Origin of the sequence: Aphanothece microscopica RSMan92 (assembly GCF_046613545.2) — a bacterium.
GTDB lineage: Bacteria > Cyanobacteriota > Cyanobacteriia > PCC-6307 > Cyanobiaceae > NIES-981.
Window position 1 is genome coordinate 1 of record NZ_JBKKKY020000003.1, and the last position, 103,238, is coordinate 103,238.

Consider the following 103,238-nt stretch of genomic DNA (forward strand, 5'->3'; position numbering starts at 1 on the left):
TTGGCGCACCCGGTCGGGGCGGAAGTTGAAGCAGATCACCCCATCGCCATCCTTGAGCTGTCCCTCGGCCAGGCGGACGGGCTCCAGGAATTCATCACCGATGTCCTCGGCGTAGGAGGCCGCGATCGCTTCCGTGGGGGAGAGCCCGGCGATGGGGGCCGGTTCGGTGAGCAGGCGGTAGGCCTTTTCGGTGCGTTCCCAGCGGTTGTCACGGTCCATGGACCAGTAGCGGCCGCAGATGGTGGCGATCCTGCCGGTGCCGGCCGCTTCGATCTGGGCCTCGATCGTGGCCACGAACCCGGGTGCGCTGTTCGGAGCGGTGTCGCGTCCGTCGGTGATCACATGAACGCAGACATCCCGAAGGCCACGGCCGGCGGCCCACTGGAGCAAGCCGCCGAGATGGTTCACATGGCTGTGGACCCCCCCGTCGGAGCAGAGGCCGATCAGGTGAAGCGTCCCTCCGCTGGCCTTGAGCCTGTCGGCGAGTGCGTTGATTGCGGGGTTGCGGGCCAGGGAGCCGTCCCGGACAGCCTGGGAAATTCTCACCAGTTCCTGACGAATGATCCGCCCGGAGCCGATCGTGAGGTGTCCGACCTCGGAATTTCCCATCTGATCGTCCGGGAGGCCGACGGCGGCTCCGCTGGCCTCGATCAGGGTGTGGGGGTAGGCATGCCAGAGGGCATCCATCACCGGTGTCTCCGCCACCCGGATGGCGTTGTGGTCTTCATCGTGGCGGTAGCCCCAGCCGTCCAGGATGGCAAGAACGACCGGAGCTACAGGTGTTCTGGCGATGGAAGGGGGTTCTCGAAGGGCGGTGGAGGTGCCGCGGCTTCCGGAAATGGTGGTTGGCTGCTGGGAGGGAACTGCTTTCACCCGACTCACCTCACGACGCGGAAAGGCGCCTTCCAAAGCCAACTTACAGCGCGGATGTGGAGAGGTTCCGCCAGCTCGAGCAAGCGTCAGGCTTTGGTCACACGGGAAGGGCGGCTCCCCAGTCCTGAAGCTTGCTTAACATCGTCCTAACCAGCTTCTGCGTGATGTCCCGGCTGGAAATCCTCTCCAGTGCTGACCTGGGGCGCACCCTGGACCGCCTAGCCACCCAGGTGCTGGAGATCGAGGCCGACAGCCGCTCGCTCCTGCTGCTCGGCATCCCCACCCGCGGGGTCGCCCTGGCCGAAGTGCTGGCCTCGAGGCTTGAGCCCCTGTGCGGCCATCCGGTGGACCAGGGTGCCCTGGATCCCACCTTTCACCGGGACGATCTCGAGCGGGTCGGGACCCGATTGGTCCAGCCCACGGCGATGCCGGTGGGGCTGGAGGGCCGCCATGTGGTGCTGGTGGATGACGTGATCTTCACGGGGCGCACCGTGCGTGCGGCCCTGGAGGCCTTGCAGGCCTGGGGCCGTCCCCGTCGGGTCAGCCTGCTGGTGATGGTGGACCGTGGGCACCGGGAACTGCCGATCCAGCCCGATTTCTGTGGGCGCATGGTGCCGACCCGCCGCCAGGAAGCGATTCAGCTCTGCCTCAGGGGGATCGATCGGGAGGAAGGGGTGTTCCTGATCCGGCCGGATGGGGATGGCCGAGGGCCGGCATCGGATGGCTGAAGGCCGCTCCAGCCGGGGGCGAAGGCCGCTCCGGATGGTCGACCCTCAGGCCGGTTCCAGTTCATCGGCCCGGAAGTGGGCGCGGAACTTGCCGAAAGCCACCACCACCGGGAGGGTCGGACTGATCACCCGCCCTTTCCAGGAATCGAGAACGGTCACGACCTCACCCTGCTGGCCCTGCAGATCGAAGGCCTCTCCTCGGTGCTGGGGATGGTGGTACACGACCACGCTCTGGCAGACCTTCACCTGATCTCCTGGCTGCATCGCCATGGGCCGCATCGCTCGGCCAATCTTGTCATGGGCCTCCCACAGCTCCCCGCGGGAGCTGCCCCCTCACCGCTGGCAGCCGGTTTCGGGTCCGGCCTCCACCACCTTGCCGCCCAGGGCGCGGCAGGCGGACTGGAAGGCCGACCATTCATCCATTCCCTGGGCGATCCGCTGCTGCACCTCCCGGTCCAGCTGCTCGACCGACACGGTGTGGGGCAGCTCACCGTGGCCATCCCGTTCCCGTTCCCGCCCCTTGAGGGAGCTGATGCCCTGTTGCACCTCGGCCCTGACGGACTCACTCTGCTGTTTCCACCAGGGATGGTCGATGCGGTTGAGGGCTTCGAGGGCCTCCCACCAGCGCTTCTCCTGGCTGAGCCGACGGGCCCGTTCGTACTGGAGCCTGTTGCGGTTCCAGATCTCCTCCAGCCGCTCGCCGAGGGCCTTGCGGTCGGCCCGCCGATGCTCTCCCATGGGCTCCAGCAGCGCCAGGGAGCCCGGCAGGTCCCCCTCCTGAAAGCGCGCCAGGGCCCGTTCCTTCAGTGACTCCTGCCAGCTGTCCAGCTGCCGCCGGTCGGCCGGTTGGCCGGCCGGCGAATTGACGAGCTGCAACTGCAGCCGCAGGGCTTCGGCCCAGCGTGCCTGCTGCCACAGCTGTTCGGACTTGCGGCGGCGGCATTCCCCCTGTTCCCCGGGGGCCCCACCTCCCAGCCAGCGCAGGGCCTGCAGCTGTTCGCTGTAGCGCAGGCAGGCATCGAGATCGCCACGCTCCGCCGCCTGCTCCAGGCGGGTCGGCAACTGCCGCTCCCACCAGTAGGCCGTGCCGAGGCCGGCGGCCACCAGGCCCAGGGTGACGCCCAGCCAGAAACGAGGCAGCCGATGGCGGCGAAGGGCCAAGAAGGCAGTCTCCCAATGCCTCCAGTCTGAAGCAAGCGCTGGAGCTTTCGCGGCGTTGCGGGGGCACCCCGGTCGGCGTCCACTCCTGGTCGGCTCGGGCCGGGCGCGCTCAGCGCACGCTCCCGAGCCGGATCGGACCGCTGGGGAGACCGGTCAGCAGGTCGGTCACGTCCATCACGAGCTGGCTGTCGGCTTCGATGCGGAAGGCCAGGCGCAGGCGGTCAACCCCTCGCTCCCCCGGGGGACTCAGGGGCAGGCGGCGTGGCTGGCGTTCCCAGGCCCGCACGGGTGCCGAGCCCGCAGGGCGAGGTCGCAACACCGGCAGGCCGGCCTCGAACACAACTTCACGGCGTTGATCCTCCAGAGGCTCTCCGAACAGCAGCTCCATGTCCGGCTGATCATCCTGGCTGCAGGCCAGCACCAGCTCCAGGGGCCGGTCGGTCGGCCAGCTCTGGCCGGCGACGAAGAGGGGGTGCCACTGGTGGCGGCCACTGCGCTGCTCCCAGCAGCGCAGGCTGACCCCGTGGCTGAGCACGTCCCGGATCTGCACACCCGGGGTCAGGGCGAGGGCTCCGAGCGCCACCGCCTCGACCGGCCGCTCGCCCCGGATCGCCACGCCGCCGCACCGGGTGGCCAGCCATTCGCGCACCAGCCCCAGGCGGCTGCTCCCGCCGACCGGCAGGACAGCCGTGATCTCCGCCAGGCCAATGCCGGCCCGACGGCCGGCGGCCAGGACCTGTTCGAGCAGATGGTCGAGTTCGGCGATCAGGCCCTGCGCCATCAGCAGGGCATCGAGCTCGGAGCGCGTCAGCCGCAGTTCCAGGGCGGTTTCGCCCGGGGGCGCGCACAGCACCAGGGCCTCCTCCCGGCTGCTGAGGGCGATCTTCAGGCGCTCGGCGGCCTCGAGCAGGGCGGCCCCTTGGGCCTCCTCCACAGCGGGATCGGGGCAGAGGGAGCGGGCGATCCAGCGATCGATGTCGCGGCCGCCGAGGGCGAGGCCGGCCTTGCCGATCACGCTGGCGCAGCGCAGGGCCTGACGGCTCTCCGCCAGGTCGCGTCCGGCGAAGCGCAGCAGCTGGGCGATCGGGGCCGCCCGTCCTTCCCCCCCCTCCAGCCGCACCAGCGAGAGGTCGATCGTTCCCCCGCCCAGATCCACGACCAGCACGGTGCTGCCGGGCGGAAGCCCGGCACCGATGGCGGCGGCGGTGGGTTCATCCACCAGGGCCACCTCGGGCACGGCCATGCCGGCGCAGGTCCGCAGCAACCACTGGCGGTAGCCGCGGTAGCCCTCGATCGGCGCCGTGAGCACCAGCCGCTCCGGCTGAAGGCCCTCGGGCAGGGCTTGCCACACCTGCTGCAGCAGCAGTCCGGCGGCGGCCTCCGGCGACAAAGGCAGGGTGACTGTGGTGGACTCGCCACCCGGACCGTCCGTGCGGGGGGCTTCAAGGCCGCCGTTCGCCCCGATCCGGCGTTTGAAATCCTGGTGGAGCTCTGGCCCGCCGTGGTGGAGCAGACCGGCATCAATCACCTGCCGGCCGATCAGGGGCCGGGGACTGGTGGCCCCCGCCAGCCAGACCAGGGACGGCACCACCGAGGGGTCCTCGAGGCTGAAGGGGGGCAGGGCCAGCAGCTGGGCCTCGCCGCCCGGCGGCTGGTAGGCCACCACCGTGGTGGTGCTGCCGAGGTCGATGGCCAGGGTGCCTGCCATGGCGCCCTTCTAACCGGTGAGCCTCCCACTCTGACCTAGGCTGCCGAGACTGGCGCAGAATTGATGCAACGGGGTCTCGAGGTGAATGCCAAGGAACTGGCCCAGCGGGCGGAGAGCCTGATCCGTCACTCCAGCAACCGCTACCTCACCACCGTTCGGATTGCCTTCCGTGCCAAGCAGCGCCGATTCGATGATTTCGATGGCCTGCTGGATGATTCGATGATCAAACCCGTCCAGCGGGCCATCGTCGAGCTGAGTGACGAGCAGGACCAGCCCGCCCTGCTGCCCGGCTGACGCCGGGGAGCAGCCACTGGCATGGAGGTCCAGGAGGGGCCCGGCTGGCGTCTGGTCGTCGATCCCCAGCGTCAGCCGTTTCCCGTGCTGATCGGGGGTGAGGCCTGGGCCGCCGAGTGGACGGCCTCGGAGGCCATCACCCTGCGTCGCGGCCTGCTCCAGTTGCTCGACCAGCTCAAGCAGCTGGCGGACCAGCTCATGCCCGAGGAGTCCATCACCCTGGAGGCGGAGTTGCCCTGCCCGCCCGGGGATCTGTGGATGGAACTGGAGGGCCGGCCTTCCGCCTGGCAACTCCGTTTCGTGCTCACGCCCGGTCCCACCCGGAGGGCGCTGGAGGGCGCCTGGGGCCTGGACGCCAGCTGGGCGATGGTGGCCGCCCTGGAACAGTGCCCCCTGCTCGATCAGCTGGCTGCGGGGGCCTGAGGGCTCTCGGTGAGGCGATGCAGGCTGCTGTAGTCCATCGCGTCCAGAGGCGTGCCCCTGGCGCGTTCCAGCAGGTTGGCCAGCCCCTCCAGGGCGCTCCCATCCAGTCCGTAGGCGGCGGCAGCCTCCTGAAACAGGCGCAGGTCCTTGCGCAGGTGGGCGGTGGGGAAATTCGGGTTGGCGTAGTCGTGGGCCAGGAGCTTGGCGAGTTTCTTGTCGAAGGTGGGCGCATACAGCGCGCTCTGCCGCAGCAGGCCCATGAAGCGCTCCCCATCCACCCCGGCGGCCTGCACCAGATGCAGCGACAGGCTGAATGCGTGGGTCAGGCTGGCGATCAGCTGATTCAGCGCCAGCTTGGTCTCGAGGCCCGCACCCAGCGGTCCCATCAGCTGGGGCTCCTCGCCCAGCAGCGACAGCAGCGGCAGGGCCTGCTGGAAGAGCTCGTCGCCTCCCCCCGCCATGATCTGGAGCCTGCCGGCCAGGGCTTCCGCTCGGCTGCCCAGCACGGGCGCCTCGAGGTAGGCGCCGCCGCGCTGCTGGATGGCGTCGGCCAGCTCCCGGCTCTCGCCAGGTCCGATCGTCCCCATCTGCACCACCCTGCAGCCGGCCAGCGCCGCCCCGACCTGATCCAGCAGCACCGAGCGCGTCGCCGCCCCATCGCTGAGCACCGTGATCACCCAGTCGCTCTGGCTGACGGCCTGCCCAGGCGTGGCGGCGGCACGAGCGCCCAGGGCCAGCAGGGGCTGCACTCTGTCGGGATCACGGTTCCAGACCTGCAGCGGCTGCTGCTGGCTCAGCAGCCGCTGGCCGATGGCGGTACCGAGCAGGCCTGTGCCGAGCAGGGCGATGGGCATGGCAGCGGGGCATCGGCTTCCAGCTTGGGATGGCGTTCCCACGTAAGACAATCGGCCGTCATCGGACGGAATCAGACCTGCTGATCATTGGGGGGATCGGGCCGATACCCCAGCGGGGAGGGCCCTTTTCCGCATGTTTTCCCCGTCCGTTCTGCCGGTGCCGCTGGGACCTCCTGGCGGCTGGGGAGAACGCTGGAAGTGGCTTCGGCTGTGGCCGGGGCCACTTGACAGTGCCGGGCGGGGGCTCTGCCGTCAGCCCTGCGGCGAGGGGGTGGCGCCGACGGCTTGTGGAGGTCTGGAGTCTCATCCTGCGATGGGATGGGCAGGCCGCTTCTGGAGCGATTTGACCCCGCGACGCCGATGTGGAGTACTGGTGCGCGGTACGGGGGTGACCATGAGCACGGCGGAGTACGGGTCCAGCGACGACGAATCTGTGGTGAGCCTGCAGGCCCGGGTGCCCGAGCCTCTCGCCCTGGCGATGCGCCGGTTCATCGAGCGGCATCCCAACTGGGACCAGTACCGCCTGATTCAGGCCGCCCTCGCCGGCTTTCTGGTCCAGAACGGGATCCAGAACCGGGACCTCACCCGGCATTATCTGGCCAATCTCTTCCCGGCTCAGGTGAGCTTCCGGGTGTCGGGCCCCTCCTCCACGAACAGCTGCCGATAGGAGGCGACCTGGATGCAGGTGGCCACGGGCAGGGCCACGCTCAGGCCCACGAGCAGTACCAGAAACCCCGCCAGCACCACCAGGGCGAGCACCAGGGTCAGCCCCAGCGCCTGCAGCCAGTGGGGGTCGATCGCCCGACGGCCTTCCCGAAAGGCCCTCAGGGGGTTCACCTCTGCCAGCACGGCGATGGGCAGGCACAGCACCTGGTCCGTGGCCAGATAGACCCCCACCGCCAGGCCGGCCAGCAGGGGCAGGCCCGCCAGGGCAGGTTGCAGCAGGGCCATGAGCCAAGCGCTGGCCTGTCCCAGCCGGGCGATCACCGCCAGCACCAGCAGGACCAGGCCCAGGGTCCCGGCCCCCCGCAGCATCGCCCGGGCATCGGGTCGCAGCATCCGTGAGAGCTTCGGGCGGCCATGGGCCAGAGCCGTGTCAGCCCCATGCAGCAGCCCCACGGCCAGCCAGAGGTTGCTGATTCCCCAGCCCATCCAGCCCACCAGCAGCAGCAGGTCCACGGTTCCATCGGGCTGGCCGAAGGGGGTGATCCGATGGCTGCTGAGATGGCCGATGGCCAGCTGGCAGATCAGGTTGATCCCACCGGCGACGCCACTGAAGGCCACGAACGGTATCGGCGCGCTGCTGAAGGCCGCCCATCCCTCTTCCACGGCCTGCCGGATCGAGATGGCCGGAGGCGATGGCCGTGGGGATCGGAGAGGCGATGGGCTCTCCATCAGGTTTCCAGCATCCTCAGCAGACGGGTGGCGGTGGCCTCGGAAACCGGAAGGATGGACAGCCGATTGCCCCGGCGGACGACCCCGAGTTCCTCCTCCGAGAAGGAGTCCTTCAGCGCCTCGAGACTCAGCAGCTGCGCGAAGGTGCGGCTGTAGCGCAAACGGGCGCAGTCCCAGCGGGGCTGGTCTGGGTTCGACTTGGCATCAAAGTATTTCGACTGAGGATCAAACTGACTGGGATCGATCAATCGGGTCTCGATGACCTCCATCAGACCCACGATTCCCGGAGGCTTGCTATTCGAGTGGTAGAAAAATGCCAGGTCACCAGGTTCCATGCTGCGCATGAAATTACGGGCCTGGTAGTTGCGAATGCCATCCCACAGGGTCGTCCCCTCGGCCCTGAGGTCGTCGATCCCGTAGACCTCGGGCTCGCTCTTCATCAACCAGTAGGCCATGGCTCTCCCACCGAGCAAGGCCATGCTAAGGGCCTTGCTCGGTGGTGCCTTGAGTCGCAGGGATTCAGTCGCGCAGTGCCAGAACCAGCCCCCGGAAGTGGTCGCCACGGGCCTCAAAGTCTGCGTATTGATCAAAACTGGCGCAGGCCGGCGAGAGCAGCACGGCTTTGCACTCCAGCTGTCTGGCAAGAAAGTGGGCCAGCGGTACGGCCTCGTCCAGGTCGTCGCAGCAGCTGATCGTGCCGCTGTAGTTCCCCTGCTCCAGCAGGGTCCGGAAGGCCGCGCTGGCCTGGCCGAAGAGCACCACGCCCCTGGCTTTCCGCTCCAGGGCCTGAATCCAGCCGCTGGCATCGCCGATCTTGGCCTGGCCTCCGGCGAGCACCACCAGGGGGCCTGCCAGGGCCCGCAGGGCCACCTCGGCGGCGTCGTAGTTGGTGGCCTTGCTGTCGTTGTAGTAGAGGAGGCCGCCCAGTTCACGGATGCGCTCCAGGCGGTGAGGAACGCCAGGGAACCGGCGGAACGCCTGCTCCATCTGGGGGCCATTCAGGCCGACTTCCAGGCCGACGGCGGCAGCCAGGAGCATGTTCTGGCGGTTGTGGTCGCCGGGCATGGCCAGGCAGTCGGCGGCCATGAGGTCGTGGTGCTCCCCGCCCTTGTCCTGCCAGACCCGGTTCGCCTGAATCCAGAGGCGGGGCCGAATGGCCTCGGGCATCGCCTCCCGCGGGCCGGCGGTGATCCAGCTCGCCCGGTCCCAGCTGGCTGCATGGGCACGCAGGTCGGGATCGTCGGCGTTCAGGAGCCGAACCTCGCTCCGCTCCAGCAGGCTGCGTTTGATGGCGCGGTAGGCCGTCAGGGTGCCATGCCGCTCGAGATGGTCCGGGGTCAGCGTCGTCCAGATGCCGATCCGGGGAGCCACCGCGGGCGCGGCCTCGATCTGGTAGCTGCTCAGCTCCACCACCATCCAGGGCGGCAGGCCGGCCGCGGAATCCTGCCGCTCCAGAACCAGTTCTGCGGCCGACCGGCCGACGTTCCCGGCCATCGGCGCATCGATGCCGCACTCCTGCAGGAGATGGCTCACCAGATGGGTGACCGTGGTCTTGCCGTTCGTGCCGGTGATTCCGATCCAGGGTACGGGGCGGCTGGCTTCCCAGGCCGGAACCAGCTCTCCACCCAGGGCAATGCCCTGCTTCCGCAGGGCTTCGAGGGTGGGGTGGTCCCAGCGGACCCCGGGACTGACGATGACCCTGCCGATGGGGCTGCCGAGCTGTTCCAGGCTCGCGAGCTCCAGCGGCATGCCGAGGCGGACATCGATGCCCTGGTTCACCAGCTCGGCGGCGCTCCGCTCGAGACTGGTGGTTCGTGAGGATTCGACCACGCAGACCTGCTTCCCCTGGCTCTGCAACAGTCGGGCTGCCCCTCGCCCCGACCGTCCCAGGCCGATGACCACGGTGAGATCCTGGGCCGTGGCTGACATGGGGCGTGGAGACTTCCTGTCGGAAGGAATGAAAAGTGGGCGATACTGGAATCGAACCAGTGACTCCTACCGTGTCAAGGTAGTGCTCTACCTCTGAGCTAATCGCCCGTGGCTCACCTAAAGCCGGGTGGTCATCCCGATGGCTTCGCTGATCACGAAGCCACCGATCCCCTGGGCTTGACGAACCCTGGAGCCCAAGCAACTTAGCAGCCGGCTCCCCAGGCCTCGCAGCAGGCTGACCCCTGCCGTTCAGCGGCCCATTGCAGCAGCCCATTGCCGCAGACCCGCTCAGCTGCGCATCAGCCCCAGCCGCCAGCGCTCCCGCTTGGTGGGGCTGACCGTCTCCAGCAGCAGTTCCCCCCGACCGGCCAGATGGATGCGGTCGCCGCAGGCCAGTTCCCGACTGGCGCCGGTGACGGGAACCCAGTTCACCCTGACCTCTCCGGCGCGGATCAGTTCCGCCATGCGGCTGCGCGAGAGTCCGAAGCCGGCTGAGGCGACGGCATCCAGTCGCAGAGAGGCCTCGACGGTGTGGAACCGGCGCGGCTGGCGGCGCACGGGCAGCTGAAGCTGCTCCAGGGGCACGGTCTCGACGGTCACCTCCACGCCCCGCACCAGGCTCTGCGCCACCGGGCTCTGCGCCTCCGAGAGCGGCGCCTCCGAGAGCGGCGCCGCGGCAGCAGCGTCGACGATGGCCTGGGCTCCCCGGTCCCCCCGCACCCACACGTCGCCGATGGCGGCCTCGGGCAGGCCCGAGGCCGCCAGGGCGGCTCGGAAGTCATCCGGCTGGCAGGGATCGAACAGGAAGTTGCCGCGGATGTCCAGACCGGTCAGGGTGATCGGGAGCTGGGCAGGGTCCAGCCCTGCATCGCGGCGGCGGAGCAGCAGCCGGCAGCGCTCGGCGCCCGGATAACCCCCTTCGGCATGGAGCTCGAGCTCCGCCAGCTGGCCGAGGCGCTGTTCGGCCTCCTCCCGAACGGCCCCCTCCAGGAAACCGGTCCACTGAGGCTCCCAGGTGCGCAGCGCCTGCTCGGCGGCGGCGATCACGGGCTCCAGGGCCGAGGGGTTGCGGCTGCCCTCCAGCAGCTCACGGCGGGGCAGCATCAGCGATCCGCCAGGCGGACGACGGCCTGGGGCCGGGCCTGCTGCAACGTGACCCAGGGCATCTCGACTCCGTTCGCCGTCTCGGCCAGCAGCAGCCAGCTGCCCTCTTCCAGACGGTTCCGCAGCCCGCGGATGCGGTCGTCCTCGTCAGAGCTGACGCTGGCGGCCGCCGCGAAGCTGCCCATCCAGCCGGAGCCCATGCCCAGCAGTGCGCCGATCAGGTGCTGGCTCCAGGCACCGGCGAAGGCAAAGGTGTCCAGATCGGTGATGTAGGTGAAGGTGAGGCCGGCGAGGAAACCGAAGGGGATCAGCCAGCGGGCCATGCTGTGCTGGCGGTTGCGCCGGGCGGCGGCCGGATTGAGCCGTTCGACGGCGGTCAGGGGGGTCTCCTGCTCGCCGATCGCCACCAGCTCCAGCATCGGCGGTTGCAGCTCGGAGAGCTTCTGCCGCAGCTGCTGCAGCCGCCTGCGGTCGTTGAGCACCACCACCACGCTCGTTCCCACGCTGCCTGCCCTTCAGAATCGTGCTGTCCCCGATTCTCGCTGCTCACTACACTGCACCTCCGGCTTCCCCTCCCCACCCGCCGGGCATGACAAAGGTTCTCGTTTCTGATCCCATCGACCAGGCGGGGATCGACATCCTGTCCCAGGTGGCCCAGGTCGATCTGCGCACCGGCCTGCCCCCCGAGCAGCTCAGGGAGATCATCGGCGACTACGACGCCCTGATGATCCGTTCGGGCACCACGGTCACCGCCGACATCATCGAGGCTGCCGACAAACTCCGCATCATCGGGCGCGCCGGTGTGGGAGTCGACAACGTCGATGTCCCGGCCGCCACCAAGCGCGGGGTGCTGGTGGTGAATTCGCCGGAGGGCAACACCATCGCCGCGGCCGAGCATGCCCTGGCCCTGATGCTCTCGCTCTCGCGGCACGTGCCCCATGCCCACGCCAGCACCATGGCGGGGGGCTGGGACCGCAAGACCTATGTGGGCAATGAGCTTTACAAGAAGAAGCTCGGCGTGGTGGGTCTCGGCAAGATCGGCTCCCACGTGGCCCGGGTGGCCACCGCCATGGGCATGGAGTTGCTGGCCTACGACCCCTTCGTCTCACCCGAGCGGGCCCAGCAGATGCAGGTCAAGCTGCTGCCCCTGGCGGAGCTGTTCGCCGAGGCCGATTACATCACCCTCCATCTGCCGCGCACGCCCGACACCGAGAACCTGGTGAACGCGGCGTTGCTGCGCACCATGAAGCCCACGGCGCGGCTGGTGAACTGCGCCCGCGGCGGCATCGTCGATGAGGCGGCCCTGGCCGAGGCGGTTGAGCAGGGGGTGATCGCCGGCGCCGCCCTGGATGTCTATGCCAAGGAGCCCCTGGCGGCCGATTCGCCCCTGCGGACGGTGCGTGAGCGGCTGGTGCTCACCCCCCACCTGGGGGCCAGCACCACGGAGGCCCAGGAAAACGTGGCCATTGACGTGGCGGAGCAGATCCGCGATGTGCTGCTCGGGCTGCCGGCCCGCAGCGCCGTCAACATCCCCGGTCTGAACGCCGAGGTGATGGAGCAGCTGAAGCCCCATCTGCAGCTCGCCGAAACCCTGGGCCAGCTGGTCAGCCAGCTGGCCGGCGGGGCGATCAGCGAGCTCGAGGTGCGTCTCCAGGGGGAGTTCGCCTCCCATCCCACCCAGCCCCTGGTGGTGGCCGCCCTCAAGGGCATGCTCTCCACCGCCCTCGGCGATTCGATCAACTACGTGAACGCCAGCCTGGAGGCCAAGGACCGCGGCATCCATGTGCTGGAGGTCAAGGACGCCGCCTCCCGTGACTACGCCGGCGGTTCGCTCCAGCTCAGTTCCCGCAGCAGCAAGGGCAACCACAGCGTCACCGGTGCCGTCTTCGCGGACGGGGAGCTGCGGGTCACCAGCATCGACGAATTCCCGGTGAACGTGACGCCCAGCCGTCACATGCTGTTCACCCGTCACCGCGACATGCCCGGGATCATCGGCCAGATCGGTTCGGTGCTTGGCGAGCACAACGTGAACATCGCCTCGATGCAGGTGGGCCGTCGCATCGTGCGCGGCGATGCCGTGATGGTGCTCAGCCTGGACGACCCCATTCCCCCCAGCCTGCTGGCCTGCGTCCACGCCATCAACGGGATTCAGGAAGCCCATCCCGTCACCCTCTGAAGCCAGCCCCCGCTCTGCCGATCCCATGCCCCTCTCCTGGTGGCGCCTTGAGCAGGAGGCTCTCCCCGAGCTCGAGGAGTCTCTCCTCTGGAAACTCCAGCAGCTCGGCATCCCCCGGGTGGCGATCCGCTACCGGCCCGAGCAGCCCTCCCAGCGCCAGCTGGTGGCGTGGCTGCCCGAAGCCGACTGGCCGGAGCCGGAGCGGCGCCGGCTGGTGGAGGCCCTGGCCTCCCTGGCCGAACCGTTTGGCCTGGAGCCGGCTCCCGTCCGCTGGGAGCGTCAGGACGACGAGGACTGGAGCCTCAGCTGGAAGGAGCACTGGGAGCCTGACCCGGTGGGCCGGCGGCTGCTGATCCTGCCGGCCTGGCTGGAGCTGCCCCCGGAGCATGCCGATCGGCTGGTGATCCGCATGGACCCTGGCAGTGCCTTCGGCACGGGCAGCCACCCCACCACCCGCCTCTGCCTGGAGGCGATCGAAGAGCTGGCCCTCGAGCGCGGCGACGGCGGCCCTGCTCCTGCCGGGCTGGCGGGGTGGCAGGTGGCCGATCTGGGCTGCGGCAGCGGCATCCTCGGGATCGCCGCCCTGCTCCATGGGGCGGCCCGGGTGGCGGCCGTCGATGTCGATCCGCTGGCGGTGCGCGCCACCCGCGAGAACGCGGCCGTGAGTGGCTTCCAGGATCGCCTCGCTGCCCGGCAGGGCTCGGTGGAGGAGCTGGTCCCTCTGCTGACCGCCGGCCCTGCCGACCTGCTGCTGTGCAACATCCTGGCGCCGGTGATCGAGGCCCTCTGCCCGGCCTTCAGCACCGTTCTGGCCCCCGGTGGGGTGGGGTTGCTGAGCGGTCTGCTGGTTCACCAGGCACCGCGGTTGGAGGGGGTTCTGGCCGGGGAGGGATGGCATGCGGAGCTGGCCGCCCAGCAGAGCCAGTGGGGGCTGTTGCGGATCTGGAAGGCCTGACGAAGCCCGCCGAAGTTGCATAAGGCACGCTGATCTGTGCTGTGCCTTTGATTGGCCTTCCAGCCTCCTCCCCCCAAAATCGGCAGGAATGGCCCGTGGCGGATGTATGAAGGGCGGGTCCTACAGGCCCGGCTGCCCGGGTGCCTGTGAGCCCCAATCCCTTCCATGGCTTCCTACAAGGTCACCCTCATCAACGAGAGCGAAGGCCTCAACAAGACCATCGAGGTTCCTGACGATCAGTACATCCTCGACGCCGCTGAAGAGCAGGGCATCGACCTCCCCTATTCCTGCCGCGCCGGTGCCTGCAGCACCTGCGCCGGCAAGCTGACCGCCGGAACCGTTGATCAGTCCGACCAGAGCTTCCTCGACGACGACCAGATCGAAGCAGGTTTCGTCCTCACCTGCGTCGCTTACCCCACCAGTGACTGCACGATCAAGACCCACGCCGAAGAGGAGCTCTACTGAGCGCCCCGGCTTCAACGCCTGATGGCCCTCTGCCACCCTGCGGGGTGGCTTTTTCATGTCCACTCTGACGCCCTTCGCCGCCGTGCCTTCTGCCCCTGGCAGCGCCAACCCCGTCGGCCGGGAGCCATCGCAGCAGCCGGGGCCCGATCAGCTGCTCCTGCCTGCCGGCAGCGAGCACACCAGCCTGGGGGGGCAGTACAGCTACCGGGTGCTCGGGGCCTGCTGCCGCCTGTTTGATCGGGAGGAGCTTCCCTGGCCCTGCTGCCGGCTTGCCTGGCGCAGCAAGGAGCCGAGCTGGCGACGGGTCGGGCGGCGCCTCGTGGCCGACCTGGCCGCCCGCCGCTGTCCCTCCTACGCGGTGGAACTGCTCCAGCCTGGGGCCCGGCCGACCCGCACCGTGATCACCCTCTTTCCGGTGCGCCTCAGTCCGGCCCTGCAGGAATGGTGGTACAGCAAGCAGCCGGCGTCCCTGGACCCCTCCAATGATCGGCCACCCCCACCGACCGCGCCGTCATCACCACCGTCACCGCCAGCCGCGGGCCCGGAGACCCCAGGCTGAGCATGAAAAAGCCGGTGTCCGTGGACACCGGCTGGGATCAGCTGAGCAGGGCCGCAGGGGTCAGAAGTAGATCTTGCCGCCGCCCCACTGGATGCCCTGCACTTTGGGGGCCACCAGGATGTAGCCGGCCATCAGACGCAGATCCTCGTCGTCGAGATCCCGCATCTTCACGAAGATGTCGCTGCTGCGCATGCTGGGGTGCAGGTCGGCGATGCTGTACTCCCCGTCGTAGCTGGTCGGATCCTTGATGTAGTCCACCAGGGCCTCGAGGTTGTCACGGGACGGGGTGGCCAGCGCCAGGGTCTCCGGATCCAGGCCCACGTTCTGGTTGGTCTTGGTGATGCCGCCGGCGTGGCATTCGCCGCAGCTGGTGTTGAACAGCTTGCGGCCACTCTTGATCTCCTGCTCGGTGAAGGTCACCGTGCTGCCATCGGGGCCGGCCGGAACGGTGAGCTGGTCGGTGCTCCACTGGGCGGCTGTGGCCTGGCCACTGAAGCCGAGGCAGAGCAGCAGGGCCAGGGGCAGGGCCAGCAGGGTACGGGCGGTGGCCCGAAGCGCTCTGCGGAGGGCAGAAGTGAAAAGGGTGGAGGCCATTGGGAGAAGCCGGCGGTATGGCGGGGAAGACCGCATCGGAGACCTTGTATCACGGGGGAAGGGGGCTCCGGAGCGGAATCGGGCGAACTGTTGCAGGGCTATGGAGTGGGCACGGTGGCGGCCTCGGGTTCCTCCGGCACCACGGTGATGCTCAGGAAATCCCGGGCCAGCAGGGTGTTGGCGAAGATGGCGCGGGCCTCCGCCAGCAGATCGTCCGGACCGATCGGGTTGCCGGGCACGTAGCGCGGACTGAGGTGGGTGAGGGCCAGTTGCCTGACCCCCGCCTCCAGGGCGGTCTGGGCGGCCATGGTGCTGGTGGAGTGCTGGCGCTGGTAGGCCAGGTCGGCCTCGGCGTGGGAGAAGGTGCTCTCGTGGATGAGCAGGTCGGCTCCCTCGGCCAGCCGGACGGCGGCCTCGCAGAAGACCGTGTCGGTGCAATACACCACACTGGCCCCGGGGCGGCTGGGGCCGCACAGGCTGGCCCCGCGGATGATCCGTCCGTCCTCGAGGGTGACGGTGCGGCCCTGTTTGAGGTCGGCGTAGATCGGCCCGGGGGGGATGCCCAGGGCCCGGGCCCGCTCCACATCGAATCGCCCGGCCCGGGGCTTCTGGTCCACCCGGTAGGCGTAGGCCGGCACCCGGTGGGTGAGGGGGGCGCAGCGCACCGACAGATCGGCATCGTCCAGCAGGACCGTGCCGCCCTCGGCGGCACGGTGGACCCGGTGGTGGCGCACGGGGTAGCCGATCCGGGTCGAACTGGTGTGCAGCACCCCCTCGATGTAGTCCCGGAGGCGGTCGGGGCCGTAGAGATCGATGCCCTTGCAGGTGCCGGCCAGCCCAAGGCTGGCGAGCAGGCCGGGCAGACCGAAGACGTGGTCGCCGTGCATGTGGGTCACGAAGATGCGCCGCAGCTGGCTCACCCGCAGTTCGCTGCGAAGGAACTGGTGCTGGGTTCCCTCGCCGCAGTCGAACAGCCAGAGCTCGCTGCGCTGCGGCAGCCGCAGGGCCACGCCGGAGACATTGCGGCTGCGGGTGGGCACCCCGGAACTGGTGCCGAGAAACGTGACCTGCACGACCCCTGTGCCTCCGGCGCATGCTGCCACGTCGGCGCTGGCACCAACCCAGGACCGCCGTCACAATGAACCGCCCTGCGCCGGGTCCACCGTGCCGTTCCCGTTCCGCATCCCGCCCCTGCTGTCCGTGGGGGTGTCCCTCTCGGCACTGGCGGCCGTTCTGCCCTCCCCGGTCGTCCAGGCCCAGCAGGGGGAAGCGGACGTCCGGGTGCTGCTGGCGGAGGGGCCTGTGCTCAGCCTGGCCGCGGTGGAGCGCACCCTGGTGCTCAGGCCCGAGGGGCCATCGGCGGCAGGGATCGAACTGTCCCCCGGCTCCCCGCTGGAGCTGCGGCTGGTTCAGGGCCGCCTCCAGGCCAGGGGCCGGGAGGGAACCACGGCTCTGCCGGCTGCCGCTTCAATCTGGCTCGATCTCAAGCCTGCCCAGACAGCTGCCGACGGCGGCGTCTTCCGGCTTCAGGAGCGGCGCTACCGGGGACGCCTCCAGCTCCGCTTGATCGACGGCCGGATCCAGGCCATCAACCACATCGGGGTGGAGCATTACCTGCCCAGCGTGGTGGCCAGCGAGATGCCGGCCCGCTGGCCCCAGGCCGCCCTGCGGGCCCAGGCCGTCGCCGCGCGGACCTATGCCCTGCGGCAGCGCAAGCCTGCCGCGGCCTTTGACCTCACGGCGACGGTGTCGAGCCAGGTGTACAAGGGTGTCGAGGCCGAAACCGACTCGACACGCCAGGCCGTGGCCAGCACCCGTGGACAGGTGCTGATGTATGGCGACCAACTTGCCAACACGGTGTTCCACAGCAGCAGCGGTGGGCGCACCGAGAACAGCGGCGATCTCTGGAGCCAGCAGCTGCCCTATCTGGTGAGCGTTCCGGACTATGACCAGAACAGCCCTGTGCACCAGTGGGAACAGCCCCTGGCTCCCGACCTGCTGCGCAAGGCCTTCGGAGAGATCGGTGGCGTTCAGCGCATCGACATCGTCGCCTCCACAGCCACCGGGCGGGTGCGCCAGGCCCGGGTGATCGGCCCCGCGGGAACCCTGGTGGTGACAGGGCCCCAGCTGCGCAGCCGGCTCGGCCTCCGCAGCACCCAGGTGCGCTTCGAGGTGCTGGAGCCCAGGCCAGCGGCGGGCCTGCCGCCGCTCACGCCCCCGCCGGTGGTGCCGGAACCCCTGGTGGACTCGGCGACCGGCATGCCGATGGCGTCGGGTCAGCGAGGGGGAACGGCCCCCGGGGCTTCAGGACGCTGGACGCCCAGGACCGGATCCCGCCCCACCGCCCAGCCCTTGATCGTGGCGATCGGCCGGGGCTACGGCCATGGGGTCGGCATGAGCCAGTGGGGGGCCCTGGCCCTGGCGGAGCGGGGCGAGGACCACGAGCGGATCCTCAGCCACTACTTTCGAGGCACCCAGCTGCGCCGCTACCCCACCCCTTGAGCCCGACTCCTCAGCTGGAGCTGATCCAGCTGGACGACCCCGCCGCCGCCGCCCAACTGGCCGCCAAGCGTCTGCTCGAGGCCCGCAGCGAAGGCCCCCAGCTGCCGCTCGGTCTGGCCACGGGCCGCACCATGGAGCCGGTCTACGCGGCCCTGGTGAGTCTGATCCACGCCCAGCCCGAGGCGGACCGCCGGGCCGTGCTGCGGAACTGGCTCAGCTTCAACCTTGATGACTATGTGGGGTTGTCTCCGGCTGATCCACGCTCCTTCGCGGCCTTCATGGCCAGCCGGCTGGTCCAGCCCCTCGGGTTGGTGTCCGAGCGGGTGCGGCTTCCGGATGCCCTGGCGCCGGACCCTGCGGCCGAAGCCCGGCGCTATGCCGCCGAGCTGGCCCGGAACGGGGGGATCGGACTGCAGTTGCTCGGCCTGGGACTCAATGGCCATGTCGGATTCAACGAGCCGCCCTGTGCCGCCGACGCTCCCTGCCGCTGCGTCGAGCTCAGTGCCATGACCCGGCGGCAGAACGCAGCGGCCTTCGGCGGGGATCCGCTTGCCGTGCCCCACCGGGCGATCAGCCTGGGGATGGCCGAGATCCTGGCGGCCCGCCGCATCCTTCTGGTGGTCACCGGTGTGGCGAAGGCCCCGGTGCTGCGTCGCCTGCTCACCGAGTCGCCCTCGGCGGCTCTGCCCGGCAGCTGGCTCAGGCAGCACCCCTGCGTCACGGTGCTGGCCGATCGGGCGGCGCTCACTGGCGCCTGAGGGCATGGTCGCCCGCCCGGCCCCGGGGCCGCCGACCCCAGCCCCACGCTCATGACCGGGACGCCTCACAGCGCACAACATCAGCCTGGACGCCATGCCTGTGGAGGGTGGCAGCGATCGCGCTCAGGCGGGGCTTCAGGTCGGTGTCATGATCCAATCAGCAGAAACTTGGATGGCCCTGTGGTCCGATCGTCGCGCTTCATCGGTTGGCTTGAGTCCAGGTTTGAAAAGATATTCTGGCGCTTCAGGCTCATTGGCATTCTGCCTGTCCTGATGACGGCCTTGAGCAGCCTGGCCACCTTCATCCTGGGAACGAGGGAAACCTTTTATGCCCTTGAGGTGATGCTGCAGAGCTCCGGTACGGAGCAGAAAGTGCTTGCGCGCGTTCTGGGTGGCTTTATCGGTGGTGTTGATCTGTACTTGATTGGCATAGCCTTGCTGATCTTCAGCTATGGAACATATGAGTTGCTGATCTCGGCGATTGATCCTGCAAGGAATGAGGAATCCAAGGGGTTCAAGGGTGTGCTTGAGGTGGCCAGCCTTGATGACCTCAAGAAAAAGCTTGTCAAGGTGCTCGTGATTGCCCTGGTGGTATTTGCGTTCAAGGCAATGCTGGCCTTGCCGCTCTCTGATGGCATGAGTTTGCTCTATTACTGCATTTCATTGTTGTTGCTATCTCTGAGTTCCTTCCTGGTCGGCAGGCTGGGCAGCTGAGCCTTGCTGGGCATGCCGGCTTCTGCCCAAGGGGTATGCAGTTCGCCTTTCAGGCCACCACCGCTTCGATCAGCTCCTCATCGGCTTCCAGATTGGAGGTCACGCTGCGGACGTCATCGAGCTCCTCCAGGGCATCCAGCATCTTCAGGCTGCTGCGGAGTTGCTCGGCATCGCTGAGGTTGCAGAGGGTCTGAGGAATCCAGCGGTGTTCCCAGGTCTCCACGACCAGGCCCCGGGCCCGCAGTCCATCCTGGAGGGCCTCGAGCTGGGCGAAGGGGGCGAACACCTCGGCGCCGTCGCCGCTGAACGCGTAGCCGAGCAGCTGGACCCCGGTCTCATTTTCAAGGCTCAGCAGCGCCTCGAGCAGGCTGTCCTCGCTGAGGTCAGGTTGGGTGATCCGGGCCACGCTGCGCTGCTCGAACAGATAGCCCACGCAGCCCGTTTCGCCCAGATTGCCGCCGTGCTTGCTGAAGGCCAGACGAACGTCGGCGGCGGTGCGGTTGCGGTTGTCCGTGAACGCCTCGATCAGCACGGCCACCCCCCCCGGCCCGTAGCCCTCGTAGCGAACCGCTTCGAACTGGTCGCCCTCTCCCCCCAGCTGGCCTGAGCCCTTCAGGATCGCCCGCTCGATGTTGCCGTTCGGCACCCCGGCAGCCTTGGCCTTCTCGATGGCCGTGCGCAGCTGGAAGTTGCCGGCGGGGTCGGGGCCGCCTCGGGCGGCCACCGTGATCTCCCGACCCAGACGGGTGAACACGGCCCCGCGCTTGGCGTCGACGACGGCCTTGGTGCGCTTGATCTGGGCCCATTTGCTGTGGCCGGCCATCGGAACGAACAGGGGGACGGAGTGCAGGAGCGGCTGGCGGTCAGCCGGCCGCGTCGAAGACCAACCGGGGTTGCAGTCGGCCGTCGGTTGTGGCCAGTGCCAGCCCTGCCAGGTTGCCATCCGGCTCCAGCACGGCCACGGCCTGCTCCGCAGGGTGGAGCGCCTCGGCCTCGAGGGCCCGTCCGCAGCGCCAGCCCGCCCATTCGCTGGGCTGCAGCCGCCGCCGCGGCAGATGCCCCAGCGCGACGAGGGGGTCGAGCAGGGGCGGGAGGGGCGGCGAGGCGAGGGCTTCGAGTGCAACCGCCTGCTCCAGGCGGAAGCCCAGCGCCTCGGTGCGCCGCAGGGTGGCCAGGCTGCCGCCGCAGTGCAGGGCCTCCCCCAGATCCCGTGCCAGGGAGCGGATGTAGGTGCCGGCGGAGCAGCGCACCGCCAGGCTGAGCAGGCCGGTGGCCTGATCCCAGTGGCGCAGCTCCAGCTGCGTGATGGTCACAGGCCGGGCCGCCAGGCTGAGCTGCTCGCCGCGGCGGGCGCGGACGTAGGCCCGCTCTCCGTTGAGGTGCACCGCCGAGATCTGGGGGGGCACCTGCAGGATCGCTCCGCGGAACAGGGCCAGGGCTGCCTCCAGATCTGCGGGCTCCAGGGGGGGCACGGGTCGCCGCTCCAGCACCTCCCCCTCCAGATCGTCGCTGCCGGTGCGCACCCCCAGCTGCACGGTGCCCTCGTAGGCCTTGTCCCCCACCAGGTAGGGAAGCAGCCGGGTGGCCGGCCCGAGTGCGATGGGCAGCACCCCGGTGACCGCGGGATCCAGGGTGCCGCCATGGCCCACCCGCCGCAGGCCATAGGCCCGCCGGATCCGGGCCACGCAGCCATGGGAGGTGAGTCCGGCGGGCTTGTCGAGCACCAGAAATCCGCAGCACTGGTCAGCCATGGGCACCTCCATCAGCCTGGAAGGGTCCCATGCCCCGCTCCGATGACCCTGCAGCAGCGCCGTGACCTGGCGTTCCTCGTGCTGGCGGGGATCTTCCTCGGGAGCATGGGCATGCTGAACATCCTGGGGCTGACGCGCTTCCTGCAGCTCGGTTCGATCGGTTCCTGGCCGATCGTGGTCGCCGTGGGGGCCCTGCCCTACCCGGTGACCTTTCTCTGCACCGATCTGATCAGCGAGATCTGGGGCGAGCAGAAGGCGGGCCAGCTGGTCTGGGTGGGATTGGCCCTCAACGGCTGGATCGTGCTGATCCTCTGGCTCGGAGGGATCCTGCCGGGTCTGGCCGGGGCACCGGAGGCCACCTTCTTCGAGGTGCAGCGCCTGGCCTTCGGCGCCGTGGGGGCCTCGATGGTGGCCTACCTGGCGGCCCAGTTCACCGATGTGCGCCTGTTCCATTTCTGGAAGCGCCTCAGCAGCGGCCGTGCCCTCTGGCTGCGCAACAACGGTTCCACCCTGGTGAGCCAGCTGGTGGACACCACGGCCGTGGTGCTGATCAGCCACTACGCCAACCATGTGCTGCCGATCCGGGACGGGGAGGCCGTGCTGCCCCAGCTGGTCAGCTACATCGCCAGCGGCTACCTGTTCAAGGCCATGGCGGCGCTGGCCGACACGCTGCCCTTCTACGCGCTCACGGGTTGGCTCCGGGGCTGGTTGGAGGTGCCTGGTGACGGGGCGGAACTGGGTTGAACGGCGGGAGCCGGGGCCGGATGGGCACGTAGGTTGGCGCCAGCAGTGGGAAGGACACCGTGGCAGCGGCACTGGGAGTAGACCGGTTCCTGGCCGATGGTTTTGCCCTCAAGGAGCATCTCGCCACCTACCTCGGCATCGACACCGAAGAGCTGGAGCGCCGTCTGCCCCAGAGCACCGAGACCCTGGCCGCCCTCCATCCGGGCGGCTTTGACCTGGAGCAGGCCACCCGCTTCTATGAGGACACCGTGGGCACCGTGCACCTTCTGGAGCTGGCCGCCTGGCATCTGGGCAGCGCCGACTACATCGCCGATACGCTGCGGTTGCAGCAGCGCTTCGCCCGCGGCCAGGTGCTGGATTTCGGAGGCGGCATCGGCAGCCACGCGCTTGCAGCGGCGGCTCTGCCCGAGGTGGACCAGGTGTGGTTCGTGGATCTGAACCCCCACAACCGCGCCTGTGTGGAGTCCAGGGCCCTTCGGCTCGGGCTTGGAAAGAAGCTCTCCTGCCACAGGGATCTGGCGGATCCCAGCCTGCCCGATCGGTTCGACACGATCGTCTGTCTTGACGTGCTGGAGCACCTGGCTGATCCGTCGGATCAGCTCGAACAATTCGCCGGGCGCATGGCCCCTGGCGCCACGGCGCTGCTGAACTGGTATTTCTTCAAGGGGTTCCAAGGGGAGTACCCGTTCCACCTGGACGAGCCCGTGCTGGTGGAGCGGTTCTTCCGCACCCTCCAGCACCGGTTCCTGGAGGTGTTCCACCCCTACCTGATCACGACCCGTGCCTACCGGCTGGCCTGAGTGCCCTTGCTGGGGGGGGCGCTGGACGGGTCCGGCGGAACGGCCAGGAAGGAGCTCAGCCCAGGGCGACGTTGATGCGCTTGCGGGTGCGCAGACCGCGCTTGATCGTGTCGAAGCTCACCACCCCGTCGATGAGGGCGAACAGGGTGTCGTCCGAGCCACGGCCCACATTGACCCCGGGCAGCACCGAGGTGCCGCGCTGGCGGATCAGGATCGAGCCGGCGTTCACGGCCTCACCGCCGTAGGCCTTGACGCCGAGGCGCTTGGAATTGGAATCGCGGCCGTTGCGGGTTGAGCCTGTGCCTTTCTTGTGGGCCATGGAGGGGAGGGTGCGAAGGGGGTGAACAGTGAGGTGAGGGATCAGGCGAGCGCCTTGCCGCCGATGTTGATCGCCTGGACCATCACCCGGGTGAGCTCCTGGCGGTGGCCATTCTTGCGACGGGTTTTCTTCTTGGGGCGCATCTTGTAGACGATCAGCTTGGGACCGCGGCGATGGGCGAGCACCTTCAGCTCCACGCTGGCGTTGCTCACGTACGGCTGGCCGAGGGTGGCCGCCTTGCCGTCGTTCACCAGCAGCACCGTATCCAGGGTGACGGTGTCATCGACGTCGGCGTTGAGGCGGTCGAGGTCGTAGTAGCGGTTGGGCTGCAGCCAGAACTGCTGGCCGGAGGCCTCGACGATGGCGTAGGGGCCGCTGCTGACGGCGTTGGCTTGGGTCATGGGCTGTTGGGGCGTGGTCAGGCTGGGGATGGCAGAGGCCCGGCGAGGGGGAAAACCCGGACGGGGACTGGCATCGACCGATTACGCCAGACGCACAATCAGAAGACAATGTCAAATCCTCCGGTTTCAGGCTGCCTTTCGTCAACATGGGGGGCATCCACTCGGGGGCGCTTCCCACCGGGGTAGCTCTTCCATGCCCGAATCGGCCCTCACCGTTGCGTTGCTCGTCCGTGATCCCAGCCTGGCGGCTGCCGTGGCCCGCGGGTTATCCAGCAGCCGCTACTCCCTGGTGCCTGTCGACCCCGCTGGCGATCCGGTGCAGGAGCTGGATCGGCTGCGGGAGGACGTCGATGCCCTCCTGATCGAGCAGGGGGGGATCCCGCCGCGTGAGCTCGAGGGCCTCACCCAGCATGGGCTGGTGTGGCCCGCGGTGGTGATCGGCGAGGTCAACGGCGAGATCGCCTTCCACGAGGCCGAGGTGCGCTTGCCCCCGGACCAGCTCGAGCAGCTCAGTTACAGCCTGGATGCCTCTGTGTCCCGCTTCCTGCGCCAGGGCCTGGCCAGCCCGGGCCAGACGGCTGCCAAGGCCGGGGCTCCGGCAGGGGGCGCGGACGTCGGCGACCAGCCCGCGGCGGCCATGGCCTGGCGCCTGGACGATCGCCTTCGGGACCGGCTGGGGCTGCTCGGTGTCTTCTACAAGCGGGACCCATCGAGATTTCTGCGCAATCTGCCGCCATCGGAGAGCGAGGAACTGTTGCAATCACTGCAGCGCACCTATCGGGATCTTCTGCTGAGCTACTTCCGCAATCCATCCGTTGCCAATCAGGCGCTGGAGAGTTTTGTTAACACTGCGTTTTTCAGCGACCTTCCAATTACAAAAACGGTGCAGATCCACATGGATCTCATCGATTCCTTCTCAAAGAAGCTCAGCTTCGAAGGCCACAAGAGCGACTTCCTTCAGGACTATCGCCTTGCCCTGCTCGATGTGATGGCTCATTTGTGTGAGATGTATCGACGCTCCGTGCCCCCTGATGTGCCACTTGTTCGCCTTCCTAAAGATGCCTGAAACCTACAACTCCCTATCATGACACCCCGAAAGACTTACATCCTCAAGCTCTATGTGGCAGGTAATACGCCCAACTCGATGCGGGCACTCAAGACCCTGCGCAACATCCTGGATCTTGAATTCAAGGGCGTTTACGCCCTCAAGGTCATTGATGTGCTGGTGAACCCCCAGCTCGCGGAAGAGGACAAGATTCTGGCCACGCCCACCCTCACCAAGATCCTGCCCCCGCCGGTGCGGCGGATCATCGGGGATCTCAGTGACCGGGAACGGGTGCTGATCGGACTGGATCTGCTCTACGACGAACTGACCGACGATCCCCAGTTTGACGAGCTGGCCCTCGAGTCGGGCCTGGAGGCTCCCGAGGACGTGGAGGACAGGCCCGATGAACTGCAGTCACCCACGCCTCCTGATGGTGACCGGCCCGATGATGGCCTCAACCCCCGACCCTGACCCTTTCCCTCTCCCCATCCCCCCGCCGGCAATGCAGGAACCCAGTCCCCTCGATGATGCCCTGATGCAGGTGCAGAAGCTCCCCACGGGGATCGAGGGATTCGATGATGTTTGCCATGGAGGCCTGCCGATCGGTCGCTCGACGCTGATCAGCGGTACATCCGGCACTGGCAAGACGGTTCTGTCCCTGAACTTTCTCTATAACGGGATCCGCCAGTACAAGGAGCCAGGCATCTTCATCACCTTCGAAGAGTCTCCTCTCGATATTCTTCGTAATGCTGCAAGTTTTGGCTGGAATCTCCAGGAGATGCTGGAGCAGGACAAGCTCTTCATTCTTGATGCGTCGCCAGACCCAGATGGCCAGGATGTGGCCGGAAACTTTGACCTCTCAGGGTTGATTGAGCGCATCAACTACGCGATTCGCAAGTACAAAGCACGTCGTGTTGCCATTGACTCGATCACCGCTGTTTTCCAGCAATACGATGCCGTATCCGTGGTGCGTCGGGAAATCTTCCGTCTGATTGCCAGGCTCAAGGAGATCGGCGTCACCACGGTGATGACCACCGAGCGCATTGACGAATACGGTCCAATCGCCCGCTATGGAGTCGAGGAGTTCGTCTCGGACAATGTCGTCATTCTTCGGAATGTCCTGGAGGGAGAGCGCAGAAGGCGAACAGTTGAGATCCTCAAATTGAGGGGCACCACGCACATGAAGGGTGAATTTCCCTTCACCATGGGAAGCCATGGCATGAGCGTCTTCCCGCTCGGGGCCATGCGCCTCACCCAGCGTTCCTCCAACGTGAGGCTGAGCTCCGGGGTGCCCAAGCTGGATGAGATGTGTGGCGGAGGCTTCTTCAAGGACTCCATCATTCTGGCCACCGGAGCCACGGGTACGGGCAAGACCCTGCTGGTGTCCAAGTTCGTCGAGGACGCCTGCCGCAGCAAGCAGCGCGCCATCCTGTTCGCCTATGAGGAGTCGCGGGCCCAGCTGCTGCGTAACGCCACCAGCTGGGGAATCGACTTCGAGCAGATGGAGCAGGACGGTCTGCTGAAGATCATCTGTGCCTACCCCGAGTCCACGGGGTTGGAAGACCATCTCCAGATCATCAAGACCGAGATCGGTCAGTTCAAGCCGTCCCGGATGGCGATCGATTCCCTCAGTGCCCTGGCCCGCGGCGTGAGTCACAATGCCTTTCGGCAGTTCGTGATCGGAGTGACCGGTTATGCCAAGCAGGAGGAGATTGCCGGTTTCTTCACGAACACCTCTGAGGAGTTCATGGGTAGCCATTCAATCACCGACTCTCATATCTCCACGATCACCGATACGATTCTGCTGCTCCAGTACGTGGAGATCCGTGGCGAGATGGCCCGTGCCCTGAACGTGTTCAAGATGCGAGGCTCCTGGCATGACAAGGGCATCCGCGAGTTCGTGATCACCGGCAATGGTCCGGAGATCAAGGACTCCTTCTCCAACTTCGAGCGGATCATCAGTGGTGTCCCCCACAGGATCAACACGGATGAGCGCAGTGAGCTCTCCCGCATCGTGCGGGGGGTGGCCGACGACGACCGCTGAGCCCTTGTGATCTGGCCTGGGCTGGGGCTGGGTTCAGCCCGCCACGGTGCTCCAGTCGAGCGCCCGTTCCTGACCGCGGCGCTCGGTGATCAGGCGAAGTTCGTCAGTATCGGAGTCCTCGAGGGGGAGGTCAAACCAGAACGCCGTTCCGACGCCCGGCTCGCTGGCCATCTTCACCTGGGTGCCGTGTTTTTCCAGGATGCCCCGAACGATGGAGAGGCCGAGGCCTGTACCCGCCTCGATGTGAACCGCGTTCTCCACCCGGTAGAAGCGCTCGAAGATCCTCTCCTGGTCGGCTTCGGAAATGCCGCAGCCGCTGTCGGCGATCTCGACCCTCAGGCGCGGCAGCGGGGAGGTCAGTTCGCAGCGGGGATGATCCTCCTCCGGCTGACCGGCCGGACTGAGCAGGCAGAGGTCCGGCCATGGGTAAGCCCGCAGCACGACCTGGCCGTCCTTGGGAGTGAACTTGAGCGCATTGCCCACGAGGTTGTCGAAGACCTGCAGCAGCAGGTCCCAGTTGCCCAGCACGCGCGGCAGCTGGGAATCGGCTTCGAACAGCAGATTCACGCCTTTCTCATGGGCATTGAGCCGGTAGGTGCGCAGGGTCTGCTCGATGGCCGGACCCACCTCCATGGCTTCGAAATTCCATTCCCGCTCGGATTCCAGTCGGGAGAGATCCAGCACATCGTTGACCAGGCGGGTGAGTCGATCGGTTTCGGCGTTGGCGATACCGAGAAACTCCCTGGTCTCCTCCTCGCTGAGCTGATCCCCGAGGTCGTGGAGGGTCTCCACGTAGCTCTTGATGTTGAAGAGGGGGGTGCGCAATTCGTGGGAGACGTTGCTGATGAACCGGCTCTGGGCAGCATTCAGCTCCACCTCGCGGGTGAGGTCCTGGATCGTCATGGCGATCCCCTTGAGGGATTCCCCACTCGCGTCCCGCACGGATTGCAGCACGATCCTCAGGGTGCGGGGCGGCTCGCCGAAGCTGCAGCGCACGTCAGCGGCATCCTGCTGACTGCTCGTCACATTGTCGAGCGCCGCGCTCAGTTCGAGGGCCAGCCGTTCCGGCAGTTCGGGAATCAGCTGATTGCCCTCCAGGTTGCGCCCCTCCCAGCGGAACAGGCGCCGTGCCGTCGGGTTCGCCAGCACGAGGGCGCCTGAGGCGTCGAGCAGCACGGCCCCATCGGCCATGGTGGCGATCAACGACTCCTGTTTCACCTGGGCCGCTTTGAGTTCCTCGATGTTGGCGGCCTTGTAGGCCTCCAACTGTGCGGTCATGGTGTTGAAGCCCTCGAGCAGCTCACCGAGCTCGCCCCCCATCGGCAGGGCGATGCGGGCTTCGAAGTTGCCGCCGGCCACCTGGCGCACCCCCCGCAGCAATTCCTTGACAGGGCGGGTGATCGTGAGGGCGTTGAAGACCGCCCCCAGGATCACCAGCACCCAGATCGAGATGAACACGGCCACGGTCACCTCCCGGGTCAGGGCGGCGCTGGCGAGGAGGGTTTCGTTGGGATTGATGCCCAGGGCCAGCACCCCCAGGTAGCGCCCTTCGCTCACCATCGGCACGAACACGTCGGTGACCTGGCCGTCCGGGGTGAGGTGCTGGCGGATCAGCGGGTTCTCCGGGCGCCGCTGGATGTCCGGAGGCAGTTCCAGCCGGCGGCTGAGCAGCAGTTCACTCCCGCCGGATGTTCCGCCGATCGGGATGCCGAGGTAGATGATCCCGTCGGGGTCGGCGAAGAAGATGTAACGCAGGCTGCGGCTGGAACGCCAGAACCGTTCGGCCACCGAGGCCAGCTCCCGGTCGTTGCCCTCCGCCACCAGCGGGCTGACATTGGCTGCCAGCAGCAGACCCAGATCCCTGGCGTAGCGCGTGTCGCTCATGCGGGCATCCCGCTGGATGCCGTTGAGCGCCAGGAAGGTGATCCCGGTCATCAGCAGGCTCACCACCAGGGTGGCCACGGCCAGCAGCTTGGTCTGGAGACTGAACTCGGCCCACCACCGGGCCAGGGCCCGCCGCCAGGCGCTCAGCTGGTCCTTGGGCGCGTCGCTGTTCATGGGCTCTGGGGGGTGCGCACCTGATGGCCGATGTCGCGGCGGTAGGTCATGCCGGCGAAGTGCACCTGCTCCAGGCCGGCATAGGCCTGGGCGAAGGCCGCGTCGAACCCGTCGGCCTGGGCCACCACCGCCAGCACCCTGCCGCCGCTGCTGCGGCAGGTGCCATCCGCATCGCGGCGGGTTCCCGCATGGAAGATCTGGAGGCGTTCCGCCGGCGCTGCCGCCCCTTCGATCGGATCCCCCGTGCGGATCGTGCCGGGGTACCCCTCGGCCGCGGCAATCACGCAGGCGCTGCAGCCCGCCGCGATGGTCAGCTCAGGGGCCTGGTCCAGCCGGCCCTCCGCACAGGCCAGCAGCACCTGGGCCAGCTCGGGGCCCAGCAGGGGCATCAGCGTTTCGCACTCAGGGTCGCCGAAGCGGCAGTTGAACTCGATCACGCTCAGCCCGGTCTCGGTCAGCATCAGCCCCGCATAGAGCACTCCGCGGTAGTCGATGCCACGGGCCCTGAGGGCCCGCAGGGTTGGCTCCAGCACCTGCTGCCTCACCTGGTCGAGGCCTGCGGCATCCAGGAGCGGAGCCGGCGCGTAGGCCCCCATCCCGCCGGTGTTGGGGCCGGTGTCGCCCTCCCCGATGCGCTTGTGGTCCTGCGCCGCTGGCAGGAGGACCAGGCGCTGCCCGTCGGTGAGGGCGAACACGGAGATCTCCGGCCCATGGGTGCGCTCCTCCAGCACCAGCGTGGCCTCCTGGCCGAAGCGCCCGGCGAAGATGGCATCGATGGCAGCCCGGGCCTCCTCGAGGGTTTCCGCCACCGTCACGCCCTTGCCGGCGGCCAGACCATCGGCCTTCACCACCAGCGGCCGGCCCTGGGCGGCCAGGATCGCGTGGGCTTCCTCCCGACTGGCGGCGGGCCAATGGCCGGCGGTGGGCACCCCGGCCTCCTGCATCAGCGCCTTGGCCCACTGCTTGCTGGCCTCGAGCCGGGCACCCTCCGCCCCCGGGCCGAACACCGGCATGCCCGCCGCGCGCAGCCGGTCGGCCAGCCCTGCCGCCAGGGGGGCTTCCGGACCCACCACCACCAGGTTGACCGCGTGCTCCCGGCAGGCCCCGAGCAGCCCGTCCTGGTCGGTTTCGGCGATGGCCAGCTGGCCGCAGCTCGCCAGATCGGGGGTGCCGCCGTTCCCCGGGGCCACCCAGACGGCCTCGACACCACGGCAGCGCCGCAGCGCCCAGGCCAGGGCGTTCTCCCGTCCGCCGCCACCCACGACCAGGATGCGGAGCGGCTGCGGTGCTGCCTCAGGGGCCATCGGGCTCAGGGAGTGCGGGTGGAACGGGAGCTCAGGACTCCCCTAGGTTGTGCGGGATGTCTGCGCGATTCCGGCAGACCCCACGACCATCTTCACCTGCACGTCTTCCCCGGCATGGCGGCTGGCCTTCTGCGATCCTCGGCCCTGGCCTGCAGGGGCTGGGTGGCCCTCCTGGCCTTGGGCTCCGGCCTGCTGGGATCCCCGGGCCGGACGGCGCCCTCCGGTCTTCCGGTTGACACGGCCGGGATGGCGGCCGTGGCCAGCTGCCGCGAGGCGATCGGCGCCAGGGACCTCGATCGGCTGCGCGACGTGCAGGAGCAGCTGCTGTCCCGTCGGTCGCCCCGTTCCACCCTGCTCGAGGTGCTCACCACGGCCGAGGCCCTGCTCGTCTGCCAGGCCCCCGTGGGGGCCCTCGAGGTGCTGAGCCGGCACAGTCCTGCCCCCGGTCCGGACCGCCGGATCTGGCTTCTTCTGCAGTGGCAGGCAGCCGATGCGGGGCTGGACCACCGCCTGGCGGCCCAGGCGCTCCGCTGGCTCGCCGAGGGTGATCCGGCGAATCTCGAAGCTCTGCAGCTGCCGCTGGTCGCGTCCTCCGGCCACCGGACGGTGACCCGTCCCGCCCTGGATGTGCTGGCGGATCATCTCGAGAGCCTCGGTCGGCCCGCCGAGGCGGCCGAAGTGTTGCTGGCCAGCCGCCTTCCGGGTGAGGCGACGGCCGCCCGCTGGGGTCGCGCCGTGGCCCTGGCGGCCCAGCTCGACCGCGAGACCCGCGACACCCTGCTCGAACGGGCGCTCGAGCAGGCGGCCGACAGTGGTGCCTGGGGGCTGGTCGCCCAGCTGCTCGACCAGCAGCTGGGCACGGGGCGGCTTGACACGGGCCAGTTTGGCAAGGAGGCCGGATCGGGACCGGAGTCCACGCTGGCCCTGGAGCGGCGGCTGCGCCTCAGCGCCCGGATCGACGATGCGTACGGTGAGTGGCTGTTGCGGCGAAGACTGGCTTCCGATCCGGCCCGGACCCGCGATCTGGAGACCCAGCTGCGCTCGCCCCGCGATCCCGGAGGCCACGCCGCCGGCACCTCCCCGACTCCCCTGCCATGAGCACCTACACCATCGGTCCGCTGCTGCACGAGGGCAAGGCCAAACGGGTGTATCGCACGGATCGGCCCGACCTGGTGGCGGTCGAGTACAAGGATGACGCCACCGCCTTCAATGCCCTCAAGAAAGCCCAGCTGGAGGGCAAAGGGCCCCTCAACTGCCGGATCTCGGCCCTGGTCTTCGAATGGCTGGCCAGTCGCGACATCCCCACCCACTACCTGGGCCTGGCCGAGGGCGAGGCCTCCCGGCGCTGGATGCTGGTGCGCCCCGTGGAGATCATTCCCATCGAGGTGGTGATCCGCAACCTGGCGGCGGGTTCGCTCTGCCAGCAGCTTCCGGTCGCCTCCGGAACCCGCCTGCCCTCCCCCCTGCTGGATCTGTACTACAAGGACGACGCCCTGGGCGATCCGCTGCTCACGGATGCCCGGCTGGCGCTGCTCGGCATCCTCGACACCGATCTGCGGGATCGCCTCGAGCAGCTGGCCCGCCAGGTGAACGCCGCCCTCCTGGAGCTTTTCGGCCGCATCGATCTGGAGCTGGTGGACTTCAAGATCGAACTGGGGCTGACCGCCGATCAGCAGCTGGTCGTTGCCGATGAAATCAGCCCTGACACCTGTCGCCTCTGGGATCGGGCCACCGACGACCTGCAGGACCGCATTCTCGACAAGGACCGATTCCGCCAGGACCTCGGCGGGGTTGTCGAGGCCTATGGGCAGGTTCTCAAACGGATCCAAGGGGTGTGTCCCGAACCGCGGTTCTATAGGTAAGGTCACCGCATTTGCGGCCCAGCCGCTCCGTTCGTGACACTCATGGTCGGTTCGCTGGGCTTGAAGGCTGCACTGCCTCTGCTGGGTGCGGCGCTTCTGGTGGCCTCTCCGGCCCTGGCGCAGGACCAGCCCGGAGCGGAGGCTCCGGCTGAACAACCCGCGGACACCCCAGCGGTAGCCCCCCAGGCGGATGCGCCCGCAGAGGCGCCGGCCGATACCTCCCCGGGCGTCGACCCGTTTGCTGCCGATCCCCCGGCCGCCGCCCCTGCTGCTGCGGAGCCCCCGGCCGGGACCGATCAACCCGGTGCCGCCTCCCCCGAGGTCGGTGAAGAGGCCCCCGCCGAGCCCAGGGTTCAGATCGCCGAGATCGTCATCGAGGGCCTCGATGACCACCCCGAGCGGGAGCGTCTTGAGCTGGCGGCCTACGCCGCGATGGCCGTGACCCCCGGCACCAAGGTCACCCGCAGTGAACTGCAGACCGACCTCTCGGCGATCTATGCCACCGGCTGGTTCTCCGACGTGCGCATCCAGCCGGTTGACGGCCCGCTCGGGGTGCGGCTGATCGTTGCGGTGGTGGCCAACCCGGTGTTGCAGCGGATCAGCCTGGAGCCCGCTGAGCTCCAGCTCCCCGACCAGGTGCTCCAGGACACCTTCGCGGCGGACTACGGCAAGACGCTCAACCTCAACTCCCTGCAGTCCCGCATGCAGGAGCTGCAGAAGTGGTACGCCGACCAGGGATACTCCCTGGCCCGGGTCACCGGCCCCAGCCGGGTCAGTCCCGACGGCACGGTTGAACTGCTGGTGCGCGAAGGCACCGTGGAAGGGGTGGAGGTGCAGTTCCTCAACAAGGAGGGCTCCGCCACCAATGAGAAGGGCGAGCCGATCCGCGGCAAGAGCAAGCCCTGGGTCATCACCCGGGAAATCTCGATGAAGTCCGGGGACCTCTTCAACCGCCGCAAGCTGGAGGAAGACATCCGTCGCCTGTATGGCACTGGGCTGTTCGGCGATGTCAAGGTCACCCTGAAGCCCGTGCCTGCCGAGCCGGGCAAGGTCATCATCGTGCTCGGGATGGTCGAGCAATCCACCGGCTCGATCTCAGGTGGTGTGGGCTACAGCCAGAACCAGGGGGTCTTCGGTCAGATCCAGCTGCAGGAAAGCAACCTGGCCGGGCGGGCCTGGAATCTCGGCACCAACTTTTCCTACGGACAGTACGGCGGCCTCGGCGACATCACCTTCACGGACCCCTGGATCAAGGGGGATCGCTTCCGGACCTCCTTCCGCACCCGGATCTTCTTCAGCCGGGAAGTGCCCCAGATCTTCCGAAGCGACGACACGGACCTCAACTTCAACCGGCAGGATTTCAGCGGGGCTGATTTCGATGTCGTCACCAACAGCCCCGTCGACACCTCCGGACCGTTCGCGGAGGTCCGCACCAATTTCGACAGCGTCGCCATCCAGCGGGTTGGGGCGAATGTCCAGTTCGTGCGGCCCTTCAACGGTGGGGATCCCTACAAGAAAGCCCCCTGGAACCTGATCCTGGCCTTCGGCGGCCAGGAAGTCACCCCGATGAACTTCTCGGGCGACAAGTACTCCCAGGCCGTGATCGGTGTGGACGACGACCTCCGCCAGCCGGTGAGGGTTCCCAGCCGCCAGGTCATCTGTCTGGCCTACAACTGCGCCTCGGAGAACCAGCTGCTCAGTTTCAGGGTCGGCACGACCTACAGCTCCCTCGATGATCCCCGCAACCCCACCCGCGGCAACTTCTTCAGCGTGGGCACCGAGCAGTTCCTCTCCGTGGGCAACGATTCACCCACCTTCAACCGGGTCCGCACCACCTTCACCCAGTACATCCCGGTCAATTGGCTGAAGATCTACAAGGGTTGCCGTCCCAAGCCCGGCGAAACCCGCGACTGCAAGCAGGCCCTGGCTTTCCAGGTCTCGGGCGGCGCCCTGATCGGTGACGAGATCCCTCCCTACGAGGCCTTCTGCCTGGGAGGCGGCAATTCGGTGCGTGGCTACGCCGACTGCGATCTGGGGGTCGGCAAGGCCTACGGCGAGTTCACGGCGGAGTACCGGTTTCCCCTGTTCAGCATCGTCAGCGGTTCCGTCTTCTTCGACGCCGGCACCACCTTCGGCACCCAGGGGGACATCCCGGGCAACCCCGGCGGTCTGCTGGGCAAGAAGGGCGATGGCTTCTCGCCGGGCATCGGCGTGATCGTCACCACCCCTGTCGGCCCCCTGAGGCTGGAAGTGGCGACAGAGGACTTCACCGACAACTGGCGCTTCAACCTTGGTGTGGGCTGGAAGTTCTAGTGGGGCCATGGCCAGCTGACTACGCCGGGACCTTCACCCTGGCCGGCACGGCCGAGCGGCACGGTGTCGGCCTCCACAGCGGTCAGGAGGGTCGGGTGAGGCTCCAGCCCGCCGAGCGGCCCGGCTACTGGCTCGGGTGGCTGGATCAGCCCGACCTGCCCCTCGTGCGCCTGCACCCAGGAAGGGTGCAGGACACCACGCTCTGCACCGCGTTGCAGCTGGGCCAGCGGCGCCTCGCCACCGTGGAACATCTGCTGGCGGCCCTGGCCGGTACGGGCATCACCCAGGCAGAGATCCTGGTCGAGGGCCATGAGATCCCCTTGCTGGATGGATCGGCCCTCCCCTGGGTGGAGGCCATCGCGGAAGCCGGCTGTCAGCCCCTGGAGCTTCCCTCCGCCATGCCGGAACTGCGTGAGCCCCTCACGGTGAGCCGGGGGCCGGGGTTCGTGACCGCGATCCCCGCTGCGGGCCTGCGGCTGGGCGCGGCCATCGAGTTCACGGACCCGGCCATCGGCCGCCAGCTGTTCTCCCTGGAGCTCACCCCTGCTGCGTTTGTGGAAGCCATCGCGCCGGCCCGGACCTTCGGTCTGCGCTCCCAGGTCGATCAGCTCCGCGCCGCCGGCTTGATCCAGGGGGGCGCCCTCGATAATGCGCTGGTGTGCGACGGCGACCGCTGGCTGAATCCCCCCCTGCGATTTGCCGATGAACCGGTGCGCCATAAAATCCTCGACCTGATGGGTGATCTGGCGCTGGTCGGTTTGCCAAGGGCCCATGTGTTTGCCTACCGCGGCTCCCATGGCCTCCATACCGCCCTGGCCGCTGCCCTGGCGGACCTTCCCCGTTCGCCGTTCTCTGCTTGACCCCCTTGTCCGCCTCCTCCTCCCCGGCTCCTGCCAGCTCCCCGGGCATCGTGCTCCATGCGGAGCAGATCCAGGGTCTCCTGCCCCACCGCTATCCCTTCGCTCTGGTGGATCGGGTGATCGCCCACGAGCCTGGCAAGCGCGCGGTGGCGATCAAGAATGTCACCTTCAATGAGCCCCAGTTCCAGGGGCATTTCCCCGGCCGCCCCCTGATGCCCGGGGTGCTGATCGTCGAGGCGATGGCCCAGGTGGGGGGGCTGATCGTCACCCAGATGCCCGATCTGCCCAAGGGGCTCTTCGTGTTTGCCGGGATCGACGGGGTGCGCTTTCGTCGTCCCGTCGTACCCGGGGATCAGCTGCTGATCAGCTGCGAACTGCTGAGCCTCAAGCGCAAGCGTTTCGGCAAGGTGGCGGCCGAGGCCACGGTGGATGGGGAGCTGGCCTGCTCCGGCGAACTGATGTTTTCGCTGGTGGACTGATGGCCACCATGATCCATCCCACTGCGGTGGTCGATCCGCGGGCCGAACTGGCGGAGGGCGTGGAGGTCGGGCCCTACGCGGTGATCGGTCCGCAGGTGCGGGTCGGCAGCGGCAGCCGCATCGGCCCCCATGTGGTGATCGACGGACGGGTGAGGATCGGGCGGGACAACCGCATCTTTCCCGGTGCCTGCATCGGACTCGAACCCCAGGATCTCAAGTACACCGGTGATCCCACCGAGGTGGTGATCGGTGATGGCAACACCATCCGCGAATGCGTCACCATCAACCGTGCCACCACCGACCACCAGCAGACCAGGGTGGGTGACGGCAACCTGCTGATGGCCTACAGCCACCTCGGCCACAACTGCGATCTGGGGGATCGGATCGTGATCGCCAACGGTGTCGCCGTGGCCGGCCACGTGGTGATCGGTGACCGGGCGGTGATCGGCGGCGTGCTCGGCATCCACCAGTTCGTTCAGATCGGCACCCTGGCGATGGTGGGGGGCATGAGCCGGATCGAACGGGATGTGCCGCCCTTCTGCCTGGTGGAAGGCCATCCGTCCCGCGTGCGGGCCCTGAACAAGATCGGGCTGCGCCGCAGCGGCCTCATGGACCTCGACGACGGTCGCCAGTCCGAGGATCTCAGGCGGGCCTGGACCCTGCTCTACCGCCGAGGCCTGACCCTGGCCGAGGCCCTCGGCCAGCTCAGGGCCGAGCCCCTGACGGCTGCCGCTGAGACCCTGGTGGCCTTTCTGGAAGGATCCTTGCAGCCCTCGCGCCGGGGTCCGATCCCCGGAGCGCGCTGATGCTGCGCTTGCTGGTCAGCACGGGCGAGGTGTCCGGCGATCTGCAGGGGGCCCTGCTGGTGGAGGCCCTCCATCAGGAGGCCCGCCGGCGCGGGCTCGAACTCCAGGTGGTGGCCCTCGGTGGGGAGCGCATGGAACGGGCGGGAGCGGAACTGCTGGCGAACACCACCCGCATGGGGGCGATCGGCCTGCTGGAGGCGATCCCCTTCGTGCTGCCCACGCTGCGGCTGCAGCGGCGGCTCAGGCGCTGGTTCCGCGGAGCCGCTCCCGACGGTGTGGTGCTGATCGACTACATGGGGCCCAACGTCAATCTGGGGCTGCGACTGAAGCGCAAGTTCCCCGAGGTTCCGGTCACCTACTACATCGCTCCCCAGGAATGGGCCTTCAAGTTCGGGGATGAGGGGCGCACCAATCTGATCCGCTTCACCAACCAGATCCTGGCGATCTTCCAGGAGGAGGCCCGCTACTACGGCTGTCGCGGGGCGAATGTCACCTATGTCGGCCATCCCCTGCTCGACACGGTGGGCGATCCGCCGAGTCGTCGCGAGGCCCGGGCGGAACTCGGCCTGGCCGATGATGCGCCGGTGCTGCTCCTGATGCCCGCCTCCAGACGGCAGGAACTGCGCTACATGCTCCCCCAGATCGTCGCGGCGGCGGCGGAGCTCCAGCGCGCCCAGCCGGATCTGCAGGTGGTGGTGCCCGCCGGACTCTCGGGCTTCGAGGCCCAGATCACCCGTCAGCTGGACAAGGCCGGTGTGCGTGCGCTGGTGATCTCCGCCGTGGACGCCGACAGGCTCAAGCCGGCCCTCTGCGCCGCCGCCGATCTCGCCCTGGCCAAGTCCGGCACCGTGAACCTGGAACTGGCCCTGCGAGGGGTTCCCCAGGTCGTGGTCTACCGGGTCAGTGCGGCCACGGCCTTCGTGGCCCGTCACATCCTCCGCTTCAGCGTGCCGCACATCTCGCCGGTGAATCTGGTGCTGGGGGAACGGCTCGTGCCGGAACTCCTGCAGGCCGACCTCACCCCCGAGGCGATCGTGCGGGAGGCCAAGCCCCTGCTCCAGGCGGGGAGCGCCGCCCACGCCACCATGCTGGAGGGCTACCGCCGGCTGCGCTCGGAGCTGGGGGAGCCCGGCGTCACCCAGCGGGCGGCGGCGGCCATCCTCGACCAGGTGCTGGCCCCCTCATGAGGGCGCCACCCTGCCGGGCGGGGAGCCGCCTGCCGGACAGAGGCCCCCTGCGGGCTTGGGCCGCCACCCTTCGGCACGGCCTGCTCATCCTCGGCCTGATCGCCCTGCTCACGCTGGCACCGTTGTCGGCCGCGGCGGCGCCGCTCCAGGAAGCGGTGTTCGCCGGGGGGTGTTTCTGGTGTCTGGAACACGATCTCGAGGTGCAGTCCGGCGTGGTGGAGGCGATCAGCGGCTACAGCGGCGGACGGTTGGAGCGCCCGACCTACGCCCAGGTGTCGGCTGGCGGTACCGGCCATCAGGAGGCTGTGCTGGTGCGTTTCGACCCGGCGCAGCTCAGTTACGCCGCCCTGCTGCGCCACTACTGGCGCCAGATCGATCCCCTCGACGCGGGCGGGCAGTTCTGCGACCGGGGAGACTCCTACCGACCGGTGATCTTTCCCCGCGGCTCCGAGCAGGAGCTCCAGGCCCGCCAGAGCCTTGAGTCGGCGGCCTCTGAGCTGGCTGTTCCGGTCTCAGCCCTGAAGGTCGCCATCCAACCCCTGGATCGGTTCTGGCCCGCCGAGGGCTACCACCAGAACTACGCCGAGCGCCAGGCCATCCAGTACACCTACTACCGATGGGCCTGCGGCCGTGACCGCCGTCTGGATGCGGTCTGGGGGCCGCGGGCCCGCTCCGGCGTCCCCTGGACGGCGGGGCCTGCGCCCGGACCATGACCCGATCCTGACCGGCGGGTGGCCCTGCGGCTGGTCAGGGCGGGGGAGATGCGGCGCAGCCCCGGTCCTTCAACGGCGGAACGGCCGTTCGGAACGATTGCGGCAACTGGCGCTGGGGCCTACCCAGATCGGTCCGGGGGCCTTACCGTGATCCCTGCAGCTGAGCAGAGCCCTGTATGTATCTGCTGACCATCCGAGAAGGTCTGCAGACCCGGCACATCGGGCCCTACGGCAGTCCCAAGCAGGCGGCCGACGATCTGGATCGTCTGCTGCCCCTGTGCGGCGACCGCGCCCGCTGGCAGATCCATGCCCTGGAGTCGCCGGCGGATCTCCAGGACCAGCTGGACGGTGGAGACGACCGTCAGAGTCCTGTCGCAGCCTGAGGGAGGTTGCCCCTCCAGCGCGGTGCGATCGTGCCTCCAGCGCTCAAGGCTTCAGCCCTGCGCCTGGCCGGCAGCCCGCACCACCTCTGGCTTCAGGGTTGGCGCGGGTAGCCCCGCAGCAAGCCACTCTCGATCATCAGGCCCACCCCGGCATTGATCAGGATCAGCCCGAAGGTGCCGTACCAGAACCACGGCCCCGGGTTGTTCATCCCCTCCACCCGTCCTGAGGCGGCCAGAACCTGGATGCCCTTGCGGATCACCGCTTCGCCGAACAGGCACAGGCCGGCCGGCAGGAGGAGCACCCCGAGCTGGGCCTTGACGTACCAGCGAATCTTCTTGACGGCCATCGGCTCCAGCCTCGGGTCTCTCGCCCAAACCTAGGTGTCGGCCTTCAGCGGAGCGCCGCCGCAGACCCACTGCACCAGGGTCCTGACGCCGAAGCCCGTGGCGCCCGCCGGATCGACCCCCCGACCCTTGTCGCTCCATACGGTTCCGGCGATGTCCAGGTGGGCCCAGGGCAATCCCTTGGTCACGAAGTCCTGCAGGAACAGGGCGGCGGTGATCGAACCACCCGGCCGGGGACCGGTGTTCTTCAGGTCGGCGTAGCTGCTTTTCAGCCCCTTCTTGTAGGAGGGTCGCAGGGGCATGCGCCAGAGGTCTTCGCCGCCGGACCGTCCGGCATCCACCAGCGCCTGGGCCAGCTGGTCATGGTTGGACCAGAGGCCGGCCATCTCCTCGCCCAGGGCGATCACGCAGGCGCCGGTGAGGGTGGCCAGATCGACAATCGCGTCAGGCTCGAGTCTGCAGGCGTAGACGAGCGCATCCGCCAGGGTGAGCCGACCTTCGGCGTCGGTGTTGTTGATCTCGATCGTCTTGCCGTTGGAGGCCGTGACGATGTCCCCGGGGTGGACGGCACCACCGCTGATCATGTTTTCGCAGCTGGCAACGATCACATGCACTTCCACGCCCGCCGGTCGCAGCTGGCCGATGGCCCGGGCGGCGCCCAGCACGGCGGCGCTGCCCCCCATGTCGTATTTCATCATCTCGATCTGGGACCCGGCCGTCTTGAGGTTGTAGCCCCCGGAGTCGAAGGTGAGGCCCTTGCCCACCAGGGCGACCCTTCGGCTGGCGACGCCCTCGGGCCTGTAGATGAGGTGGATGAACTTGGGGGGCAGATCGGATCCCTGGGCCACCCCCAGGTAGGCACCCATGCCCAGGGCCTCGCAGTCGGCGCGCTCCAGCACCTTGAGATCGAGGCCATGGGCTGCGGCGATCGCCGCGGCCGTGTCCGCCAGGTGCTGGGGGGTGGCCACGTTGGGCGGAGCCGCCACCAGCTGGCGGGCCAGTTCCACTCCGGCACAGGTGGCATCCACCGAGGCCAGGGCGCCGGCCGCGGCGGCGGGCAGGCCGATCAGGCTCACCCGGTCGGGCTGCGGTTTCGGCTGGGGCTCACCCTTGAAGCGCTGGTCGTCGTAGAGGCCCAGGCGCACGGCCTCCGCCATGGCGCGGGCGGCCAGGCCCGCTTCAAGGCCCTCGACCGGCAGGGCCAGACCCAGATGGCTGGCACCGCTGGCGGCCGCGGCCCGTGCGGCTACCGCCGCGGCCTGCTGGACCACGGCCAGATCGCAGTCCGCCGCTCCGCCGAGGCCGACCAGGATGAGCGTCTGGGGCGCCTCGCCCAGCCGCTCGAAGCTGACACACTCCCCCGGCTTGGCCAGGAAGCGGCGGCGCTCCAGGCTGGGCCACAGGCTGGCACCGAGGGCGGACTCCAGGGTCGCTCGGACGGGGTGAACCGGCCCGGCCTCGTCGGCGCTGAACAGGCCGATCGCCAGACAGTCGCCCGCCCATCCAGCCAGGCAGCTGCTCAGGGAATCAGCGATGCAACGAAACTCCATGGGCCGGCCGATCGAAACGTGATCGTAGCCAGCGTCAGGGGTCGTCTCCGGCGGTGAATGGCGTCGCCCAGCGCTGCCGGGTCTCCTTGTTGAACGGCGGCAGCCAGCGGCGGATCAGCGCCTGCTCGAGGGCCCGGCGGGGCCGGACGGCCTGGGGGGCATCCAGCCAGAAGCGAATGCTCAGCTGGCCGCTGAGCTGGGCCTTCGCCAGGGCTTCGCTGTAGGCCGCCAGGTAGTGCTTGCAGTCGTGCTCCCCTTTCCAGCGCTGGGCTGCCTGGCCGGTTTCGCCCACATAGAGCAGCAGGTCCGCCGCCAGGACCGGGCAGTGATCGGTCACGAAATAGAGGGCCGCCCCCCGTTGCGGCGCCCTGGGCCATCGCCAGAAGGACAGCGACTGGGCCTGCAGGAGCAGGGGATTGAGCTGGGCCCCTGCCTGCTCGGCATCCACCGGCTCCTCCCGCGGGTGGGGCCGCCCCTGGAGGCCCGCGTCGAACAGGCTGGGCTGCAGACTCCCCGATCCGCCACCGGCGAACAGGGGCCCCTGGTGGTCCGCCAGGCGCCGTTGCCAGTCGAGCAGCTGGTGGGCCAGCAGGGGCAGGCTCTCCCCACCCGGAGGGAACTGGGCGAGCCTGGTGCTGGGGAAGAGTTCGCCCTGCCTGGCCATGGCCTACTCCCGGCGGGCGGGGGGAAGCACCGGGCCTGGGGGGCAGGTGCTGAACTGCACCCGGCCGAGCCAGCCCTCCACCATCGGGACCGGCAGCTGCAGGCGCCGCTGGAGGTCCGCCAGATCCTGGAAGGGGCGACGGCCGCGTTCACGCCGCAGGCGATCGGCCTGCGCGGGGGTCAGCCCGAGGTCGGCCAGCTGGGCCGGGCTGGCCTGGTTCAGATCGATCCGCGGGCGGGGCTCCCGGGCCGGAGGCGGTTCGCTGTACCAGCGGAACTCCAGGATGGGCCGCCAGGCTTCGATGCGCTCCGGCGGCCAGTCGAGCGCCCGGTGCAGGTCCTCGGGACCGCTCAGCTGCACGCCGCAGTCCTGCAGCCGCAGCAGCAGATCCACCTGGTCCCTGGTGATGCCCGGCAGGCGCAGCCAGTCGGCCGCCGTGGCGCGGTTCACATCCAGCCGCCAGCCCAGGGCTGCCGCGTGGCGGACCTCCTGGGCATCCTGGAGGCCCAGGGCGGGGTTCTGGCGCAGCTTCAGCGCCAGCAGCTCCCGTTCCACCGTGTCGTCCGGGTCATCCCAGGCTTGCTGGGGGGTGGGATCCCCGGGCTTCGGGAGGGTGCCGTCAGGCCTGCCATCGGCCCTCGGGCCGGATGGCTCCGGGGGAGGCGAAGGGGGGATCTGGCCCGTGGCCACGAGCAGTTGGCGAGCCAGCGGATCCAGCCAGTGGCGGCGGGCCATGGGTGGATGGAAACCAGGACTCAGGGCCGAACCTAGCGAGGCGATCAGGGATCGGGCCATTCGATCAGATCCCAGCACAGCCCCAGCACCGCGGCATGGGTGCGGTCCCGGGCCGGAAGCTTGCGCATCACGTGCCGCAGATGGGTCTTCACCGTGTCGGGGGAGACATGCAGCGCCTGGCCGATGGCACTGTTGCTGTTGCCCCGCGCCACCAGGGTGAGCACGTCGCGCTCCCGTGCGGTGAGGGTCTCGAGCGGCGCACAGTCGCGGTGGACGTTCCGGAAGGCGGGGCGCAGCTGGCGGTCGACGTAGATGCCGCCACCGCTGACCGCATGCAGGGCCGCCAGCGCGGCCCCCTGCCCCAACCGCGATTCCGGCAGCACCCCTTCGCATCCGGCGGCGATGGCGGCCTGGATGCGCTGATGCCGCTGCTCCCGGCTCACCACCAGCAGCGTCTGCAGGCTGGGCCAGCGGGCCTTCAGGTCGATCACGAGGCTGATGCCATCACCCTGCTCGAGCACATCGCTCGCGACCACCAGGGTGGGGCTGAGCCGTTCCACCAGGCCGATCCCCTCGGCGGCGGTGGTTGCGGCCCCGACGACCCGGCTGGAGCTCTGGGCTCCTCCCACAAAGACACTGAGGGCCACCCGGTTGGCGGTGCAGAGCACCAGCCGGGCATCGTGCAGCAGGCCACCGATCTGCCGGCCACGGTCCCGCATGCCATCGAGGAGAGGGGTGTAGTCCACGCCAGGCCAGTGGCCCCAACGCCTCCATGCTGCTGAGCGAAGCCGGGCGTGTCACCGCTCTGTCGGGATTACGCCAATCCGCACTCCCCAGGGCGTGATGGAGTCCTCACAATTGGTGGATCGCAGCACTGTGCCGGTTGGTTGCCGATGGCCTTCTTCGATTCCGAGATCGTCCAGGACGAGGCCAAGCGGCTGTTCCTCGACTACCAGCAGCTGATGGAACTCGGTGGGGAGTACGGGAAGTTCGATCGGGAGGGGAAGAAGCTCTACATCGAGCGGATGGAGGAAATGATGGAGCGCTACCGGGTCTTCATGAAGCGCTTCGAGCTCTCCGAGGATTTCCAGGCCAAGCTCACGGTGGAGCAGCTGCGCACCCAGCTCGGCCAGTTCGGCCTGACCCCCGAGACGATGTTCGATCAGATGCACCGCACCCTGGAGCGGATGAAGGGCCAGCTCGAGGCCCAGCCCTGACGGGCCCCCGCTGCGTACGATCCGCCACTGAGCTGGGTGCCCACGGGAGGAGCTGATGGCAGACGGCGGATGGAATCTGCCCTCCTGGATCGAGCGCGGCGTAGCGGACCTCTTCCCGGCCCCCTCCGGGCCGGGATCGGATGGCCCCGAAGCCACCGATGGATCCCTGGCGCACCGCCTGCGGGAGGCCGAGCAGGCCGGCCGGCCGCTGCGGGTGAAGCTGGGCATCGACCCGACCGGCGCTGACATCCATCTGGGCCACTCGATCCTGTTCCGCAAGCTGCGGGCCTTTCAGGACGCCGGACACACCGCCGTGCTGATCATCGGCGACTTCACCGCCCGCATCGGCGATCCCAGCGGCAAGAGTGCCACGCGGGTTCAGCTGAGCGCCGCCGCGGTGGAGGCCAATGCCGAGACCTACCTGTTGCAGCTGGGTCTGGGCCAGCCGAAGGAGCGCTCCCTGATCGACTTCGAAACCCCGGGTCGCCTCGAGGTGCGCCGCAACAGCGAGTGGCTGGCGGGCCTGGCGCTGCCGGAGGTGATCGGCCTGCTGGCCACGTCCACCGTCGGCCAGATGCTGGCCAAGGAGGATTTCTCCCGCCGCTACGGTTCCGGCACCCCGATCTCGCTGCACGAGTTCCTCTATCCCCTGTTGCAGGGCTACGACTCGGTGGCCATCCAGGCCGATCTGGAGCTGGGGGGCACGGACCAGAAGTTCAATGTGGCGATGGGCCGCGATCTCCAGCGCCACTTCGCGCAGAGGCCCCAGTTCGGCATGCTGCTGCCGATCCTGCCCGGGCTGGATGGCGTGCAGAAGATGAGCAAGAGCCTCGGCAACACCGTGGGCCTCTCGGAGGATCCCCTGTCGATGTATTCCAAGCTCGAGAAGGTCCCGGACCAGGCCGTGGAGGAGTACCTGACCCTGCTCACGGACCTCGATCCGCAAGCCCTGCCGGCCAATCCCCGCGAGCGGCAGAAGGCGATGGCCCTCGACATCACCCGGCAGCGCCATGGTCTGGAAGCTGCCCGGCAGGCCCAGCACGACGCGGCCTCCCTGGTGGCCGGAGCGGCCGGGCAGGGTGCCGCCACCGCGGAGGTGCCCGAGGTCTCCCTCAGCGGCGTGAACTTTCCCGCCAAGGCCTTCTACCTGCTCAGTGCCCTCAACCTCTGTTCCAGCAGCAGTGAAGCGCGCCGCCAGATCCAGGGCGGCGCGGTGAAACTGGATGGTGTGCGGCTTGCCGACCCCAACCAGCAGTTCGCGGTCTCCAGTGAGCTGGCGGGCAAGGTGCTGCAGCTCGGCAAGAAGACCTTCCGCCGCCTGGTGCTCGGCTGAACTCCTGGACCTGCCTAGGGTTCGCCGTAGTGCTGCCCGTGCCGGTGGTCCCGGACTCCATGCTTGCCGAACCCATCCAGGCCCCACCGTCCCCGGCCGACGCCATCATCGTCGCCCTCGATGGCATGGACCCCGAGGCGGCCTGTCGCTTGGCGCGCGCGCTGCCCGAGCTGCGCTGGGTGAAGGTGGGCCTGGAGCTGTTCGTCGCCGCGGGCCCCGGGATCGTGAGCCGCCTGCAGGAGCTCGGTCTGCAGGTGTTCCTGGATCTGAAGTTCCACGACATTCCCGCCACCATGGCGGGAGCCTGCCGCAGTGCCGCCCGGCTGGGCGCCCGGATGATCACGGTGCATGCGGCCGCGGGGGGCCGGGCCCTGGCGGCGGCCCAGGCGGCGGCGGTGGACGCGGCGCAGGAAGCGGATCTGCCCGTGCCCACCCTGCTGGCGGTGACGGTGCTCACCAGCTGGGAGGCCGATTCCTTCGCGGCGGAGCTGGCGATCGGGGAGCCCCTGGAGCACTACGTGCCGCGGCTGGCCGCTCTGGCCGCCGCCGCCGGCATCGCCGGTGCCGTGTGCTCACCCCACGAGGTCAGCTCGCTGCGGGCCGCCCATCCGGCCCCCTTCACGCTCGTCACCCCGGGCATCCGGCCGGCGGGTTCGGCGGCCGGCGACCAGCGCCGGGTGCTCACCCCTGCCCAGGCGATCGCCGCCGGAGCGAGCCATCTGGTGATCGGCCGGCCGATCACGGCCTCACCTGACCCCGCGGCCGCCTTTGCCGCCTGCTGTGCCGAGCTGGCCTGACCGGAGCCATCGCCCATGCCCAGACTCACGCTTCAGGGCGCCGGCCCATCCCTGGCCTTCGTGCCGCCCGCCTACACCCCCTGGCTCCGGCGGGCCATCAGCCTGCTGATTCCGCTGTTGCTGCGCCGCAGAGGCGTGCAGCAGGTCCGCCCGGAGGGGGTGGAGGATCTGGCCCGGCTCTATGCCGCCCAGCAGCAGGGTCGGATCCGGCTGCTGGTGGCTTTCCGGCATCCCAGCACCCGCGATCCCCTGCTGATGGCCTGGCTCCTCTGGCATGCCCTGCCGCGGGCCGCCCGGCGGATCGGACTGGAGCTGCGCCGTCCGGTGCACTGCCAGTTTCTCTACGACCGGGGCATTCCCCTCTGGGCCGGTGCCCTGGTGGGCTGGGTCCTGAGCCATCTGGGGGGCATTGCGATCCAGCGGGGCAAACTCGATCGGCAGGCCCTGCGCGCCGCCCGCGACCTGGCGGTCCACGGGCCCTTCCCCCTGGCGATCGCGCCGGAGGGGGCCACCAACGACCACGGCGAGCTGATCAGTCCCCTCGAACCCGGTCTGGCCCAGATGGCCTTCTGGGCCTGTGAGGACCTGGAGGCCGAGGGCCGCGAGGAACGGGTGATGGTCGTGCCCCTCGGTCTGCGCTATGGCCTGCGGCGGCCCGACTGGACCAGGATCGACCGGTTTCTGGCCCTTTTGGAGGGACGCCTGGGCCTCGAGGCCAAGCCGGCGGCCGCGAGTGACGGTTCAGAGGCGCGCTATGGGCGGTTTCTGGCGGTGGCCGAAGGGCTGCTGATCGCCCTGGAAGGGTTCTATGGGCGGGCCCATGGGCTGGTCCTGGAGCCGACCGGCACGTTTCAGGACCGCCTGACCTCGTTGCGGCATCGGGTCCTGGAGATGGCCGAGCGGCCCTTCGGCCTCCGCTCCCAGGGAAGCCTCCAGGACCGTTGCCGTCGCATCGAGCAGGCCGCCTGGGAGCGGATGTACCGCGCCGATCTGGACGCCCTCTCGCCGGTGGACCGGAGTCTGGCGGACTGGACCGCGGCTGAGGCGGCCCTGGCTCTGGGCCACATGCGGCTGGTCGAACCCTTCGCCGCCATCAGCGGCACCTACGTGGCCGCCAAGCCCAGCCCCGACCGCTATGCCGAGCTGCTTCAGATTCTCTGGCGGGCCGTGGTCTGGATCGAGGGGCGCCCGGAGGACCCGCCGCCGGATCTGGGGCCGCTCCAGGCGCGCATCCGGCTGGGAACGCCGATCGATGTGACGGCCCGCCGGGGGGACTACCGCCGCGACCGGCGTCGGGCCGTCGAGGACCTGACGACAGCCGTCGGCCGCGGCCTGGAGGAGGCCATCGCCGACCCGGCGTGAGCGTCACACCCCCGGGGCCGCCGGCGCTGGGTGGTTTCAGGCGGCCAGATGGCCCTGGCCGACCACCTCGGCGTAGAGGCGTTCGAGGGCGTCGATGTTCCCCTCGAGGGTGTAGCGCTCCAGGACCCGGCCGCGGGCCCGTCGGCCCAGTTCGGCAGTGAGGACCGGCTGATCCCGCAGCACCGGCAGCAGGGTGCGCAGCTGGGTGGTCACCCCCTGGGTGCTGATCACGATGCCGGCGCCACCGTTCAGCACCTCCCCATCGGCCCCGGCGTCGGTGGCGACACAGGCCGTGCCGCTGGCCATGGCCTCCAGCAGGGCGAGGGACAGGCCTTCCACCAGGGACGGCAGCAGGAACACCTCCGCCAGTTGCTGCAGCGCCACCCGCATCGGCAGGCTGGGCTCGTAGCCCCACCACACCACATCCGGCTCGTCGTGGTTGCCCTGGAGGGCAGAACGCAGGGGGCCGTCGCCGACGATCAGCAGCACACAGCCGCTGGGGCGCACCAGCCGCCAGGCCTTCAGCAGGGCCTCCACATTCTTCTCGGTGGCAACACGCCCCATGTACAGGAACACCCGCCGGCCCATGAAACGCCGGCGCAGCTCGCAGAGTTCCGGCGAGGGGTCCTCGGTGGCAGGCCGCCAGGTGCTGGTGTCGACCCCATTGGGGATGACCGCCAGCCGCTCCGGCCCCACACCCAGGCGGATCAGCACCTCAGCCTGCAGCTCGGAGAACACGATGACCCGGTCGAAGCGGGCCAGGGAGGGGGCATAGAGCTGGTAGGTGAGCTGCTGGGTGCCGGCGGTGAGGTTGCGCAGGCTGGCGTCGAAGGCGGGATGAAAGGTGGCGACGAGGGGAAGGCCCAGCTGCTGGCAGAGGTCCGGCAGGCGGAAGTCCAGGGGGGAGAGGGTGAGGCTGGCGTGCACCAGGTCGGGGCGCAGCCGCTCGAGGGATTCCCTCAGCTCCCGTTGCGCTCCCGGTGAGGGAATCGTGTACACCTGGGATTTGACCAGGTAGGGGAGGGAGACTTCCGGTCCCGGGCTGTCCAGATCGGCGATCCCCAGGGCCGGCGGGGCTCCGCCGGCGGGGCTGCTGCTCAGCTCCAGCGGGGGGGAGGCCAGGAGGGGGCCGCCCCTGTCCCGTTGGCGTCCCTCAGCCCCCCGGCGGGTCAGCGGTCGCTCCGGGCCGGGTCGCGTGTCGAAGTGGATGAAGCTGATGCCATGGCCCCGGAGCCGCAGGGCATGGGTCGTGGTGAGGCCGTAGGTGACGTTGCCGCAGAAGGGGGATTTCTTGCCCAGCCAGGCAATGTGGGTCACCCGGGCTCGCTCGTCCGTCCCCACAAACTAACAGCGTCGCCAGGGCCGCTCCACGATGGCCGCCAGCAGGGCGATGGCCGCCAGGGTCCAGAGGACCGGCAGCAGCCCCCAGCGGCTGACGACCGCACCGGCCAGCACCAGCGGCAGGCTGAGCGCGATGTTGATCAGGTTGTTCTGGAGACCGAACACCTTGCCCCGCAGCTCCTCCGGGGTGTCCTCCTGAATCGTGGTCTGGGCGGGGATGGCCAGCAGTGCCGCTCCGACGCCCAGCACCCCGCAGAGCAGCAGGGTGAAGGTGAGACTGCCGCGCAGCTGGCCCAGCAGCAGCAGGCTCCAGCCGATCAGGCCGAGGCCGGCGGAGGCCAGCACACGCCGGTTGAGCCCCTGACCGAGCTGGGCGACGGCGAGCGCGCCGACCGCCAGACCCAGGCCACTCATCGCCAGCAGGGTGCCGAAGCGGGTCGGCCCCAGCCCGCTGACCGCTGAGGCCAGGCTGATCGCGAGCACATAGAGGGCGGCCAGCAGGCTGTAGAGCAGGACGAGCTGGAGCATGGCGCTGGCCACCCGCGGGCGCTCGCGCAGGACGGCGATGCCTTCGCGGATCTCCTCCAAGACCGAGCTGCGACTGGTGGGTCGTGGCTGCTCCCGCGCCTGGATGCGGGCGATCGAAAGGGCGGCGAAGCCGTAGCAGGCCGGCAACAGCAGGAATTCACCCCCCGGGATCCCCAGGGCTCCGAGGCCGGAGCGCAGCAGGCGCAGGATCGGATCACCGAGCGCAAAGCCCACGATCGTGGCGGCCATGCTGGTGGCCTGGTAGAGCGAGTTGGCCGCCAGCAGGTGCTGGGCGGGCATCAGCTGGGGGATCAGGGCCTGCTCGGCCGGGGCGAAGAACTGGGTCAGCACCGATTCGAGGAAGGTCATCCCCACGAGCCCCCAGTAGCCCCAGCTGAGCCCGAACCACTCCGGCCCCTCCAGCAGACAGAGCGGTGCCAGCAGCACCAGGGCAGCCCGCAGTCCGTTCGAGGCCACCATCACGGTGCGCTTCGGCCAGCGGTCGGCCCACACCCCGGCCACGGTCCCCAGCAGCATCGCCGGCAGGGTGTTGGCCACGTAGATCCCGGTGGCCAGCAAGGTGATCATCTGGGCCCGGGTCTCGGGCAGGTTCACCCGGATCGCCGAAGCGGCCTCGGCCAGGGCCGGATTGGCCTCCGGTGTGCCCTGCACCCAGGTCTGGGCGATCAGGAACACCATCAGCACGATGTAGAACTTGTCGGCCAGCTGGGAGAAGATCTGCCCCAGCCAGAGCAGCCGGAAGTCGGGGAGTTCCAGGACGGCCTGAAGGCCGCTCGACGCTCCCGGACCGATGCCACTGCCGTGGGGATTCCCTTGGGGACTGCCGTTCAACCTGGGCCGGGGACGACGGGGGCCGCTCATGATCGCGCAGCCCCGGATTCCAGCCCCAGCCGCAGCAGGCGGAAGGAGCGGGGCCGCCTCGCCAGGTGCTCGCCGCACCAGCACTCGATCAGGTCCAGGAGATGCAGCCAGACAGGCTGCGGTCCCATCAGCTGGCCGTCCTGGCGGCGCGGCAGCGATGGGCGCACCAGGCGCTGCAGCAGGGCCAGCTCAGAGGCATTCAGCACCACGCGGGCACCCGGCACCGCCCCGATGGCGATCCCTTCGCTGGGCAGCACACTGCAGCGCCAGGTCCAGTTCCCCAGGGGTGGATCCAGCCGCTCGCCGCTGCGGCAGCACTGCCCCAGGGGAAGGGCATAGCCCCCCAGGGCGAGCAGGTGAACCGAGCCCTGCACGGCCAGGGCCAGCACCTCCAGGCTCTCGCCCTTGTCCCGGACCACCTCCTCCAGGCGCCCGAGCTGCATCAGCACGTCCGCGAGCATGCCCGGTGCGGGGGACTGGCTGGGAACCAGGGCCAGGCAGAGTTCGGCCAGGGCCTGGGCTGCTGCCAGGGCGTCCAGCCGGCCGGCCAGGCCGCTGTAGTTGCGCAGCACCTTGAGCTGGCGCACCCGCAGCAGGTCGCCCCGGCCGCCCACCTGCAGGCGCAGATGGGCCAGGGGAACCGCGGCCGCCAGGCTGCTGCGGGGCTTGCGGGCGCCGGGAACGGCGAGGCGGACCAGGCCGGCCTGCTCACTCAGGAGGGTGAGCAGGCGATCGCTCTCGCCCAGGGGCCTGCTGCTGAGGGCCAGGCCTTCCAGTGAGGTCTCGGGCACCGGCGGATCAGTCCTTCAGGGCCTGCATCAGGCTCACGCCGCGGCTGGTGCCGAGGCGTGTGGCGCCGGCCTCCACCAGGGCGAACGCCTGCTCCACGGCGGTGATGCCCCCGGAGGCCTTCACCCCCGCCCGGCCCCGGGCCAGGTCCCGCACCCGGCCCACCTGGTCCACCCCCACGGGCGGACCGAAGCCGCTGCCGGTCTTGAGGAAGCGGGCCCCGGCGTCGATGCTGATTTCCACCAGCAGTTCCAGAGCCTCGGGCTCGAGGCGCGCCACCTCCAGGATCACCTTCACCGGCAGGCCCAGTTCGCAGATCCCAGCCAGGTCGTCCAGCACGGTCTGGCCATCCCGGTCGGCCAGGGCCCCGAAGTCAGGCACCACATCCAGTTCGTCCGCACCCGCCGCGGCTGCGGCTTCCGCCTCCGCCCGCTTCACCGCCGCCGGCACGGCCCCGAAGGGAAAGCCCACCACCGCCACCAGTCGGGGAGAAGCGCCGCGACCGCTGCCCGTCACGGGCAGCCGCTGCCGCGCCGTGGCCACCCAGCGGGAGGCCACGCACACCCCGGCGAAGCCGAAGTGGCGGGCCTCATCGCAGCAGCGGTGGATGGCCTCATGGCCCTGGTGGGGATCCAGCAGGGCATGGTCGATCAGAGGAGCCAGTTCCGGAAGGTCGCGGCTCACGCGTCCTTGGGTTGGATCACCCCGAACCCACCGTGGTTGCGGTGGTAGACGACCTGGATCTGGCCAGTCTCGGCGTCGCGGAAGACGAAGAAGTCGTGATCGATCATCTCCAGCTGGTGCAGGGCCTCATCCAGGCTCATCGGCGCCATCTCGAAGTACTTCCGCCGCACCCCACGGCTGGGCAGCTCGGGTTCCTTGCCGTCGGTGAGGCTGCTGCCGGGGGGCGGCAGCGAAGCGGCGCCTGCCTCCTCGTCGCGGGCCGAGCGATGCACCGGGCCCTGGCTCCGCTCGTGGATGCGCTCCTTGTAGCGGTTGAGCTGGCGGGTCAGCTTGCTGGCCACCAGGTCAATGCTGGCGTAGAGATTGTCGCTGCGCTCCTGCGCGCGGATCACCGTTCCGTTGGCGAACATCGTGACCTCGGCGATCTGCTGGGGCACCCGTGGGTTCCGAGCCACCGACAGGTGCACATCAGCTTCTTTCACCATCCCCTCGAAGTGGTTGATGGCGCGGGTGAGTTTGGTTTCGGTGTACTCCCGGATGGCCGGGGTCACCTCAAGATTGCGGCCATGGATCAGCAGTTTCATCAGATGGCAGCCGCCTCCGTTGCTCTGGTGACCCAACGCTAGGAAGGCTTGCCGATGGTCCCCCAGCTCGATGCAATCCTTTTTGAAGCGCACCGACCGGTGCCCTTCGAGGACGCCTGGACGGCGCAGCGGCAGCTGCAGCAGCGCCTGCTGACCAGCCCCGACGGGCCGGAGGCCGTGCTGCTGCTGGAACACGAACCCTGCTACACCCTCGGCCGCGGCGCTTCGGAAGCCTTCCTGCGCTTCGACCCCGCAGCCCCGCCCCTGCCTCTCCACCGCATCGACCGCGGTGGCGAGGTGACCCACCATGCCCCCGGTCAACTGGTGCTCTACCCGGTGCTGAACCTGCAGCGGCACGGCGCCGATCTGCACCTCTACCTGCGCCGGCTGGAGCAGGTGGTGATCGATCTGCTGGCCGGGCTGGACCTGCAGGGCGAACGGGTCGCCGGTCTGACCGGGGTGTGGCTGGACGGCCGCAAGCTGGCCGCCATCGGCGTGGGGGCGCGCCGCTGGATCAGCCAGCACGGGCTGGCTCTGAATGTGGAGATCGATCTGGCGGGTTTCGCCGCCGTGGTGCCCTGCGGCATCGCCGACCGTCCGGTGGGGAGGCTGGTGGACGCCAGCCCGGCCCTGACCACCAACGCCCTGCGCCAACCCCTCCTGGAGACCTTTGCCCGGCACTTCCAGCTGAATCTGCGCCCCCCTTCCGCCCAGGAACGGCTCGAGGGGTGGTAACCGTGGGCAGCCGCTGCGTCACCGCCGTGTCGCCCGTTCGCGCCCCTGGGGCCCCAGTCGCCGAGATCCACTGGAGCGGAACCCCCCAGGACCGGGAGGCCCTGGCCCTCCGCACCGACTGGGGGCACCTCAACGGCATCTGGGCCCTGTGGGGTCATCTGGATCGCCTCTACGCCGAGGCCCCGGCCCTGGAGGCCCCGCACGCCCATCCGCCGGTCAGCCTGAGTTTTCGGGAGCTGCATCAGGGCATCGAACGGCTCGCCGCCGCCTTCGCGGCCCTCGGGGTGCAGCCGGGCGACGTGGTGGCGCTCTTCGCTGAGAACGGCCCTCGCTGGCTCCTGGCTGACCAGGGGCTGATGCGCTGCGGTGCAGCCGATGCGGTGCGGGGCAGCGGGGCACCTGGAGAGGAACTCACCTACATCCTCGAGGATTCCGGCGCCATCGCTCTGGTGGTGGAGTCCGCCGCCCTGCTGGAGAAGCTCGGGCTCGGAGCGGAGCAGCGGGCCCGGCTGCGTTTCGTGGCGGTGCTGGAGGGGGACCCGGGCCCGGATGACTCCGGACTCCCCTGCTTCAGCTGGCAGGCCCTGCTGGAACGGGGCAAGGCGGCCCTCGCGGCCGGTGACGCCGCACCGGCCCCGCCGGCGGATCCGGCCGCCCTGGCCACGATCCTCTACACCTCCGGCACGACCGGCCAGCCCAAGGGCGTTCCGCTCAGCCACGCCAATCTGCTGCACCAGCTGCGCCACCTGGGGGTGGCGGTCACCCCGCACCCCGGGGAACGGGTCGTGAGTGTGCTCCCCATCTGGCATTCCTACGAACGCAGTGCCGAATATTTCCTGCTGGCCTGCGGCTGCCAGCAGACCTACACCACCCTCAAGAAGCTCCGCTCCGATCTGCAGCGGGTCCGTCCCCACTACCTGATCAGCGTGCCGCGGCTGTGGGAAGCCCTGCAGTCGGGCTTCGAGGACGCCCTCGCCGGGATGTCCCCGTCCCGCCAGCGCCTGCTGCGGGTCGCCCTGGGCAACAGCCGGGCCCACGCCCTGGCCCGTCGCCGCGCCCGCGACCTGACCCTCGAGCATGCGTCACGGCCCACACGGATCGCGGCGGCGGCCGAGGCCCTGCTGCGCTGGCCGTTGCACGCCCTGGCCGGCCGGCTGCTGTGGCCCAAGCTGCGCGGCCAGCTCGTGGGCGGACGGCTCCGCACCGCCATCAGCGGTGGTGGTGCCCTGGCGCTCTCCGTCGATGGCTTCTTCGAGGCCATCGGCATCGAGCTGCTGGTGGGGTACGGCCTCACCGAGACCAGCCCGGTGCTCACCTGCCGGCGCCCCTGGGCCAACCGCCGCGGCAGCGCCGGCCAGCCCCTGCCGGGCACCGCCATCCGCATCGCCGATCCCGAGACCCATCAACCCCTGCCTGCCGGCGAGAAGGGCCTGGTGCTGGCCCGGGGCCCCCAGGTGATGGCGGGCTACTGGGGCAAGCCCGAGGCCACGGCGCGGGTGCTCGATGCCGAGGGTTGGTTCGACACCGGTGACCTGGGCCGCCTGCTGGATGACGGCTCCCTGGTGCTCACCGGCCGTGCCAAGGACACGATCGTGCTGAGCAGCGGAGAGAACATCGAGCCCGGTCCCCTGGAGGATGCTCTGGTGGCCAGTCCCCTGGTGGAGCAGGTGATGCTGGTGGGCCAGGATCGCAAGCAGCTCGGTGCCCTGGTGGTGCCGCGGCCGGAAGCCCTGGTGGCCTTCGCCGAACGTGCCGGCCTGGCCTGGTCGGAGCGCGAGCCCCCCCAGCCGGCCCTGCTGCGTGCCCTCACCCGCGCCTGCAACCGGCTGCTGGAGGAGCGCCCGGGTTCCCGGCCCGACGAGCGCCTCGGGGGGGTGGCGATCGTGGAGCCGTTCACCATCGAGAACGGCCTGCTCACCCAGACCCTGAAGCAGCGCCGCGACCGGATCGCGGACCGCGATGCCGCGGCGATCGAGAGCCTCTACGGGACCCCCTGATGGGCCCCGCAGCGGGCCGCTGTCTTCGGGGTGACGGGTGCGGCCAACCGTCGGTTGACCACGGCCGGCCCCCCTGACAGCCTGGGCGCTGCAGCGCATTCCGCATGGCCAACGGCAGCCTTTCGATCAAACGCTCGATCACGGTGCGGGCCGTGGTGACCCCGCGCTGGAAGGAGGATGCCGAACGGGAACTGGGCAATGCCCTGGCCGGCAGTGACGGCCAGCTGGCCCAGCTGGAGCAGGAGGGGCAGCAGCTGATCGACGAGATCCGCCGACAGAGCGCCAATCCACTCGATCCGCGGGTGCAGGACCAGGTGGCTTCGGTGCAGCAGCAGGTGGCCGCCAAGCGCGCCGAGCTGGAGGAGCAGAAGCGCCAGATCCTCGAGCAGCAGCGCCAGGTGCGTGAGCTGGAGATGGAGCAGATCGTCGAGCAGGGGCAGCTCGAGAGCTTCTGCGAGGTGCAGGTGGGTGACAACCTCGTGGAGAAGCTCCAGGCCGCGGTCCTGGTGCGGGATGGGGTGATCGAGGCGATCGAAGGCACGCTCTGAGGCTGCCGGCGAGAAGGGGCCTCGTAAAATCCGCCCACTTGCGCGGCGGACTCCGTTGGCCACCCACGAAATCTTCATGCCCGCCCTCTCCTCCACCATGACGGAGGGCAAGATCGTGGAGTGGCTCAAGCAGCCTGGCGACCGGGTCGAGCGCGGTGAATCGGTGCTCGTGGTGGAGAGCGACAAGGCCGACATGGACGTGGAGGCTTTCCAGGAAGGCTTTCTCGCCGCCGTGCTGATGCCGGCCGGCGGCACCGCTCCCGTCGGCGAGACCATCGGGCTGATCGTGGAGAGCGAGGCGGAGATCGCCGAGGCGGCCGCCAAGGCGCCCACACCGGCGGCCGCTGCCGCACCGGCTGCTTCGACCCCGGCCCCGGCAGCCCCGGCTCCAGCCGTTGCTGCACCTCCGGCTGCGGCGCCTGTCGCCCCCGCCACGCCGGCAGCCCCGGCTCCCGTTGCCGCCCCGGCTGCGGTGGTCGCCCCGGCTGCCGTGGTCGCCCCAGCCTCGACCGCCAGCGGCCGGGTGGTGGCCTCCCCCCGGGCGCGGAAACTCGCCGGCCAGCTGGGCGTGGATCTCGGTGCCCTGCGCGGCAGCGGCCCCCACGGCCGCATCCAGGCTGAGGACGTGCTCGCCGCCACCGGTCAGCCGATCAGCGTGCCGCGGGTGGCCGAGGGCAGTGGTCCGGCCGTCGCTGCGGCCGCGGCCCTCGCCGCTGGCACGGCGGCTCCGGCTCCTTCCCCCGCTGGCCAGGCCTTTGGCCGTCCTGGGGAGGCCGTGAGCTTCAACACCCTCCAGAACGCGGTCAACCGCACCATGCTGGCCAGCCTGGCGGTGCCCTGCTTCCGGGTGGGCTACACGATCACCACCACCAGGCTGGATGCCTTCTACAAGCAGGTGAAGGGCAAGGGCGTCACGATGACGGCCCTGCTGGCCAAGGCTGTGGCCGTCACCCTGGCCCGCCATCCCCAGGTGAATGCCGCCACCAGTGGCGACGGCAGCGCCATGGTCTACCCGGCTGCCGTGAACGTGGCGGTGGCCGTGGCCATGGAGGACGGCGGCCTGATCACGCCGGTGCTGGCCAACGCTGACCGCACCGACATCTATGCCCTGGCCCGCTCCTGGGCCGATCTGGTGGCCCGGGCCCGCAGCAAGCAGCTGCAGCCTGAGGAGTACAGCACCGGTACGTTCACCCTCTCGAATCTGGGCATGTTCGGCGTCGACCGTTTCGACGCGATCCTTCCCCCGGGGACCGGAGCCATCCTGGCCGTTGCGGCGTCGCGGCCCTGCGTGGTGGCCGGCAAGGACGGATCGCTGCGGGTGGCCAACCAGATGCAGGTGAACCTCACCTGCGACCATCGCACGATCTACGGGGCCCATGCCGCCGCCTTCCTCAAGGACCTGGCGCAGCTGATCGAGACCGACCCCGAAAGCCTGGCCCTCTGAGCCGGGCCGCTCCGGCAGCCGGTTCATCCGGCCGTCGGTGCGCTAGTACGGGCCAGCCTGATCCGCCTTTCCGGCCAGCTGCGGGTGCCGAGCGACTGCGACCACTTCCCTTCACCAGCCGATTCACCAGCGGATGCGGCCGATCCCGAGGACCTGAGGCTCTCGAGCTACGCCTTTCCCCTCCCGCCCGAGCGGATCGCCCAGCGGCCCGTGGAGCCACGGCATGCCGCCCGCCTCCTGGTGGTGGACGCCCAGGAGGGGTCGCACCACCGGCAGGTCTGGGACCTGCAGGAGGCGCTGCGGCCCGGGGATCTGCTGGTGGTCAACGACACCCGGGTGCTGCGGGCTCGGCTCCAGGCTCGCCGCCCCTCGGGGGGGGCGGTGGAGCTGCTGGTGATCGAACCGTGGGGGGGTGGGACGACCCCGGGCCAGTGGCTCTGTCTCGCCCGGCCGGGCAAGCGGCTCCACCCTGGCGATGGCCTGGAGGTGGTGGCGGAGGGGCAACCGCCCCTGCCCGTCACGGTGGTGGCGCGGGACCAGGAGACGGGGGGGCGGGTGATCCAGTTCCCGGCCGCGTGCGTGGATGCGGCGGCGCTCGAGCCGCTGCTGCTGCGCTACGGGGCCATCCCCCTGCCCCCCTACATCCACGCGCACGACGCCAGTGACAACGACCGCTACCAGACCCGCTATGCCTCCCGTCCCGGGGCCGTGGCCGCTCCCACGGCCGGGCTGCACCTGAGCGATGAGCTGCTCGCCGCGATCCGCCGCCGCGGCGTCGAGATCGCCACCACCACCCTGCACGTGGGGCTGGGCACCTTCCGGCCAGTGGAGACGGAAGACCTGCGCGACCTCGAACTCCACAGCGAGTGGGTGGAGGTGAGTGAGGCGCTGGTGGCGGCGGTGCAGGCCTGCCGGGCCCGGGGCGGGCGGGTGATCGCCATCGGCACCACCAGCGTGCGCAGCCTGGAGGGGGTGGCGGCGCTCCACGACGGGGAGTTGCGGCCCTTCACAGGGCCGGTGAACCTGGTGATCCAGCCGGGCTTCCGCTTTGCGGTGGTGCAGGGCCTGCTCACCAACTTCCACCTGCCCAGGAGCTCGCTGCTGCTGCTGGTGAGCGCGCTGATCGGGCGGCAGCGGCTGCTGGCGCTCTACGCCGAGGCGATCGAACGGGAGTACCGCTTCTTCTCCTATGGCGATGCGATGTGGATCGCCCCCGAGGCGGTGCTGCCGCAGGCGCGGGATGCCCGAACCTGAGGGCGAGAGCTCCCCGCCCAGGCCCATGAAAAAGCCCCCGCTGCAGCGGGGGCCGGCTGGTCCGAGGGACCAAGCCTTCCAGGAGGCCTTCAGGCGGATTTCAGGCAGCGGCCAGGTTGGCGGCCACGAAGTCCCAGTTCACCAGCTTCTCGAGGTAGGTGGTGATGTAGTCGGGGCGGCGGTTCTGGTAGTCGAGGTAGTAGGCGTGCTCCCACACATCCATGGTGAGCAGGGCCGTCTGGCCATGGGCCAGGGGCAGGTCGGCGTTGCCGGTCTTGGTCACCTTGAGGGTGCCGCCATCGAGCACCAGCCAGGCCCAGCCGCTGCCGAACTGGGTGGCGCCGGCCGTCTTGAACTGCTCCACGAAGGCTTCGAAGCTGCCGAAATCGGCATTGATCTTCTCGGCCAGGGCGCCGTCGGGTTGACCGCCACCGCCGGGCTTCATGCACTGCCAGTAGAAGCTGTGGTTCCACACCTGGGCGGCGTTGTTGAACACACCGGCCTTGGCTGCGTCACCGGCCACCGCGGTGATGGTCTCCTCCAGGCTCTTGCCTTCGAGGTCGGTGCCCTCCACCAGCTTGTTCAGGTTGGTGACGTAGGCGTTGTGGTGCTTGCCGTGATGGAACTCGAGGGTCTGGCGGGAGATATGGGGCTCGAGCGCATCGAGGCCGTAGGGCAGCGCGGGCAGCGTATGGGCCATGGATGTGATTGACGTGCTGAATGATGCCCGCCGGTGTGCCCGACGGATGGGGGGATCCTAACGATCGCTACAGATTCCCTGGTTCGGAGCTCGGTTCGGCGCCTGCCTCAGCGGCCGATCCCGAGCAGCTCCACTTCGAAGATCAGGGTGGCGTTCGGGGGAATCACCCCACCGGCGCCGCGCTCGCCGTAGGCCAGGTCGGGGGGGATCACGAGCTTGCGCTTGCCGCCCACCTGCATGCCGGCGACGCCCTCATCCCATCCCTTGATCACGCGGCCGGCACCCAGGGGGAAGGAGAAGGGGCCACGCCCGTAGCTGCTGTCGAATTCCTTGCCGTTTTCGAGGGTGCCCCGGTAGTTGACCGACACGCTCTGCCCGGCCGTGGCTTCCGGCCCGTCGCCGACCACCAGGTCGGTGATGCGCAGGCCGCTGGCGCTTACCCGCTCCTTGGGGGCGCTCATGTCCCCACCGAGGGCACTGGCCTGGGCGATTTCAGGAGAGGACTCGGGGGCCATGGCGAACAGGGTGGGGTTGGGGTCGTCGGGATCGAGCTCGAAGCTGAAGGCCGCGCTGGCCTCAGCGGCAGAGCGCTGGGCCGCGGCGGCGCTCATGGAGGCCGGCTGGGTGTCGCCGGGCCCGGCAGCCGCGACGATGGTGGGGCTCACCAGCTGGCTGATCAGGGCCAGCAGGAGACAGGCCACGCACACCGTGGATGAGATCAGGATGTCGCGCATGGCGGCCCGGAATGCCGCCTGATTCTGCCTACTCGCCGGGGGCGTCGACGGAACGCTGCCGCTGGGCCTGCTCCAGCCGGTCGATCCGGCCGCGCAGCTCGTCGAGTTCCCGCTGGAGCGGGATGCCCAGGTCCTGGAGCAGCTGGTCGCGGTTGCGCTCGAGCTGCCGTCCGGCCTGTTCCTCCAGCCCTGGGGTCTCGCCACGCAGGGCCTTGAGCACATCCTCCACCAAGGCGGAGGCGTGGCTCGGATCCAGCTTGCCGCTGCGTACCCACTCCTGGCTCACGTAGCGCAGGCGATCGGTCACCAGGGAGGTGGTGCCCAGTCCGCGCAGCAGGAGCTGTTGCAGGGGGTTCGAGGAGTCCATCGGGACGGCGATCCGGCTGTTTCAACCTTGGCGCTTCCTACCCTTTCTGGCCATGGCGGTCGAGGGTCGGTTGGGTCGCTCGTCGGATCGCTCCTCGGATCGCTCCTCGGATCCCACCGATCGGCTCGCGGGCGGCCTGGGGTGGGCCTGGCTCAGGCCAGGCGTCGCCGGACTGGCCGGCGGGTTGGCCCTGCCGCCGCTGGGATGCCCGCCGTTGCTCTGGCTCGCCCTCGCCCTGCTGTGGGCCGCGGCCGCCGGCCCCGCCCCGGCCCGGGCCGGGGCGCTCTGGGGCGGGCTGGCGGTGCTGGTGAGTCACCGCTGGCTGCTGGGTCTCCACCCGCTGGACTGGATCGGCGTGCCGCTGCCGCTCAGCCTGCCGCTCTGCTGGCTGCTCCTGCTCAGCTGCGCCGGGTTGGGGGCTGGGCTGGTGGCCCTGTGGTGCCGGCTGGCCGCCCGCCTGGATGGCCGCAGATTCAGCACCGCGGTGCTGCTGGCCTGCAGCTGGGGGTGCGTGGAGGTGCTGCTGGCCCAGGGCCCGCTGTTCTGGATGGGGCTCGGGGCGTCGGCCCTGCCGCAGGATCCTCCACTGGCGGCCCTGGCCGCCCTGGGGGGGGGCGGTCTGGTGGCTGCGGTGCAGCTGCTGCTGGGTTGGGGGCTCTGGCGGCTGGCCGTCGCCCCGCAGCGCCGCCGCGCTATCGCGGCCTGGGTGCTGGCGGTCGTGCTCCTGCATGCCGGTGGAGCCTGGTGGCTCGCCCGTGGGGTCCTGCCGCAGGGTGCCGGAGAGCGGGTCCTGGTGCTGCAGCCGGGCATCCCCACCCGGGAGAAATTCAGCGGGGCCTCACGGCAGCGCCTCGATCGGCTGCTGGCTCTGGCCCTGCAGCGCGCCCAGGACCTGGAGGCGGATGCGGTGCTGCTGCCGGAGGGAGCCCTCGGTCTCGAGCCCGTGCTGGAGGCCCCGGCGCCCGTGGAGCTGCTCAGCGGTGGCTTCCGCTGGCAGCAGGGTGAAGAGGGACAGGAGCAGCGCAGTGCCCTGCTGCGTTTCCCGGTCGGGGCGACCCAGCCGCAGTCCGCCGTGGACAAGCACCGTCTGGTGCCGCTGGGCGAATGGGTGCCGCTGGCGGGCCTGGTGCGCTGGAGTGGCCTCTCGGCGGTGGGCGGCCTCGAGCCGGGTGCCGCCTCCCGCTTGCTGGCGAGGCCGGCCGGGGCGGTGGGGGTGGCCATCTGTTACGAGCTGTCCGATGGTGCCGCCCTGGCGGCTGCCAGCCGCGACGGCGCGACCTGGCTGTTGGCCACGGCCAACCTCGACCCCTACCCGTTGCTGCTGCAGCGGCAGTTCGAGGCGCTGTCCAGGCTGCGGGCGCTCGAGACGGGCCGCTGGCTGGTCAGTTCGGCCAACACCGGCCCCAGCCTGCTGGTGAGTCCCCGCGGAGCGGTGATCGCCCGGCTGGCGCCCGGGGGTGCCTCCATGGGCCTGTTCCCGCTGGGTCAGAGCAGCGGAGACACCGGCTATGTCCGCTGGGGCGAGGCTCCGCTCTGGCTGGCCATCGTGCTGGCGGGCCTGCTGCGCTGGCGCGGCCGGGGGCCTGGTCGGCCCCCCGGCCTTGCGGGGTTCAACCGACGAACTGAAGAGCCACCTCCACGAGGGTGAAGCCGAGCAGTCCGGCGAGGGCGAGCAGTGAGCCGGATCCGGTCATCAGAAATGTCTCCCTTGGCGGGAGCCTGGGGTCGTTGGACGAGATTCTGACGAAATCCTTAAGGCCGGGGTCGTAGCGACGGTCACCGAGGGGTGAATCGTTACGCCGGCTCCGCCGGAGGCGGGCCTGGATCGTTCACCCCTCGAAGGCCTGGCGCGGTGCGGAGACGCCGGTGGGCTCGCTCCCCTTGAGGTAGGCCAGCATCGTGTCGGCGTCCGAAACCTCGAAGGGGTCGATCGGGCAGTTGTCGCCGAAGTCGGGCTCGAGGAAGATCTTCTCGATCCGGCCGTCGTTCACGAGCATCGAGTAGCGCCAGGAGCGCAGGCCGAAGCCCAGGTTCGACTTGTCCACGAGCATCCCCATCTTGCGGGTGAACTCCCCGTTCCCATCGGGCAGCAGGAAGACGCGGCTCGCTCCCACGTGCTTGCCCCACTGGAACATCACGAAAGCGTCATTGACCGAGAGGCAGATGATCTGGTCGACGCCGAGGGCGCGGAACTCGTCGTAGAGCTCCTCGTAGCGGGGCAGGTGGTTGGAGGAGCAGGTGGGGGTGAAGGCTCCGGGAAGGGAGAACAGCACCACCTTTCTGCCCTTGAAGATCTCGTCGCTGCTGAGGTCCTGCCAGCGGAACGGGTTCGGTCCGGGAACGGATTCATCGCGCACCCGGGTCTTGAAGGTGACGTCGGGGACGCGGTCGATGACGGCCATGGTTGCGGAGTGACGCGAGGGACTGCGATGGGGACACGGCGGTCGGGGCCAGCCGGAGCCGGGCGGGAGCGCGGCCGTGACACTTATCCATAATGACTCCGCTTTGCAATAGGCGCCAATGGGTGAAAGTGCTCATCGCCGTGCCCTGGTGGGGCTCCGGGGTGTCTGCCGGGCGGGTCGCGGAACTCCCCCTCCGGCACGCCCTCTGAACCTCAGCGCAGCTGGCGCCACCAGCGCCACCCCTCCACGTTGATCAGCACGCCGAACACCGTCAGCGCCACCATCAGCACGATCTGGTCGAGCCGGGCATCCGGGATGAGGATGTCGGCCAGGAGGTGGGGGATGTTGGTCACGGTGTACACGACACTGAACCAGAAGTGCACCCTCCGCCAGCGGCGCCAGGGTCGGCCCGGATCCGCCGAGCTGGTCGCGTAGGCGATCAGCACCAGGGCGATCAGGGGCAGCAGGAAGTAGGCGAGCATCGTGCCGAACAGCAGCGGCAACTGGCTCGCGGGAACGTGGCTGTGAATTTCCGCTGACTGGCCGTGAAACAGCGGCATCAGGCCGAGGTCCACGTGGAAGAGCATCGCCAGCAGCCAGGCGAGCCAGAGGACGATCAGGCGAAGGGCATGGTCGATGGGGGCCGACATCACCGCGGGGTGCAGCTCCCTCCAGGTTGGCTTCGGCGCAGGCCCCTGGCTGCGGGGGTTCCATCCCGCCCCCGTCCCAGGTCCCCGCTCCCCGGTCCCAGGCCCCGTACCAAGAGGGGGTGCTGGAGGGCTCAGGGCGCCAGCCGCTCGATGGTCCACCGATCAGCCTCGGGCTGGTCAGTGCCGCGCCGGTAGAGGAAGCGATCGTGCAGACGGTTCTCGCGACCCTGCCAGAACTCGAACGCCTCGGGCACGACCCGGAACCCTCCCCAGGCGGGGGGGAGCGGCACCTCGCCGTGGGCAAAGCGCCGCTGAATGTGATCCCACTGCATCTCGAGGATGCGGCGGGAGCTGATCACCGCACTCTGCTGGGAGACCCAGGCGCCCAGGCGGCTGCCGATCGGGCGGGAGATGAAATAGGCCAGCGACTCGGCCGCGGAGATCCGCTCGGCGAGGCCCTCGATCGCCACCTGTCGCTCCAGCGGATACCAGGGGAACAACAGGCTTACGCCCGGGTGCTCGGCGATCTGGCGGGCCTTGCGGCTGCCGTAGTTGGTGAAGAACACGAAGCCGCGGGCATCGAAAGCCTTCAGCAGCACCGTGCGGGAACTGGGACGCTGGCCGTCACTGGTGGAGAGCACCATCGCGTTGGGTTCGGGCAGTTCCGCCGTCCTGGCCTGCTCAAACCAGGTGCGGAACTGCTCCACCGGATCGCTGGCCAGATCAGCGCGGCGCAGACCCCCACGGCGGTACTCCCGCCGCAGGGCGGCGAGGGGGGAATCGGCGCTGGGGTCCGTCATCGGGAAGGGGGCGCTCGGCGCCAAGCCGTTGTGGTGCCGTTGCCGGCCCGCAGCGGACGCGGTCCGCCAACGTACCTAGCTTGAAACCAAGGCGGTGTCAGCCCCACGGCCTGCCCGACGCCATGATCGCTCTGATGCACCAGCTGCTGCACCACCTGCTGCGCCATGGGGTCCTGGTCGTCAGCCTCGCCCTGTTCCACCTGGTGGGCCCGGTGCCTGCGGAGCTCGGCGTGGACCAGGGCGCCCTGGCGGCATGTTCCTCGCCGGCCCATTGCGCCCGGGTGGACTGGCCGGTGGCCGATCCGGAGCATGCGCTTGCCGCCCTGCTGCCTGCGCTCACGGCGATGCCCCGGGTGGAGGTGGTGGAGCAGGGGCCGGGCTACGTCCATGCCACAGCCACCAGTGCCCTGTTCGGCTTCGTCGATGATCTGGAGTTGTACGCCGACGGGCGGCGCGGGCTGCTGCAGGCTCGCTCCGTGTCGCGTCTGGGGGATTCCGATCTGGGGGTGAATGCCCGGCGACTGGCCCAGCTCCAGCAGCTGCTGGAGGATCAGATGCCCATGCTGGCCACCTGATCCTGAAGGCGTCGTTTGAGATCCCGCAGCCGTGCGCCCAGCGACTGGAGCATCTCCAGGGCGAACATCGGCGTCTCCTGAACGGCGAACAGAAATTCCTGCTGGTTCATCACCACCAGCTGGCCATCGCTCAGCGCCGTGGCCGTGCCGAAGCGACGCTGCTGAGGATCGAGGAAGGCGCCGATGCCGAAGGTCTGGCCGGGGCCCATGGTTTCGCTCATGCCGCCGGCGTTCCATTCGAGCTGCACGGAACCCTCCAGCACCCCGTAGAGGCAGTCGCCGGGGTCTCCGCTGCGGAAGATCACCTGGCCCTTCTGGATCGCCATCACGGGACGGTTGTGGGCGATGGCCTGGATCGTTGCCAGGGCGTTGCTGGACGTGAGATGCATGGACTCCGGAGTGGAGGCTTGGGGCACATGGACCCCAGGGAGAGGGAAGCCCATGCTGATGCCTGGCACCAGCTTGCCAACGGCTGGTTAAGAGACGCCTCAGCACCGCGCTTGCCTGTCAGGGCGTCAGCTCCACTACAACAGGCCACAGCTGGATCGGCGCGTGGCGATGCCACCTGTGAGCCCCTATCAACCCTCCCTGCTGCGGCTGTTGCATGGCGCGATGGTCGTGCTTGTGCCTCTGTGCTGGCTGAGTGGCTTCGTGGTGTACTCCAACCAGGACGGCCGCTGGGGTCGCCTGGCCTGGGTGATCCCCGGTGAGTGGATCGACATCCACGGCACGTTCGGCGTGCTGCTCTGGCCCCTGGCCCTGCTGTTTGCCCTCTATGCCCTCAGCCTGGGACGTTCACGGCTGCGCCAGGCGGCCAATGCTGCCGCCCTGATCGCTCTGGTGCTGGCTGTGGGGAGCGGCAAGCTCATGAACGAAGCATGGTTGCGTTCGGGCCAGCTCGATCACCTCGTGTACGGCGCACACCTCACGGCCTGGCTGTTGATCGCGGCAGTCGTGATCTGGCACCTGACCGCAGTGCTGCGGCGCGGCGGACGGGCGCTGGCCAGCTCCATGCTCCAGCTGCAGGTGCGCGCCAATGACCAACCGCGCCATTGGCCCTCACAGGTGAAGACCTGGTTCCAACGTCGGGCCTGAGGCTGCCGCAGGGGCTCAGGCCGCCAACCTCGATGGGGGCGGCAACCTACGCCGAGCTCCGCACCGCGGCAAGGGCGATGGATGGGGTGGGCTCTGGGTAGATGAACACAACAAAGCCCGGAAGCGTTGGCCCCGGGCCGTTGTTGGCTCAGCCGCGGTACCCGCGAGGACATCGGGGCGCACCTGGGCGTTGGATTGGCGTGGATAAAGGCTGATCGTCAGATCAGATGGTTTTCAGTTGTGGTCGGAGCTGCCGGCGCTGGCACCTGGGGCCAGGTGTCGAGTGGGATGTTCCGTTGGGTCCGGGGCACCTGAGGCAGAGCCGTGAACGGTGCAATGGACGGCGACATGGCGACACGCCAGGAACATCAGAGATCCGTCGAGAGTGTTGGAGCAGGGGCCGGATCGTCAGCGCGCTCCTGTTGGCTGCTCAGGGGGGGTGTCTTCCATCAATGGAGCCTCCGAATCCCGTTGAAACCACCATGGATCCGACCGCCGCAGCCCACAAGGGCTGAGCTGGGATCGACACCGCTCTTCATGGGCGGCAATGGCTGTTCATGAAGGGGCCTTCACGGTGTGGCGTCCCCCGCAGCGTTCTCCCAATGGAAGGGGTGCGGTGTGATGGCGATGGCCTTGGAGTTCTCCATGAGACGGGGCAGTTGGCTTCTCGGGTTCCCGGTCGCTCGTGGGTTGAAGGGTTCTGCTTCAGAGCACCAGGGCCTGATCGGGGTTGAGGGGATTGCTGGCGAGGAGCTGGGGGTTGAGGGTGTCTGGGCTGTTGGAGCCGTTGGGCTGCTGAGACGCCAGCTCAGCCGGGTCCCTCGGTCTTTTGGGGAGAGGGGTGCTGATGGAGGGGGGGCGTGGACAGCCCCGGCGATGGCTGGCACAAGGTCCCCCGCCTGCAAACTGTCGTCACCAAGCGGGTGGTGGCTTTCCTGGAAGCAGCAGGCCCTTATTGCGGGAGTTCGCAGGCTCCTTGAGACAACAGCACAACCAAAAAGAAGCGTTGCGCAGGGAAAGGATTGGCCGCGTTGATTGAGATTCTGGATGGATCGGTATGAGCGCCCACTTCTGAGCCGATTTCCGAATATTTGTGGAGTAGATCAGCCATGTCACAGCTAGGAATGTGACATGGCTCTCAATATGGAGCCAAGGAGACTCGAACTCCTGACCCCCTGCATGCCATGCAGGTGCTCTACCAGCTGAGCTATGGCCCCAAGGTGACGCTGGGCGGGATGAACGCTGGTCGTTCAGCCGGTGGCCCGAAGGCCTTGCCTGGCGCTGGAAGAGCTTACAACGTGGGGGTCCCCCTGGCGGCCTGGCGCCATCACGCCGGCGAAGCGGCTCAGATCTGTCGCCACACCGCCACGAGCTTGCCCTGCACCGTGACCTGGTCCGCAGGGACCACGAGAGGCGGGTAGGCGGGATTGGCGGCTTCCAGCGTCACCATGGCGCCCTTGCGGTGAAAGTGTTTCAGGGTGGTCCCGCTGCCGGGGACCAGGGCGCTCACGATCGTGCCCGGCTTCAGCCGGGAGGGGTCGCTGACCGGCTCCAGCAGCACCACATCGCCATCGGCGATGTGGGCATCGACCATCGAATCCCCATTCACGGTGAGCGCGAACAGCCCACGGGTCTCGAGCACTGGGGCGATGTCCAGACGCTCCTCAAGGTCGTCGAAGGTCTCCACCAGGCCGCCGGCGGCGACGGCTCCCAGCAGCGGAATGGAGGGTGCCACGGCCTCGGCGGCGGCACCGAGGAGCTGCAGGGTGCGGGCCTGCCCCTCCTGCCAGGTGAGCCAGCCCTTCTGCTGCAGGTGGCGCAAGCGGCTCTGGATGGGTGCGGGTGAACGCAGACCCATCGCTTCCATCATCTGGCGGATCGAGGGGCTGTGGCGGTGGGTGCCGATGTAGTCGGCCAGCCAGTCGAAGAGCTCCTGCTGGGCGGAGGTCAGGGGCAACGGCTGGGACTGAGGCTTTGGCACCGGCAGCGGGAGGCAGTGATACAGATGTACCGCCGCCACGGCGCTTTGTCCAGCCCCGGCTCGGTCGCTGGCCGGCGGGATGGGGCGGGGCCTGGTTCCGATGGATCACTGCACGCTTTGGCGCGAACGTGGAGGCGTGGCTTCAACCATGAAGACGTGATTGAGCTGCGATGAAGAGGGGATCAACGGTCCTTCGGTGGATCCTCCCTTAGCTGAATCTTGCGCAACTTTGGGGCGCGGCCTGCATCTCTTGATGCAGGCCCACCAGGCGCGATGCATCAGACCATGCTTCGGGAGCTGCGACTGGCCCATACACTTGAATCACGGATCGGCGGGGCAGGATCAGACCCGCATCAGACGGGCTTTAGATCGGTATCAGACCGGCAGTTTCGCGCTCGAGGTGTGCACCATCCCCTGATCACCCCCCGCTACGGCGAAGCCCTGCAGTGGGCCGTGGAACTGCATGGCGACCAGCTCCGTCCCGGGAAGCGGGTGCCCTATCTGTCGCACGTCATCGCCGTGAGCTCCCTGGTCTGGGAGGACGGTGGCAACGAGGACCAGGCCATCGCCGGTCTGCTGCACGATGCGATCGAGGATGCGGGCCAGAGTCGCGCGTCGATTGCCCATCGCTACGGCGATGCCGTGGCGGACATCGTGCAGCACTGCACCGACCCGGGCAAACACGACACCGATGGCCAGCTCGCCACCTGGTTCCGCTGGAAGACCCGTTACCTCGCCGGCCTCGCTCACAAGCCCGAAGCTTCGCTGCTGGTGACGGCGGCGGACAAGGCCCACAACGCCCAGGATCACCTGCTCGATGCCCGCCGCGATCCAGCCCACTGGCAGCACTGCCGCGCGGGTCTGGAGGCTTCGGCCTGGTACTTCCAGCGCTTGGAGCAGGTGCTGGGGCAGCGTCTGCCGGGCAGCCGTTCGGTGGAACGGCTGGGTCAGGCCGTGGAAGGCCTGATCAAGCTGCCCGACTTGCACGAGGTGCTTCCTTCAGGGACAGATCCCATGGACTGGGCTCTGGCGTATGAACGGCGGCTGAACCAGGCCATCGCCGATCAGGCCCAGTTGCAGCAGGGGGCGGCAGCATCAGGGACCTGAGCGACGCCCGGCTCTGCGGAAGCTGTCTCCTGCCGACTGGCTTGACTCCTGGCAGGCAGGCTGTTGTGGGCCATCGAAACTTGCGACGCCGGGTTTCATCAACACGTTTGCTCAGTGCTTCATCGCAATCCAGGCCGGCAGACAGGTCGCCTCCGAAGGATGGGCCAAGAATGTGCTTGTCATTCACATGGATCAAGAGGGGGCTCGAGAGCGGTTTGTCAGCTCCTGCCAGCTCCTGACTGAGCCGACTTGATCGAAGGGCGCACTGGAATGCCGTCCTTGCTGGCGAGCACCAGGGCCTTGAGCCTTCTGGTGTTGGCCTTGACATAGGCAAAGCCGCCATATTCCGTGGAGCCGGGCTGGCTGGCGACACATCGGAGGATCACGGTGTCGTCTTCCCTGGCCTCCTTGAAACAGTCAGAGGGGCCGGAGTCCGCTCCAGGTCCGCACAGTTGCAGAGGCTTCTCCGGCCAGTCGATGTTGACCATGGTTCCATGGCTGCACCCTGGCGGTGATGCTGCTGGTCCTGTCGCTGGCGGGGTTCGCCACCACCGTGTGGGCCTCGAAGGCGAGCGCAAGCGCCATGAACGTCATACCGTTCTTGGCACAGTTCTGCAGTTCTGCAGTTCTGCAGTTCTGCAGTTCGGCTGTGCGGATCGGGCGGGAGGCTTTGGCGATCGGAATCGTTCCCTGGCAGAAGTCCCGAAGGCCGCCAGTAGTGCCCACCGCGCTGAGGTCAATCTTCAGGTTGCGTCACCCTTGCGTGCCGGCGTAGCGCGCGATGGCTTTCTCGATCACCGGGAAGACCGTGCCCGAGCGGCTGATCCGGATGCTTGCCTTCGGGGGGCTGTGACGAACACCCGGTGGGCCCGCCATCATGACGTTCCATTGCTCGAGCTGCGTCTTGACCCGATCGCTTTGAGAATAAAGATCAGGGAGAGTTCTGGCGGCTCAGCGGCGGCTGTCTCAAGGGTTTGCGGTAGGCCCGCGCATCCGAAAGGGAGAGACATCATGGCAACGGTGTTCACGTTGGATGGCATCAATCAGGAGCTGCTGCTCGGCACCCCTGGGGATGATCTGGTTCAGGACAGCGCGACAAGGCGTGGAGTCTGGAACGGGAGCCGAGGGATCATTCGTCTGCTCAAGGGAAACGACCGCATCCGCAGCCGCTCGTTCATCCAGATTCGCGGGGAGACCGCCCTGGGCCCGGGCCGTGATCTGATCACCGGCCAGACCGTCATGTCCCTGCTGGCCGTGGGCGATCTGAACGGCAAGGTGGACATGGGGCCCGGAGCCGACACGATCGGTCTGAAGGGAGGAAGGCTGATCGTGGGTGAAGACAGCACGTTGGCCCTCGGCGATGGCGATGACCGGATCCTCGCCAGAGACATCAGCCTGATCGGGGGTGTGCTGGATGCCGGCATGGGCAAGGATCGCATCATCTGCGGCGGGATGCTCAGCGCCCAGCTGAGTGCCTTGGACATGGGAGATGGGGATGACGCATTGCGGGTGCGGGGCGGCATGGTGCTGGGTGATGGCAGTGTCACGATGGGCAGAAACAATGACACCGTGAATGTGCTTCAGGGCGGCCTTGATCTGTTCAATTCCTCTGCCAACACGTTGAATCTCGGCCCTGGGGATGATCGTTTCATCGGTTTTGCCGTCATTCCCGATCCCGAGCAGGAAACTGCCCCAGGAGGATTGCTCCGAGGCGGGCGTGGCAACGACACGGTCGTGTTGCCTGAGGGGGTCTACCGGGTGAGCCGCTTCCGCATCAGCACTCCGGAAACCTTTCTCCCCTTGAGGAGTATCGAGGCTCTGGAAGGCATCAACGGCGGCCGTTTCTCCTATGCCCCCGGCATCCTCACCGTCGACAGCAGCGGCATCGCCTCCTTCGCCGCCGCGCTGGTCTGACGCCTGCTGATTCTGCCTTCGCAACCTGCGATCGGGCGCGGGGGGCGCTCCCCGCCTCAGCCGGTGCCCAGCAGCGCCACCAGCAGGGCCTGCTGGGCGTGGAGGCGGTTCTCCGCCTGATCGAAGATGCGGCTGGCGCTGCCCTCCATGGCTCCAGCGCTGATCTCCTTGCCGCGGTAGGCGGGGAGGCAGTGGAGCACGATCGCGCGGCTGTCGGCCTCGGCGATCAGCTCTTCATTGAGGCACCAGCCGGCGAAGGCGGCATCGCGGGAGTCCTTCTCGTCTTCCTGGCCCATCGAGGCCCACACATCCGTGTAGAGGGCATGGGCGCCGCGCACGGCCGCCACCGGTTCGTGGTGCACCTCCACCCCACAGCCCCGTTCTGCCGCGATCGCCTGGGACCGTTCCAGCACACCGGCATCGGGCTCGAAACCCACCGGGCAGCCGATCCGCACGTTCACCCCCAGCAGGGCGCCGCAGAGCATCAGCGAGTGGGCCACGTTGTTGCCATCACCCACGTAGCTGAGGGTGAGGCCGGCCAGGTCGTCCGGTCCCCCACCGAAGGCCTCCTGCAGGGTGAGGTAGTCGGCCAGGGCCTGGCAGGGATGCTCCAGGTCGGTGAGGGCGTTGATCACCGGCACCGTCGCCCAGTGGGCGTAGTCGTCCAGTTCGTCCTGGCCGAACGTGCGGATGGCCAGGGCGTCCACGTAGCGGCTCAGCACCCGGGCGGTGTCGGCCACGGGCTCGCCCCGGCCCACCTGGGTCACCTGGGGGTTCAGGTCGATGGTCTGGCCCCCCAGGCGCGCCATCGCCACCGTGAAGCTCGTGCGGGTACGGGTGGAGGCCTTGCTGAAGATCAGCCCCAGCACCTTGCCGCCCAGATCGAAGCGTTGGTCGCCCTGCTTGAGGCGGGACGCCAGCTCAAGCAGGGCTGCGGTCTGGGCGGAGGTGAGATCCGCGGAAGAGAGAAGGTCGCGGCCGCAGAGGGGGGCCAGCGTGGCGTCGAGAGGGATGGGCTGGCTGGCCATGGGGCCCGTCTCAAAGAACCCTTATCGGAGATCGCCTGCCCCCCAGTCAAGGGGTCATGCCAGGGCCCGGGCTTCCTCCGGCATGACGCTCTCGCCCAGCAGGTCGCGCAGGTTGTCGCCCTCGATCACCTCCTTCTCGAGGATCTGCTGGGCGATGCTCTCGAGCAGGGAGCGGTTGTGGCGGAGGATGGCCAGGGCCCGGTCGTGGGCCCGGTCCACCAGGGAGCGCACTTCCTTGTCGATCGCCTGGGCCGTGGCATCGCTGACGACGCGGCGGGGGTTGCTGGGACCGCCGAGGAAGCGGCTGCCGCCCTGCTTGTCGTAGGCGAGGGGGCCGAGTGTGTCGCTCATCCCGTAGGTGCCCACCATCTGTTCGGCGATGTCGGTGGCCCGCTGCAGGTCGTTGGCGGCGCCGGTGGTGACCTCACCGAAGACGATCTCCTCGGCACTGCGGCCGCCGAGCAGGGTCGCGATCTGGCCCTCGAGGTCCTCCTTGGAGTTCAGGAAGCGCTCCTCGGTGGGGAGCTGGAGGGTGTAACCGAGGGCGCTCATGCCGCGGGGCACGATCGAGATCTTCGCCACCTTGGCGCCCCCGGGCATGAGGTGGCCCACGATGGCGTGGCCCACCTCGTGGTAAGCCACCACCTTTTTCTCATCCGGCTGGAGCACGCGGCTCTTCTTCTCCAGACCGGCCACCACCCGCTCGATCGCTTCATTCAGGTCGCCCTGCTCCACGGTGGTGCGGTAGGCCCGGGCAGCCAGCAGGGCCGCCTCGTTGACCAGATTGGCCAGGTCGGCGCCGGCGAAGCCCGCCGTGGCCTGGGCAATGCGGTCGAGGTCGACCCCATCGGCCAGCTTCACTTTCTTGGCGTAGATGTCGAGAATGGTGCGGCGGCCGGAGAGATCGGGACGGTCGACCAGTACCTGCCGGTCGAAGCGGCCGGGCCGCAGCAGGGCGGCATCGAGGGTTTCGGGCTGGTTGGTGGCCGCCAGGACGATCACCGGCTTGTCCTGGGCGCTGAAGCCATCCATTTCGGTGAGCAGCTGGTTGAGGGTCTGCTCCCGCTCGTCGTTGCCGCCCACCACGCCCATCGAACCGGAACGGCTCTTGCCGATGGCATCGAGTTCGTCAATGAAGATGATGCAAGGGGCCTTCTTCTTGGCCTCTTCGAACAGATCACGCACGCGGGCCGCACCGGCGCCCACGAACAGCTCCACGAATTCCGAGCCTGAAATGATGAAGAAGGGCACGCTGGCCTCACCGGCCACAGCCTTGGAGAGCAGGGTCTTGCCGGTGCCGGGAGGCCCGACCAGCAGCACACCCTTGGGGATGCGGGCGCCGATGGCGGCGTAGCGCTCGGGGGTCTTGAGGAAGTCGACGATCTCGGTGAGTTCGGTCTTGGCCTCATCCACACCGGCCACATCGGCGAAGGTGACCCGGGATTCCTCATCCGGCACGTACACCTTGGCCTTGCTCTTGGTGAAGCTCAGGGCTCCCTGGGCGCCGCCCATGCCGCTGCGGCGGGCGAAGAACTGGAGCACCAGGATGAAGATCAGGGGCGGCACCACCCAGCTCAGCAGCGTGGTGAAGAAGTTCGGTTTCTGGGGCGGCGCTGCGGCGAACTCCACGCCGTGCTGTTCGAGCCGCTGGGGCAGCTCCATGTCGAAGATCGGTGTGGTGGCCAGCACCGTGGGAGCCCCTTCCGCCGGGGGCTCCTTGAGTTCGTAGCGGATCTGCTCCTGGGTGATGTAGGCGCGCTTGACGCCGTCATCGTTCACCTGATCAATGAACAGGGAGTAGGGCACCCGGGGCACCTGGGCATTGCCGTTGGGCAGGAAGTTGCTGAACAGGAGCAGCACGCCGACGCCGATCAGGATCAGGTTGATCAGGCCGAAGCGCCGCGTGGGCCGGTTGTCGTCCTGGCGGATCGGCATGGGGCGGCAGCCAAAGGTGGTCCCAAACTAGGTCTGGCCAGATCGGCGCCGTTTCCGCCCGGGGGTGGGAGAACCGATCCTCACCGGCAGACTGGGCCCATGTGCGGCCGCTATTCCCTCACCAGTCCGCTCGATCGCCTGCTGCCCCGCCTGGACGGGCCCCTGCCCGCAGGACTGCTCCAGCATTACGCCCCCCGGCCCCTGATCCGCCCGGGCGAGCCGGTGCTTCTGCTGCGCCGGGAGCACGGCCGCAGCCACGCCGATCTGGCCCTCTGGGGGCTGCTGCCCGCCTGGGTCAAGGACCCTGCCGGCCACGCCCGACCGATCAACGCCCGCGCCGAGACCGTGGCGCAGAAGGCCAGTTTCCGGGGACCGTGGCGCCATCACCGCTGCCTGATCCCCGCCGATGCCTTCTATGAGAAGGGGCACCACATCCGCCGCTGTGATGGGGCTCCGTTCTGGCTGGCGGGGCTGTGGGAGCGGTGGATCGGCGCCGACGGCACGGAGCTCGACACCTGCTGCGTGCTCACCACCGCCGCCAACCGGTTGATCGCCCCGCTCCATGACCGCATGCCCGTGCTGATCCCGGATGGGTTGGAGGATCCCTGGCTCTCGCCCTGCGATGGCCCGGCACTGCGGGCCCTGGAGCCACTCCTGCAGCCGTGGGATGACCAGGGCTGGCTGGTCGAGCCCGTGTCGAAGCCGCCGGCCGCGCCCCCGCCACCGTCAGACCAACCGTTAGACCAGAAGCAGATGGAGCTGCGCTGGTGAGCCTCGAGCAACTGGATGCCTTTCTGGCTGAGGCCCGCCAGCGTCAACCCCTGGCCGCCAGGCTGGCTGAACCGCTGGAACTGGTGGACTTCCTCGACCTCGCCCGGGGCGCCGGCTATGCCGTCGAGGAGGCCGATGTGATCGCCGCCCAGCAGCGCCAGGAATCCCGGCTCAGCGACGCGGAGCTGCAGCGTCGGGCCGGACAGGAGGCCAGGCGGCTGCGCCACTTCATCAACGCCTGAGGGGCCGCGGGCATCCCATGGTCGATCCAGTGCCAGGCCGCCAGGACGCCCCCGGGCCAGCCCGGCACCCCCTGGAGCGCGTGGCCGACTACCCCCGTCCTCCCGCCCTGGTGGCTTTCGATCGGCCCGTGCGCGTCGAAGCACTCGGGCAGCTGCTGGCCCTCTCCGACCGCTCCCTCTGGGTGAAGGAAACCTTCCATCCCCCCACGGTCTACCTGCCTCCGGACGCCCTGCGCCAGGAGCTGCTCAGCCCCGCCGCCGGCCATTCCTACTGCGAGTGGAAGGGTGTCGCCAGCTACTGGGATGTGGTGGTGGCGCCCGGTGGTGGCGAGGAGCGCCGGCTGCGCCGGGCACTCTGGAGCTATCCCCACCCCAGCCCCGCCTATGCCCCCCTGGCCGGCTGGTTCTCGCTCTATCCGGGCCTGATGGACGGCTGCTGGGTGGATGGCGTGGCGGTGGTGCCCCAGCCCGGGGGCTTCTATGGCGGCTGGATCCTGCCCTGGCACCAGGGTCCGTTCAAGGGCGATCCGGCGCACCCGGAGCTGGTCTGAGCGTGGGGCTGGCAAGCGGTCGGGCTCCCGCTCAGTTCTGGGGTGCCTTCAGCTGCCAGAGCAGGTCTGGCCCGAGGCCGCGGGGCGGGGTTGCCTGCCAGGCGGGCACCTGCTCCATGCTGGTGAAGCCGAGATCCCCCAGGGGGGTGCGGGCCGGGGTGCCGCCCATCAGTTTCGGCGCGATCACGGCGGCCACCTGCTGCACGCATCCCTGGGCGAGGGCCGCGGCGGCCAGGTCGGGGCCGCATTCCCACAGCACCTGGTTGCAGCCCCGCGCCGCGAGCCGCTCCAGCAGCGCCAGGGGTTCGCAGGTCTCGAGCACCAGCCGCTCCACGCCGCGCTGATCCAGCTGGAAGCGGCGCCGGGCCGGCGCGCCGAAGCCATGGGCCACCAGCGTGGGGGCGGTGGCGCTCTGCCAGAGCCTGGCATCGGCGGGAAGGTCGAGGCTGCGGCTGAGCACCACCCGCAGCGGTTCGGGATCCCGCCGGCCGCGGGAGGTGAGCAGGGGATCGTCCGCACGGAGGGTCCCACCGCCGACGATCACCGCATCGCAGCTGGCCCGCAGGCCATGCACCCAGTCCCGGGCCTGCTGGCCGCTGATCCACTGGCTGGCGCCGTTCCCGAGGGCGGTGCGTCCATCGGCCCCCATCGCCCATTTGAGGATCCCCAGCGGTCGGCCGTGGCGAATCCGGTGCACAAAGGCCCGGTTGAGCTCCTGGGCCTCAGCCGTGGCGACGCCCTCGATCACCTCCAGACCGGCCTGCCGCAGCCGCGCGAGGCCCCCCCCGCCCACCAGGGGGTTCGGGTCGCCCATCGCCACCACCACCCGGCTGATGCCCGCGTCGATGAGGGCCTCGGTGCAGGGTGGGGTCCGGCCGTGGTGGCAGCAGGGCTCCAGGGTCACCACCGCGGTCCCCCCCCGGGCCCGCTGGCCGGCCTGGGCCAGGGCCCCCACCTCCGCATGGGCGGTACCGGCCCTGGCGTGGAAGCCTTCGCCCACGAGCCGGCCCTCCGCATCCAGCACCACACAGCCCACCAGCGGGTTGGGGCTGGTGCGGCCGCAGCCCAGCGCCGCCAGCTGCAGGGCCCGTTCCATCCAGGGGCGCCAGAGGGCCGTGGCCCCGCCGCTGACCCCGCCGGTGAGCCTGCCGGGAGGCGCGCTCATGCCGGAGCGCTCGGCAGGCTGCGCCACTCGGCGACCACGAAGGGCGGCACGGGCAGCTCCACGAAGACCCCCGGCAGCTGCAGCCGCAGCGGACGGTCCTGCCGTAGCTCGGCCAGCAGGGGGGAGAGGTCGAACTCGGCGGCCGCGGCTCGGCCATCGGCCGCCAGACGGGGATTGGCCAGGGTGAGGTCGGGGAGCTCCCAGCGGCTGCGGCCGCTGCGCACGATCAGCGCCGTGGGGTGGTCCAGCCGCACCTTGCCGGGGTAGCCCACCACCCGCAGCCGCAGGGGGCCTCCGGCACGCCCCTCGCGGTAGGCGACCAGCTGCCAGCTCTGATAGTCGAGGTCGCGGAGGCTCTCCAGGCTGCGCACCACCGGCGTGCCGTTCTCATCCGGATGGCTGTGCAGCTGGGCCAGGGCCGGCGGGGCCGTGATCAGGCCGATCAGCAGGGCCACCACCACGCCCAGGGCCAGCCGCTCCAGCCAGGGGGTGGTGGTGGGAGGGCCCATCACGCCAGGGCCTCCCGGTCGGCCCCCGGGATCGGCTGCCAGCCGGTGTGGGTGGCCCAGAGGGCCCAGATCGCCATGGCCCGCAGGTAGTGACAGGCCCGGAAGGTGTTCACCGCCGTGATCGCTTCCGGGGTGCGGAACTGCAGGCCACCGTCGTACACCTGCCGCACCACGGCTCCGGTGATCGCCAGGGCGGTGTCGCGCTCGCCCATCAGGCGGTAGTAGGCCGCCAGGCCGAAGTTGATCCCGGTCCAGACCTCCAGGGGATGGGTGCCGTCGGGATCGAGGGGGGTGCCGTCGCGGCGCAGGCCGTTCGCCACGCCCAGGCGTCCCCCCTGGAAGCCCTCGAAGCAGGCCTCCTTCACCGCCTGCAGGGCACTGCGGGCGCGCTCCTCGGCGACCACGGCGGGCAGGCCGAGCAGCCGGGCATAGAAATCGCCGCAGAGCTGGTCGGCCATCACCACCGGTGTGCCGCTCTCGGCATCGATCCTGTAGAACTCGCCATTCCAGAGCAGCCGGTCGAAGTTGCCGCGCGACTGCTCCAGCCAGGTGCCGAATTCCCGCTGCTCGGCCGAGGTGTCCAGCCCCATGGCGAGCTGGAGCTGCTGGGCCATGGCCAGGGCCGCCTCCAGGGCGGCGATCCAGAGGGCGCCGCAGTAGGCGCTCACCCCCTGCAGCGGCCAGTCGTCGAAGGTCTGGTCGGGGGCGCCGCCGTTGTCGGGCAGGCCGTCAGCGTTGGCATCGAAGGTCTTGAGGTACCGGAGGGCCGTGACTGCGGCCGGCCAGCAGTCGGCCAGGAAGCGCAGGTCCTCGCCGGTGGGGGCGAGCCGGAAGGTGCGCCACACCTGCAGCACGAAGTCGCTGGCCAGGTCCTTCCAGAGGTTGCAGTCCTGGTAGGCGGTGTAGTTGGTGGCATCCCAGGGGCGCTCGTTGGGGGCGCCCAGGTCGTGGGGGGTGGCCCCGGCCACCTTGCGGGGCGCCTCCACCCGGCCCCGGCCCTGGGTGAAGTACCAGCCGATCGGCCGCGGGGTGGGGTCGGCGGCGGGAATGGCCCGGGCGAAGCTGCGCAGCACCGCCTTGTCGAGCTCGGGCCAGAGCTGCAGCAGGGCGAAGGAGCCGTAGAGCCGCACATCGAGGCTCTCGTACCAGGCGTAATCGAGGCACTCCAGCACTCCGAAGCGCCCCAACGGATCCTCCGGCGAGGCCGCGGTCCAGAGGGTGCCGCCGGAGGCCAGGTCGTAGAGCTCGTTGAACAGGGCCATCCGCAGCGGTTCGGGGAGGTCCGTGCGCTCCAGCACGGGCTGCTGCCAGGCCTCGACCTGCTCGAGCCAGTCCGGCCAGTCGCTGAGGGCCTCCGCCGCGATGGCGGCGGCCTGGCCGCCATCGCTCCCGAACCGGTCGGTGTAGCGGCGCAGGGTCCGGCTGCCGGTCGCGAAGGCCGTCACCGGCAGGTCCCAGCTGATCACCACTGGGATCTCGATCGACTCGCCGGGCTGCAGCTGCAGCTGCACGGCCAGGGCGGCGCTGGCGGGGTCGTCGTTGCCGCTGTGGCGGTCGTTGTTGCTGTCGGGGATCGAGCCGTCGCGGGCGAACGGCTCCCACAGTTCGGCCCCGTCACCGGCGGGGTTCCAGCGGCTGCAGCGATGGATGCGCAGGCCGGGGTGGCGCTCCTCCAGCCCTGCATCGGTGGCGATGCACCACTGCCCCTGGCCCTCGGCCAGGGGCTCGGAGCGCTGGCCGTCGAGCAGGACCCCTTTGAGCCGGCCCGCATCCACCCAGCGGTTGCGCTGGCCTTCGGTGCGGCCGATCGCCGGCAGGTAGTTGTGCTCGGGGCTGCCGTCGTCGCGGAAGTGCACCGCCGCGGCCGGATCGGTGTTGGTGAACCAGCCCGTCGTGTTGCGCCAGCTCAGCAGCAGGGAGAGGTCGAGCGGCTCGCGCCCGGGGTTGGTGAGCCTCCAGCGGAACACCGCCACCGGGTAGCTGCTGCGCAGATAGTCGCCCGGCAGGATCGGACTGAAGGCCTCGCAGCCGACCTGGGCTTCGAAGACCCCCGTGTAGGTCGTCCAGCTCAGCGGGTAGCGCGCGGCATAGGTGCCGCTGCTCCGCTCGGGTGTGCTGGCCGGGTACCAGCTCCAGGCGCCCAGGGGCTGGCCGGCTTCCGGTCGGGAGGCGTCGCGCTCAGGCTGAACGGCCAGGGCATGGGCGCGGCTGCCGCTGGCACCGCGTTCGAACAGGGCGAACTGGCAGTCGGGCAGGGTGCCGAACCAGTGTTCCCCGCCATCGAGATGCCACAGGTTGAAGCTGCCGTCCGGCGCACGGCCGACGCAGCCGGCCCCGAATCCGCCCAGGGGCATGCCGTGGTTCGGCCCGTCATCGAGGTTGCTGGCGTAGCGCACCGTGTAGGGCTCCTCCCAGCCCAGGCCGAAGGGGCGGGACCAGCTGGCCGGGGGGGGAGGGCCCTGGCGATCGGAGCCTCGCCCCTGCAGCAGGGTCTTGAGGGCGGAAAGGCCGAGGCGCGCCATGGAGCGGTGGGAAGTGGGGGCCAGCTTGTCAGAGATGGTCGGCGCTTTCCTGATCGATTAGGGCGTCCAGGGTGACGGCGGTGCGCACCAGGGCCTGGTAGTGCTCCACGAGCCGGCGGTTGCGATCCAGCCAGCTGGCCGGGTCGCGCCCGCCGGCGGCGCCACCCACGACCCCGTCGGCGTCGAGCAGTTCCAGGCCGTCCTGCTGCCGGATCAGGGCGAGCACGAGTTCATGGAGGCGCTGGCGGCGATCGCTCACGGCGGCGGCGGGGGGCGCAGCTCAGCATCATGGCTCCAGTGACAGGCACGGCGCTGGCCAGAACCACCGGCTGGATCGATGTGGTGGGCTGCGATGCCGCCGGACCGGCCGGCCTGGGCCCGCTCCAGCGGGCCCTGCTCGAGCAGGCCCGGCTGCTGGCCGCCCCCCGGCGCCTGCTCGATGCCGTGCGCGCTGCCTTCCCCCAGGCGGAGTGCCTGGCCAGCGACAGCCCCGCCGCGCTGATGCCGCGGCTGCAGCAGGCGCTGGCCGCGGCTGAGCCGGCGGTGGTGCTGGCGAGCGGCGATCCCCTCTGGTTCGGTATCGGGCGCCTGCTGGTGCAGGCGCTGGGGGCCGAGGCGCTGCGCTTCCACCCCGCCCCCAGCTCCCTGCAACTGGCCTTCGCGCGGCTCGCCCAGCCCTGGCAGGACGCCAGCTGGATCAGCCTGCACGGTCGGGATCCGGCCCCCCTGGCGGCGGCGCTGCAGCGGCGGCCCACCGCCCTGGCCGTGCTCACCGACCCCGGCCGCGGCGGGGTCGAGGAGGTGCGGCGGGTGCTGGGCGCCTCCGGACTTGCCGGCTGCTATGCCCTCTGGCTCTGTGAGCGCCTCGGCCATCCCCAGGAGCGGGTGGTGCGGCTGGACGCGGCCGAACCCCTGCCGGCCGACCTCGATCCCCTCCACCTGGTGGTGCTGCTGGCCGAGCCCCCCCCGTCCCCACCGCCGGACTCCCTGCCGCTGTTCGGGCTGCCGGATGGGCTCTTCCTGCAGCATCCCGATCGTCCCGGCCTGATGACCAAGCGGGAGGTGCGGATCCAGGTGCTGGCGGATCTCGACCTCCCCGCCAGCGGGGTGCTCTGGGACGTCGGGGCCGGCGTGGGCTCGATCGGCCTGGAGGCCCTGCGGCTGCGGCCCGCTCTGCAGCTGTGGGCCGTGGAGGCACGGGGCGGTTCCGCCGGCCTGATCCGGGCCAACGCCGGGCGGTTGGGGGTGGAGCCCCAGGGCGTGCTGGAGGGGCGGGTGCCGGCCGTGCTGGCGGAGCTGCCGGATCCGGATCGGGTGCTGCTCGGCGGCGGCGGGCGGGAGCGGGCGGCCATCCTGCAGGCCCTCCTGCCCCGGTTGCGCCCCGGGGGGATGGTGGTGATTCCCCTGGCCACCCTGGAAGCCCTGGCGGAGCTGAGGCCCGTGCTGGAGCAGGCCGGTCTGGCGGTGACGGTGGCGCAGCTTCAGAGCTGGCGGGGCGCGCCGCTGGCCGATGGCACGCGACTGGCTCCGATGAACCCGGTGCTGGTGCTCACGGGACGGCTCCCGGCAACCGTTCGATCCGCACCGGAGTGCCCAGGGTGATGCCCTGGGCCGTCGCCTGGCCGGCGGCCAGCTCGATCACCCCATCCACCGGCTCGTCGGGGCCATAGCTGCGGCAGGGAAGATGGGGGCAGGGCTGGGCTGCCGCCTCGATCGCGATCACCCGGCCCCCGGCCACGAACAGCATGTCCAGCGGTTCGGGGGTGCGGTGCATCCAGAAGCGGGTCGGTGTCGGCTGGGCATAGGGAAACCACATGCCCCGCAGCGGCGGCAGCGGTGGACGCAGCTGCAGGCCCAGGGCCTGTTGGCGGGGAGTGGCGGCCACCTCGAGGGCGATGCAGCGGTTGGGCTCCAGGCACCAGCGGGCTTCGATCGCCAGGAACTGGGGAGGCTGCTGGGCCTGGGCGGAGGCCCGGGGCCCCGGGCCGGCGGGGCTGAGGGCCAGGGCCGTCCCCAGGCCGAGGCCCAGAGCCAGGCCCAGAACGGTCCGGGGCCGCCGGGGCGTGGTGGGAGCGCGCATCAGCGGTCCTCCTGCTGGGGAAGCCGTTCGCTCAGGCAGTACCCCTGGCCCCGCACCGTGTGGATCAGGCGCCGCTCCCCCCCCTCCTCCAGCTTCTGGCGCAGATAGCGCACGTAGACCTCGATCACGTTGCTGTTCGTGGCCTGGCGGTCGTCCCACACCTGGCGCAGGATCTGGTCTCGGCTCACCACCGTGCCCCTGCGCTCCAGCAGCAACAGCAGCAGCTGGTATTCCCGGGCGGTGAGCGCCACGGTCCGCTGGCCACGCTTCACCTGGCGGGTGGTGGGATTCACCATCAGATCCGCGATCGTCAGCAGCTGGGTCGGCAGCGGCACGCTGCGGCTGATGCGCAGCTGCAGCCGCAGCCGCATCAGCAGGTCGCTGGGACCGAGGCTGGAGAGCCAGAAGTCATCGGCACCGGCGCTGAGGCAGTGGGATCGGGCCTCCACGGTGTCGTCGCGCACGTCGAGCAGCAGGGGCACCGCGCCGAGTACGCGCCGCAAGGCGGCGATCCGGCCGGCCTGGCAGGCCGAGAGCACCACCAGCTCAGGCTGCTCCGCAGCGCTGGCGCAGAGGGCATAGCCGGAGGCCTTCAGCCTGTCGGCGAGTGCCTCGGCCTCCGGTCCCAGCAGCCATACCCGGTCAGGGTTCATGGGCTCTCCGCCGGGTCATGGCTGCGGTCCCGCTCCGCCTTCGAGACCGTTGCCGGGTTTGGCCACATGGGGCAGCCCCCAGCCCAGCTTGTTGCGCAGCACCTGGAAGAACTCGTGGTCGTTGAGGCGCACGAACCGCACGGGGTGCTCGCTGCGACGGATCAGCACCCGGTCCTCCGGCCAGATGTAACAGCCCGCACTGCCGTCGACGACCATCATCAGCCGCTCCGGTGTGGCGGGGAACACCGTCACCGGTTCGCGATCGTTGAACACCAGCGCCCGGGAGGCCAGGGAGTGGGGGGCGATCGGTGTGAGCTGGAGCACCGGGCAGTCGGGCGTGATCACCGGTCCGCCGGCCGAGAGGGCGTAGGCCGTCGAACCGGTGGGGGTCGAGAGGATCACCCCGTCAGCGGCGATGTCCACCGGAGCGTGGCGACCGATGGCGATCTCGAAGTGGCACATCGAGGTGAGCGGTTCGCGGTGCAGCGCCATCTCGTTGAGACACAGCACTTCCCAGCGTCGCTGCTCGCTGCGCATCACGCTCACCACCAGCAGGGTGCGTTCCTCCACGGTCCACTCCCCCGCCAGCACCCGGGCCAGCACCTGGTCGAGCTGATGGAGGTACGCCTCGGCCAGGAACCCCAGGTGCCCGGTGTTCACCGTGAGGATCGGAACCCCGATCGGGGCGGTCTGCCGCGCGGCCGAGAGCACCGTGCCGTCGCCCCCGAGCACGATCGCCAGCTCCATCTCCTCGCTGAAGCTGGCCGGTACGCAGGCGGCGTAACCCCTGGCGCGCAGGTGCTGGTCCGGGTTGGCGAACCCCACCATGCCGCCGGAACTGCTCACCCGCACCACTTCGCGCCCGCTCGCCACCAGGCGGGCTTCGATCGAATCCGCCGTCGCCAGGGCCAGATCCTTGCCGTCATTCACGATCAGTCCGACGCGGGGCACCGATCGGGTGGCGGGGGGCTGCTCGAGTTTATGGGGGTCCGGTGGTTGCGCCGGAAGGTGGCGCGGGCTGGGGTGGGTCAGCTCAGAACTGTTCGAGGAAGCGCAGGTCGCTGGTGTAGAGCCGGCGGATGTCGTCGATGCCATGGCGGACCATGCAGAAGCGTTCCACCCCCAGGCCGGCGGCGAAGCCGCTCCAGCGCTCGGGATCGAGGCCCATGCCATGGAGCACGGCCGGGTCGACCATGCCGCAGCCCATCACCTCCAGCCAGCGGCCCCGCCACTGCACGTCCACCTCGGCACTGGGTTCGGTGAAGGGGAAGTAGCTGGCGCGGAAGCGCACCGGCAGGTCGCCGAAGAAGCGCTGCAGGAAGGTGGTCACGGTGCCGCGCAGGTGGCTGAAATCGAGCCCCTCGTCGATCGCCAGCACCTCCACCTGGTGAAACACCGGTGAATGGGTGGCATCCACAGCGTCACGCCGGTAGACCCGCCCCGGGGCGATCACCCGCACCGGTGGAGGGTTGTTCTCCAGGTAGCGGATCTGCACCGGGGAGGTGTGGGTGCGCAGCAGGCGACCGTCGGCCAGATAAAAGGTGTCCTGCATGTCCCGGGCCGGGTGGTGCTCCGGGATGTTGAGGGCGGTGAAGTTGTAGTAGTCCGATTCGATCTCAGGCCCTTCCGAGACCCCGTAGCCGAGGCCGGAGAAGATGTCCACGATCTCCTCGATCGTGCTGAGCAGCGGATGGCGGTGGCCCGGCGGCACGTAGCTGCACGGGGCGGTGACATCGAGACTTTCGGCGGCGATCCGCTCCGCCATGGCCGCGGCCTTCACGGCGGCCAGCCGCTCGGCCAGGAGGCTCTGCAGCTGATCCTTGAGCTGGTTGGCCCGCTGGCCGATCAGGGGGCGCTCCGGGCCGCTCAGCTTGCCCATCGCCCCCAGCACGGTGGAGAGGCGGCCCTTCTTGCCGAGCAGCCGAACCCGCAGGTCCTCGAGTTCCGGTGCGGTGGTCGCCGCAGCGATCTCGGCCGAGGCCTGGGCCTCCAGCTGCTCGAGCTGGTCGTTGAGCTGCTGCAGGGACACGGTGGCGGTCACGGCGGTCGCAGGCTCGGGTGGCTAGGGGGAGACTGTACGGAGCAGCGCGAACTCCACCGATGGCCTCCCTGAAGATCCTGATCAGCAACGACGACGGGGTCTTCGCCGGCGGCATCCGCACCCTGGCCAACGCTGCCGTCGCCCGGGGCCATCAGGTGAGCGTGGTGTGTCCGGATCAGGAGCGCTCCGCCACCGGCCATGGGCTCACCCTCCAGACGCCGATCCGGGCGGAGCGGGCCGATGAGCTCTTCGATGACGGCGTCACGGCCTGGGCCTGCAGCGGCACCCCCAGCGACTGCGTCAAGCTGGCCCTGTTCTCCCTGCTCGAGGAGTGGCCCGATCTGGTGCTCTCCGGCATCAACCACGGTCCGAATCTCGGGACCGACGTGCTCTATTCGGGCACGGTGAGCGCTGCGATGGAGGGCACGATCGAGGGGCTGCCCTCCCTGGCGGTGAGCAGTGCGGACTTCCAGTGGCGCCAGTTCGTCCCGGCGGCCGGGATCGCCCTGGACGTGGCGGAGCAGATGCTGGCGGCCGGCTGGCCCAGCGGCATGCTGCTGAACCTCAACGTGCCTCCCCTGCCCGCCGAGAGCATCGGCGCCCTGCGCTGGTGCCGCACCGCCGTGCGCCGCTACACCGACCAGTTCGACCGGCGGGTCGATCCCCGCGGCCGCGCCTACTACTGGCTGGCCGGTGAGGTGGCCAACGACCTCGAGGCGGAGGTGGCCGGTCCGGCGGGCTGGCCCATCGACGTCGCCCACGTCCATGGCGGTGGGGTCTCGCTCACCCCGCTGCAGCCGGAGCTGTTCTGGCGTGGGGCGGCCAGCGATCTGCCGCGACTGGAACTGTCTCAGCCGGTCCTGTAGATCCGCTGCAGCAGCCACAGGCTGATCGCCAGACCGATCAGGTGGGCGAAGAGCACCTGGGTGTTGCCCAGCACCGAAAACATCTCGATCGAGGTGATCGGCAGTCCCACCAGGCGGCCACCGACCCCCGGCGCCTGCTGGATCTGCGCTCCGAAGAAGCCGGGCACCTGCTGGGAGGCCTGCACGAACAGGCTCCCCGCCATGGCCTGGTAACCCACGGCGGCGAGGGTGAGGCCGAGCAGGTCCCCGAGCAGGCCCCGTTTGATCAGACGGGCCGTTTCCCCCCGGCTGGGGCGCACGGGGCCGGCCAGGGCCCTGCCGCAGCGCACCACCAGCCAGCTCTGCCAGATGCACCACAGCAGCAGCAGGAAGGCCAGGGTGGTGAGGGAAATCCCTGGTCCCAGCCCGAGGGCCCGGGAGGAATTGGCGGCCAGCCGCCCACCGATGTTGTTGAAGACGAGCACGCCCACCACCACCACGCCGAGCACGAGCTGGGTCCAGAAGCGCACCCAGCCCATGCGTCGCAGGGCCGCCGAGACGAGCTGCAGATCGAGGCGGTCAGCCATCGCGGCACCGTGAGGGTTGCCCCAAAGGTGCCATGGGAAGATCGGCCAGGCCTGCACCGGCGTTGGGATCTGTCGCGTTGATTCCGCTGCGAACACCCCAGGAGGCCCGGCGCCCCACGGCCATCGCCCTCGGCAGTTTCGACGGTCTCCACCGGGGCCATCGGCGGGTGATCGCGGCTGTGACCGGCGATCAGCGGCCCGCCAGTCTGGTGCCCACGGTGGTGAGTTTCTGGCCCCACCCGCGGGAGGTGCTGCATGGGGAGACCCGGCTGCGGCTGGATCTCCCCTCCGAGAAGCTCGAGCTGCTCGAGCCGCTGGGCATCCGCCAGCTGGTGCTCGTGCCGTTCGACCGCCCGCTGGCTGCCCTCGATCCGGAGACCTTCGTCGATCAGGTGCTGGTCGGCCAGCTGGATGCCCGGGTGATCGCCGTGGGCACCAACTTCCGCTTCGGGGTGGATCGCCGCGGCGACACCGCCACCCTCCAGGCGCTCGGCGCGGTGCGGGGCATCCGGGTGGAGGTGCTGCCCATGCTGTCCGACGGGGGGGAGCGGCTCAGCAGCAGCCGCATCCGGCGGGCCCTGGCCGCCGGGGATCTGGGCGAGGCCCAGCGGCTGCTGGAGCGCCCCTACCGCTTCAGCGGTGAGGTGGTGGCGGGCCGTGGCCTGGGACGGCAGCTGGGGTGGCCCACCGCCAACCTCCAGGTGGATGGGCGCAAGTTCCTGCCCCTGGAGGGCGTCTACGCGGCCCGGGCCCAGCTCGATGGGGTGGGCGACTGGTTGCCGGCCGTGATGAACCTCGGCCTCCAGCCCACCGTCGATCCGGGGGCCCCCTCCGCGGTCGAAGTGCACCTGCTGGACCGGGTGGTGGAGCTGACGGGAAGACGGCTGCGGGTGGAACCCCTGGCCCTGCTGCGCGGGCAGCAACGGTTTGCGGGCCTGGAGGCCCTCAGCCGTCAGATCGGCCTGGATGCCGAGCAGGCACGGGTCCTAGCCGGCCGGGTAGGCATGGGTGAGACCCCAGCCCATGAAGGCGGCGATCCCGCCCAGCAGCAGAATTCCTGAGACCAGCACCAGCATCGGGCTGTCGGCTCCTCCCTGCTCCATCTCCCCTCGGGTCGGGCCGGCCGGCCCACGGATACGGCCCCAACCTAGACAGGTTTCGGCCTAGACAGGCTTCGGTCTAGACAGGCTGCGCTCCGCTCTTCCAGACCTGGCCACGCCCATGGTTGCTCCCGAGGTTCCACCGCCAAGCCCGCAGGCCGAAGCGGCCGTGCAGCGGTTGCTCGACGCCAATCTGGACCGGGCCCGGGAGGGCCTGCGGGTGCTGGAGGACTGGGCGCGCTTCGGCCTCGGGCGGGCCGATCTGGTCGCCCGCACCAAGGACATGCGCCAGCGGCTGGGCCGGCTGCACGGGGCCCCCTACAAGTTTGCCCGCCACACCGCCACCGATCCGGGGGCGGGGATGACCCATCCCGCCCAGGCCGAGCGCCGCGACCCCCCGCAGGTCGTGGCCGCCAACGCGGCCCGGGTGCAGGAGGCCCTGCGGGTGATTGAGGAGTTCGCCCGGGCCCCGGACCCCGCGCTGGCCGCGGAGGCCGCGGCGATCCGCTACGAGCTCTATGACCTGGAGGTGGAGCTGCTGAGGGCAGGGGGAGAGGCCGAGAGCCGGCGCCTGGCCCTGGCGCAGTGTCACCTCTATCTGGTGACCAGTCCGATCCCCGATCTGGAGCGAGTCGTGGGCGCCGCCATCGCCGGCGGGGTGCGGCTGGTCCAGTACCGGGCCAAGGAGGGAAGCCCCGGCGCGGCGGGCCAGCCCATCGATGACCAGGAGCGGCTGCGGCAGGCCCGGGCCCTGCGTGCGCTGTGTGCGCGCCATGGGGCCCTGTTCATCGTCAATGACCGGGTGGATCTGGCCCTGGCCGTGGAGGCCGACGGGGTGCACCTGGGCCAGGGGGACCTGCCCCCTGCCCTGGCCCGGCGGCTGCTGGGTCCGGAGCGCCTGATCGGCCGGAGCACCCATGGCCTCGACCAGCTCCGCCAGGCGGTGCGGGACGGCTGTGACTACGTCGGGGTCGGCCCCGTGCGGGCCACGCCGACCAAGCCAGGCCGCTCCCCCGTGGGCCTGGACTATGTGCGGGCGGCGGCGGCCGAGTGCCCGATCCCCTTCTTTGCGATCGGGGGGATCGGGATGGAGGAGGTTCCGGAGCTGCTCGCCGCCGGAGCCGCCCGGGTGGCGGTGGTGCGGGCGATCACCGCGGCGGTGGATCCGCAGGGGGCCAGCCGCGCTCTGCTCCAGGCCCTCGGGCGCTCGAGCTGACGCTCCGGCTGACGCTCCGCATGCAACCCTGACGGATCCCTGCCGTGCTGGTCATCCGTGGACAGCCCTGATCCCCACCCCGACAAGGACGCCGGCAGCCGGGCAGCGGACGGGACGGCCGGGATCGCGATCCAGCTGAACGGTGAGCCGCGCCGCTGTGGCCGGGGCCTGCGGCTCGAGCAGGTGCTGGAGCAGCTCGGCTATCGCCCCCAGCTGGTGGTGGTGGAATACAACGGCGCGATCCTGCCCCGCCAGCACTGGGCTGAGCAGACGGTGGTGGAATCCGATGTGCTCGAGGTCGTCACCATCGTGGGAGGTGGCTCCTAGATTTTTTTCACTTGCACCGGCGCTTTTGCCGCCCCTTCAACGCCCCAACCCCCCCGTCCTGCCGGATCCGCACGCATCAGGTCTCCGGTCAGATCTCCAGCCTCGCTCCACGCCCTGCCGGCCGGCGCCCCTGCTGCTGCGCCGCACCCTGAGCTGGCTGGCCCTTCCGGCCCTGGTGTTCAGCCTGCTGCTCCTGGCGCCCGATCCCTCCATGGCCGCCAGTGGCGGGCGGATCGGTGGCGGCAGCTTCCGCTCGGCCCCCTCGATGCCCCGCAGCTACGGCGGCGGTGGCTATCGCGGTGGCGGTTATGGAGGTGGCTACGGCGGTGGTGGCATCGGCTTCCCCTTCCTGATTCCGATCTTCGGCTTCGGCGGCGGCGGTCTGTTCGGCTTCCTGATCCTGATGGCCGTGGTGGGCCTGATCGCCAATGCCGTACGGGGCTCGGGCGGCAGTCCGGCGCTGCCTGATGGCGGTGGTTACGTCAGCAGGCCCGATGGTCCCGTGACGATCAGCCAGGTTCAGGTGGGTCTTCTGGCTTCCGCCAGGGACCTCCAGAGCGATCTGCGGGGGCTGGCCGGCCGTGCGGACACCTCCAGCAGCATCGGTCTTCAGACCGTCCTCCAGGAGACCACCTTGGCCCTGCTGCGCCATCCCGATCTCTGGGTCTACGCCAATGCCGAGGTGGGGCAGGTCCCCTTCGCCAGCGCCGAGGCCACCTTCAACCGCCTCTCGATGGCCGAGCGCAGCAAGCTCGACCGCGAGCTCACCACCAACGTGGCCGGTCAGCGCCTCACGGCGGCCCCGGAGGCGGCCGGTGACAGTGACGCCAGCAGCGACTTCATCGCGGTGACCCTGCTGGTCGCCACGCGCCAGAGGCTGGCCCTGAAGGGGGCCGGTACGGCGGAGCAGCTGCGGTCTTCGCTCCAGGCGCTCGGGGGCGTGCCGGCCTCCGATCTGCTGGCGATCGAGGTGATCTGGCAGCCCGACGGGGTCGGCGAGGTGTTCAGCATGGAAGAGCTGCTGACGGCCTACCCCCAGCTGCAGCATCTCTGACGCCACCCGGGGGCCCGGTTTCAGCTGGGGTCCCCGATCTAGCGGCTTCACCGATCTGGAGGGGTGCATCCGAACGGTATCCGGGAGGGCCTTGCACCCTCCCGGGAAGCCCAGCACACTGCGGCTCAATCGCCTCGAGCACCATGGGATCCCGGCCGATCCAGTGGGTCAATGCCGCTGTTCTGCTGCAGGCGATCGAGCGCTATGAGCAGGGCGTTCTCGCCCGGCCGCTTCAGCTCTGGCTCGAGGCTGTGCTGGAGCTGGATCCCAAGGCTCCCGGGGCCAGCGGGGCCCCCAGGCTGCGCCCCGAGAGAATGCGCAGCGAAGCCATCGCAGCCCCGTAGCCGTTGTCCACGTTGACCACGGTCAGGCCTGGGGCGCAGCTGGCCAGCATGCCGTTCAGCGCGGCCAGGCCGCCGGCACTGACGCCATAGCCCACCGACACCGGCACACCGATCACCGGTTGGGGCAGCAGGCCCGCCAGCACCGTGGGCAGGGCGCCTTCCATGCCGGCACAGGCGATCAGCACGTCGGCCTGGCGCAACCCCTCGAGTTGGTCGAGCAAGCGGTGCAGTCCGGCCACGCCCACATCCAGCACCAGCTCCGAGGCGATGCCGTGGCAGGCGAGGGACAGCTGGGCTTCCCGGGCCACCGCCAGATCACTGGTCCCCCCGGCCACGATCCCCACCCGTCCCCGCTCCGGGATGGCCGCCGGCAGCTCGGGGCTGGTGAGGCAGCGGGCCTCGGGATGGTGCTGCACCCCCGGCGTGCCCAGCAGGGCGATCACGGCCTCGGCCTTCTCGGCGGAGATCCGGGTGGCCAGCAGCACCTCGCCTGCCTCCTGCAGCCCCACAGCGATGGCGGCGATCTGTTCCGGGCTCTTGTTCTCCCCCCAGACGGCCTCGACCATCCCCAGCCTGCGGCGGCGCTGCAGATCCAGCCGGTGTTCCGCCGTGGTCATGGCTGCTCCCACACCATTTCGATCAGGCCGGGCGTCATCCACAGGCTGGCCTGGTGAGTCGAGCGGCGGCGTTCGGCCTCCAGGGCCTCCTGCTCCGCCGGACTCCAGACCCCTGCGGCGATCAGCCGGGAGGGGTAGGTGTCCAGAAAGTCGTGCAACCAGCGGGCCTTCGGGTCGTGGCCGGTGCCACAGGCGATCAGGCTGCGGCACTGGCGCAGTCGCAGGCCCCGCCGCTCCAGCAGGGCCGGCAGGCGGGAGGCCACGTCCGGGTCCCCGCCGTGGCTGCGCCAGTGGGCGATGCAGCGGGCCACGAAGCGGGCCAGCTCGGCGCCCTGGGGGTGCAGGGAAAAGGTGTCCCACCGCACGTACTCCTGCAGCACCAGCCGTCCGCCGGGGCGCAGGGCCCGGGCGATCAGGTCGAGCAGGGGATCGAGCCGGGGCAGGAACATCGCCAGCCAGCGGCACCAGATCCCATCCCATGCTCCGCTGGGAATGGCCTGACGCCACCGGTCCGGGGTGGGCTGGGCCAGATCGAGCCGCAGGCTGTCCAGCTGGGAGAGTCCCTGCTGGCGGGCCTGGGCCTGCAGATGGCTGATGAAGGACTCCGACGCATCAACGCCCAGCACCCTGCCGTGGCTGCCGACCAGGTCGGCCAGCTCGAGACTGGCGAACCCTGGGCCGCACCCCAGGTCGAGCAGGTGCTGCCCGCTGGCGAACCCTCCCCGCCGCCAGCCTTCCTGGCAATCCTCCCGCCAGATGGCGTGCTGGCGCCCCAGCCGTTGCACCTCCTCGGGATCGCAGCCGAGCACATAGTCCGTTGGGCTCACGGTCCGGGGGGCTCGCGGTCAGCTCGACCCATCAGGGCAGCCGTGGGTGGGCGGGCTGTCATTGGGGCACCAGTTCGCCTTCGAACACCAGCGGGAACGGGTTGCCCCGCGCCGTGCCCGTGTGTTCCCGGGCGAGGCTCTCGAACGCCTGCTGGATCCTCTGGACCTCCTCGGCCGGAATGCCTTGCCACGAGGCCCGGTCGGCCCAGCGGATCAGCAGGGTGGCCTCCTCGTTGGCGGGATCCCAGAGCACCTGGCGATCGAGGAAGCCGGGTTGTTGGCGCAGCCAGGGCTCCCAGCTGGCCCGTTCGGCCCGCAGCCAGGCCTGCCGCAGCGGGGCGGGCACCTTGAGCCTGAGGATTTCGACCACGGGGCCTTCTGTGCGGTAGGGGGAATCAGGCACTGTGTCGCGATCCAGAACCGTGGCGATGGCGGCCGGCGTGGAATTGGCGGGGGGGGCGGCCAGGCTGGCCGAAGGGTGGCTGCTGAGCAGCAGCAACAGGCCCAGCGACAGCGCCACCAGCCTAGGAAGCCCCGTCCATCGCGGGCGCCGGGGCTGTGGTGGGCCTGGCCGGATCATGGCTTCTGCAGCAGGGCCACGGCATGGCAGGCAATGCCTTCCTCCCGCCCCTCGGGGCCGAGCCGTTCGTTGGTGGTGGCCTTGATGCCCACCTGATCGCTGGCCAGGCCCAGGCGGGTGGCGATGGCGGCCTGCATCGCGGTGATGTGGGGTTTCAGTTTGGGGCGCTCCGCCACCACCACGGCATCGAGGTTGATCACTTCCCAGCCCCGTTCCCGCACCAGGGCCATCACCCGCTCCAGCAGCACCAGGCTGTCGGCCCCTTTCCACTGGGCCTCCTCGGGGGGGAAGTGCTGGCCGATGTCCCCCAGGGCCACTGCCCCCAGCAGGGCGTCCATCAGGGCATGCACCAGCACGTCGGCGTCGCTGTGGCCATCGAGACCGAGCTTGTCCGGGTGGTCGAGCCGCTGTCCCCCCAGGATCAGCGGCCGCCCGGGCACCAGGCGATGGATGTCGTAGCCGTTGCCGATCCGCAGCTGCATGACGCCAGCCTCCCGCTGCGCTCAGTTTCCACCACCACCCCCTGCCGTGGGCTCGGGGAGCACCTGCAGATGGTTGCCATCGCGGCCCATCACGGTCACCGCGGTGCCGGGCGGCAGCCTCTGGCCGGCCTCGAGATTGGTGGCGGCCCAGCTCTGGCCCTGCCAGCGCACCCGCCCCTCCGCATTCCCCTCGAAGCCGCCGATCACCTCGGCCCGCTGGCTGCGGCTGCTGGCGGGGATGGCACGTTCGCGGCTCTGACGCTCCCAGCGGCGCAGGGCGAGCAGACCCGCCAGGCTCAGTGCGGCGAACACCCCCACCTGCACGAGGGGCGGCCAGGGCAGCAGGGCGCAGAGCACGGAGACCAGCAGCGCGGCCACGCCCGCTTCCAGGAGGCCATCGAACTCCGCGCCCAGCCACTCGACCCCCAGCAGCGCCAGTCCCACCAGCAGCCAGATCACGGAGGCCAGGGCCATGCGGAGTGGATGGTGTGCACCATCCATGCTGCTTAGGGTTGGACCGCGCTGCACCCTTTGCACCATGGAACCCGTCCTCGGCCTGCCGGCGCTGGTGGTGATGGCCTTCCTCGGCCTCAACAGCGTCAAGGTCACCAGCGGCGGTCAGTCGCGACTCGTGGAGCGGCTGGGCAAGTACGACCGCCAGCTGCAGCCGGGCCTCTCCTTCGTGCTGCCGGTGGTGGAGAAGGTGGTGAGCCATGAGTCGCTCAAGGAACGGGTGCTCGACATTCCGCCCCAGCAGTGCATCACCCGCGACAACGTCTCGATCGAGGTGGATGCGGTCGTCTACTGGCAACTGTTGGAGCACGCCCGGGCCTACTACGCCGTCGACAACCTGCAGGCGGCGATGGTGAACCTGGTGCTCACCCAGATCCGCGCCGAGATGGGCAAGCTCGACCTCGACCAGACCTTCACCACCCGCCAGGAGGTGAATGAGGCGCTGCTGCGGGAGCTCGACCAGGCCACCGATCCCTGGGGCGTGAAGGTGACCCGGGTGGAAATGCGCGACATCAAGCCCTCCGCCGGGGTGCAGCAGGCGATGGAGCAGCAGATGACCGCCGAACGCGAAAAGCGGGCGGCGATCCTGCGCTCCGAGGGGGTGAAGGAGAGCGAGCTCAATGCCGCCCGGGGGCGGGCCCAGGCCCTGATCCTGCAGGCCGAGGCCGAGGCCCGCCAGCAGACCCTGCAGGCCGAAGCCCGGGCTTCCGCCGCCACCCGTCTGGCCGAAGCCATCGAGGCCAACCCCGCCACCGCAGAGGCCCTGCGGCTTCTGCTGGCCAGTGAGTGGATGGCCATGGGGGAGCAACTGGCCCAGGCGAAGGGCGGCAGCGTGCTCATGGTGGATCCCCAGAGTCCGGCGTCCCTGCTCGCCGCCCTGAAGGGACTGCAGCAGGGTCAGACCTGAGGGGGCGCCGGTGCCGGCGGCAGGGGGACGGTCAGCTGCACGGCGGTGCCGGTGGCACACACCATCAGCATGCCGCCGGCCTGCCCCACCACCTCGTAGTCGAGGCTGAGGCCCACCACTGCATCGGCTCCCATCAGCCGGGCCCGCCTGTCGAGCTCGTCCATGGCGGCATCGCGTGCCTTCTGCAGGGCGTCCTCGTAGGCCCGGGCGCGGCCACCCACCACGTCCCGCACGCTGGCGAGCAGGTCGCGGAAGATGTTGGCGCCCAGGATGGTCTCTCCATGCACCACCCCGAGGTAGCGGAGGATCGGCCGACCTTCGACCGTCGGTGTGGTCGTGATCAGCATGGGCTGCTCGACTCCTCAGTCGAGGACTGACCCGCGGGGTTTCGGGCGGCCTGCCAGCGGGCGTAGAGGTCCGGCCGGCGCTCCGAGGTGCGCGTCTGCTGCTGTTCGGCTCTCCAGCGGGCCACGGCGCCGTGGTCGCCGCTGCGCAGCACCGCCGGCACCTCGAGGCCGCGGAAACTGGCGGGCCGGGTGTAGTGGGGGTGCTCGAGCAGCAGGTTGGAATGGCTCTCGTCCTCCAGGCAGGCCTCGGTTCCCACCGTGCCCGGCAGCAGCCGCACCACGCCGTTGATGATCACCGCCGCGGGCAGCTCGCCGCCCGTGAGCACGAAATCGCCGATCGACACCTCTTCGTCGGCCAGGCTGCGGATCCGCTCGTCAAAGCCCTCGTAGTGGCCGCAGAGCAGCACCAGCTGGTCGCAGCTGCTGGCCCAGCGCCGCAGGTCGGCCTGGCGGAGCGGCTGGCCCTGGGGGCTCATCAGCAGCACCCGCCGCCGCGGCAGCACGGGGATCGCCTCCACGGCGGCGAATACCGGCTCGGGCTTGAGCACCATGCCGGCGCCACCGCCGTAGGGCTCGTCGTCGACCTTGCGGTACCGGTCGCTGGCGTGGTCCCGCGGGTTGTGCAGGTGCAGCGAGGCGATTCCGGCCGCGAAGGCCCGACCGATCACCCCCAGCGCCAGCAGCGGCGCGAAGGCATCGGGGGCCAGGCTGACCACATCGAGACGCATGGCGCTCAGGCCCCGGTCGCGGGCCGGCTGACGCGGCGAATCTCGGAACTGAAGCTGGCCCGGGCGGGGAGGCCGTCCCCCGGGTGTTCCACCGTGCTGCGCAGCCGCAGGTTGGGCTTGGTGAACCAGATGCGCTCGCGAACCTCGCCGCTGCCCTTGCGGATCCGCAGCTCGAGGCTGCCGTCAGGCCAGAGCTCCCAGTGCCCTTCGCCGCCGTGGGCCGCGGAGAAGCGGCCATCAGCGCTGAACTGAAGCTGGCGGGGCACGCCGCCCTTCGGCCCCACGCTCAGGCCCCCGGGATCGCGGCTGGCCTCCAGCGGCTCCAGAAAGGCCACCACCAGCTCCCCCCGCTCGCTGCTGTGCCATTCGTCCCCCTGCTCCCCCGCCGCGGCGGCGTCGAGGGCGAACTGGCTGCGCAGGCTCATCCACTCGCCCGCACAGAACCGCAGGAAGTCACCGATCTCCTGGGGAGGGAAGGGCGGCGGCGCTGCGGTGGGGGTGGCGGTGGCGGTGGCGGGCGTTTCAGTCATGGAGCCATCTTCTCAGCTCCCCTTCCCCACCGCTCGGGTGGCGAGGCTGCGGGGCTAGTCGCCCCGATACCCCAGCTCCGCCAGCCTGGCCGCGCTGCGGCGCCAGCCGGGCACCACCTTCACGAACAGTTCCAGGTAGACCGGGCCGGCGAACACCTTTTCCATCTGGAGGCGCGCGCCCTGGCCGATGGTCCGGAGCATGCGCCCCCCCTTGCCGATCAGGATGCCCTTCTGGCTGGAGCGCTCCACCAGCACCGTGGCCAGCACGGCCGTGCGGGGCCCATCCTCGACGACCCGGTCGATGCTCACGGCCACCGAATGGGGGACTTCCTCGCGGGTGTGGCTGAGCACCTGTTCGCGGATCAGCTCGGCCATCAGCAGCTGCTCCGGCTGGTCGCTGACGGCGTCGGCCGGATAGAGGTGGGGGCCAGGCGGCAGGGCCGCACTCAGGGCCTGCACCAGTTCGGAGGTGCCCGCTCCCGTCAGGGCGCTGACGGGGTGGAGGGGCCAGTCCAGGGGCGGAGGCCCCCCAGGATCCGCGTCCTGGCCGCCACCGGCCAGCAGCTCCCGGTAGCTGGCCGCGAGCTCCTGCCGCCGCTCGGGGCTGACCAGGTCGTGCTTGTTCAGGGCCACATGCACCGGCGCCCTGCAGTGCCGCAGCAGTTCGACGATGAAGCCGTCGCCGCGGCCGGCCGGCTGGCTGCCGTCCACGAGCAGCAGCACCACGTCCACCTCGCCGATGGCGCCCCGGGCGGTCTTCACCAGCCGTTCGCCGAGCAGGTGGTGGGGCTTGTGGATACCCGGGGTGTCGAGCAGTACCAGCTGGGCCTGGGGGGTGGTGAGGATGGCCCGCAGCCGGTTGCGGGTGGTCTGGGCGATCGGGGAGGTGATCGCCACCTTCTGGCCCACCAGCTGGTTGAGCAGGGTGGATTTGCCCACGTTGGGCCGCCCGATCAGGGCCACGAAACCGGAACGGAACGGTTCAACCCCATCCGGCTGCCCCAGCAGTCGCGCTGATTCGGCGGGATCAGGGATCGGCAGCAGCACTCCCTCCTCGGCCTGCGGGGCCGTAGCGCTGGGGGGCTGGTCGGAAGGGTCCATCCCTCCAACAGTGCCAGTCCGCAGGGACCCGTGGTGGCCCTGGTTCCATAACCTCAGGTCTGTTCGCCCTTCCCTGGGTTTCCTCACACCATGACTGCGCCGCCCCTCGAACCCTCCTTCCCGCAGGCGATGGAAATCACCGCCCAGTGGCTGGGACTGTGGGAGAACGGTGAACTGAGCGAGGAGGTGCTGGCCGATCGGATCGGTGAGCTCGTGTCCAGCCGCGACGGGGCCCGCGGCTTCTTCGTGGTGAGCCTGGCCGGGGACTGCCCCCTGATGGACCGCCTGCCCGAGCCGCTGGTCCAGCAGCTGCGGGCCGCGGGCGATGGCGTGGTGGACCTCTCCGCCCGCAACCTGGCCATGAGCACCGCCATGGCGCTCCACCACCGGCGCGCCGGGGATGGGGGTCAGGAGGCCTCCTCCGAACGGGTGGCCAGCCGCTGCACCGAGCTGCTTCGCCTGCTCGAGCCCCAGGCCGTCAAGCAGCGACTCGAAGGCCTGCTCGAAGCCGCCCGCCACGGCAGCGGCGCGGATGTCGCCTTCCTCGAGCGCTGGGGTTACGACGCGGAGCAGCGGGAGGCGATCGCGAGGGCCGTCGTGGCGGTGGCGGAGACCTGAGCCCTCGATATTCCGACCCTGACCATGCAACGCCTGACCAAGAAAAAGCGCCCCGGATGGGGGCGCTGAGGCGGTGGTCGCCGGATGAGAAGGGCCCGCGACGGATCTCAGCCGCCAGGCACATTCAGTCGCGGCGGCCTCCACCCTGGAGGGCAATGATCAGGCGCAGGATGAAGATGAACAGATTGATGTAGGTGAGGTACATCCCCAGGGCACCGGCCAGGTACTGCTCGTCGCTGTAGGTGCGGGGCATCGTGTAGAAGTCCACGAAGGCCGCGCCGATGAACAGCACGGTGCCGAAGCCTGCGATCAGCAACTCGAAACCGTTGCCCCCGAACATGCCGGGCACGAACAGGCTCCCCACGATCTGCACCACCATGGCGATGAGCAGGCCGATGATGCCCAGACCGACCACGGCGCTGAGGGCCTGGCCGACGCTGTCACTCATGCGGCGGCCGGTCACCGAGGCGATCACGAACGTGATGCCGGTGGCCAGCGTGGCGGTGCCGATGGCTCCGACCCCGGCGACGCTGAGCGCGTAGGCCACGATCCCGCTCAGGGTGAAGCCGGTGATCAGGCTGTAGGTGGCGAGCAGGGGCAGGGCCGTGCCGTTGTTGCCCTTCATGGCCACGTTCTGGGCCACGAAGAAGAGGATGAAGTTGCCGATCAGGGCCACCCAGAAGAGGGGCATGAACAGCCCCGGGCTGCTGGCCATCAGGGTCAGGCCTCCGAGCACGCCGCCGGCGGTGAGCACCATGCCGCCCCCCACGTAGGGAAGGGCCCTGTTGACGACATTGGGCCCCACCAGGGCGCTGGATTGCGCCTCGCGGATGGCCTCCTGGAAATTGCTGCTGGCAGGCATGACGCCCCAGAGTTTCGAACTGGAACCATCCTGCCAGTGTCGAGCGGGTGGCGGCAGGGCACCGGGGCTCGCGGCAGGTGCGGATCTCCCTATGAACGGCGGGCCGGCTCCCGCAGGGGCCGGCGGGCATCGCGCTGGGCGTAGGCGTTCACCAGCCGCTGCACCAGCGGGTGACGCACCACATCGGCCGCCGAGAGATGGCAGATCGCCACACCCTCCACCCCATCGAGCACCTGGGCCGCCTCGCTCAGCCCGCTCATCACCCCCGGCGGCAGGTCCAGCTGGGTGGGGTCCCCGGTCACCACCATGCGGGAGTTCTCCCCGAGGCGCGTCAGCACCATGCGCATCTGGGCCGTGGTGGTGTTCTGCGCCTCGTCGAGGATGACGAAGGCATCGGCGAGGGTGCGGCCCCGCATGTAAGCCAGGGGTGCGACTTCGATCACACCCTTCTCGAGCAGGGCCGAGGTGCGTTCCGCCCCCAGCAGCGCGTGCAGCGCGTCATAGAGCGGACGGAGGTAGGGGTCGACCTTCTGCTGGAGGTCCCCGGGCAGGAATCCCAGCCGCTCGCCGGCCTCCACGGCCGGGCGGGTGAGGACGAGCCGCTGGACCTTGCGCTCATTGAGCATGCGCACCGCCAGCACGGTGGCCAGGAAGGTCTTGCCCGTGCCGGCGGGACCCAGGGCGACCGTGAGGTCATGGGATTCCATCGCCTCGACGTAGGCCTTCTGGCGCAGCGTGCGCGGCCGCAGCAGCTGGCCGCTCTGGCTGCGGGCCAGGACCTGCTCCCCCAGGGAGCGGTGCTCGGCGCTGCGGCCGGTGTCCAGGGCCTGCAGGGCGGATTGGACATCGACCTCGCTGATGCCCTGCCCCTCCTGCCAGAGGGGGCGCAGCATCTCGATCAGGGTCTGGGTGCGCTCCAGCTGGTTGGGCCTGGCGTTGATGCAGAGCTCGAGACCACGCAGCACCAGCGAGGCTCCCGTCAGGGCCTCGAGGCGCCGGAGGTTGACCTCCCCCTGCCCCGCCAGAGCGAGGGCTGCGCTGGTGTCGGGCAGGCAGACCGAGGCCTTGGTGGGCTGCTCCAGCCCGCCCATCGGGCCGGGACTCAAGCCTCGGCGGTGGCTGGAGCTTCAGCGGCGGCTTCCGCAGCAGCGGCAGCCTCGGCGGCCTTGGCTTCGGCGGCCTCCTTGGCCGCCTGCTTGGCGGCAGCTTCGCGGGCTGCGGCCTGCTTGGCCTGCCCCACCACCACGGAAGCACGCACGCGCTTCTCGACGAGGCCGCCACGCTCGAGCAGGGTCAGCACCGTGTCGGTGGGCTGGGCACCCTGGGCGAGACGGGCGCGGATGGCCTCGGTGTCGAGCCGGGTCTCCTTGGTGCGCGGGTTGTAGAAGCCGAGCTCCTCGAGCGGGCGCCCGTCCCGGCGGGACGTGCTGTTGGTGGCCACCAGGCGGAAGCTCGCTTCCCGCTTCTTGCCAAACCGCTTCAGGCGGAGCTTGATCATCGTGGCTGTGCCGCTAAGTGTCCAAACAACCAGAGTACCTCTTCGGGTGCCTAGAGCTGGCCGAACCCCTTGCGTTTCTTGGCTGGCCTGGGGGCCTTGCGGGGGCTCCCGGCCCGGTTGCCGGCCGCCCCCATGCCCGGCATGCCGCCCCCCATTCCGGGCATTCCCCCCATCCCCGGGAATCCGCCGCCCATCCCCGGCATCCCCGGCATCCCGCCACCCCGGGTCATCTGCTGCATGAAGCCGCGCATGCGCTGGAAGTCCGCCAGCACCTTGTCCACGTCGGCCGGACTGTGGCCGCTGCCGCCGGCGATGCGCCGCCTCCGGGAGGGTGCCGCGGCCAGCAGATCGGGATCGCGTCGCTCGGCTTCGGTCATCGAGCCGATCATCGCCTCGATCTTCCGGAGCTGCTCTTCGCCCTGTTTGAGCATGCCGTCGTCGATCTTGTTCATGCCCGGGATCATCTTCATCAGGCCGCCCAGGGAGCCCATGCGCTTGATCAGGCGCATCTGCTGCACGAAGTCGGAGAAGTCGAAGGTGGCTTCCTGGAGCTTCTGCTGCATCTTGGCCACATCGGCCAGCTCCACCTCCTTCTGGGCCTTCTCCACCAGCGTGAGCACATCGCCCATGCCGAGGATGCGGCTGGCCATCCGCTCCGGGTGAAAGGGCTGCAGTGCCTCCACCTTCTCGCCGGTGCCGATGAACTTGATCGGCGCGCCGCTCACCTTGCGGATCGAGAGGGCGGCGCCGCCGCGGGAGTCGCCGTCGAGCTTGGTGAGCACGGCGCCGGTGATGCCCACCTGCTCGTGGAAGGCGCGGGTGAGCTCGGCCGCTTCCTGGCCGATCATCGAATCCACCACCAGCAGCACCTCGTCGGGGCTGCAGGCCTCGCGGATCCGCACCATCTCCTCCATCATCGACTGGTCGATCTGGAGGCGTCCGGCGGTGTCCACCAGCACCGTGTCGAAGCCCTCGGCCTTGGCTTTCTCGATCCCGGCGGCGGCGATGGCCTCGGGCTTGGCCTCGGTGCCCAGGCTGAACACCTCCACGCCAATCTGGCCGCCGAGGGTCTTGAGCTGCTCGATCGCCGCCGGGCGGTACACGTCGGCCCCCACCAGCAGCGCCTTGCGGCCCTGATCCTTGAGGTGGAGGCCGAGCTTGGCGGTGGCGGTGGTTTTCCCTGCACCCTGCAGGCCGGCCATCAACACGACCGAGGGCGCACCGGGCTTGCCGCCGGCGGCCAGGGGGGCGTTCTCGCCGCCCATGGTGTCCACGAGCTGCTCGTGGACCACCTGGATGAACTTCTGATCCGGGCTGATGCCGCGCACCACCTCGGCCCCGAGGGCCTTGCGCCGCACCTCGGCGACGAAGTCCTTCACCACCGGCAGGCTCACATCGGCCTCCAGCAGGGCGCGCCGCACCTCCTTCAGGGCCCCGTCGACGTTGGTTTCGCTGATGGTCCCCTGGCCGCGCAGGTTCTTGACGGCGTCTTCAAACCGCTGGGAAAGCTCGTCGAACATCGAGGCCGGGTCTCAGGGGAGCAGGGGCGGTGGTTGCCGCCGGGTGGGTTGATCGTAAAAAGCGGAGCTGCAGAAGGAGCTGCACAGCAGGATGCTGCCGAACAAGCGGCGCCGCGCGAGCCGGCGTCAGCGGGTCGGCCCGAAGCCGGCCAGTCGCCAGACGTCCCCATCGCGGCCGAAGACATACCGGTTGCGCAGCTCCAGTTGGCTGGCCTGGCCGAGGGGATTGCCATCCGGCCCCCGACGCTGGTCGCTGTAGCGGATCGTGGCCTCGGCGGCGATCCGGTTGGGCCCCTGTTCCGTGATGGTCAACCCTTCCACGGCGGTGGTGATCGCCTGGGTCTCATTGCGGGCCGCATCGTCGCGGCGTTCCTGTTCGAGCCGCTCGATCTGGGCGGGGCGCGCGAGGGAGTCGAGGGGCTGCCCCGCCTCCTTGCCCGCCAGAACGGCGGCCTTGGCGGCGAGCCACCGTTCCAGCAGGGCCTTGATCTCGGCCTCGGAGGGCTCGGCGCTGCGCAGCGGTGCGGCTGCCGGTTGGGAGGGTGTCGGTTGGCTGGCTGTCGACTGGGGTGCCGTCGACTGGGGGGCCGTCGGAGTGCTGCTGGCCGGTTGTCCGGCCTGCTGCCCCGCTGGTTTCTCAGCCGATTGGCCGGGCGGTGCCTCCCCGGCGACGGGTTGGACCACGATCGGCGTGGCCGGTGGGCGGGGGCGCAGCAGGGCGACCAGGCCGAGGCCGAGCACCCCGGCGGCCACGGCCGCAGCCGTGATCAGACCACGGCGTCCGCCGGGGGGGCGCCAGGAGGGCCAGTTCAGCGAGGGGAGACGCCACTGGGGGGGCCAGTGGGGCATCCAGCTCTCCTGCCAGTCGAGTTCGTCGTCGAAGTCGTCTCCGCCCGGGGCCTCCGGCTCCAGGGGGGGACGGAACGGTCCCGACTCGGCCGAGCCCTGTGCAGCGGTGAAGGGGTTGCTGAAGGGATCCAGACCTGGACTGTCGAACGGAGGCGACAGCACAGGGGGAGCCAGCCGTTCGATGTAGGCCTGCACATCCCGGTCGGCGAAGTAGGCCTCAAGGTCGGCTTCGGCTTCCAGATCGCGGTAGTGGGGCAGGACATCCCGGGCGAGCCACTCACTGCACCAGGCGCAGAGCTGGCCGAGGGGATCACTGCTCTGGTTCTCGGCCCAGCGCAGCAGGGCTGGGTCGGCCCCCACCTGGAAGGCACGCTGGGCCGCCTCCACCTGGCCGAGCAGCAGGTGCAGGCAGGCCAGCAGGGGCTGGAGTCCCTCCAGCCCGCTGGACTCCAGCCGCTGCTGGGCTTCGGCGATCCGCTCCGGTTTGCGCTGGGCGAAGCCGGACGCGGTGAGGGCCGTGCTCGCCACGAAATCGGCGGCGGGCGAGTCGCTGGCCCAGCGACTGAACAGATCGATCTGCTCCTGGACGGTGAGATGGTCGCGGATCTGCTTGAAGAAGGCCTGGAAGTCCTCGGGGCTGAGGGTCGGGTCCGCATCACCCTCGAGCCCCCCCCGGTCGCGCACGAGCTCCTCCAGCAGTGCCAGGCCTTCGGAGCGTTCCTCGATCGCCGCGAGGTTGCGGCTGAGCAGATCGAGCACCCGGAAGGGACGCAGGCGCTGGAGTTCCTCGCTGATCGCCTGCCGCAGGTGCGGATGCTGGCCCACCCGCTGCAGCAGCTGCAGCCCGCTGCGCAGGGTATGGGCGGCCGCTTCATAGAGGCGGTGGTCCTTCTGCTCCCGGGAGGCCGCCAGACAGGCCAGAGCGGCCAGGCGGCTGAGGTCCGTTTCGCGGCCGCTGCCGAGTGTCGGAGCCTGGGGAGGCTGCAGCCGTCGGCAGGCCAGGTCGAAGCACTCCAGGGGCTGGCCAGCCTCGAGGAGGAGCAGCAGGCCACCCAGTTCCCGGCTGCTCGGGATCTTCAGGCCATGGACGGGATGGCCCGTGCCGGCATGGGCCGTCAGCTCGGCCTCGTAGACCTGGCGTCGGGCGGTGTCGGTGAGCAGGTCGGCACTGTCACGCAGCAGGGCCTCGCGGGCCTGGAGCGTCTCGCTGGTGAATCCGTCGTCGGGAGCCCGGTTGAGCCGGTGCTCCAGGGTGCGGAGCACCGACTGGGCGTCCGTGGTCGGGCTGACACCGAGCAACCGGAAGTGATCGATCGGCAGTTCCAACCCATGCGGCCAACTGGAGGCCGACTGTAGTCAGGGTCTTCGGTTTTGGCTGCCCCGATCACAGTCGTGGCTGCCAGACCCCGTACAGTTCGTGCAGCTTCCGCCTTCGCTGAAGGGCCGCCCGACGGACTTCCCGACATGACCCAGGCCGACACCAGTCGCGATATGACGGCGGATTCCGCCCTGGCCGGATCCGGAGCTCCCGGCTGCTCCGCCGATTCCACCCACGTGGCCGGCCCCCACGCCGAACGGCTCGAGAACCTCTACCCCGCCACGCCCGCCACGGTGACCCGGGACGAGGGGCTGATGCTCTACCGGGACATGGTGCTGGGGCGCCGATTCGAAGACAAGTGCGCGGAGATGTACTACCGCGGCAAGATGTTCGGCTTCGTGCATCTCTACAACGGCCAGGAGGCCGTGAGCACGGGCGTCATCAAGGCGATGAAGGCTCAGCACGACTGGTTCTGCAGCACCTACCGCGACCACGTCCATGCCCTCAGCTGCGGCGTCCCCGCCCGCGAGGTGATGAGCGAGCTCTTCGGCAAGGAGACGGGCTGCAGCAAGGGCCGGGGGGGCTCCATGCACCTGTTCTCACGGGAGCACCACCTGCTGGGTGGCTATGCCTTCATCGGCGAGGGCATTCCCGTGGCTCTGGGGGCCGCCTTCACCAGCCGCTACAAGCGCGATGCCCTCGGCGATGCCAGCAGTGACGCCGTGACCGCGGCGTTCTTCGGCGACGGCACCTGCAACATCGGTCAGTTCTACGAGTGCCTCAACATGGCGGCGCTCTGGAAGCTCCCCATCCTGTTCGTGGTGGAGAACAACAAGTGGGCCATCGGCATGGACCACAACCGCGCCACGAGTGATCCGGAAATCTGGCGCAAGGCCGCGGCCTTCGGCATGGCCGGCGAGGAGGTCGACGGCATGGATGTGCTCGCCGTGCGCGCCGCCGCCCAGCGGGCCATCGAACGGGCCCGGGCCGGTGAAGGCCCCACCGTGCTGGAGTGCCTCACCTACCGCTACCGGGGCCATTCCCTGGCCGATCCTGACGAACTGCGGGCCGAGGCGGAGAAGGAGTTCTGGGCCCGGCGTGACCCGATCAAGCGCCTGGCGGCCCATCTGGTGGAGCACACCCTCGCCACGGCCGAGGAGCTCAAGGGCATCGACAAGGACATCGATGCGGAGATCGCCGACTGTGTGGCCTTTGCCCTCGAGGCTCCCGAGCCGAGCCCCGAGGAACTGACCCGTTACATCTGGGCTGAGGACTGACTGGGCTCAGGCCTGACTGGCAGAGCGGTCAAAGCCGGGGCCTTCCAAGCCTGTGTCACAGCCCATGTCACAGCCCGTGCAGGCGGGCCTGTTCCGCCGCAGCCCGGAACACCAGTGCGTGGCGCCTCACCAGGTCCGGCAGGGGGCCGTAGCCGCCGCCGATCACCGTCGCCACCGGAATGCGCCGTCTCAGGCAGGCATCCAGCACCAGCCTGTCGCGGTTCATCAGCCCCTGATCGGTGAGGCAGAGCCTGCCGAGACGGTCTTCGCGGTGGGGATCCACCCCGGCGTTGTAGAGCACCAGGTCGGGTTGGATCTG

111 protein-coding genes, 2 tRNA genes and 3 pseudogenes are annotated in these 103,238 nt (G+C 69.6%); 51 read left to right on the forward strand and 65 right to left on the reverse strand.

What is annotated here, in order from left to right; all coding sequences use genetic code 11:
• A partial coding sequence (gene gpmI / locus ACLD7X_RS01280) for a 2,3-bisphosphoglycerate-independent phosphoglycerate mutase (RefSeq protein WP_411421638.1) occupies nucleotides 1-873 on the reverse strand: 873 nt, incomplete at its 3' end.
• 164 nt (nucleotides 874-1,037) lie between these two features.
• Between gpmI and pyrR the strand changes: the two genes are divergently transcribed.
• Nucleotides 1,038-1,601: a bifunctional pyr operon transcriptional regulator/uracil phosphoribosyltransferase PyrR gene (gene pyrR, locus ACLD7X_RS01285; RefSeq protein WP_411421739.1), complete on the forward strand. Its 564-nt coding sequence runs from the start codon at nucleotides 1,038-1,040 to the stop codon at nucleotides 1,599-1,601.
• A 45-nt stretch (nucleotides 1,602-1,646) separates the two neighbouring features.
• Here pyrR and ACLD7X_RS01290 read toward each other — a convergent pair whose 3' ends face one another.
• The 3 genes from ACLD7X_RS01290 to ACLD7X_RS01300 all read right to left on the reverse strand — a co-directional run bounded on the left by ACLD7X_RS01290 (nucleotide 1,647) and on the right by ACLD7X_RS01300 (nucleotide 4,470).
• Nucleotides 1,647-1,865 (reverse strand): ferredoxin-thioredoxin reductase variable chain, encoded by a 219-nt coding sequence (locus tag ACLD7X_RS01290; RefSeq protein ID WP_411421740.1) that lies wholly within the window; start codon nucleotides 1,863-1,865, stop codon nucleotides 1,647-1,649.
• 69 nt (nucleotides 1,866-1,934) lie between these two features.
• Complete coding sequence (locus ACLD7X_RS01295) at nucleotides 1,935-2,762, reverse strand: hypothetical protein (protein WP_411421639.1); 828 nt, start codon at nucleotides 2,760-2,762, stop codon at nucleotides 1,935-1,937.
• 109 nt (nucleotides 2,763-2,871) lie between these two features.
• Complete coding sequence (locus ACLD7X_RS01300) at nucleotides 2,872-4,470, reverse strand: Hsp70 family protein (protein WP_411421640.1); 1,599 nt, start codon at nucleotides 4,468-4,470, stop codon at nucleotides 2,872-2,874.
• 63 nt (nucleotides 4,471-4,533) lie between these two features.
• On the opposite strand from ACLD7X_RS01300, the gene ACLD7X_RS01305 reads away from it, so the two are divergent.
• Both ACLD7X_RS01305 and ACLD7X_RS01310 read left to right on the forward strand, forming a co-directional pair.
• Nucleotides 4,534-4,764, forward strand: a complete 231-nt coding sequence (locus ACLD7X_RS01305) for a DNA-directed RNA polymerase subunit omega (protein WP_411421641.1) — start codon at nucleotides 4,534-4,536, stop codon at nucleotides 4,762-4,764.
• A gap of 21 nt (nucleotides 4,765-4,785) precedes the next feature.
• Entirely contained in the window at nucleotides 4,786-5,187 is a 402-nt protein-coding gene (locus ACLD7X_RS01310) for a DUF1818 family protein (RefSeq protein WP_411421642.1), read from the forward strand.
• Here the strand turns inward: ACLD7X_RS01310 and ACLD7X_RS01315 are convergent.
• Nucleotides 5,166-6,041: an NAD(P)-dependent oxidoreductase gene (locus tag ACLD7X_RS01315; RefSeq protein WP_412006919.1), complete on the reverse strand. Its 876-nt coding sequence runs from the start codon at nucleotides 6,039-6,041 to the stop codon at nucleotides 5,166-5,168. The two genes, ACLD7X_RS01310 and ACLD7X_RS01315, sit on opposite strands and share 22 nt — an antisense overlap.
• A 394-nt stretch (nucleotides 6,042-6,435) precedes the next feature.
• On the opposite strand from ACLD7X_RS01315, the gene ACLD7X_RS01320 reads away from it, so the two are divergent.
• Nucleotides 6,436-6,708, forward strand: a complete 273-nt coding sequence (locus tag ACLD7X_RS01320; RefSeq protein WP_425625043.1) for a DUF2811 domain-containing protein — start codon at nucleotides 6,436-6,438, stop codon at nucleotides 6,706-6,708.
• Here ACLD7X_RS01320 and ACLD7X_RS01325 read toward each other — a convergent pair.
• The 6 genes from ACLD7X_RS01325 to ACLD7X_RS01350 form a co-directional block, all read right to left on the reverse strand.
• Nucleotides 6,657-7,436 carry a hypothetical protein gene (locus ACLD7X_RS01325; RefSeq protein WP_411421644.1) on the reverse strand — a complete coding sequence of 260 codons (780 nt, stop codon included), beginning with the start codon at nucleotides 7,434-7,436 and terminating at the stop codon, nucleotides 6,657-6,659. The genes ACLD7X_RS01320 and ACLD7X_RS01325 overlap by 52 nt on opposite strands.
• Nucleotides 7,436-7,915, reverse strand: coding sequence for an EVE domain-containing protein (locus ACLD7X_RS01330; RefSeq protein WP_412006916.1), 480 nt, complete (start codon nucleotides 7,913-7,915; stop codon nucleotides 7,436-7,438). The genes ACLD7X_RS01325 and ACLD7X_RS01330 overlap by 1 nt, the downstream gene beginning before the upstream one ends.
• 40 nt (nucleotides 7,916-7,955) lie before the next feature.
• The gene (gene murD / locus ACLD7X_RS01335) at nucleotides 7,956-9,365 is read right to left on the reverse strand and encodes a UDP-N-acetylmuramoyl-L-alanine--D-glutamate ligase (protein WP_411421645.1); all 1,410 of its coding nucleotides are present in this window, start codon (nucleotides 9,363-9,365) and stop codon (nucleotides 7,956-7,958) included.
• Nucleotides 9,366-9,401: 36 nt separating this feature from the next.
• A tRNA-Val gene (locus tag ACLD7X_RS01340) sits at nucleotides 9,402-9,473 on the reverse strand.
• Nucleotides 9,474-9,653: 180 nt separating this feature from the next.
• A complete protein-coding gene (locus tag ACLD7X_RS01345; RefSeq protein WP_411421646.1) occupies nucleotides 9,654-10,469 on the reverse strand; it encodes a photosystem II electron transport protein, Sll1252 family in 816 nt (271 codons plus the stop codon).
• Complete coding sequence (locus ACLD7X_RS01350) at nucleotides 10,469-10,972, reverse strand: hypothetical protein (RefSeq protein WP_412006915.1); 504 nt, start codon at nucleotides 10,970-10,972, stop codon at nucleotides 10,469-10,471. The genes ACLD7X_RS01345 and ACLD7X_RS01350 overlap by 1 nt, the downstream gene beginning before the upstream one ends.
• Nucleotides 10,973-11,058: 86 nt before the next feature.
• On the opposite strand from ACLD7X_RS01350, the gene serA reads away from it, so the two are divergent.
• The 4 genes from serA (at nucleotide 11,059) to ACLD7X_RS01370 (ending at nucleotide 14,624) form a co-directional block, all read left to right on the forward strand.
• Nucleotides 11,059-12,645, forward strand: a complete 1,587-nt coding sequence (gene serA, locus ACLD7X_RS01355; RefSeq protein ID WP_411421648.1) for a phosphoglycerate dehydrogenase — start codon at nucleotides 11,059-11,061, stop codon at nucleotides 12,643-12,645.
• A gap of 25 nt (nucleotides 12,646-12,670) precedes the next feature.
• Nucleotides 12,671-13,600, forward strand: a complete 930-nt coding sequence (gene prmA, locus ACLD7X_RS01360) for a 50S ribosomal protein L11 methyltransferase (RefSeq protein WP_411421649.1) — start codon at nucleotides 12,671-12,673, stop codon at nucleotides 13,598-13,600.
• Between the two features lie 165 nt (nucleotides 13,601-13,765).
• The gene (locus ACLD7X_RS01365; protein WP_411421650.1) at nucleotides 13,766-14,065 is read left to right on the forward strand and encodes a ferredoxin; all 300 of its coding nucleotides are present in this window, start codon (nucleotides 13,766-13,768) and stop codon (nucleotides 14,063-14,065) included.
• An 82-nt stretch (nucleotides 14,066-14,147) separates the two neighbouring features.
• Nucleotides 14,148-14,624 carry a hypothetical protein gene (locus ACLD7X_RS01370; RefSeq protein WP_425625039.1) on the forward strand — a complete coding sequence of 159 codons (477 nt, stop codon included), beginning with the start codon at nucleotides 14,148-14,150 and terminating at the stop codon, nucleotides 14,622-14,624.
• 60 nt (nucleotides 14,625-14,684) lie between these two features.
• Here the strand turns inward: ACLD7X_RS01370 and psbV are convergent, their stop codons facing one another.
• Complete coding sequence (psbV, locus tag ACLD7X_RS01375) at nucleotides 14,685-15,218, reverse strand: photosystem II cytochrome c-550 (RefSeq protein WP_411421652.1); 534 nt, start codon at nucleotides 15,216-15,218, stop codon at nucleotides 14,685-14,687.
• Nucleotides 15,219-15,316: 98 nt separating this feature from the next.
• The gene (gene rnz / locus ACLD7X_RS01380) at nucleotides 15,317-16,291 is read right to left on the reverse strand and encodes a ribonuclease Z (RefSeq protein ID WP_411421653.1); all 975 of its coding nucleotides are present in this window, start codon (nucleotides 16,289-16,291) and stop codon (nucleotides 15,317-15,319) included.
• Nucleotides 16,292-16,382: 91 nt separating this feature from the next.
• On the opposite strand from rnz, the gene ACLD7X_RS01385 reads away from it, so the two are divergent.
• From ACLD7X_RS01385 to ACLD7X_RS01395, 3 genes are read left to right on the forward strand one after another with little or no spacing between them, the layout of a single operon-like run.
• Entirely contained in the window at nucleotides 16,383-17,720 is a 1,338-nt protein-coding gene (locus tag ACLD7X_RS01385; RefSeq protein WP_412006914.1) for a SpoIID/LytB domain-containing protein, read from the forward strand.
• Nucleotides 17,717-18,478: a 6-phosphogluconolactonase gene (locus ACLD7X_RS01390; RefSeq protein WP_411421655.1), complete on the forward strand. Its 762-nt coding sequence runs from the start codon at nucleotides 17,717-17,719 to the stop codon at nucleotides 18,476-18,478. The genes ACLD7X_RS01385 and ACLD7X_RS01390 overlap by 4 nt, the downstream gene beginning before the upstream one ends.
• Nucleotides 18,479-18,529: 51 nt before the next feature.
• Nucleotides 18,530-19,192, forward strand: coding sequence for a YqhA family protein (locus ACLD7X_RS01395; protein ID WP_411421656.1), 663 nt, complete (start codon nucleotides 18,530-18,532; stop codon nucleotides 19,190-19,192).
• Nucleotides 19,193-19,241: 49 nt separating this feature from the next.
• On the opposite strand, the gene ACLD7X_RS01400 is transcribed toward ACLD7X_RS01395, so the two are convergent.
• Both ACLD7X_RS01400 and truB read right to left on the reverse strand, forming a co-directional pair.
• Nucleotides 19,242-20,015 carry a YebC/PmpR family DNA-binding transcriptional regulator gene (locus ACLD7X_RS01400; RefSeq protein WP_411421657.1) on the reverse strand — a complete coding sequence of 258 codons (774 nt, stop codon included), beginning with the start codon at nucleotides 20,013-20,015 and terminating at the stop codon, nucleotides 19,242-19,244.
• A gap of 40 nt (nucleotides 20,016-20,055) precedes the next feature.
• On the reverse strand, nucleotides 20,056-20,943 hold the full coding sequence (truB, locus tag ACLD7X_RS01405) for a tRNA pseudouridine(55) synthase TruB (protein WP_412006913.1): 888 nt from the start codon (nucleotides 20,941-20,943) through the stop codon (nucleotides 20,056-20,058).
• A 42-nt stretch (nucleotides 20,944-20,985) separates the two neighbouring features.
• Between truB and ACLD7X_RS01410 the strand changes: the two genes are divergently transcribed.
• The gene (locus ACLD7X_RS01410; protein WP_411421659.1) at nucleotides 20,986-21,687 is read left to right on the forward strand and encodes a queuosine precursor transporter; all 702 of its coding nucleotides are present in this window, start codon (nucleotides 20,986-20,988) and stop codon (nucleotides 21,685-21,687) included.
• Between the two features lie 59 nt (nucleotides 21,688-21,746).
• The gene (locus tag ACLD7X_RS01415) at nucleotides 21,747-22,487 is read left to right on the forward strand and encodes a class I SAM-dependent methyltransferase (protein WP_411421660.1); all 741 of its coding nucleotides are present in this window, start codon (nucleotides 21,747-21,749) and stop codon (nucleotides 22,485-22,487) included.
• 55 nt (nucleotides 22,488-22,542) lie between these two features.
• Here the strand turns inward: ACLD7X_RS01415 and rpmA are convergent, their stop codons facing one another.
• Nucleotides 22,543-22,806 carry a 50S ribosomal protein L27 gene (gene rpmA / locus ACLD7X_RS01420; RefSeq protein WP_411421661.1) on the reverse strand — a complete coding sequence of 88 codons (264 nt, stop codon included), beginning with the start codon at nucleotides 22,804-22,806 and terminating at the stop codon, nucleotides 22,543-22,545.
• 41 nt (nucleotides 22,807-22,847) lie between these two features.
• A complete protein-coding gene (gene rplU / locus ACLD7X_RS01425) occupies nucleotides 22,848-23,207 on the reverse strand; it encodes a 50S ribosomal protein L21 (RefSeq protein WP_411421662.1) in 360 nt (119 codons plus the stop codon).
• A 193-nt stretch (nucleotides 23,208-23,400) separates the two neighbouring features.
• Between rplU and ACLD7X_RS01430 the strand changes: the two genes are divergently transcribed.
• From ACLD7X_RS01430 to kaiC, 3 genes and pseudogenes are all read left to right on the forward strand, one after another.
• Nucleotides 23,401-24,273, forward strand: a complete 873-nt coding sequence (locus ACLD7X_RS01430; protein WP_411421663.1) for a circadian clock protein KaiA — start codon at nucleotides 23,401-23,403, stop codon at nucleotides 24,271-24,273.
• 18 nt (nucleotides 24,274-24,291) lie between these two features.
• Nucleotides 24,292-24,585: pseudogene (kaiB, locus tag ACLD7X_RS01435) on the forward strand (circadian clock protein KaiB); the annotation flags it as partial.
• A 169-nt stretch (nucleotides 24,586-24,754) separates the two neighbouring features.
• Entirely contained in the window at nucleotides 24,755-26,296 is a 1,542-nt protein-coding gene (gene kaiC, locus ACLD7X_RS01440; RefSeq protein ID WP_411421664.1) for a circadian clock protein KaiC, read from the forward strand.
• 33 nt (nucleotides 26,297-26,329) lie between these two features.
• Here the strand turns inward: kaiC and ACLD7X_RS01445 are convergent, their stop codons facing one another.
• The gene (locus tag ACLD7X_RS01445; RefSeq protein WP_411421665.1) at nucleotides 26,330-28,354 is read right to left on the reverse strand and encodes an ATP-binding protein; all 2,025 of its coding nucleotides are present in this window, start codon (nucleotides 28,352-28,354) and stop codon (nucleotides 26,330-26,332) included.
• On the reverse strand, nucleotides 28,351-29,658 hold the full coding sequence (purD, locus tag ACLD7X_RS01450) for a phosphoribosylamine--glycine ligase (RefSeq protein WP_411421666.1): 1,308 nt from the start codon (nucleotides 29,656-29,658) through the stop codon (nucleotides 28,351-28,353). The genes ACLD7X_RS01445 and purD overlap by 4 nt, the downstream gene beginning before the upstream one ends.
• Before the next feature lie 114 nt (nucleotides 29,659-29,772).
• On the opposite strand from purD, the gene ACLD7X_RS01455 reads away from it, so the two are divergent.
• The 9 genes from ACLD7X_RS01455 (at nucleotide 29,773) to ACLD7X_RS01495 (ending at nucleotide 38,261) form a co-directional block, all read left to right on the forward strand.
• Entirely contained in the window at nucleotides 29,773-30,756 is a 984-nt protein-coding gene (locus tag ACLD7X_RS01455) for a hypothetical protein (protein WP_412006912.1), read from the forward strand.
• Complete coding sequence (gene purC / locus ACLD7X_RS01460; RefSeq protein ID WP_411421668.1) at nucleotides 30,753-31,520, forward strand: phosphoribosylaminoimidazolesuccinocarboxamide synthase; 768 nt, start codon at nucleotides 30,753-30,755, stop codon at nucleotides 31,518-31,520. Before ACLD7X_RS01455 ends, purC begins: the two co-directional genes overlap by 4 nt.
• A gap of 60 nt (nucleotides 31,521-31,580) precedes the next feature.
• Nucleotides 31,581-33,833 (forward strand): BamA/OMP85 family outer membrane protein, encoded by a 2,253-nt coding sequence (locus tag ACLD7X_RS01465; RefSeq protein WP_412006911.1) that lies wholly within the window; start codon nucleotides 31,581-31,583, stop codon nucleotides 33,831-33,833.
• The gene (gene lpxC, locus ACLD7X_RS01470) at nucleotides 33,833-34,693 is read left to right on the forward strand and encodes a UDP-3-O-acyl-N-acetylglucosamine deacetylase (RefSeq protein ID WP_411421670.1); all 861 of its coding nucleotides are present in this window, start codon (nucleotides 33,833-33,835) and stop codon (nucleotides 34,691-34,693) included. The genes ACLD7X_RS01465 and lpxC overlap by 1 nt, the downstream gene beginning before the upstream one ends.
• Nucleotides 34,694-34,698: 5 nt before the next feature.
• Nucleotides 34,699-35,172 carry a 3-hydroxyacyl-ACP dehydratase FabZ gene (gene fabZ / locus ACLD7X_RS01475; RefSeq protein ID WP_411421743.1) on the forward strand — a complete coding sequence of 158 codons (474 nt, stop codon included), beginning with the start codon at nucleotides 34,699-34,701 and terminating at the stop codon, nucleotides 35,170-35,172.
• The gene (gene lpxA / locus ACLD7X_RS01480) at nucleotides 35,172-35,978 is read left to right on the forward strand and encodes an acyl-ACP--UDP-N-acetylglucosamine O-acyltransferase (protein ID WP_411421671.1); all 807 of its coding nucleotides are present in this window, start codon (nucleotides 35,172-35,174) and stop codon (nucleotides 35,976-35,978) included. Before fabZ ends, lpxA begins: the two co-directional genes overlap by 1 nt.
• Nucleotides 35,978-37,165 carry a lipid-A-disaccharide synthase gene (lpxB, locus tag ACLD7X_RS01485; protein WP_411421672.1) on the forward strand — a complete coding sequence of 396 codons (1,188 nt, stop codon included), beginning with the start codon at nucleotides 35,978-35,980 and terminating at the stop codon, nucleotides 37,163-37,165. Before lpxA ends, lpxB begins: the two co-directional genes overlap by 1 nt.
• Nucleotides 37,162-37,878 (forward strand): peptide-methionine (S)-S-oxide reductase MsrA, encoded by a 717-nt coding sequence (gene msrA / locus ACLD7X_RS01490; protein ID WP_411421673.1) that lies wholly within the window; start codon nucleotides 37,162-37,164, stop codon nucleotides 37,876-37,878. The genes lpxB and msrA overlap by 4 nt, the downstream gene beginning before the upstream one ends.
• A 176-nt stretch (nucleotides 37,879-38,054) precedes the next feature.
• Nucleotides 38,055-38,261: a hypothetical protein gene (locus ACLD7X_RS01495; protein ID WP_411421674.1), complete on the forward strand. Its 207-nt coding sequence runs from the start codon at nucleotides 38,055-38,057 to the stop codon at nucleotides 38,259-38,261.
• 92 nt (nucleotides 38,262-38,353) lie between these two features.
• Here the strand turns inward: ACLD7X_RS01495 and ACLD7X_RS01500 are convergent, their stop codons facing one another.
• The 5 genes from ACLD7X_RS01500 to ACLD7X_RS01520 are packed head-to-tail and all read right to left on the reverse strand — an operon-like array spanning nucleotide 38,354 to nucleotide 42,301.
• The gene (locus ACLD7X_RS01500; RefSeq protein WP_411421675.1) at nucleotides 38,354-38,608 is read right to left on the reverse strand and encodes a hypothetical protein; all 255 of its coding nucleotides are present in this window, start codon (nucleotides 38,606-38,608) and stop codon (nucleotides 38,354-38,356) included.
• 30 nt (nucleotides 38,609-38,638) lie between these two features.
• Nucleotides 38,639-40,156, reverse strand: coding sequence for a leucyl aminopeptidase (locus ACLD7X_RS01505; protein ID WP_411421676.1), 1,518 nt, complete (start codon nucleotides 40,154-40,156; stop codon nucleotides 38,639-38,641).
• Nucleotides 40,157-40,190: 34 nt separating this feature from the next.
• Nucleotides 40,191-40,820, reverse strand: a complete 630-nt coding sequence (locus ACLD7X_RS01510) for a hypothetical protein (RefSeq protein WP_411421677.1) — start codon at nucleotides 40,818-40,820, stop codon at nucleotides 40,191-40,193.
• A 3-nt stretch (nucleotides 40,821-40,823) separates the two neighbouring features.
• On the reverse strand, nucleotides 40,824-41,615 hold the full coding sequence (locus ACLD7X_RS01515; protein ID WP_411421678.1) for a hypothetical protein: 792 nt from the start codon (nucleotides 41,613-41,615) through the stop codon (nucleotides 40,824-40,826).
• On the reverse strand, nucleotides 41,600-42,301 hold the full coding sequence (locus tag ACLD7X_RS01520) for a LuxR C-terminal-related transcriptional regulator (RefSeq protein WP_411421679.1): 702 nt from the start codon (nucleotides 42,299-42,301) through the stop codon (nucleotides 41,600-41,602). Before ACLD7X_RS01520 ends, ACLD7X_RS01515 begins: the two co-directional genes overlap by 16 nt.
• Nucleotides 42,302-42,448: 147 nt before the next feature.
• Between ACLD7X_RS01520 and ACLD7X_RS01525 the strand changes: the two genes are divergently transcribed.
• From ACLD7X_RS01525 to ACLD7X_RS01540, 4 genes are read left to right on the forward strand one after another with little or no spacing between them, the layout of a single operon-like run.
• Nucleotides 42,449-42,772: a DUF1825 family protein gene (locus tag ACLD7X_RS01525; RefSeq protein ID WP_411421680.1), complete on the forward strand. Its 324-nt coding sequence runs from the start codon at nucleotides 42,449-42,451 to the stop codon at nucleotides 42,770-42,772.
• A gap of 55 nt (nucleotides 42,773-42,827) precedes the next feature.
• A complete protein-coding gene (tyrS, locus tag ACLD7X_RS01530) occupies nucleotides 42,828-44,105 on the forward strand; it encodes a tyrosine--tRNA ligase (RefSeq protein ID WP_411421681.1) in 1,278 nt (425 codons plus the stop codon).
• Nucleotides 44,106-44,164: 59 nt separating this feature from the next.
• Complete coding sequence (pyrF, locus tag ACLD7X_RS01535; RefSeq protein ID WP_411421682.1) at nucleotides 44,165-44,902, forward strand: orotidine-5'-phosphate decarboxylase; 738 nt, start codon at nucleotides 44,165-44,167, stop codon at nucleotides 44,900-44,902.
• Between the two features lie 15 nt (nucleotides 44,903-44,917).
• Entirely contained in the window at nucleotides 44,918-46,264 is a 1,347-nt protein-coding gene (locus tag ACLD7X_RS01540; RefSeq protein WP_411421683.1) for a 1-acyl-sn-glycerol-3-phosphate acyltransferase, read from the forward strand.
• Nucleotides 46,265-46,300: 36 nt separating this feature from the next.
• On the opposite strand, the gene ACLD7X_RS01545 is transcribed toward ACLD7X_RS01540, so the two are convergent.
• Genes ACLD7X_RS01545 through hpf form a run of 5 tightly spaced genes read right to left on the reverse strand, consistent with a single transcriptional unit; the run spans nucleotide 46,301 to nucleotide 51,072 of the window.
• The gene (locus ACLD7X_RS01545) at nucleotides 46,301-47,581 is read right to left on the reverse strand and encodes a glycosyltransferase family 4 protein (protein WP_412006909.1); all 1,281 of its coding nucleotides are present in this window, start codon (nucleotides 47,579-47,581) and stop codon (nucleotides 46,301-46,303) included.
• 27 nt (nucleotides 47,582-47,608) lie between these two features.
• Nucleotides 47,609-49,015, reverse strand: coding sequence for an MFS transporter (locus ACLD7X_RS01550; RefSeq protein ID WP_411421685.1), 1,407 nt, complete (start codon nucleotides 49,013-49,015; stop codon nucleotides 47,609-47,611).
• Nucleotides 49,012-49,806, reverse strand: a complete 795-nt coding sequence (recO, locus tag ACLD7X_RS01555; protein WP_411421686.1) for a DNA repair protein RecO — start codon at nucleotides 49,804-49,806, stop codon at nucleotides 49,012-49,014. Before recO ends, ACLD7X_RS01550 begins: the two co-directional genes overlap by 4 nt.
• Before the next feature lie 7 nt (nucleotides 49,807-49,813).
• Nucleotides 49,814-50,488, reverse strand: coding sequence for a deoxyribose-phosphate aldolase (gene deoC / locus ACLD7X_RS01560; protein WP_411421687.1), 675 nt, complete (start codon nucleotides 50,486-50,488; stop codon nucleotides 49,814-49,816).
• Nucleotides 50,485-51,072: a ribosome hibernation-promoting factor, HPF/YfiA family gene (gene hpf / locus ACLD7X_RS01565; RefSeq protein ID WP_411421688.1), complete on the reverse strand. Its 588-nt coding sequence runs from the start codon at nucleotides 51,070-51,072 to the stop codon at nucleotides 50,485-50,487. The genes deoC and hpf overlap by 4 nt, the downstream gene beginning before the upstream one ends.
• A 54-nt stretch (nucleotides 51,073-51,126) precedes the next feature.
• On the opposite strand from hpf, the gene lipB reads away from it, so the two are divergent.
• From lipB to queA, 5 genes are all read left to right on the forward strand, one after another.
• A complete protein-coding gene (lipB, locus tag ACLD7X_RS01570) occupies nucleotides 51,127-51,807 on the forward strand; it encodes a lipoyl(octanoyl) transferase LipB (protein WP_411421689.1) in 681 nt (226 codons plus the stop codon).
• Nucleotides 51,801-53,804 carry an AMP-binding protein gene (locus ACLD7X_RS01575; RefSeq protein ID WP_425625040.1) on the forward strand — a complete coding sequence of 668 codons (2,004 nt, stop codon included), beginning with the start codon at nucleotides 51,801-51,803 and terminating at the stop codon, nucleotides 53,802-53,804. The genes lipB and ACLD7X_RS01575 overlap by 7 nt, the downstream gene beginning before the upstream one ends.
• A 104-nt stretch (nucleotides 53,805-53,908) precedes the next feature.
• Entirely contained in the window at nucleotides 53,909-54,352 is a 444-nt protein-coding gene (locus tag ACLD7X_RS01580) for a YlqD family protein (protein ID WP_411421691.1), read from the forward strand.
• 76 nt (nucleotides 54,353-54,428) lie between these two features.
• Nucleotides 54,429-55,796: a dihydrolipoamide acetyltransferase family protein gene (locus ACLD7X_RS01585; RefSeq protein WP_411421744.1), complete on the forward strand. Its 1,368-nt coding sequence runs from the start codon at nucleotides 54,429-54,431 to the stop codon at nucleotides 55,794-55,796.
• Between the two features lie 84 nt (nucleotides 55,797-55,880).
• The gene (gene queA / locus ACLD7X_RS01590) at nucleotides 55,881-57,050 is read left to right on the forward strand and encodes a tRNA preQ1(34) S-adenosylmethionine ribosyltransferase-isomerase QueA (RefSeq protein WP_411421692.1); all 1,170 of its coding nucleotides are present in this window, start codon (nucleotides 55,881-55,883) and stop codon (nucleotides 57,048-57,050) included.
• Nucleotides 57,051-57,150: 100 nt separating this feature from the next.
• Here queA and ACLD7X_RS01595 read toward each other — a convergent pair whose 3' ends face one another.
• The 3 genes from ACLD7X_RS01595 to ACLD7X_RS01605 all read right to left on the reverse strand — a co-directional run bounded on the left by ACLD7X_RS01595 (nucleotide 57,151) and on the right by ACLD7X_RS01605 (nucleotide 58,851).
• On the reverse strand, nucleotides 57,151-57,750 hold the full coding sequence (locus ACLD7X_RS01595; RefSeq protein WP_411421693.1) for a superoxide dismutase: 600 nt from the start codon (nucleotides 57,748-57,750) through the stop codon (nucleotides 57,151-57,153).
• A 107-nt stretch (nucleotides 57,751-57,857) separates the two neighbouring features.
• The gene (locus tag ACLD7X_RS01600) at nucleotides 57,858-58,484 is read right to left on the reverse strand and encodes an FKBP-type peptidyl-prolyl cis-trans isomerase (protein ID WP_411421694.1); all 627 of its coding nucleotides are present in this window, start codon (nucleotides 58,482-58,484) and stop codon (nucleotides 57,858-57,860) included.
• A gap of 28 nt (nucleotides 58,485-58,512) precedes the next feature.
• Complete coding sequence (locus ACLD7X_RS01605; protein ID WP_411421695.1) at nucleotides 58,513-58,851, reverse strand: phasin family protein; 339 nt, start codon at nucleotides 58,849-58,851, stop codon at nucleotides 58,513-58,515.
• 52 nt (nucleotides 58,852-58,903) lie between these two features.
• Here ACLD7X_RS01605 and ACLD7X_RS01610 point away from each other — a divergent pair, with 52 nt between their 5' ends.
• Nucleotides 58,904-60,499: an apolipoprotein N-acyltransferase gene (locus ACLD7X_RS01610; protein ID WP_411421696.1), complete on the forward strand. Its 1,596-nt coding sequence runs from the start codon at nucleotides 58,904-58,906 to the stop codon at nucleotides 60,497-60,499.
• A 181-nt stretch (nucleotides 60,500-60,680) separates the two neighbouring features.
• On the opposite strand, the gene ACLD7X_RS01615 is transcribed toward ACLD7X_RS01610, so the two are convergent.
• The 3 genes from ACLD7X_RS01615 to pdxH form a co-directional block, all read right to left on the reverse strand.
• The gene (locus tag ACLD7X_RS01615; protein WP_411421697.1) at nucleotides 60,681-61,253 is read right to left on the reverse strand and encodes a peroxiredoxin; all 573 of its coding nucleotides are present in this window, start codon (nucleotides 61,251-61,253) and stop codon (nucleotides 60,681-60,683) included.
• A gap of 212 nt (nucleotides 61,254-61,465) precedes the next feature.
• The gene (locus tag ACLD7X_RS01620) at nucleotides 61,466-61,903 is read right to left on the reverse strand and encodes a hypothetical protein (protein WP_412006908.1); all 438 of its coding nucleotides are present in this window, start codon (nucleotides 61,901-61,903) and stop codon (nucleotides 61,466-61,468) included.
• A gap of 131 nt (nucleotides 61,904-62,034) precedes the next feature.
• Complete coding sequence (pdxH, locus tag ACLD7X_RS01625; RefSeq protein ID WP_411421699.1) at nucleotides 62,035-62,703, reverse strand: pyridoxamine 5'-phosphate oxidase; 669 nt, start codon at nucleotides 62,701-62,703, stop codon at nucleotides 62,035-62,037.
• Between the two features lie 122 nt (nucleotides 62,704-62,825).
• Here pdxH and ACLD7X_RS01630 point away from each other — a divergent pair, with 122 nt between their 5' ends.
• Complete coding sequence (locus ACLD7X_RS01630) at nucleotides 62,826-63,278, forward strand: DUF1499 domain-containing protein (RefSeq protein ID WP_425625041.1); 453 nt, start codon at nucleotides 62,826-62,828, stop codon at nucleotides 63,276-63,278.
• On the opposite strand, the gene ACLD7X_RS01635 is transcribed toward ACLD7X_RS01630, so the two are convergent.
• Nucleotides 63,254-63,667 (reverse strand): Crp/Fnr family transcriptional regulator, encoded by a 414-nt coding sequence (locus tag ACLD7X_RS01635; protein ID WP_412006906.1) that lies wholly within the window; start codon nucleotides 63,665-63,667, stop codon nucleotides 63,254-63,256. The genes ACLD7X_RS01630 and ACLD7X_RS01635 overlap by 25 nt on opposite strands.
• A 169-nt stretch (nucleotides 63,668-63,836) precedes the next feature.
• On the opposite strand from ACLD7X_RS01635, the gene ACLD7X_RS01640 reads away from it, so the two are divergent.
• On the forward strand, nucleotides 63,837-64,373 hold the full coding sequence (locus tag ACLD7X_RS01640) for a cytochrome b/b6 domain-containing protein (RefSeq protein WP_411421745.1): 537 nt from the start codon (nucleotides 63,837-63,839) through the stop codon (nucleotides 64,371-64,373).
• 1,144 nt (nucleotides 64,374-65,517) lie between these two features.
• Here the strand turns inward: ACLD7X_RS01640 and ACLD7X_RS01645 are convergent.
• Together ACLD7X_RS01645 and lexA are read right to left on the reverse strand one after the other, a co-directional pair.
• Nucleotides 65,518-65,590, reverse strand: a tRNA-Ala gene (locus tag ACLD7X_RS01645).
• 128 nt (nucleotides 65,591-65,718) lie between these two features.
• Nucleotides 65,719-66,330: a transcriptional repressor LexA gene (lexA, locus tag ACLD7X_RS01650; protein WP_412006905.1), complete on the reverse strand. Its 612-nt coding sequence runs from the start codon at nucleotides 66,328-66,330 to the stop codon at nucleotides 65,719-65,721.
• 426 nt (nucleotides 66,331-66,756) lie between these two features.
• On the opposite strand from lexA, the gene ACLD7X_RS01655 reads away from it, so the two are divergent.
• Nucleotides 66,757-67,461, forward strand: coding sequence for an HD domain-containing protein (locus ACLD7X_RS01655; RefSeq protein WP_411421703.1), 705 nt, complete (start codon nucleotides 66,757-66,759; stop codon nucleotides 67,459-67,461).
• 218 nt (nucleotides 67,462-67,679) lie between these two features.
• Here ACLD7X_RS01655 and ACLD7X_RS01660 read toward each other — a convergent pair whose 3' ends face one another.
• A complete protein-coding gene (locus tag ACLD7X_RS01660) occupies nucleotides 67,680-67,949 on the reverse strand; it encodes a type 2 periplasmic-binding domain-containing protein (protein ID WP_412006904.1) in 270 nt (89 codons plus the stop codon).
• A 523-nt stretch (nucleotides 67,950-68,472) separates the two neighbouring features.
• On the opposite strand from ACLD7X_RS01660, the gene ACLD7X_RS01665 reads away from it, so the two are divergent.
• Nucleotides 68,473-69,375 carry a hypothetical protein gene (locus tag ACLD7X_RS01665; RefSeq protein WP_411421706.1) on the forward strand — a complete coding sequence of 301 codons (903 nt, stop codon included), beginning with the start codon at nucleotides 68,473-68,475 and terminating at the stop codon, nucleotides 69,373-69,375.
• A gap of 56 nt (nucleotides 69,376-69,431) precedes the next feature.
• Here ACLD7X_RS01665 and argF read toward each other — a convergent pair whose 3' ends face one another.
• Entirely contained in the window at nucleotides 69,432-70,403 is a 972-nt protein-coding gene (argF, locus tag ACLD7X_RS01670) for an ornithine carbamoyltransferase (protein WP_411421707.1), read from the reverse strand.
• Nucleotides 70,404-70,457: 54 nt separating this feature from the next.
• Entirely contained in the window at nucleotides 70,458-72,338 is a 1,881-nt protein-coding gene (ftsH, locus tag ACLD7X_RS01675) for an ATP-dependent zinc metalloprotease FtsH (protein ID WP_411421708.1), read from the reverse strand.
• Between the two features lie 99 nt (nucleotides 72,339-72,437).
• On the opposite strand from ftsH, the gene ACLD7X_RS01680 reads away from it, so the two are divergent.
• From ACLD7X_RS01680 to ACLD7X_RS01690, 3 genes are read left to right on the forward strand one after another with little or no spacing between them, the layout of a single operon-like run.
• The gene (locus tag ACLD7X_RS01680) at nucleotides 72,438-73,109 is read left to right on the forward strand and encodes an SOS response-associated peptidase (protein WP_411421709.1); all 672 of its coding nucleotides are present in this window, start codon (nucleotides 72,438-72,440) and stop codon (nucleotides 73,107-73,109) included.
• Nucleotides 73,106-73,351, forward strand: a complete 246-nt coding sequence (locus tag ACLD7X_RS01685; protein WP_411421710.1) for a Nif11-like leader peptide family RiPP precursor — start codon at nucleotides 73,106-73,108, stop codon at nucleotides 73,349-73,351. The genes ACLD7X_RS01680 and ACLD7X_RS01685 overlap by 4 nt, the downstream gene beginning before the upstream one ends.
• A 17-nt stretch (nucleotides 73,352-73,368) precedes the next feature.
• On the forward strand, nucleotides 73,369-73,902 hold the full coding sequence (locus ACLD7X_RS01690) for a DUF427 domain-containing protein (RefSeq protein WP_411421711.1): 534 nt from the start codon (nucleotides 73,369-73,371) through the stop codon (nucleotides 73,900-73,902).
• 31 nt (nucleotides 73,903-73,933) lie between these two features.
• Here the strand turns inward: ACLD7X_RS01690 and ribD are convergent, their stop codons facing one another.
• Genes ribD through ACLD7X_RS01710 form a run of 4 tightly spaced genes read right to left on the reverse strand, consistent with a single transcriptional unit; the run spans nucleotide 73,934 to nucleotide 78,357 of the window.
• Nucleotides 73,934-75,067, reverse strand: a complete 1,134-nt coding sequence (gene ribD / locus ACLD7X_RS01695; RefSeq protein WP_411421712.1) for a bifunctional diaminohydroxyphosphoribosylaminopyrimidine deaminase/5-amino-6-(5-phosphoribosylamino)uracil reductase RibD — start codon at nucleotides 75,065-75,067, stop codon at nucleotides 73,934-73,936.
• The gene (locus ACLD7X_RS01700) at nucleotides 75,064-75,576 is read right to left on the reverse strand and encodes a DUF3122 domain-containing protein (protein ID WP_411421713.1); all 513 of its coding nucleotides are present in this window, start codon (nucleotides 75,574-75,576) and stop codon (nucleotides 75,064-75,066) included. The genes ribD and ACLD7X_RS01700 overlap by 4 nt, the downstream gene beginning before the upstream one ends.
• Nucleotides 75,576-78,098 carry a GH116 family glycosyl hydrolase gene (locus ACLD7X_RS01705; protein WP_411421714.1) on the reverse strand — a complete coding sequence of 841 codons (2,523 nt, stop codon included), beginning with the start codon at nucleotides 78,096-78,098 and terminating at the stop codon, nucleotides 75,576-75,578. The genes ACLD7X_RS01700 and ACLD7X_RS01705 overlap by 1 nt, the downstream gene beginning before the upstream one ends.
• A 28-nt stretch (nucleotides 78,099-78,126) precedes the next feature.
• Nucleotides 78,127-78,357, reverse strand: a complete 231-nt coding sequence (locus tag ACLD7X_RS01710; RefSeq protein ID WP_411421715.1) for a hypothetical protein — start codon at nucleotides 78,355-78,357, stop codon at nucleotides 78,127-78,129.
• Between the two features lie 29 nt (nucleotides 78,358-78,386).
• Here ACLD7X_RS01710 and cbiE point away from each other — a divergent pair, with 29 nt between their 5' ends.
• Nucleotides 78,387-79,700 (forward strand): precorrin-6y C5,15-methyltransferase (decarboxylating) subunit CbiE, encoded by a 1,314-nt coding sequence (cbiE, locus tag ACLD7X_RS01715; RefSeq protein ID WP_411421716.1) that lies wholly within the window; start codon nucleotides 78,387-78,389, stop codon nucleotides 79,698-79,700.
• On the opposite strand, the gene ACLD7X_RS01720 is transcribed toward cbiE, so the two are convergent.
• The 4 genes from ACLD7X_RS01720 to pheS form a co-directional block, all read right to left on the reverse strand.
• On the reverse strand, nucleotides 79,648-80,178 hold the full coding sequence (locus ACLD7X_RS01720) for a DUF192 domain-containing protein (protein WP_411421717.1): 531 nt from the start codon (nucleotides 80,176-80,178) through the stop codon (nucleotides 79,648-79,650). The genes cbiE and ACLD7X_RS01720 overlap by 53 nt on opposite strands.
• Nucleotides 80,178-80,831, reverse strand: coding sequence for a winged helix-turn-helix transcriptional regulator (locus tag ACLD7X_RS01725; protein WP_411421718.1), 654 nt, complete (start codon nucleotides 80,829-80,831; stop codon nucleotides 80,178-80,180). The genes ACLD7X_RS01720 and ACLD7X_RS01725 overlap by 1 nt, the downstream gene beginning before the upstream one ends.
• Before the next feature lie 15 nt (nucleotides 80,832-80,846).
• On the reverse strand, nucleotides 80,847-81,782 hold the full coding sequence (locus ACLD7X_RS01730; protein ID WP_411421719.1) for an NAD(+) kinase: 936 nt from the start codon (nucleotides 81,780-81,782) through the stop codon (nucleotides 80,847-80,849).
• 82 nt (nucleotides 81,783-81,864) lie between these two features.
• Nucleotides 81,865-82,872: a phenylalanine--tRNA ligase subunit alpha gene (gene pheS, locus ACLD7X_RS01735; protein ID WP_411421720.1), complete on the reverse strand. Its 1,008-nt coding sequence runs from the start codon at nucleotides 82,870-82,872 to the stop codon at nucleotides 81,865-81,867.
• Between the two features lie 59 nt (nucleotides 82,873-82,931).
• Between pheS and surE the strand changes: the two genes are divergently transcribed.
• Nucleotides 82,932-83,738 carry a 5'/3'-nucleotidase SurE gene (surE, locus tag ACLD7X_RS01740; RefSeq protein ID WP_411421746.1) on the forward strand — a complete coding sequence of 269 codons (807 nt, stop codon included), beginning with the start codon at nucleotides 82,932-82,934 and terminating at the stop codon, nucleotides 83,736-83,738.
• Here the strand turns inward: surE and ACLD7X_RS01745 are convergent.
• Complete coding sequence (locus ACLD7X_RS01745; RefSeq protein ID WP_411421721.1) at nucleotides 83,723-84,304, reverse strand: DUF3611 family protein; 582 nt, start codon at nucleotides 84,302-84,304, stop codon at nucleotides 83,723-83,725. The genes surE and ACLD7X_RS01745 overlap by 16 nt on opposite strands.
• Before the next feature lie 77 nt (nucleotides 84,305-84,381).
• Between ACLD7X_RS01745 and ACLD7X_RS01750 the strand changes: the two genes are divergently transcribed.
• The 4 genes from ACLD7X_RS01750 (at nucleotide 84,382) to ACLD7X_RS01765 (ending at nucleotide 88,001) form a co-directional block, all read left to right on the forward strand.
• Nucleotides 84,382-85,365 (forward strand): bifunctional riboflavin kinase/FAD synthetase, encoded by a 984-nt coding sequence (locus ACLD7X_RS01750; RefSeq protein ID WP_411421722.1) that lies wholly within the window; start codon nucleotides 84,382-84,384, stop codon nucleotides 85,363-85,365.
• 160 nt (nucleotides 85,366-85,525) lie between these two features.
• Nucleotides 85,526-86,620, forward strand: coding sequence for a thiamine phosphate synthase (locus ACLD7X_RS01755; RefSeq protein ID WP_411421723.1), 1,095 nt, complete (start codon nucleotides 85,526-85,528; stop codon nucleotides 86,618-86,620).
• A gap of 123 nt (nucleotides 86,621-86,743) precedes the next feature.
• Entirely contained in the window at nucleotides 86,744-86,947 is a 204-nt protein-coding gene (gene thiS / locus ACLD7X_RS01760) for a sulfur carrier protein ThiS (RefSeq protein WP_411421747.1), read from the forward strand.
• A 25-nt stretch (nucleotides 86,948-86,972) separates the two neighbouring features.
• Nucleotides 86,973-88,001, forward strand: a complete 1,029-nt coding sequence (locus tag ACLD7X_RS01765) for a DUF1517 domain-containing protein (RefSeq protein ID WP_411421724.1) — start codon at nucleotides 86,973-86,975, stop codon at nucleotides 87,999-88,001.
• Nucleotides 88,002-88,233: 232 nt separating this feature from the next.
• On the opposite strand, the gene larB is transcribed toward ACLD7X_RS01765, so the two are convergent.
• From larB to ACLD7X_RS01790, 5 genes are read right to left on the reverse strand one after another with little or no spacing between them, the layout of a single operon-like run.
• Complete coding sequence (larB, locus tag ACLD7X_RS01770) at nucleotides 88,234-88,974, reverse strand: nickel pincer cofactor biosynthesis protein LarB (protein ID WP_425625042.1); 741 nt, start codon at nucleotides 88,972-88,974, stop codon at nucleotides 88,234-88,236.
• Nucleotides 88,959-89,789 carry an SAM-dependent methyltransferase gene (locus ACLD7X_RS01775; protein ID WP_411421726.1) on the reverse strand — a complete coding sequence of 277 codons (831 nt, stop codon included), beginning with the start codon at nucleotides 89,787-89,789 and terminating at the stop codon, nucleotides 88,959-88,961. The genes larB and ACLD7X_RS01775 overlap by 16 nt, the downstream gene beginning before the upstream one ends.
• 58 nt (nucleotides 89,790-89,847) lie before the next feature.
• Nucleotides 89,848-90,309, reverse strand: a complete 462-nt coding sequence (locus ACLD7X_RS01780; RefSeq protein ID WP_411421727.1) for a TIGR03792 family protein — start codon at nucleotides 90,307-90,309, stop codon at nucleotides 89,848-89,850.
• A gap of 56 nt (nucleotides 90,310-90,365) precedes the next feature.
• Nucleotides 90,366-90,851: a 2-C-methyl-D-erythritol 2,4-cyclodiphosphate synthase gene (gene ispF, locus ACLD7X_RS01785; protein ID WP_411421728.1), complete on the reverse strand. Its 486-nt coding sequence runs from the start codon at nucleotides 90,849-90,851 to the stop codon at nucleotides 90,366-90,368.
• 21 nt (nucleotides 90,852-90,872) lie between these two features.
• Nucleotides 90,873-91,325, reverse strand: a complete 453-nt coding sequence (locus tag ACLD7X_RS01790; protein ID WP_411421729.1) for an NfeD family protein — start codon at nucleotides 91,323-91,325, stop codon at nucleotides 90,873-90,875.
• 64 nt (nucleotides 91,326-91,389) lie between these two features.
• Here ACLD7X_RS01790 and ACLD7X_RS01795 point away from each other — a divergent pair, with 64 nt between their 5' ends.
• Nucleotides 91,390-92,271, forward strand: coding sequence for an SPFH domain-containing protein (locus ACLD7X_RS01795; protein WP_411421730.1), 882 nt, complete (start codon nucleotides 91,390-91,392; stop codon nucleotides 92,269-92,271).
• Here ACLD7X_RS01795 and ACLD7X_RS01800 read toward each other — a convergent pair.
• From ACLD7X_RS01800 to era, 4 genes are read right to left on the reverse strand one after another with little or no spacing between them, the layout of a single operon-like run.
• Nucleotides 92,262-92,618 (reverse strand): heavy metal-binding domain-containing protein, encoded by a 357-nt coding sequence (locus ACLD7X_RS01800; protein WP_411421731.1) that lies wholly within the window; start codon nucleotides 92,616-92,618, stop codon nucleotides 92,262-92,264. The two genes, ACLD7X_RS01795 and ACLD7X_RS01800, sit on opposite strands and share 10 nt — an antisense overlap.
• Nucleotides 92,612-93,346: a tRNA (guanosine(37)-N1)-methyltransferase TrmD gene (gene trmD / locus ACLD7X_RS01805; protein ID WP_411421732.1), complete on the reverse strand. Its 735-nt coding sequence runs from the start codon at nucleotides 93,344-93,346 to the stop codon at nucleotides 92,612-92,614. The genes ACLD7X_RS01800 and trmD overlap by 7 nt, the downstream gene beginning before the upstream one ends.
• Nucleotides 93,347-93,351: 5 nt before the next feature.
• Nucleotides 93,352-93,876, reverse strand: coding sequence for a phycobiliprotein lyase (locus tag ACLD7X_RS01810; protein WP_411421733.1), 525 nt, complete (start codon nucleotides 93,874-93,876; stop codon nucleotides 93,352-93,354).
• Nucleotides 93,877-93,930: 54 nt separating this feature from the next.
• Nucleotides 93,931-94,977, reverse strand: a complete 1,047-nt coding sequence (era, locus tag ACLD7X_RS01815) for a GTPase Era (protein WP_411421734.1) — start codon at nucleotides 94,975-94,977, stop codon at nucleotides 93,931-93,933.
• Between the two features lie 90 nt (nucleotides 94,978-95,067).
• Between era and ACLD7X_RS01820 the strand changes: the two genes are divergently transcribed.
• The gene (locus ACLD7X_RS01820; RefSeq protein WP_411421735.1) at nucleotides 95,068-95,595 is read left to right on the forward strand and encodes a hypothetical protein; all 528 of its coding nucleotides are present in this window, start codon (nucleotides 95,068-95,070) and stop codon (nucleotides 95,593-95,595) included.
• A 124-nt stretch (nucleotides 95,596-95,719) separates the two neighbouring features.
• On the opposite strand, the gene ACLD7X_RS01825 is transcribed toward ACLD7X_RS01820, so the two are convergent.
• The 5 genes and pseudogenes from ACLD7X_RS01825 to ACLD7X_RS01845 all read right to left on the reverse strand — a co-directional run bounded on the left by ACLD7X_RS01825 (nucleotide 95,720) and on the right by ACLD7X_RS01845 (nucleotide 101,650).
• Nucleotides 95,720-96,457 carry a Bax inhibitor-1/YccA family protein gene (locus ACLD7X_RS01825; RefSeq protein WP_411421736.1) on the reverse strand — a complete coding sequence of 246 codons (738 nt, stop codon included), beginning with the start codon at nucleotides 96,455-96,457 and terminating at the stop codon, nucleotides 95,720-95,722.
• Between the two features lie 89 nt (nucleotides 96,458-96,546).
• Nucleotides 96,547-97,548 (reverse strand): PhoH family protein, encoded by a 1,002-nt coding sequence (locus ACLD7X_RS01830; RefSeq protein ID WP_411421748.1) that lies wholly within the window; start codon nucleotides 97,546-97,548, stop codon nucleotides 96,547-96,549.
• A gap of 170 nt (nucleotides 97,549-97,718) precedes the next feature.
• A pseudogene (gene rpsP / locus ACLD7X_RS01835) lies at nucleotides 97,719-97,955 on the reverse strand (30S ribosomal protein S16); the annotation flags it as partial.
• A gap of 50 nt (nucleotides 97,956-98,005) precedes the next feature.
• The gene (ffh, locus tag ACLD7X_RS01840; protein ID WP_411421737.1) at nucleotides 98,006-99,475 is read right to left on the reverse strand and encodes a signal recognition particle protein; all 1,470 of its coding nucleotides are present in this window, start codon (nucleotides 99,473-99,475) and stop codon (nucleotides 98,006-98,008) included.
• A gap of 126 nt (nucleotides 99,476-99,601) precedes the next feature.
• Nucleotides 99,602-101,650: an ARC6/PARC6 family protein gene (locus ACLD7X_RS01845; RefSeq protein ID WP_411421738.1), complete on the reverse strand. Its 2,049-nt coding sequence runs from the start codon at nucleotides 101,648-101,650 to the stop codon at nucleotides 99,602-99,604.
• A gap of 138 nt (nucleotides 101,651-101,788) precedes the next feature.
• On the opposite strand from ACLD7X_RS01845, the gene pdhA reads away from it, so the two are divergent.
• Entirely contained in the window at nucleotides 101,789-102,919 is a 1,131-nt protein-coding gene (gene pdhA / locus ACLD7X_RS01850) for a pyruvate dehydrogenase (acetyl-transferring) E1 component subunit alpha (RefSeq protein ID WP_412006901.1), read from the forward strand.
• Between the two features lie 67 nt (nucleotides 102,920-102,986).
• Here the strand turns inward: pdhA and ACLD7X_RS01855 are convergent.
• A pseudogene (locus ACLD7X_RS01855) lies at nucleotides 102,987-103,238 on the reverse strand (histone deacetylase); the annotation flags it as partial.

Coding starts and splice junctions, on each gene's coding strand:
- pyrR (WP_411421739.1), top strand. CDS start 1,038: ATGTCCCGGCTGGAAATCCTCTCCAGTGCTGACCTGGGGCGCACCCTG.
- ACLD7X_RS01290 (WP_411421740.1), bottom strand. CDS start 1,865: ATGCAGCCAGGAGATCAGGTGAAGGTCTGCCAGAGCGTGGTCGTGTAC.
- ACLD7X_RS01300 (WP_411421640.1), bottom strand. CDS start 4,470: ATGGCAGGCACCCTGGCCATCGACCTCGGCAGCACCACCACGGTGGTG.
- ACLD7X_RS01305 (WP_411421641.1), top strand. CDS start 4,534: ATGCAACGGGGTCTCGAGGTGAATGCCAAGGAACTGGCCCAGCGGGCG.
- ACLD7X_RS01310 (WP_411421642.1), top strand. CDS start 4,786: ATGGAGGTCCAGGAGGGGCCCGGCTGGCGTCTGGTCGTCGATCCCCAG.
- ACLD7X_RS01315 (WP_412006919.1), bottom strand. CDS start 6,041: ATGCCCATCGCCCTGCTCGGCACAGGCCTGCTCGGTACCGCCATCGGC.
- ACLD7X_RS01320 (WP_425625043.1), top strand. CDS start 6,436: ATGAGCACGGCGGAGTACGGGTCCAGCGACGACGAATCTGTGGTGAGC.
- ACLD7X_RS01325 (WP_411421644.1), bottom strand. CDS start 7,436: ATGGAGAGCCCATCGCCTCTCCGATCCCCACGGCCATCGCCTCCGGCC.
- ACLD7X_RS01330 (WP_412006916.1), bottom strand. CDS start 7,915: ATGGCCTTGCTCGGTGGGAGAGCCATGGCCTACTGGTTGATGAAGAGC.
- murD (WP_411421645.1), bottom strand. CDS start 9,365: ATGTCAGCCACGGCCCAGGATCTCACCGTGGTCATCGGCCTGGGACGG.
- ACLD7X_RS01345 (WP_411421646.1), bottom strand. CDS start 10,469: ATGCTGCCCCGCCGTGAGCTGCTGGAGGGCAGCCGCAACCCCTCGGCC.
- serA (WP_411421648.1), top strand. CDS start 11,059: ATGACAAAGGTTCTCGTTTCTGATCCCATCGACCAGGCGGGGATCGAC.
- prmA (WP_411421649.1), top strand. CDS start 12,671: ATGCCCCTCTCCTGGTGGCGCCTTGAGCAGGAGGCTCTCCCCGAGCTC.
- ACLD7X_RS01365 (WP_411421650.1), top strand. CDS start 13,766: ATGGCTTCCTACAAGGTCACCCTCATCAACGAGAGCGAAGGCCTCAAC.
- psbV (WP_411421652.1), bottom strand. CDS start 15,218: ATGGCCTCCACCCTTTTCACTTCTGCCCTCCGCAGAGCGCTTCGGGCC.
- ACLD7X_RS01395 (WP_411421656.1), top strand. CDS start 18,530: ATGACCGGGACGCCTCACAGCGCACAACATCAGCCTGGACGCCATGCC.
- ACLD7X_RS01400 (WP_411421657.1), bottom strand. CDS start 20,015: ATGGCCGGCCACAGCAAATGGGCCCAGATCAAGCGCACCAAGGCCGTC.
- truB (WP_412006913.1), bottom strand. CDS start 20,943: ATGGCTGACCAGTGCTGCGGATTTCTGGTGCTCGACAAGCCCGCCGGA.
- ACLD7X_RS01410 (WP_411421659.1), top strand. CDS start 20,986: ATGACCCTGCAGCAGCGCCGTGACCTGGCGTTCCTCGTGCTGGCGGGG.
- rpmA (WP_411421661.1), bottom strand. CDS start 22,806: ATGGCCCACAAGAAAGGCACAGGCTCAACCCGCAACGGCCGCGATTCC.
- rplU (WP_411421662.1), bottom strand. CDS start 23,207: ATGACCCAAGCCAACGCCGTCAGCAGCGGCCCCTACGCCATCGTCGAG.
- ACLD7X_RS01430 (WP_411421663.1), top strand. CDS start 23,401: ATGCCCGAATCGGCCCTCACCGTTGCGTTGCTCGTCCGTGATCCCAGC.
- kaiC (WP_411421664.1), top strand. CDS start 24,755: ATGCAGGAACCCAGTCCCCTCGATGATGCCCTGATGCAGGTGCAGAAG.
- ACLD7X_RS01445 (WP_411421665.1), bottom strand. CDS start 28,354: ATGAACAGCGACGCGCCCAAGGACCAGCTGAGCGCCTGGCGGCGGGCC.
- purD (WP_411421666.1), bottom strand. CDS start 29,658: ATGGCCCCTGAGGCAGCACCGCAGCCGCTCCGCATCCTGGTCGTGGGT.
- ACLD7X_RS01455 (WP_412006912.1), top strand. CDS start 29,773: ATGGCGGCTGGCCTTCTGCGATCCTCGGCCCTGGCCTGCAGGGGCTGG.
- purC (WP_411421668.1), top strand. CDS start 30,753: ATGAGCACCTACACCATCGGTCCGCTGCTGCACGAGGGCAAGGCCAAA.
- lpxA (WP_411421671.1), top strand. CDS start 35,172: ATGGCCACCATGATCCATCCCACTGCGGTGGTCGATCCGCGGGCCGAA.
- lpxB (WP_411421672.1), top strand. CDS start 35,978: ATGCTGCGCTTGCTGGTCAGCACGGGCGAGGTGTCCGGCGATCTGCAG.
- msrA (WP_411421673.1), top strand. CDS start 37,162: ATGAGGGCGCCACCCTGCCGGGCGGGGAGCCGCCTGCCGGACAGAGGC.
- ACLD7X_RS01495 (WP_411421674.1), top strand. CDS start 38,055: ATGTATCTGCTGACCATCCGAGAAGGTCTGCAGACCCGGCACATCGGG.
- ACLD7X_RS01500 (WP_411421675.1), bottom strand. CDS start 38,608: ATGGCCGTCAAGAAGATTCGCTGGTACGTCAAGGCCCAGCTCGGGGTG.
- ACLD7X_RS01505 (WP_411421676.1), bottom strand. CDS start 40,156: ATGGAGTTTCGTTGCATCGCTGATTCCCTGAGCAGCTGCCTGGCTGGA.
- ACLD7X_RS01510 (WP_411421677.1), bottom strand. CDS start 40,820: ATGGCCAGGCAGGGCGAACTCTTCCCCAGCACCAGGCTCGCCCAGTTC.
- ACLD7X_RS01515 (WP_411421678.1), bottom strand. CDS start 41,615: ATGGCCCGATCCCTGATCGCCTCGCTAGGTTCGGCCCTGAGTCCTGGT.
- ACLD7X_RS01525 (WP_411421680.1), top strand. CDS start 42,449: ATGGCCTTCTTCGATTCCGAGATCGTCCAGGACGAGGCCAAGCGGCTG.
- tyrS (WP_411421681.1), top strand. CDS start 42,828: ATGGCAGACGGCGGATGGAATCTGCCCTCCTGGATCGAGCGCGGCGTA.
- pyrF (WP_411421682.1), top strand. CDS start 44,165: ATGCTTGCCGAACCCATCCAGGCCCCACCGTCCCCGGCCGACGCCATC.
- ACLD7X_RS01540 (WP_411421683.1), top strand. CDS start 44,918: ATGCCCAGACTCACGCTTCAGGGCGCCGGCCCATCCCTGGCCTTCGTG.
- ACLD7X_RS01550 (WP_411421685.1), bottom strand. CDS start 49,015: ATGAGCGGCCCCCGTCGTCCCCGGCCCAGGTTGAACGGCAGTCCCCAA.
- hpf (WP_411421688.1), bottom strand. CDS start 51,072: ATGAAACTGCTGATCCATGGCCGCAATCTTGAGGTGACCCCGGCCATC.
- lipB (WP_411421689.1), top strand. CDS start 51,127: ATGGTCCCCCAGCTCGATGCAATCCTTTTTGAAGCGCACCGACCGGTG.
- ACLD7X_RS01580 (WP_411421691.1), top strand. CDS start 53,909: ATGGCCAACGGCAGCCTTTCGATCAAACGCTCGATCACGGTGCGGGCC.
- ACLD7X_RS01585 (WP_411421744.1), top strand. CDS start 54,429: ATGCCCGCCCTCTCCTCCACCATGACGGAGGGCAAGATCGTGGAGTGG.
- ACLD7X_RS01595 (WP_411421693.1), bottom strand. CDS start 57,750: ATGGCCCATACGCTGCCCGCGCTGCCCTACGGCCTCGATGCGCTCGAG.
- ACLD7X_RS01600 (WP_411421694.1), bottom strand. CDS start 58,484: ATGCGCGACATCCTGATCTCATCCACGGTGTGCGTGGCCTGTCTCCTG.
- ACLD7X_RS01605 (WP_411421695.1), bottom strand. CDS start 58,851: ATGGACTCCTCGAACCCCCTGCAACAGCTCCTGCTGCGCGGACTGGGC.
- ACLD7X_RS01610 (WP_411421696.1), top strand. CDS start 58,904: ATGGCGGTCGAGGGTCGGTTGGGTCGCTCGTCGGATCGCTCCTCGGAT.
- ACLD7X_RS01615 (WP_411421697.1), bottom strand. CDS start 61,253: ATGGCCGTCATCGACCGCGTCCCCGACGTCACCTTCAAGACCCGGGTG.
- ACLD7X_RS01620 (WP_412006908.1), bottom strand. CDS start 61,903: ATGTCGGCCCCCATCGACCATGCCCTTCGCCTGATCGTCCTCTGGCTC.
- pdxH (WP_411421699.1), bottom strand. CDS start 62,703: ATGACGGACCCCAGCGCCGATTCCCCCCTCGCCGCCCTGCGGCGGGAG.
- ACLD7X_RS01630 (WP_425625041.1), top strand. CDS start 62,826: ATGATCGCTCTGATGCACCAGCTGCTGCACCACCTGCTGCGCCATGGG.
- ACLD7X_RS01635 (WP_412006906.1), bottom strand. CDS start 63,667: ATGCATCTCACGTCCAGCAACGCCCTGGCAACGATCCAGGCCATCGCC.
- ACLD7X_RS01640 (WP_411421745.1), top strand. CDS start 63,837: ATGCCACCTGTGAGCCCCTATCAACCCTCCCTGCTGCGGCTGTTGCAT.
- ACLD7X_RS01660 (WP_412006904.1), bottom strand. CDS start 67,949: ATGGTCAACATCGACTGGCCGGAGAAGCCTCTGCAACTGTGCGGACCT.
- ACLD7X_RS01665 (WP_411421706.1), top strand. CDS start 68,473: ATGGCAACGGTGTTCACGTTGGATGGCATCAATCAGGAGCTGCTGCTC.
- argF (WP_411421707.1), bottom strand. CDS start 70,403: ATGGCCAGCCAGCCCATCCCTCTCGACGCCACGCTGGCCCCCCTCTGC.
- ftsH (WP_411421708.1), bottom strand. CDS start 72,338: ATGCCGATCCGCCAGGACGACAACCGGCCCACGCGGCGCTTCGGCCTG.
- ACLD7X_RS01680 (WP_411421709.1), top strand. CDS start 72,438: ATGTGCGGCCGCTATTCCCTCACCAGTCCGCTCGATCGCCTGCTGCCC.
- ACLD7X_RS01690 (WP_411421711.1), top strand. CDS start 73,369: ATGGTCGATCCAGTGCCAGGCCGCCAGGACGCCCCCGGGCCAGCCCGG.
- ribD (WP_411421712.1), bottom strand. CDS start 75,067: ATGAGCGCGCCTCCCGGCAGGCTCACCGGCGGGGTCAGCGGCGGGGCC.
- ACLD7X_RS01700 (WP_411421713.1), bottom strand. CDS start 75,576: ATGGGCCCTCCCACCACCACCCCCTGGCTGGAGCGGCTGGCCCTGGGC.
- ACLD7X_RS01705 (WP_411421714.1), bottom strand. CDS start 78,098: ATGGCGCGCCTCGGCCTTTCCGCCCTCAAGACCCTGCTGCAGGGGCGA.
- cbiE (WP_411421716.1), top strand. CDS start 78,387: ATGGCTCCAGTGACAGGCACGGCGCTGGCCAGAACCACCGGCTGGATC.
- ACLD7X_RS01720 (WP_411421717.1), bottom strand. CDS start 80,178: ATGCGCGCTCCCACCACGCCCCGGCGGCCCCGGACCGTTCTGGGCCTG.
- ACLD7X_RS01725 (WP_411421718.1), bottom strand. CDS start 80,831: ATGAACCCTGACCGGGTATGGCTGCTGGGACCGGAGGCCGAGGCACTC.
- surE (WP_411421746.1), top strand. CDS start 82,932: ATGGCCTCCCTGAAGATCCTGATCAGCAACGACGACGGGGTCTTCGCC.
- ACLD7X_RS01745 (WP_411421721.1), bottom strand. CDS start 84,304: ATGGCTGACCGCCTCGATCTGCAGCTCGTCTCGGCGGCCCTGCGACGC.
- ACLD7X_RS01755 (WP_411421723.1), top strand. CDS start 85,526: ATGGTTGCTCCCGAGGTTCCACCGCCAAGCCCGCAGGCCGAAGCGGCC.
- ispF (WP_411421728.1), bottom strand. CDS start 90,851: ATGCAGCTGCGGATCGGCAACGGCTACGACATCCATCGCCTGGTGCCC.
- ACLD7X_RS01790 (WP_411421729.1), bottom strand. CDS start 91,325: ATGGCCCTGGCCTCCGTGATCTGGCTGCTGGTGGGACTGGCGCTGCTG.
- ACLD7X_RS01795 (WP_411421730.1), top strand. CDS start 91,390: ATGGAACCCGTCCTCGGCCTGCCGGCGCTGGTGGTGATGGCCTTCCTC.
- ACLD7X_RS01800 (WP_411421731.1), bottom strand. CDS start 92,618: ATGCTGATCACGACCACACCGACGGTCGAAGGTCGGCCGATCCTCCGC.
- trmD (WP_411421732.1), bottom strand. CDS start 93,346: ATGCGTCTCGATGTGGTCAGCCTGGCCCCCGATGCCTTCGCGCCGCTG.
- ACLD7X_RS01810 (WP_411421733.1), bottom strand. CDS start 93,876: ATGACTGAAACGCCCGCCACCGCCACCGCCACCCCCACCGCAGCGCCG.
- era (WP_411421734.1), bottom strand. CDS start 94,977: ATGGACCCTTCCGACCAGCCCCCCAGCGCTACGGCCCCGCAGGCCGAG.
- ACLD7X_RS01820 (WP_411421735.1), top strand. CDS start 95,068: ATGACTGCGCCGCCCCTCGAACCCTCCTTCCCGCAGGCGATGGAAATC.
- ACLD7X_RS01825 (WP_411421736.1), bottom strand. CDS start 96,457: ATGCCTGCCAGCAGCAATTTCCAGGAGGCCATCCGCGAGGCGCAATCC.
- ACLD7X_RS01830 (WP_411421748.1), bottom strand. CDS start 97,548: ATGGGCGGGCTGGAGCAGCCCACCAAGGCCTCGGTCTGCCTGCCCGAC.
- ffh (WP_411421737.1), bottom strand. CDS start 99,475: ATGTTCGACGAGCTTTCCCAGCGGTTTGAAGACGCCGTCAAGAACCTG.
- pdhA (WP_412006901.1), top strand. CDS start 101,789: ATGACCCAGGCCGACACCAGTCGCGATATGACGGCGGATTCCGCCCTG.